This window comes from Microbacterium salitolerans, from assembly GCF_019720895.1.
Classification (GTDB): domain Bacteria; phylum Actinomycetota; class Actinomycetes; order Actinomycetales; family Microbacteriaceae; genus Microbacterium.
Genome location: NZ_JAHKSH010000003.1, coordinates 55,384 through 169,934, shown reverse-complemented (window position 1 = coordinate 169,934; position 114,551 = coordinate 55,384). Strand labels below are relative to the sequence as shown.

Annotated in this window: 106 protein-coding genes, 1 tRNA gene and 1 pseudogene (2 of these 108 only partly in view); 33 read left to right on the top strand and 75 right to left on the bottom strand. The window is 69.9% G+C overall.

Features of this window, described 5'->3' with window-relative positions; all coding sequences use genetic code 11:
• The 4 genes from KOL93_RS07355 to KOL93_RS07340 all read right to left on the bottom strand — a co-directional run.
• Positions 1–213, bottom strand: partial view of a Na+/H+ antiporter subunit D gene (locus KOL93_RS07355; RefSeq protein ID WP_221584693.1) — the 5' portion only. 1,344 nt of this gene lie to the left of the window's left edge; 213 of the gene's 1,557 nt are visible here — the first part of the coding sequence; its start codon is at positions 211–213; its stop codon lies beyond the left edge, outside the window.
• On the bottom strand, positions 210–698 hold the full coding sequence (locus tag KOL93_RS07350) for a Na(+)/H(+) antiporter subunit C (protein WP_221584692.1): 489 nt from the start codon (positions 696–698) through the stop codon (positions 210–212). Before KOL93_RS07350 ends, KOL93_RS07355 begins: the two co-directional genes overlap by 4 nt.
• Positions 695–3,625 carry a Na+/H+ antiporter subunit A gene (locus KOL93_RS07345; RefSeq protein WP_221584691.1) on the bottom strand — a complete coding sequence of 977 codons (2,931 nt, stop codon included), beginning with the start codon at positions 3,623–3,625 and terminating at the stop codon, positions 695–697. The genes KOL93_RS07350 and KOL93_RS07345 overlap by 4 nt, the downstream gene beginning before the upstream one ends.
• Before the next feature lie 130 nt (positions 3,626–3,755).
• Complete coding sequence (locus KOL93_RS07340; RefSeq protein ID WP_260406055.1) at positions 3,756–4,961, bottom strand: FAD-dependent oxidoreductase; 1,206 nt, start codon at positions 4,959–4,961, stop codon at positions 3,756–3,758.
• A gap of 37 nt (positions 4,962–4,998) precedes the next feature.
• On the opposite strand from KOL93_RS07340, the gene KOL93_RS07335 reads away from it, so the two are divergent.
• A complete protein-coding gene (locus KOL93_RS07335; protein WP_221584689.1) occupies positions 4,999–5,562 on the top strand; it encodes a TetR/AcrR family transcriptional regulator in 564 nt (187 codons plus the stop codon).
• Between the two features lie 26 nt (positions 5,563–5,588).
• Here KOL93_RS07335 and KOL93_RS07330 read toward each other — a convergent pair whose 3' ends face one another.
• On the bottom strand, positions 5,589–6,290 hold the full coding sequence (locus tag KOL93_RS07330; protein ID WP_221584688.1) for a DUF899 domain-containing protein: 702 nt from the start codon (positions 6,288–6,290) through the stop codon (positions 5,589–5,591).
• A 40-nt stretch (positions 6,291–6,330) separates the two neighbouring features.
• On the bottom strand, positions 6,331–6,918 hold the full coding sequence (locus tag KOL93_RS07325) for a DedA family protein (protein ID WP_221584687.1): 588 nt from the start codon (positions 6,916–6,918) through the stop codon (positions 6,331–6,333).
• A gap of 83 nt (positions 6,919–7,001) precedes the next feature.
• On the opposite strand from KOL93_RS07325, the gene nucS reads away from it, so the two are divergent.
• From nucS to KOL93_RS07285, 8 genes are all read left to right on the top strand, one after another.
• The gene (gene nucS, locus KOL93_RS07320) at positions 7,002–7,697 is read left to right on the top strand and encodes an endonuclease NucS (RefSeq protein ID WP_221584686.1); all 696 of its coding nucleotides are present in this window, start codon (positions 7,002–7,004) and stop codon (positions 7,695–7,697) included.
• 86 nt (positions 7,698–7,783) lie between these two features.
• Entirely contained in the window at positions 7,784–8,452 is a 669-nt protein-coding gene (locus tag KOL93_RS07315; RefSeq protein ID WP_221584685.1) for an HAD hydrolase-like protein, read from the top strand.
• Between the two features lie 17 nt (positions 8,453–8,469).
• Entirely contained in the window at positions 8,470–9,750 is a 1,281-nt protein-coding gene (locus KOL93_RS07310) for a coiled-coil domain-containing protein (protein WP_221584684.1), read from the top strand.
• Positions 9,751–9,885: 135 nt separating this feature from the next.
• Positions 9,886–10,635 (top strand): DUF5058 family protein, encoded by a 750-nt coding sequence (locus KOL93_RS07305; RefSeq protein ID WP_308291576.1) that lies wholly within the window; start codon positions 9,886–9,888, stop codon positions 10,633–10,635.
• 21 nt (positions 10,636–10,656) lie between these two features.
• Positions 10,657–11,388, top strand: coding sequence for a hypothetical protein (locus KOL93_RS07300; RefSeq protein ID WP_221584683.1), 732 nt, complete (start codon positions 10,657–10,659; stop codon positions 11,386–11,388).
• On the top strand, positions 11,385–12,629 hold the full coding sequence (locus KOL93_RS07295) for an amidohydrolase (protein ID WP_221584682.1): 1,245 nt from the start codon (positions 11,385–11,387) through the stop codon (positions 12,627–12,629). Before KOL93_RS07300 ends, KOL93_RS07295 begins: the two co-directional genes overlap by 4 nt.
• Positions 12,622–14,079 carry an amidase gene (locus KOL93_RS07290; RefSeq protein ID WP_221584681.1) on the top strand — a complete coding sequence of 486 codons (1,458 nt, stop codon included), beginning with the start codon at positions 12,622–12,624 and terminating at the stop codon, positions 14,077–14,079. The genes KOL93_RS07295 and KOL93_RS07290 overlap by 8 nt, the downstream gene beginning before the upstream one ends.
• A complete protein-coding gene (locus KOL93_RS07285; protein WP_221584680.1) occupies positions 14,076–15,056 on the top strand; it encodes an Lrp/AsnC family transcriptional regulator in 981 nt (326 codons plus the stop codon). Before KOL93_RS07290 ends, KOL93_RS07285 begins: the two co-directional genes overlap by 4 nt.
• 84 nt (positions 15,057–15,140) lie before the next feature.
• Here the strand turns inward: KOL93_RS07285 and KOL93_RS07280 are convergent, their stop codons facing one another.
• The gene (locus tag KOL93_RS07280) at positions 15,141–15,347 is read right to left on the bottom strand and encodes a cold-shock protein (RefSeq protein ID WP_221584679.1); all 207 of its coding nucleotides are present in this window, start codon (positions 15,345–15,347) and stop codon (positions 15,141–15,143) included.
• 377 nt (positions 15,348–15,724) lie between these two features.
• On the opposite strand from KOL93_RS07280, the gene KOL93_RS07275 reads away from it, so the two are divergent.
• Positions 15,725–17,896 (top strand): MMPL family transporter, encoded by a 2,172-nt coding sequence (locus KOL93_RS07275; protein ID WP_308291575.1) that lies wholly within the window; start codon positions 15,725–15,727, stop codon positions 17,894–17,896.
• Positions 17,897–17,899: 3 nt separating this feature from the next.
• On the opposite strand, the gene KOL93_RS07270 is transcribed toward KOL93_RS07275, so the two are convergent.
• The 4 genes from KOL93_RS07270 to KOL93_RS07255 form a co-directional block, all read right to left on the bottom strand.
• A complete protein-coding gene (locus KOL93_RS07270) occupies positions 17,900–19,459 on the bottom strand; it encodes a GMC oxidoreductase (protein WP_221584677.1) in 1,560 nt (519 codons plus the stop codon).
• Between the two features lie 19 nt (positions 19,460–19,478).
• Entirely contained in the window at positions 19,479–20,972 is a 1,494-nt protein-coding gene (locus KOL93_RS07265; RefSeq protein WP_221584676.1) for an MFS transporter, read from the bottom strand.
• Positions 20,973–21,097: 125 nt separating this feature from the next.
• The gene (locus KOL93_RS07260) at positions 21,098–21,793 is read right to left on the bottom strand and encodes a hypothetical protein (RefSeq protein ID WP_221584675.1); all 696 of its coding nucleotides are present in this window, start codon (positions 21,791–21,793) and stop codon (positions 21,098–21,100) included.
• Between the two features lie 59 nt (positions 21,794–21,852).
• Positions 21,853–22,887, bottom strand: a complete 1,035-nt coding sequence (locus KOL93_RS07255; RefSeq protein WP_221584674.1) for a Gfo/Idh/MocA family protein — start codon at positions 22,885–22,887, stop codon at positions 21,853–21,855.
• Positions 22,888–23,039: 152 nt separating this feature from the next.
• Here KOL93_RS07255 and KOL93_RS07250 point away from each other — a divergent pair, with 152 nt between their 5' ends.
• From KOL93_RS07250 to KOL93_RS07240, 3 genes are read left to right on the top strand one after another with little or no spacing between them, the layout of a single operon-like run.
• Positions 23,040–24,296, top strand: coding sequence for an ROK family protein (locus KOL93_RS07250; RefSeq protein WP_221584673.1), 1,257 nt, complete (start codon positions 23,040–23,042; stop codon positions 24,294–24,296).
• A gap of 3 nt (positions 24,297–24,299) precedes the next feature.
• The gene (locus tag KOL93_RS07245; protein ID WP_221584672.1) at positions 24,300–24,695 is read left to right on the top strand and encodes a hypothetical protein; all 396 of its coding nucleotides are present in this window, start codon (positions 24,300–24,302) and stop codon (positions 24,693–24,695) included.
• The gene (locus KOL93_RS07240; RefSeq protein ID WP_221584671.1) at positions 24,692–25,726 is read left to right on the top strand and encodes a sugar phosphate isomerase/epimerase; all 1,035 of its coding nucleotides are present in this window, start codon (positions 24,692–24,694) and stop codon (positions 25,724–25,726) included. The genes KOL93_RS07245 and KOL93_RS07240 overlap by 4 nt, the downstream gene beginning before the upstream one ends.
• Before the next feature lie 125 nt (positions 25,727–25,851).
• Here KOL93_RS07240 and KOL93_RS07235 read toward each other — a convergent pair whose 3' ends face one another.
• The 8 genes and pseudogenes from KOL93_RS07235 to KOL93_RS07200 form a co-directional block, all read right to left on the bottom strand.
• Positions 25,852–27,069 (bottom strand): FAD-dependent monooxygenase, encoded by a 1,218-nt coding sequence (locus KOL93_RS07235; protein ID WP_221584670.1) that lies wholly within the window; start codon positions 27,067–27,069, stop codon positions 25,852–25,854.
• A 95-nt stretch (positions 27,070–27,164) separates the two neighbouring features.
• On the bottom strand, positions 27,165–28,808 hold the full coding sequence (locus tag KOL93_RS07230) for an MDR family MFS transporter (protein WP_260406040.1): 1,644 nt from the start codon (positions 28,806–28,808) through the stop codon (positions 27,165–27,167).
• A gap of 161 nt (positions 28,809–28,969) precedes the next feature.
• Positions 28,970–29,634, bottom strand: a pseudogene (locus KOL93_RS07225) (response regulator transcription factor).
• Positions 29,631–30,818: a sensor histidine kinase gene (locus KOL93_RS07220; RefSeq protein ID WP_221584669.1), complete on the bottom strand. Its 1,188-nt coding sequence runs from the start codon at positions 30,816–30,818 to the stop codon at positions 29,631–29,633. Before KOL93_RS07220 ends, KOL93_RS07225 begins: the two are co-directional and overlap by 4 nt.
• A 397-nt stretch (positions 30,819–31,215) precedes the next feature.
• The gene (locus KOL93_RS07215) at positions 31,216–31,632 is read right to left on the bottom strand and encodes a C-glycoside deglycosidase beta subunit domain-containing protein (RefSeq protein WP_221584668.1); all 417 of its coding nucleotides are present in this window, start codon (positions 31,630–31,632) and stop codon (positions 31,216–31,218) included.
• Positions 31,633–31,643: 11 nt separating this feature from the next.
• Positions 31,644–32,672, bottom strand: coding sequence for a sugar phosphate isomerase/epimerase family protein (locus KOL93_RS07210; protein ID WP_221584667.1), 1,029 nt, complete (start codon positions 32,670–32,672; stop codon positions 31,644–31,646).
• Positions 32,669–33,778: a sugar phosphate isomerase/epimerase family protein gene (locus KOL93_RS07205; RefSeq protein ID WP_221584666.1), complete on the bottom strand. Its 1,110-nt coding sequence runs from the start codon at positions 33,776–33,778 to the stop codon at positions 32,669–32,671. Before KOL93_RS07205 ends, KOL93_RS07210 begins: the two co-directional genes overlap by 4 nt.
• Positions 33,775–34,188: a C-glycoside deglycosidase beta subunit domain-containing protein gene (locus KOL93_RS07200; protein WP_260406034.1), complete on the bottom strand. Its 414-nt coding sequence runs from the start codon at positions 34,186–34,188 to the stop codon at positions 33,775–33,777. The genes KOL93_RS07205 and KOL93_RS07200 overlap by 4 nt, the downstream gene beginning before the upstream one ends.
• Before the next feature lie 168 nt (positions 34,189–34,356).
• On the opposite strand from KOL93_RS07200, the gene KOL93_RS07195 reads away from it, so the two are divergent.
• Positions 34,357–35,319: a DUF559 domain-containing protein gene (locus tag KOL93_RS07195; protein WP_221584665.1), complete on the top strand. Its 963-nt coding sequence runs from the start codon at positions 34,357–34,359 to the stop codon at positions 35,317–35,319.
• A 66-nt stretch (positions 35,320–35,385) separates the two neighbouring features.
• Here the strand turns inward: KOL93_RS07195 and KOL93_RS07190 are convergent, their stop codons facing one another.
• From KOL93_RS07190 to KOL93_RS07165, 6 genes are all read right to left on the bottom strand, one after another.
• Positions 35,386–36,906, bottom strand: coding sequence for a GMC oxidoreductase (locus KOL93_RS07190; RefSeq protein WP_221584664.1), 1,521 nt, complete (start codon positions 36,904–36,906; stop codon positions 35,386–35,388).
• An 82-nt stretch (positions 36,907–36,988) separates the two neighbouring features.
• Positions 36,989–37,360 (bottom strand): nuclear transport factor 2 family protein, encoded by a 372-nt coding sequence (locus KOL93_RS07185; RefSeq protein ID WP_221584663.1) that lies wholly within the window; start codon positions 37,358–37,360, stop codon positions 36,989–36,991.
• On the bottom strand, positions 37,357–38,151 hold the full coding sequence (locus KOL93_RS07180; RefSeq protein WP_221584662.1) for a TIM barrel protein: 795 nt from the start codon (positions 38,149–38,151) through the stop codon (positions 37,357–37,359). The genes KOL93_RS07185 and KOL93_RS07180 overlap by 4 nt, the downstream gene beginning before the upstream one ends.
• A 62-nt stretch (positions 38,152–38,213) precedes the next feature.
• Positions 38,214–39,050, bottom strand: a complete 837-nt coding sequence (locus KOL93_RS07175) for a carbohydrate ABC transporter permease (protein WP_221584661.1) — start codon at positions 39,048–39,050, stop codon at positions 38,214–38,216.
• 1 nt (position 39,051) lies between these two features.
• On the bottom strand, positions 39,052–40,005 hold the full coding sequence (locus KOL93_RS07170; protein ID WP_221584660.1) for a carbohydrate ABC transporter permease: 954 nt from the start codon (positions 40,003–40,005) through the stop codon (positions 39,052–39,054).
• 77 nt (positions 40,006–40,082) lie between these two features.
• Positions 40,083–41,369, bottom strand: a complete 1,287-nt coding sequence (locus KOL93_RS07165) for an ABC transporter substrate-binding protein (RefSeq protein ID WP_221584659.1) — start codon at positions 41,367–41,369, stop codon at positions 40,083–40,085.
• A gap of 230 nt (positions 41,370–41,599) precedes the next feature.
• Here KOL93_RS07165 and KOL93_RS07160 point away from each other — a divergent pair, with 230 nt between their 5' ends.
• Positions 41,600–42,541 carry a LysR family transcriptional regulator gene (locus KOL93_RS07160; RefSeq protein ID WP_221584658.1) on the top strand — a complete coding sequence of 314 codons (942 nt, stop codon included), beginning with the start codon at positions 41,600–41,602 and terminating at the stop codon, positions 42,539–42,541.
• A gap of 138 nt (positions 42,542–42,679) precedes the next feature.
• On the opposite strand, the gene KOL93_RS07155 is transcribed toward KOL93_RS07160, so the two are convergent.
• Both KOL93_RS07155 and KOL93_RS07150 read right to left on the bottom strand, forming a co-directional pair.
• Positions 42,680–44,146 carry a C-glycoside deglycosidase beta subunit domain-containing protein gene (locus KOL93_RS07155; protein WP_221584657.1) on the bottom strand — a complete coding sequence of 489 codons (1,467 nt, stop codon included), beginning with the start codon at positions 44,144–44,146 and terminating at the stop codon, positions 42,680–42,682.
• Between the two features lie 222 nt (positions 44,147–44,368).
• A tRNA-Leu gene (locus KOL93_RS07150) sits at positions 44,369–44,455 on the bottom strand.
• 156 nt (positions 44,456–44,611) lie between these two features.
• Between KOL93_RS07150 and KOL93_RS07145 the strand changes: the two genes are divergently transcribed.
• The 7 genes from KOL93_RS07145 (at position 44,612) to pknB (ending at position 53,864) form a co-directional block, all read left to right on the top strand.
• The gene (locus tag KOL93_RS07145) at positions 44,612–45,352 is read left to right on the top strand and encodes an FhaA domain-containing protein (protein ID WP_221584656.1); all 741 of its coding nucleotides are present in this window, start codon (positions 44,612–44,614) and stop codon (positions 45,350–45,352) included.
• Positions 45,349–45,900 (top strand): FHA domain-containing protein FhaB/FipA, encoded by a 552-nt coding sequence (locus KOL93_RS07140; protein WP_221584655.1) that lies wholly within the window; start codon positions 45,349–45,351, stop codon positions 45,898–45,900. The genes KOL93_RS07145 and KOL93_RS07140 overlap by 4 nt, the downstream gene beginning before the upstream one ends.
• Before the next feature lie 10 nt (positions 45,901–45,910).
• The gene (locus KOL93_RS07135) at positions 45,911–47,245 is read left to right on the top strand and encodes a PP2C family protein-serine/threonine phosphatase (RefSeq protein ID WP_221584654.1); all 1,335 of its coding nucleotides are present in this window, start codon (positions 45,911–45,913) and stop codon (positions 47,243–47,245) included.
• Positions 47,246–47,301: 56 nt separating this feature from the next.
• Entirely contained in the window at positions 47,302–48,621 is a 1,320-nt protein-coding gene (locus tag KOL93_RS07130) for an FtsW/RodA/SpoVE family cell cycle protein (RefSeq protein ID WP_221585102.1), read from the top strand.
• Complete coding sequence (locus KOL93_RS07125) at positions 48,621–50,084, top strand: penicillin-binding transpeptidase domain-containing protein (protein WP_221584653.1); 1,464 nt, start codon at positions 48,621–48,623, stop codon at positions 50,082–50,084. The genes KOL93_RS07130 and KOL93_RS07125 overlap by 1 nt, the downstream gene beginning before the upstream one ends.
• Positions 50,081–51,910, top strand: coding sequence for a serine/threonine-protein kinase (locus KOL93_RS07120; protein WP_221584652.1), 1,830 nt, complete (start codon positions 50,081–50,083; stop codon positions 51,908–51,910). The genes KOL93_RS07125 and KOL93_RS07120 overlap by 4 nt, the downstream gene beginning before the upstream one ends.
• Before the next feature lie 82 nt (positions 51,911–51,992).
• Positions 51,993–53,864, top strand: a complete 1,872-nt coding sequence (gene pknB, locus KOL93_RS07115; protein ID WP_308291574.1) for a Stk1 family PASTA domain-containing Ser/Thr kinase — start codon at positions 51,993–51,995, stop codon at positions 53,862–53,864.
• A 14-nt stretch (positions 53,865–53,878) separates the two neighbouring features.
• On the opposite strand, the gene KOL93_RS07110 is transcribed toward pknB, so the two are convergent.
• Together KOL93_RS07110 and KOL93_RS07105 are read right to left on the bottom strand one after the other, a co-directional pair.
• Positions 53,879–54,064 (bottom strand): hypothetical protein, encoded by a 186-nt coding sequence (locus tag KOL93_RS07110; protein WP_221584651.1) that lies wholly within the window; start codon positions 54,062–54,064, stop codon positions 53,879–53,881.
• Positions 54,064–54,840 (bottom strand): class E sortase, encoded by a 777-nt coding sequence (locus tag KOL93_RS07105; RefSeq protein ID WP_221584650.1) that lies wholly within the window; start codon positions 54,838–54,840, stop codon positions 54,064–54,066. Before KOL93_RS07105 ends, KOL93_RS07110 begins: the two co-directional genes overlap by 1 nt.
• A gap of 75 nt (positions 54,841–54,915) precedes the next feature.
• Between KOL93_RS07105 and KOL93_RS07100 the strand changes: the two genes are divergently transcribed.
• A complete protein-coding gene (locus KOL93_RS07100; protein ID WP_221584649.1) occupies positions 54,916–55,152 on the top strand; it encodes a cell division protein CrgA in 237 nt (78 codons plus the stop codon).
• 88 nt (positions 55,153–55,240) lie between these two features.
• Here the strand turns inward: KOL93_RS07100 and KOL93_RS07095 are convergent, their stop codons facing one another.
• From KOL93_RS07095 to KOL93_RS07080, 4 genes are all read right to left on the bottom strand, one after another.
• Complete coding sequence (locus KOL93_RS07095; protein ID WP_221584648.1) at positions 55,241–55,759, bottom strand: VOC family protein; 519 nt, start codon at positions 55,757–55,759, stop codon at positions 55,241–55,243.
• 80 nt (positions 55,760–55,839) lie between these two features.
• On the bottom strand, positions 55,840–56,508 hold the full coding sequence (locus KOL93_RS07090) for a helix-turn-helix domain-containing protein (protein WP_221584647.1): 669 nt from the start codon (positions 56,506–56,508) through the stop codon (positions 55,840–55,842).
• Between the two features lie 304 nt (positions 56,509–56,812).
• Positions 56,813–57,724 carry a rhomboid family intramembrane serine protease gene (locus KOL93_RS07085; protein ID WP_221584646.1) on the bottom strand — a complete coding sequence of 304 codons (912 nt, stop codon included), beginning with the start codon at positions 57,722–57,724 and terminating at the stop codon, positions 56,813–56,815.
• Positions 57,725–57,770: 46 nt separating this feature from the next.
• Positions 57,771–58,328 (bottom strand): peptidylprolyl isomerase, encoded by a 558-nt coding sequence (locus KOL93_RS07080; RefSeq protein ID WP_221584645.1) that lies wholly within the window; start codon positions 58,326–58,328, stop codon positions 57,771–57,773.
• A 95-nt stretch (positions 58,329–58,423) separates the two neighbouring features.
• Between KOL93_RS07080 and KOL93_RS07075 the strand changes: the two genes are divergently transcribed.
• Both KOL93_RS07075 and KOL93_RS07070 read left to right on the top strand, forming a co-directional pair.
• Positions 58,424–58,939, top strand: a complete 516-nt coding sequence (locus KOL93_RS07075) for a DNA helicase (RefSeq protein ID WP_221584644.1) — start codon at positions 58,424–58,426, stop codon at positions 58,937–58,939.
• Positions 58,940–59,074: 135 nt separating this feature from the next.
• Positions 59,075–59,614 (top strand): aminoacyl-tRNA deacylase, encoded by a 540-nt coding sequence (locus KOL93_RS07070; RefSeq protein WP_308291573.1) that lies wholly within the window; start codon positions 59,075–59,077, stop codon positions 59,612–59,614.
• Between the two features lie 10 nt (positions 59,615–59,624).
• On the opposite strand, the gene KOL93_RS07065 is transcribed toward KOL93_RS07070, so the two are convergent.
• The 10 genes from KOL93_RS07065 to KOL93_RS07020 form a co-directional block, all read right to left on the bottom strand.
• Positions 59,625–60,266, bottom strand: coding sequence for a response regulator (locus KOL93_RS07065; protein ID WP_221584642.1), 642 nt, complete (start codon positions 60,264–60,266; stop codon positions 59,625–59,627).
• On the bottom strand, positions 60,263–61,432 hold the full coding sequence (locus KOL93_RS07060) for a sensor histidine kinase (RefSeq protein ID WP_221584641.1): 1,170 nt from the start codon (positions 61,430–61,432) through the stop codon (positions 60,263–60,265). Before KOL93_RS07060 ends, KOL93_RS07065 begins: the two co-directional genes overlap by 4 nt.
• Positions 61,433–61,446: 14 nt before the next feature.
• Positions 61,447–62,109 (bottom strand): DUF2306 domain-containing protein, encoded by a 663-nt coding sequence (locus KOL93_RS07055; RefSeq protein ID WP_221584640.1) that lies wholly within the window; start codon positions 62,107–62,109, stop codon positions 61,447–61,449.
• Positions 62,110–62,157: 48 nt separating this feature from the next.
• The gene (locus KOL93_RS07050) at positions 62,158–62,799 is read right to left on the bottom strand and encodes a TetR/AcrR family transcriptional regulator (RefSeq protein WP_221584639.1); all 642 of its coding nucleotides are present in this window, start codon (positions 62,797–62,799) and stop codon (positions 62,158–62,160) included.
• Between the two features lie 82 nt (positions 62,800–62,881).
• Entirely contained in the window at positions 62,882–63,904 is a 1,023-nt protein-coding gene (locus KOL93_RS07045; protein WP_221584638.1) for a DctP family TRAP transporter solute-binding subunit, read from the bottom strand.
• A 31-nt stretch (positions 63,905–63,935) separates the two neighbouring features.
• Entirely contained in the window at positions 63,936–64,841 is a 906-nt protein-coding gene (locus KOL93_RS07040; protein ID WP_308291572.1) for a shikimate dehydrogenase, read from the bottom strand.
• Positions 64,838–66,112 carry a TRAP transporter large permease gene (locus KOL93_RS07035; protein WP_221584637.1) on the bottom strand — a complete coding sequence of 425 codons (1,275 nt, stop codon included), beginning with the start codon at positions 66,110–66,112 and terminating at the stop codon, positions 64,838–64,840. The genes KOL93_RS07040 and KOL93_RS07035 overlap by 4 nt, the downstream gene beginning before the upstream one ends.
• Positions 66,109–66,651: a TRAP transporter small permease gene (locus KOL93_RS07030; protein WP_221584636.1), complete on the bottom strand. Its 543-nt coding sequence runs from the start codon at positions 66,649–66,651 to the stop codon at positions 66,109–66,111. The genes KOL93_RS07035 and KOL93_RS07030 overlap by 4 nt, the downstream gene beginning before the upstream one ends.
• Positions 66,652–66,762: 111 nt before the next feature.
• Complete coding sequence (gene aroQ / locus KOL93_RS07025; RefSeq protein WP_221584635.1) at positions 66,763–67,200, bottom strand: type II 3-dehydroquinate dehydratase; 438 nt, start codon at positions 67,198–67,200, stop codon at positions 66,763–66,765.
• A 38-nt stretch (positions 67,201–67,238) separates the two neighbouring features.
• Positions 67,239–69,017, bottom strand: coding sequence for a sugar phosphate isomerase/epimerase and 4-hydroxyphenylpyruvate domain-containing protein (locus tag KOL93_RS07020; RefSeq protein WP_221584634.1), 1,779 nt, complete (start codon positions 69,015–69,017; stop codon positions 67,239–67,241).
• A 157-nt stretch (positions 69,018–69,174) separates the two neighbouring features.
• Here KOL93_RS07020 and KOL93_RS07015 point away from each other — a divergent pair, with 157 nt between their 5' ends.
• Genes KOL93_RS07015 through KOL93_RS07005 form a run of 3 tightly spaced genes read left to right on the top strand, consistent with a single transcriptional unit; the run spans position 69,175 to position 72,109 of the window.
• Entirely contained in the window at positions 69,175–70,911 is a 1,737-nt protein-coding gene (locus KOL93_RS07015) for a carbon starvation CstA family protein (RefSeq protein ID WP_221584633.1), read from the top strand.
• 5 nt (positions 70,912–70,916) lie between these two features.
• On the top strand, positions 70,917–71,174 hold the full coding sequence (locus tag KOL93_RS07010) for a cory-CC-star protein (RefSeq protein ID WP_374107114.1): 258 nt from the start codon (positions 70,917–70,919) through the stop codon (positions 71,172–71,174).
• Complete coding sequence (locus tag KOL93_RS07005; RefSeq protein ID WP_221584632.1) at positions 71,165–72,109, top strand: ArsA family ATPase; 945 nt, start codon at positions 71,165–71,167, stop codon at positions 72,107–72,109. Before KOL93_RS07010 ends, KOL93_RS07005 begins: the two co-directional genes overlap by 10 nt.
• A gap of 8 nt (positions 72,110–72,117) precedes the next feature.
• On the opposite strand, the gene KOL93_RS07000 is transcribed toward KOL93_RS07005, so the two are convergent.
• From KOL93_RS07000 to KOL93_RS06985, 4 genes are read right to left on the bottom strand one after another with little or no spacing between them, the layout of a single operon-like run.
• Positions 72,118–73,626 carry a mannitol dehydrogenase family protein gene (locus KOL93_RS07000; RefSeq protein ID WP_221584631.1) on the bottom strand — a complete coding sequence of 503 codons (1,509 nt, stop codon included), beginning with the start codon at positions 73,624–73,626 and terminating at the stop codon, positions 72,118–72,120.
• 28 nt (positions 73,627–73,654) lie between these two features.
• The gene (locus tag KOL93_RS06995) at positions 73,655–74,527 is read right to left on the bottom strand and encodes a carbohydrate ABC transporter permease (RefSeq protein WP_221584630.1); all 873 of its coding nucleotides are present in this window, start codon (positions 74,525–74,527) and stop codon (positions 73,655–73,657) included.
• Entirely contained in the window at positions 74,527–75,462 is a 936-nt protein-coding gene (locus KOL93_RS06990; protein ID WP_260406031.1) for a carbohydrate ABC transporter permease, read from the bottom strand. The genes KOL93_RS06995 and KOL93_RS06990 overlap by 1 nt, the downstream gene beginning before the upstream one ends.
• 28 nt (positions 75,463–75,490) lie before the next feature.
• Positions 75,491–76,849 carry an ABC transporter substrate-binding protein gene (locus KOL93_RS06985; RefSeq protein WP_221584629.1) on the bottom strand — a complete coding sequence of 453 codons (1,359 nt, stop codon included), beginning with the start codon at positions 76,847–76,849 and terminating at the stop codon, positions 75,491–75,493.
• Between the two features lie 204 nt (positions 76,850–77,053).
• Here KOL93_RS06985 and KOL93_RS06980 point away from each other — a divergent pair, with 204 nt between their 5' ends.
• Both KOL93_RS06980 and xylB read left to right on the top strand, forming a co-directional pair.
• The gene (locus KOL93_RS06980; protein WP_221584628.1) at positions 77,054–78,007 is read left to right on the top strand and encodes a sugar-binding transcriptional regulator; all 954 of its coding nucleotides are present in this window, start codon (positions 77,054–77,056) and stop codon (positions 78,005–78,007) included.
• A complete protein-coding gene (gene xylB, locus KOL93_RS06975) occupies positions 78,004–79,455 on the top strand; it encodes a xylulokinase (RefSeq protein WP_221584627.1) in 1,452 nt (483 codons plus the stop codon). The genes KOL93_RS06980 and xylB overlap by 4 nt, the downstream gene beginning before the upstream one ends.
• A gap of 81 nt (positions 79,456–79,536) precedes the next feature.
• Here the strand turns inward: xylB and KOL93_RS06970 are convergent, their stop codons facing one another.
• From KOL93_RS06970 to KOL93_RS06950, 5 genes are all read right to left on the bottom strand, one after another.
• Positions 79,537–80,064 carry a hypothetical protein gene (locus KOL93_RS06970; protein WP_221584626.1) on the bottom strand — a complete coding sequence of 176 codons (528 nt, stop codon included), beginning with the start codon at positions 80,062–80,064 and terminating at the stop codon, positions 79,537–79,539.
• Between the two features lie 227 nt (positions 80,065–80,291).
• Complete coding sequence (aqpZ, locus tag KOL93_RS06965) at positions 80,292–81,086, bottom strand: aquaporin Z (protein ID WP_221584625.1); 795 nt, start codon at positions 81,084–81,086, stop codon at positions 80,292–80,294.
• Positions 81,087–81,181: 95 nt separating this feature from the next.
• Positions 81,182–82,765 (bottom strand): threonine/serine exporter family protein, encoded by a 1,584-nt coding sequence (locus tag KOL93_RS06960; protein ID WP_260406030.1) that lies wholly within the window; start codon positions 82,763–82,765, stop codon positions 81,182–81,184.
• On the bottom strand, positions 82,758–83,831 hold the full coding sequence (locus tag KOL93_RS06955; protein ID WP_221584624.1) for a PLP-dependent cysteine synthase family protein: 1,074 nt from the start codon (positions 83,829–83,831) through the stop codon (positions 82,758–82,760). The genes KOL93_RS06960 and KOL93_RS06955 overlap by 8 nt, the downstream gene beginning before the upstream one ends.
• 32 nt (positions 83,832–83,863) lie before the next feature.
• On the bottom strand, positions 83,864–84,640 hold the full coding sequence (locus KOL93_RS06950; protein ID WP_221584623.1) for a TSUP family transporter: 777 nt from the start codon (positions 84,638–84,640) through the stop codon (positions 83,864–83,866).
• Positions 84,641–84,722: 82 nt separating this feature from the next.
• Between KOL93_RS06950 and KOL93_RS06945 the strand changes: the two genes are divergently transcribed.
• A complete protein-coding gene (locus KOL93_RS06945) occupies positions 84,723–85,052 on the top strand; it encodes a nuclear transport factor 2 family protein (RefSeq protein WP_221584622.1) in 330 nt (109 codons plus the stop codon).
• A 152-nt stretch (positions 85,053–85,204) separates the two neighbouring features.
• On the opposite strand, the gene manD is transcribed toward KOL93_RS06945, so the two are convergent.
• The 8 genes from manD to KOL93_RS06905 are packed head-to-tail and all read right to left on the bottom strand — an operon-like array spanning position 85,205 to position 96,066.
• Positions 85,205–86,443: a D-mannonate dehydratase ManD gene (manD, locus tag KOL93_RS06940; protein WP_221584621.1), complete on the bottom strand. Its 1,239-nt coding sequence runs from the start codon at positions 86,441–86,443 to the stop codon at positions 85,205–85,207.
• Between the two features lie 3 nt (positions 86,444–86,446).
• Positions 86,447–88,246, bottom strand: a complete 1,800-nt coding sequence (gene uidA, locus KOL93_RS06935) for a beta-glucuronidase (RefSeq protein WP_221584620.1) — start codon at positions 88,244–88,246, stop codon at positions 86,447–86,449.
• Positions 88,247–88,269: 23 nt separating this feature from the next.
• Positions 88,270–89,535 carry a mannitol dehydrogenase family protein gene (locus KOL93_RS06930; RefSeq protein ID WP_308291571.1) on the bottom strand — a complete coding sequence of 422 codons (1,266 nt, stop codon included), beginning with the start codon at positions 89,533–89,535 and terminating at the stop codon, positions 88,270–88,272.
• Positions 89,532–90,938 (bottom strand): glucuronate isomerase, encoded by a 1,407-nt coding sequence (uxaC, locus tag KOL93_RS06925; protein ID WP_221584619.1) that lies wholly within the window; start codon positions 90,936–90,938, stop codon positions 89,532–89,534. The genes KOL93_RS06930 and uxaC overlap by 4 nt, the downstream gene beginning before the upstream one ends.
• An 8-nt stretch (positions 90,939–90,946) precedes the next feature.
• Positions 90,947–91,789: an ATP-binding cassette domain-containing protein gene (locus tag KOL93_RS06920; RefSeq protein WP_221584618.1), complete on the bottom strand. Its 843-nt coding sequence runs from the start codon at positions 91,787–91,789 to the stop codon at positions 90,947–90,949.
• On the bottom strand, positions 91,786–93,561 hold the full coding sequence (locus KOL93_RS06915; RefSeq protein WP_221584617.1) for a dipeptide/oligopeptide/nickel ABC transporter permease/ATP-binding protein: 1,776 nt from the start codon (positions 93,559–93,561) through the stop codon (positions 91,786–91,788). Before KOL93_RS06915 ends, KOL93_RS06920 begins: the two co-directional genes overlap by 4 nt.
• The gene (locus KOL93_RS06910; RefSeq protein ID WP_221584616.1) at positions 93,558–94,499 is read right to left on the bottom strand and encodes an ABC transporter permease; all 942 of its coding nucleotides are present in this window, start codon (positions 94,497–94,499) and stop codon (positions 93,558–93,560) included. The genes KOL93_RS06915 and KOL93_RS06910 overlap by 4 nt, the downstream gene beginning before the upstream one ends.
• Positions 94,500–94,530: 31 nt before the next feature.
• Positions 94,531–96,066, bottom strand: coding sequence for an ABC transporter substrate-binding protein (locus tag KOL93_RS06905; RefSeq protein ID WP_221584615.1), 1,536 nt, complete (start codon positions 96,064–96,066; stop codon positions 94,531–94,533).
• A gap of 189 nt (positions 96,067–96,255) precedes the next feature.
• Here KOL93_RS06905 and KOL93_RS06900 point away from each other — a divergent pair, with 189 nt between their 5' ends.
• Positions 96,256–97,278, top strand: a complete 1,023-nt coding sequence (locus tag KOL93_RS06900; protein ID WP_221584614.1) for a LacI family DNA-binding transcriptional regulator — start codon at positions 96,256–96,258, stop codon at positions 97,276–97,278.
• A gap of 70 nt (positions 97,279–97,348) precedes the next feature.
• Here KOL93_RS06900 and KOL93_RS06895 read toward each other — a convergent pair whose 3' ends face one another.
• The 12 genes from KOL93_RS06895 to KOL93_RS06840 form a co-directional block, all read right to left on the bottom strand.
• Positions 97,349–98,140, bottom strand: coding sequence for an ABC transporter ATP-binding protein (locus tag KOL93_RS06895; protein ID WP_221584613.1), 792 nt, complete (start codon positions 98,138–98,140; stop codon positions 97,349–97,351).
• A gap of 2 nt (positions 98,141–98,142) precedes the next feature.
• On the bottom strand, positions 98,143–99,066 hold the full coding sequence (locus KOL93_RS06890) for an ABC transporter permease (protein WP_221584612.1): 924 nt from the start codon (positions 99,064–99,066) through the stop codon (positions 98,143–98,145).
• A 6-nt stretch (positions 99,067–99,072) separates the two neighbouring features.
• On the bottom strand, positions 99,073–100,068 hold the full coding sequence (locus KOL93_RS06885) for an ABC transporter substrate-binding protein (protein WP_221584611.1): 996 nt from the start codon (positions 100,066–100,068) through the stop codon (positions 99,073–99,075).
• Between the two features lie 67 nt (positions 100,069–100,135).
• Complete coding sequence (locus KOL93_RS06880; protein WP_221584610.1) at positions 100,136–100,624, bottom strand: DUF6328 family protein; 489 nt, start codon at positions 100,622–100,624, stop codon at positions 100,136–100,138.
• Positions 100,625–100,714: 90 nt separating this feature from the next.
• Complete coding sequence (locus KOL93_RS06875; protein ID WP_221584609.1) at positions 100,715–101,827, bottom strand: DUF1611 domain-containing protein; 1,113 nt, start codon at positions 101,825–101,827, stop codon at positions 100,715–100,717.
• Positions 101,828–102,053: 226 nt separating this feature from the next.
• Positions 102,054–103,760 (bottom strand): sugar phosphorylase, encoded by a 1,707-nt coding sequence (locus tag KOL93_RS06870; RefSeq protein ID WP_221584608.1) that lies wholly within the window; start codon positions 103,758–103,760, stop codon positions 102,054–102,056.
• On the bottom strand, positions 103,757–105,052 hold the full coding sequence (locus tag KOL93_RS06865) for a glycoside hydrolase family 36 protein (RefSeq protein ID WP_221584607.1): 1,296 nt from the start codon (positions 105,050–105,052) through the stop codon (positions 103,757–103,759). Before KOL93_RS06865 ends, KOL93_RS06870 begins: the two co-directional genes overlap by 4 nt.
• Positions 105,049–106,146 carry a Gfo/Idh/MocA family protein gene (locus tag KOL93_RS06860; RefSeq protein WP_221584606.1) on the bottom strand — a complete coding sequence of 366 codons (1,098 nt, stop codon included), beginning with the start codon at positions 106,144–106,146 and terminating at the stop codon, positions 105,049–105,051. Before KOL93_RS06860 ends, KOL93_RS06865 begins: the two co-directional genes overlap by 4 nt.
• Entirely contained in the window at positions 106,143–107,201 is a 1,059-nt protein-coding gene (locus KOL93_RS06855; protein ID WP_221584605.1) for a zinc-dependent alcohol dehydrogenase, read from the bottom strand. Before KOL93_RS06855 ends, KOL93_RS06860 begins: the two co-directional genes overlap by 4 nt.
• Positions 107,202–107,253: 52 nt before the next feature.
• Complete coding sequence (locus tag KOL93_RS06850) at positions 107,254–108,174, bottom strand: carbohydrate ABC transporter permease (RefSeq protein ID WP_221584604.1); 921 nt, start codon at positions 108,172–108,174, stop codon at positions 107,254–107,256.
• On the bottom strand, positions 108,171–109,160 hold the full coding sequence (locus KOL93_RS16340) for a carbohydrate ABC transporter permease (protein ID WP_308291570.1): 990 nt from the start codon (positions 109,158–109,160) through the stop codon (positions 108,171–108,173). Before KOL93_RS16340 ends, KOL93_RS06850 begins: the two co-directional genes overlap by 4 nt.
• Positions 109,157–110,545: an ABC transporter substrate-binding protein gene (locus KOL93_RS06840; protein ID WP_308291569.1), complete on the bottom strand. Its 1,389-nt coding sequence runs from the start codon at positions 110,543–110,545 to the stop codon at positions 109,157–109,159. The genes KOL93_RS16340 and KOL93_RS06840 overlap by 4 nt, the downstream gene beginning before the upstream one ends.
• A 129-nt stretch (positions 110,546–110,674) precedes the next feature.
• Between KOL93_RS06840 and KOL93_RS06835 the strand changes: the two genes are divergently transcribed.
• Positions 110,675–111,826, top strand: coding sequence for an ROK family transcriptional regulator (locus tag KOL93_RS06835; RefSeq protein WP_221584603.1), 1,152 nt, complete (start codon positions 110,675–110,677; stop codon positions 111,824–111,826).
• 35 nt (positions 111,827–111,861) lie between these two features.
• Here the strand turns inward: KOL93_RS06835 and KOL93_RS06830 are convergent, their stop codons facing one another.
• From KOL93_RS06830 to KOL93_RS06820, 3 genes are all read right to left on the bottom strand, one after another.
• Positions 111,862–113,208, bottom strand: coding sequence for an alpha-L-fucosidase (locus tag KOL93_RS06830; RefSeq protein ID WP_221584602.1), 1,347 nt, complete (start codon positions 113,206–113,208; stop codon positions 111,862–111,864).
• A 72-nt stretch (positions 113,209–113,280) separates the two neighbouring features.
• Complete coding sequence (locus tag KOL93_RS06825; RefSeq protein WP_221584601.1) at positions 113,281–114,024, bottom strand: SDR family NAD(P)-dependent oxidoreductase; 744 nt, start codon at positions 114,022–114,024, stop codon at positions 113,281–113,283.
• Positions 114,021–114,551, bottom strand: partial view of a fumarylacetoacetate hydrolase family protein gene (locus KOL93_RS06820; RefSeq protein ID WP_221584600.1) — the 3' portion only. It continues 306 nt past the right edge of the window; the window shows 531 of its 837 coding nt (coding positions 307–837); its start codon lies off the right edge, out of view — the gene reads right to left on this strand; the stop codon is at positions 114,021–114,023. The genes KOL93_RS06825 and KOL93_RS06820 overlap by 4 nt, the downstream gene beginning before the upstream one ends.

Here is a 114,551-nt window from a genome sequence, read left to right as displayed (position 1 = left end):
CACGATGCCGAAGGGAAGAGGCCAGCCGCCGACCGACACGGCGAGGGGCGTGCCCAGGTCGACCGCGATGAGCATGACGACCGCGAGGACGAACGTAGCCGTGAGGGTGAGGACCGAGACGGCGACCTGCATGCGGCTGCGACGGCCCAGCAGGAGCGTGAGCGCGGCGCCCAGGAGAGGCAGCACGACGAAGAGCGGCACGAGCAGACTCACGATTCGCCCCCCGTCTCCTTCTTGACCTCGTCGGTCATGGACGTGATCGGGGCAGGCTCGCCATCGATGAACTCGGTGGTCGCCTCGTCCTCTTCTTCCGCGTCCTCCTCCTCGTCCTCGAGCACGTCCTCCGTCTCCTCCGCGCGCTCCCGCAGCGCGAGGTCCTCGACATCGTCGATCACGGTGTCGGCCTCGCCCAGCTGCCAGGAGCGATAGATGAGGGCGAGGAGGAAGGCGCTGACCGCGAAGGTGATCACGATCGCCGTCAGCATGAGCGCCTGCGGCAGCGGATCGCTCACTCCCTCGGCGCCGTAGAACGGCGAGACGCCGGGGAAGCCCATCGCGATGAGGAGCAGGAGATTCGTCGCGTTGCCGAGCAGGAGGAACCCGATGAGCACCCGCGTGAGGCTGCGCTCGAGCATCGCGTAGACGCCGAGGGCGTACAGCACGGCCATGACGATGACGAGAGACAGTGAGACGCTCATGTGCGCACCACCTCTCGGGGAGGGGTCTCGTGGATCTGGCGGTCGACCTCCGCACCGAGCGAGCGCAGCACGTCGAGGACGAGGCCCACGACGACGAGGTATACGCCGATGTCGAAGAACGTCGACGAGACGAACTCGATATGACCGACGATCGGCAGGTCGGCCTCCCATATCGCGCGCGTCAGCGGGTCCTCGCCGAAGAACATCGGCGTGACAGCGGTGGCGACCGCGATGAGCAGACCGGAGCCGAGCATGTAGCCCGCGTCGGTCGGGGCCGCGAGGCCGAGTTCGTACCGACCGCCCGCGACGTACCGCATGACGAGCGCGAGGCCGGCGACGAGCCCGCCGACGAAGCCGCCGCCGGGGAGATTGTGGCCCGCGAACAGCAGGTAGAGCGAGATGACGATGATCGTGTGGAAGAGGATCCGCACGACGACCTCGAGGATGAGGGAGCGCGACTCGGCGCTCATGCGCTGGCCGCCGACCAGCCAGGCGCGCGGGTGGTCGCGGTTCTCCGCCGTCTGCACGCGCACGCCCTCCGTCGTCTCGACGAGCGGGGTGCGGCGGGCGGCGCGGCGGGCGCTCGCCGGCACGCTCTCCCGGGCCTTGTCGCGCACCGCCGCGATTCGGTCGCCGCGCGCCGTGACGAACACCAGCGAGGCGACGCCGGTTGCGGCGAGGACGAGGACGCTGAGCTCGCCCATGGTGTCCCAGCCTCGGAGATCGACGAGGGCGACGTTGACGACGTTCTTGCCGTGCCCGATCTCGTAGGCGAGCTCGGGCCACGCGGTCGAGACCGGCTCGGCGATCCGCGCGCTCGAGGCGACGATCGCGACGACGGCCATCGTCGCGCCCACCGCGATGCCGATGATGGCGCGGACGACGGTGCCAGCGGATCCGTTGTGGCTGCCGAGGCGCGAGGGGATCCGCCGCAGCACGAGCGAGAACGCGATGAGCGTGACCGTCTCGATGAGAACCTGCGTGCCCGCGAGATCCGGAGCGCCGGAGATCGCGAACAGGACGATCATGCCGAACCCGGTCGCCGACACGAGGGCGACGCCCGTGAAGCGCTTGCGGGCGCGCACCGCGATGATGCCAGCGACGATCATGAGCAGCGCCGCGATGGGCTGGACCGGGTGCTGCCAGGCATCGACGTGCGCCTCGAAGCCGTCTCCCGTGAGCAGCACGACGGACTCCGCTGCGACGAGCACGACGAACACGGTGCCGACGTAGACGGGGAGGGAGCCGCGCTGCGTCGTGCGCGTGACGGCGACCGAGAGGCGGTCGACGCCCCGGGTGATGAGGTAGTAGACGTCGGCGGCCTGGAACCGGAGGATGCGGCCTGTGCGGTCCCAGCCGGTCGAGATCGACGCCCAGAAGATCAGTGCGCCGACGCCGAGCGCCAGAGCGGACAGTCCGAGCGCCGGCTCGAGCCCGTGCCAGAGCTTCAGGTGCACGTGCCCCTCGCCCGCCGTGTCGGCGTACGGGGCGAGCACGCGATCGAGCATCGGCGACACGAGGCCGCCCGCGAGCGTGAGCGCGGCGAGCACGAGGGGCGTCGAGAGGAAGCCGATCGGAGGGTCGGGCCAGACGGTCTCCGGCCGCCGCTGGCCGCGGGCGTCGCGCTTGCGGGCGAACGCACCCCACACGAAGCGGATCGCATATGCGGTTGTCAGCATGGATCCGACGACCACGCCCACGATCGCGATCCAGCCCCACACGCTGCCGGCGAGCGCGGCGTCGAGGAGCGACGTGAGCGCGGCCTCCTTGGCGACGAAGCCCAGGAGCGGTGGGACGCCCGCCATCGACGCGGCCGCGACGGTCGCGATGATCGCCATCGTCGGGGCCTGCCGACCGAGCCCGCTGAGCTGATCGATGTCGCGCGTCGAGAGCTGGCGGTCGATGACGCCGACGACGAGGAACAGCGCGGCCTTGAACAGCGCATGGGCGAGGATCAGCGCGACGCCCGCGAGCGCCGTGTCGCGGGTGCCGAACCCCACGACGACCGCGATGAAGCCGAGCTGGCTGACGGTGCCGTACGCGAGGATCCGCTTGAGGTCGCTCTCGCGCAGCGCCTGGAATCCCCCGAGCAGCATCGTGAAGATGCCGAGCGTGACGAGGATCGGCCGCCACGGCGTCTCGTCGGCGAACGTCGGCGCGAAGCGCGCGAGCAGATAGATGCCCGCCTTCACCATCGCGGCCGCGTGCAGGTAGGCGCTGACGGGCGTCGGCGCGGCCATCGCACCCGGCAGCCAGAAGTGGAACGGGAAGATCGCCGACTTGCTGAGGGCGCCGACGAGCAGCATCACGAGCGCAGCGTCGATGAGCGCGCCCGAGGGCGGCGACGCGAGGATCTCGGCGATGCTGGTCGTGCCGCTGGAAGTCGTGAGGATCACCGCGCCGACGAACATGACAAGCCCGCCGAGCGTCGTCGTGAGCAGCGCCTGCAGGGCGGCGCGACGCGACGCGGCGCGCGTGAACGAGTGCCCGATGAGGAGGTACGAGAGCACGCTCGTCATCTCCCAGAACATCACGAGCATGATGAGGTCGTCGGTCAGCACGAGCCCGTACATGGCCCCCGCGAAGGCTGCGAGCACGCCGGCGAACCGGCCGATTCCGTCGTGTTTGTCGCGGAAGTAGTTGCGGCAGTAGATCATCACGAGCGCACCGACGCCCGTGACGATGAGCGTCATCAGCCAGCTGAGCGTGTCCATCCGCATCGAGATGTCGATGCCGAGGGGGCGGATCCACTCGTATTCTTCGAACGGAATGTCGCCGGCGAGGACGTCTCCCGACATCGCCGCGGCGTGGACGAATCCGGCGAGCGGCACGAGGGCGCCGACGTAGAAGACACGAGGACCGAGCGGCTTCGCGAGCGGGACGAGGGCGATCGCCAGGGCGACGAAGGCGGCGAGGATCGCGAGCATGGCGTCTCCTCGTCGTCGGGCCGGGCAGCGGGCGCACAGGCGGCGGGTGTTCCTCGGGGTCCCAGTCTATTACGAAAGGGGCATGCGGGGCCCGCTTCCGGCGACGTTCACCCCGACGGGGAGCGGTCGCTCACTCCTGACTCACGCGGAATCGCACACGCTCCGGGCGGATCCCCACCCCGATGATCCTTCCCGTGACGTGCCGCAGGAAGGGCACGCGCTGGAGCGCGCGCAGCGGAAGCGGGATCCGCGACGATCGCGCGGGGGCGAGCAGCGGTTCCTGCAGAACACGCTGCACGCGCTGGATGAAGGCGGCGGGCAGGGCGCGGCGCCGCTGGACGCGCGCCAGGTCGCGTTCCGTCGGTCGACGCTCCCGGAGGATCGGCGCGAGCATGTTCGCCGCCGCGATCGCGTCCTGGATCGCGAGGTTGACGCCCACGCCGCCCGCAGGCGACATGGCGTGGGCGGCGTCGCCGATCACGAGCAGCCCGTCGGTGTGCCAGCGGCGCAGGCGCTCGAGCCGCACCGTGAGCAGCTTGACGTCGTCTGCGGCGAGCGCGCCGATCCGCTCTCCCAGGGACAGGGAGAGGCGCGAGATCCGGGCGCGCATGGCGGCGACGCCGTCGGCGTCAGCCGACCAGGATCCCGCCGGGATGACGTGGGCGACCTGGAAGAAGTCGCCGCGGTCGATCGTGATGATGGTGCCGTCTCCGGCCAGCACGAAGGGGTGGGTGTCGCTCCTCTCCTTCGGCACGCGGAACCAGAGGACGTCCATCGCGCTCGCGAGCCGGCGCGGCACCATGTCGGCGGCGGCGCGGATCGCGGAGTCGCGTCCGTCTGCGGCGACCACCAGGCGGGCGCGCACGTCGAGCGGCCCGTCGGGTCCGTCGGCGCGGACGCCGACGACGCGGCCGTCCTCCACGATCGGTTCCTTTCCGCGCGTGCGGCGGAGGAGCCGGAACGTCGGCTCTCGGGATCCGGCGCCCGCGAGCAGGTCGAGGAAGTCCCACTGGGGCATGAAGGTGATCGCCTTGCGGGTCGTCGGCAGCTTCGTGAAGTCGGCGAGCACCATGTCCCGGTCGCCGTACCGGAGGCTCACGCGCGGCATGTCGGTGTGCGGCAGGGCGAGGAACTCGTCGAGGAGTCCGATGTCCGCGAGCGCCTCCTGCGTCGACGGATGGATCGTGTCCCCGCGGAAGTCGCGCAGGAAGTCGGCGTGCTTCTCGAGCACGATCGTGTCGACGCCGGCTCGCGCCAGCAGCAGCCCGAGCATGAGGCCGGCGGGTCCTCCTCCGATCACGACGCAGTCAGCGGTCTCGATGCGGTTCTCGTCCATGCGCCTACTCTCGTCGCGCGGGTGACAGGATGCGAGCATGGTCAATAAGCGCGGACGCCCGGCGGGCGGATCCGACGCGCGCCTGAGATTGATCGTGGCGACGCAGAGACATCTCGACGAGGGGGATCTCACCACGACGAGCTCCCGTGCGATCGCTGCCGAGTCGGGCGTCAGCCACACGCTGGTCAATTACCACTTCGACGGGCGCGACGGCCTGATCGCGGCAGCGATCGCCGTGCGGATCGCGCCGCACCACGTCATCGCGGCCGCGTCGTCGGGCGGGCGCCTCGACCTCGACATGCTGGCGACCCTGTTCGTGCGTCTCTGGGAGGATCCGGCCCGCCGCCCCTCGCTCGAGACGCTGGCCCGCGCGGCGACGGCGGGAACACCGCGCGCCGAGGCGATCGTCGCCTACCTGCAGAGCTCGGTCTTCGACCAGCTCTCGGCGGCGCTCGGCCTCGAGGGGGCGCGGCGCACGGCGGTCGTAGTCGTCGGGGTCGTCTTCACCCGGTACGTCCTGCGCGTCCCGGCGATGACGAGCATGGATCCGACCCAGCTCGCCGCCCTGATGCGATCGATGCTCCCGCGATCCGTCGCGTGAACCGTATGAGCCGGACGTCACCCGCCTCAGTGGCAGGCGTGCACCGGCCCATCCCCGTACTCGTCGGCCCTCCGCATCCACTCGTACGGCGGCGTCTGCGGCCATCCCTCCGGGGAGTTCTCCCACGCCTCCTGTCGCCCGTACGGCGTGAGGTCGAGCAGGTCGAACACCTGCATGAACGGCTCTTCCCCGCGGGCGAACGTGCTCCACGAGTGGAAGATCCTGTCACCCCGGCGCACGAACACGCTCACGGCGTGGCGCTCCTCGTCGTCGACGGTCGCGCCGAAGTCCTCGTTGAAGGTCGACCCGGCCGACGATACCCACGGCAGCCGCCACGCCATCCGGTCGCGGTAGGCGAGCAGCTTGTCGAGCGGCGCCCGCGAGACGAGCGCGAACGACGTGTTCCGCGCATGCAGGTGCGACAGCGGTCCGACGTGCTCGGCCATCATCGAGCATCCGTCGCATCCCGCATCCCAGCTCGGGTGGAACATGAAGTGCTGCACGATGAGCTGCGGGCGGCCCTCGAAGAGGTCGAGCAGCGACACGGATCCGTCGGGCCCCGTGAATCGGTAGTCAGGCGCGATCTCGACGACCGGCATGCGCCGGCGCAGCGCGGAGACGGCGTCCTTCATGCGGGTCAGCGCCTTCTCCTGCTGCAGGAGCACGGCGCGGTGATCGCTCCATTCCGTGCGGTCGACGATGCGCGGCAGGGGCAGGTTCTCATCCATACGCCCCGGCTTACCCGACCCCGGCTCCGCGGGGAAGCCCCTACCGCGGCCCGAAGCGGGCGAGGATCCGGTCGAGGATCCAGCCGATGGCGAGGGCGCCGGCGATCGCCACGAGCACGCCGACCAGCGGCCCACCCGGCACGATCGTCGCGACGGCCGCCCCGATGAACGCCTGATAGCCGGCCCACAGCAGCGCCGAGCCACCCGCGAGGGGCAGGTAGCGCGAGGGGCGGATCCGCGTCGCTCCCGCTGTCAGATTCACGACCACCCGCGCGAAGGGGATGAAGCGCGCCGTGAAGAGCGTGATCGCGAGGTGCGTGCGCAGGCGCCGCCTCGCCCACCCGTACGCCCGCTGGAATCTCGGCCGCTTCGCGATCCGCCACCGTTGCGGATGCAGAAGCCGCCCGATGGCATAGCCGGCGACGTCGGCGGCGAACGCGGCCGCTCCGGCCACGAGCACGACGCCCCACAGGGGCGGAACCCCGTGCGAGACGGCGAGGGATCCGAGCACCGTCACGGCGATCTCTCCGGGGACGATCACGACGAGGCCGTCGACGAACACGAGCCCCGCGAGCACGGCGAGCGCCCACGGATTCTCCGCGACGTCGCCCAGCAGGACCTCGATCACCCGCAGAGGATCCCCCGCGAAGGTGAACGACAGGAGACGATCGCACCCCGGCGCCGCGGATCGGGACCGGTTAGGCTCGCACGGTGCGTCTCGTCATCGCCCGCTGCTCCGTGGATTACACGGGCCGCCTCAACGCCCATCTGCCGCTCGCCACCCGCGTGCTCATGCACAAGGGCGACGGCAGCCTGCTCATCCACTCCGACGGCGGGTCGTACAAGCCGCTCAACTGGATGAGCCCTCCGTGCCGACTCGACCAGCTCGAGATCGATGAAGAGCTCGCGGAGGCCGGCGTCGTCGAGATGTGGAAGGTCACGCACCAGAAGTCGGGCGACGCGCTCACGGTGCGGATCCACGAGGTCGTCGCCGACACGACGCACGATCTCGGCGTGGATCCCGGTCTCATCAAGGACGGCGTCGAATCGGACCTCCAGCGACTGCTGGCCGAGCAGGTCGACCTCATCGCGGACGGTGCGACCCTCGTGCGCCGCGAATATCCGACCGCGATCGGCCCGGTCGACCTGCTCGTGCGCGATGCCGAGGGCATCGCGATCGCCGTCGAGGTGAAGCGCCGCGGCGACATCGACGGCGTCGAGCAGCTCACGCGCTACCTCGATCTGCTGGGCAGGGATCCGCTGCTCACGGGGATCCAGGGCGTGTTCGCCGCGCAGGAGATCAAGCCGCAGGCGCGCACCCTCGCCGCAGATCGCGGGATCCGCTGCGTCACCCTCGACTACGAGGCGATGAAGGGCATCGACTCGGGCGTTCCGACGCTCTTCTGACGTACGGCGTCGCACGTGCGGCGCCGTGTTGCGCCCCGCCCCGCGTGGCTTCGCCGTGCGCGCGGCGCCCGAATATGGTGGAGCCCATGGTGAACTCTCCGTGGACGTGCGTGCTCTGGGATGTCGACGGAACGATCGCTGACGCGTCAGCCGGGATCCTCCCGCGCATCGCGCGCGTGCTCGACGACATCGGTCGCCCTCCGATGCCCGAAGATCAGGTCGAACTGTGGATCGGCCCGCCCATGCTCGAGTCCTTTCAGAAGCTCGCGGGGCTGCCCCTCGAGGAGGCGAAGGCCGCCGTCGCGCGCTACCGCGGCCTCGCCGCGCAGGAGGGCTATGCCGCGTCCGTGCGGCTGTATGAGGGCGTGCCGGAGCTCATCGCGCAGCTCCACGATGCCGGCGTGCCGCAGTCGACTGCGAGCACGAAGCCGGGCAACCAGGTGCGCGCGATCCTCGACCACTACGAGCTGTCGCCGCTGTTCGCGTCGATTCATGGGGCGATCCCCGACGCCGACGTGCTGGACACGAAGTCGGACGTGCTGGGTCGCGCGCTCGACGACCTGCGCGCCACGGGCGTCGACGTGTCGAATCCGGTCCTGATCGGCGATCGCCATCACGATATCGACGGCGCCGCCGAGCACGGCGTGCCGGTCATCTACGTGCGCTGGGGATTCGGGCAGCCGGATGAGGAGGACGGTGCCGTCGCCGTCGCCGACGACCCCCAGCAGCTGCGCATGCTCCTGCTCGCCGACTGATCGGCCCGCTCCACCCCATGTTCGACCTGGAAGAGATCCTCGACGGCGTCCCCGTCGACCTGCTGCTGGCGTGGCTGATCCCCGCCGCCATCGTCTTCGGCGCCGCCGCCGTCGTGGTCATCGGGATCGTCGTCGTCGTGCGCGTCGCGCGCCGCGGCAGGCGCGCGCAGGCGAAGGCGGTGCACGCGCTCGAGCAGCTCGGATCCCGGCTGGTCGCCCTCGACGACGCGGCCGCCGAGCTGGAGCTCGAGATCGGCATGTCGAGCGCGCTCTATGACGGACGGCCTCCGGCCTCCCTCCGTCGCGCCCGCCTCACGGCGCAGCACACGCGCAACGACGCCTTCGCCGCCTACCGCGACGCGACGGCCGACGGCGTTCTGCCCGCCGAGCAGCGGCGCGAGGCGAAGCGCCTGACGTCGGCGATCGACCAGGCCATGGACGTGATCGGGCGCGCCCGCGCCGACAACGCCGAGTGGATCGCCGAGCATGCGTCCGCCGACGAGCAGGTGCAGGTCGCGCGCCAGCGCATCGACGACCTCGTCACCCGCATGGGCGACCCCGCCGCGCTGCGCGCCGAGCTCGAGCGGATCGCCGACGAGAGCGAGTGGGAGGACGCCGCGCACGCCGACGCCGACGCCCGTGCCGCGGTCGACGAGGCCGAGACGCACTGGGCGGCGGCCGCCGAGCAGGCACAGGATCCGTCGCAGTCGGCGCGCGCATCGCTCGAGGCGTGCGAGAAGGCGCTCGCGCGGGCCGAGCAGGCGTCGCAGATGCTCGAGGAGACGCACCGGCTCGTCACGAACGCCTACCTCGCGGTCGACGATGAACGGAAGGCGGCCGCATCGGCCATTCGCGCCGCGATCGGCACCCAGGCGACGCTCGATGCGAAGCACGCACCGCGCCTCGCGGAGGCGATCCGCGTCGCGAACGCGGCCCTCGAGGCGGCGGAGAAGATCGCGGACCGCCGGCCCGTCACGGCGAACGAGCGCATCGCGCGCCTCCGCGATCGCCTCGACCTTGCGCTCGCCGATGCGCGTACAGAGCAGCAGCGCCTGCGCGGTGCCCGCAGCGCCCTCCCCGGGTCGCTCAATGCGGCCCGCAGCGCCCTCTCGCGCGCGGAGGCCGTCGTGCTCGATGCCGAGGTCGACGCACGCGTACGCCTCGACAGCGCCCGTCGCGAGCTCGCGTTCGCGCGCCAGTCGCACGATCCGATCGAGGCGCTCGACGCCGCGCGACGCGCGATCCGCGATGCCGAGGACGCAGCCGTGCTCGCGCGATTCCGCAAGCGGCGTCGCTGACACACGGTCGTTCGTGGAATTTCATGTCCATGAAACCCCCTGCGTGCGAAAAAAACAGACGATGAGTGGACCTCAATCGCATTGATCGGCCATGATGGGCCGCGACAGCGTTGTCACACCCGTCTGGAGACCCCCGTGATCCGACCCCTCTTCTCGCCCGATTCGACAGATATCGCGGCCATCGCCCAATCCCCCGTGCTGTGGGCCTGCGCCGCGGCGATCTTCCTCGTCATCGTCGCCCAATCGGTCATCTATCTGCGCGCGATCCGTCGCACGGCCTCGGCCGCCGGGCTCTCGTCGTCGCAGATCACCCAGTCGATGAAGACGGGCGCCGTCGCCGCGCTGGGGCCCTCACTCGCCGTCGTCCTCGTCGGCATCTCGCTCATCCCGCTGTTCGGGACGCCGGGCGTGCTCACCCGCATCGGCCTCATCGGCTCGGCCGGGTACGAGGTCGCGGCGGCCGGCCTCGCCGCGGGCAGCCAGGGATCCGAGCTCGGCGGGCCCACGTACACGCAGCGCATCTTCGCCATCTGCCTGATCGCGATGACGATCGGCGGGCTGGTCTGGATGCTCAGCGCCCTCATCCTCACGCCGATCATGTCCCGCGGAGACGCGGCCCTGCGTCGCGTGAACCCCGCGCTGATGACGATCGTGCCGACGGCCGCACTGCTGGGTGCCTTCACCACGCTCGCGATGCAGGAGCCGCTGAAGTCGCCCCTGCACCTGCTCACGGTCGTGACCTCGACCGCGGTCATGGGCGCGTGCCTCCTGCTCGCACGCCGCCTGAAGAGGCCGTGGCTGCGCGAATGGGGCCTCGGCCTCGCCATCCTCGTCGCCCTCGCCGTCACCTACACCGTCGCACGCGCCACCGGCGCGCTGGCCTGACACCGCCGCGGAGGATTCGTCATGACGACCACGGAATCGCACGTCGCACAGCTCGCCCGCTTCGATCGCACCACGGCCTTCTGGGGGCCCGCCACAATGGGTGCCGCGGCGCTCATCTCGCTCGCGGCCGCGGCCTATCTCCTGTTCGGCACGGGACTCGGCATCACCGTGTCCGACGTCGCCATCGCCGCCGGCGCCGTGCTCGGAACGTTCGCGATCATCGCGCTCGTCGAGCCGATCGCCTACTTCCCGACCCTCGGCCGATCCGCGATGTACCAGGCGTTCATGATCGGCAACATCAGCAACAAGCTGCTGCCGGCGGCCGTCATCGCGCAGGCCCGGCTGGATGCCCGGCCGGGCACGCGTCGGGCCGAGCTCGTCGCGGGTTCGGCGATCGTGGGCGCCGTGCTCGTCCACCTGACCTCGCTCGTGCTGTTCGTCGGCCTCCTCGGCACCTGGCTCGTCTCCCAGCTCCCCGCGGGCGTGATCGCCGTCACGCAGACCTACATCCTGCCCGCCGTGCTCGGCGCCGTCCTGCTTCAGGTCATCGTCTCGGCCCGCTCGGCGCGCATCACCGTCATCGCGCTCGCCGTCGCCGCCGTGATGAACTTCGTGCTGGTGCCGCTCATCCCGCCGCTCGGGTACGCCTCGACCGCGATCGCCGTGATCTCGACGGTGATCCTCGCCTGGGTCCTCCGCCGGCGCACCGACCCCTCGACCACACCCACCGAACCGGAAGGCGACGCCCGATGACCAGCCACGATCTCCTGGACCGCACCGACGATGCCCTTGCACGCGCCGTCGAGGTCTACACGCACCTGCACACCCACCCGGAGCTCTCGTCGCACGAGCACGAGACGGCGGCCTTCATCGAGGGCGAACTCGACGCCATCGGCATCGAGCACTTCCGCTGCGGCGGCACGGGGGTCGTCGGCATCCTGCGTTCGGGCAGCGGACCCACGGTCGCGTTCCGCGCGGACACCGACGGCCTGCCGATCGCCGAGAACACGGGCCTTCCCTATGCGAGCACGACCACCGGCACCCTTCCGAACGGCGACACGGCTCCCGTCATGCACGGATGCGGGCACGACACGCACGTCGCCGCGCTTCTCACGACGGCACGGATCCTCGCGGCGTCCCCCGACACCTGGTCGGGAACGGTCGTCCTGATCTTCCAGCCGGGCGAGGAGACGGCCTGGGGCGCGAAGGAGATGGTCTCGGACGGGCTGTGGGATCGTGCGCCGCACCCCGACGTCGTCCTCGCGCAGCACGTCATGCCGCTCCCCGCGGGCCACCTCTCGCTCCGCCCCGGGCCGATGGCCGCCCTGGCCGACTCGTGGCGGATCACCCTGCGCGGTCGTCAGGCGCACGGGTCGCAGCCCGAGAACTCCATCGACCCGATCGTGCTCGGGGCGTCGATCGTGCTGCGCCTGCAGACGATCGTGTCCCGCGAGCTCGGCCCGCGCACGCCCGCCGTCGTCACGGTCGGCACGTTCCACGCCGGGCTGAAGGAGAACATCATCCCCGACTCGGCGGAGATCAGCGTGAACGTGCGCACCCCGGACGAGGAGACGCGCGATCAGGTGCTCGGCGCGATCCGGCGCATCGTCTCGGCGGAGACCGCCGCCTCGGCGGCCCCGGAGCCGACGATCGAGGAGATCAACGCGTTCCCCCGCCTCGTGAACGACACAGCCCGCACAGAGCAGATCAGCGCGGCGTTCACCCGCGCGTTCGGATCCGAGCGCGTCGAGTCGGCGCCGCTCGGCATGGGCTCGGAGGACGCCGGCTGGCTCGGCGACTCGATCGGCGTCCCCACCGTCTTCTGGGGGTTCGGGGCGTTCGACGACGCGCTCTTCGCCGACGGCGCGATGCCGGCCGGCAACCACTCGCCGGAGTTCGCGCCCGACCCGACGCACGCGATGCGGACGGGCGTCTCCGCGGCGCTCACGGCGATCCTGGCGGCGCTCGACGGCACCGCCGAGGCGCATGACTGACGACATCTGCCGGCTTCCCGCGCGCGAGCTGCTCCGCATGCTCGACGCGCGGGAACTCAGCGCGACCGAGCTGCTCGATGTCCACCTCGCGCGCATCGACGCGGCGAATCCGACGGTCAACGCGATCGTCGGGGAGGACCGGGACATCGCGCGCGCGGCTGCGCTCGCCTCCGACCGACGCCGCGCCTCCGGCGATGCGGTGGGCGCCCTCGACGGTCTCCCCACGGCGTTCAAGGATCTCGAGGAGGCCACCGGCTTCCGCACGACGTGGGGCGCACGCCGCTTCGCGGACCATGTCTCGACGACGGACTCAGATGTCGTCGGCCGGATCCGAGCCGCCGGCGCCGTGCCGGTCGGAAAGACCAATACCCCGGAGTTCGGCACGGGATCCCACACGCTCAACGACGTCTACGGAATCACGACGAATCCCTACGACGCGTCGCGCTCCGCGGGCGGATCCTCGGGCGGCGCCGCAGCCGCCCTCGCGGCCGGAATGGTGGCGGTCGCCGACGGATCCGACTTCGGCGGGTCGCTGCGCAACCCCGCGTCGTTCTGCAACGTGGTCGGCTTCCGTCCGACGCCGGGCATCGTGCCGAACTCGCCCGGGGACGACCTCTGGAACACGCTCCCCGTCAAGGGCCCGATGGCGCGTACCGTCCGGGACGCCGCGCTCCTCCTGTCGGTGATGGCGGGGGCCAGCCCGCGCAGCCCGATCTCGCACGCGGGCGACGGGTCGGAGTTCGCGGAGATCGCCGCCGAGGCCCCCGATCCGCGCGCGGTCGACGGGCTGCGCGTCGCATGGAGTCCCACCGTCGGCGGGCTGCCCATCGACCCGCGCGTCCGCCGCACGCTCGAGGGCAGCGCCCTTCCGGCGCTCGAGGCCGCCGGCGCCACGGTGGTCGAGCGCGACCTGGAGTGGGAGCTCGCCGGCATCGACGCGGCCTTCCGCGTCCTGCGCGCCCACCGCTACGCGACGGCCTTCGGCGATGTCGTCCAGGCGGATCCGGACGGACTCTCGCCCGAGCTCGTGGCGAACACCCGATGGGGGCTCGACCTCACCGCGGCCGACCTCGCGCGCGCGGACGCCCTGCGGGGGCAGGCGTTCGCGCGCATGACCCGGCTGTTCGACGACGTCGACCTCATCGCGGCGCCGGCCGCGACCGTGCCGCCGTTCCCCGTCGAGGATCGATGGGTGCGCGAGGTCGCGGGCGAGCGCCAGGCCGACTACCTCGACTGGATGCGCGCGGCGTGGCGCTTCACGCCGCTCGGCGGAGCGTCGATGAGCCTGCCCTGCGCCTTCGCCGAGGATGGCCTCCCCGTGGGCCTGCAGCTCGTGGCGCCCCCGCGCGCCGATGCCTTCCTGCTGCGGGTCGCGGCCGTCCTCGAAGAGCAAAACCCGGCCTGGCGCGCGCGACCCGCCGCCCTCGACCTCACCGCGGGAGCATCGTGACGCGTCTCGACGACCTGGATCGGCGCATCGTCGCCGCTCTCCTCCGAGACGGACGCGCCTCGTGGCGCCGCATCGCGGTGGCCCTCGACGAACCGGAGCGCACGATCGCCCGGCAGGGCACGCGGCTGCTCGCGTCGGGTGCCGTGCGCATCTGCGCCCTGCCGAGCCCGACCAACGACGAGGGCGGCGAGACGACCTTCGTGCGCGTGCGGTGCGCGCCGGGGTCGCAGCGCGCCATCGCGGAGACGATGGCCGACGATCCGCGCACCCTGTGGGTCAGCGTGCTGGCGGGCCCGACGGAGGTCGTGGGCGAGTTCGCGCATCGTCACGGAGAGCTCGCCGGAATCGTCGACGGCCTCGCGCTCGCGGGGAGCCTCGAGATCGATGCGCGGCCGGAGCTGCGCCTGCACCGCACGGTCTCCGGCTGGGCGCCGGGCATCCTCGAGGAGCATCAGCTCGACCAGCTCGGCCCGAGCGAGGACGCCGCGCTGGCGGCGCGCGACGACCGATCGCGTCCGGACGACCTCACGCGCCGCCTGATCGAGTGCCTGCGCCGCAACGGGCGTGCGCGCACCGACGACATCGCGCGCGAACTCGAGGTATCGGGATCGACGGTCAGCCGACGAATCGAGGCGGCCGTCACGAGCAGCCATGTGCTCATCCGCGCCGTCGTGGATCCGGCTCTCCTCGGGTTCCCGGTGGAGAGCGTGGTGTCGGTCGACGCGACGCCGGTCGAGCTCGACGCGGTCGGCGACACGCTGGCGCGGATCCCGAGCACCCGCTGGGCGATGAACGATGGAACGCGGGTCGTCGCTCAGCTCGCACATGCCGATCGTGCGGACCTGCATCGCGGCGTGCGCGCTCTCGGGGCGGTGCCCGGCGTGACGCGCCTCACCATCTCGCCCGTGATCTCGATCGCCAAGCGCAGCACGATCCGGTATCGCGACGGGCGTCCGGAGCCGCTGCCGAAGCAGTGACGGGGCTTCACGCCCCCGATGCCCCCGCACACGATGAAGCCCCGCAGCTCCAGAAGGAGGTGCGGGGCTTCGAGTTCGCGCTGCTTACAGCGGAACGATGTTGTCGGCCTGGAGACCCTTGGGGCCCTGCGTGACCTCGAACTCCACGCGCTGGTTCTCTTCCAGCGAGCGGTAGCCCTTGCTCTCGATCGCACTGTAGTGCGCGAAGACGTCCTGGCCGCCCTCGTCGGGGGAGATGAAGCCGAAGCCCTTCTCCGCGTTAAACCACTTGACGGTGCCCTGCGTGCTCATGTACTGCCATTCTTTCGGGGCGGATGTCGGCATAGTTTCACGCCGACGGTCACAACCTAACCCACGAACATGTCTGCGCAACAGGGGTATGACGCAGAAACATGCCGCACAGGACGGATCCACGGCTCGCGGCCAGGAACCGGCGAGGCCCTGAGGGACCGCTCGCGAGCCTCCCGGAGGCAGAAAACAGCCCTCACCGTCGGGGGGGAACAGTGAGGGCCGGACGACCGAGAGAGGACGTCTTGAAACAGCGTACAACGATTTTCGGGCGCCCCGCGCGGATCGTCTCGAGGTCCGCGGGTGAAATTCTGCAGGCGGGGGTGACCGGGTCGCATCCGGTTACGCACGCGCGTTCTCGCGCGCATAGTCTTCACACTGTGACGAAGACAGGCGATGCCTCCGCGACCCGCACGCGCGAGAGAGAGCGCCGCGCCCGATGGCCGCGCGTCCTCCTCCCCGCACTCCTCATCCTCGTGTGGCTGGTGGGCGCCTCCTTCGGCGGCCCCCTGTTCGGGAAGGTGAGCGAGGTCTCGTCGAACGACCAGACCACGTACCTCCCCGAATCCTCCGACGCGACCGTCGTGCAGGAAGCGCAGTCGGACTTCGCCTCCTCTGACGCGATCCCGGCCGTCGTCGTCTTCTCCTCCGAAGACGAGCTGACGGACGACGACATCTCCGAGATCAGCGCCGGTCTCGAGGACGTCGCCGATCTCGCCGTCGTCGCGGGAGACGTGTCGCCGGCAATCGCCTCCGACGACGGCCTGGCGGCGCAGGCCTTCGTCCCCCTCGATCCCGACGCCGATCTGGGAGACGCGGTCTCCGAGATCGGAGACGAGCTGCAGGCCGGCGCACCGGACGGGGTCGAGGTGCTCGTGACCGGACCGGCCGGGTTCACCGCCGATCTCGCGGCGGGTTTCGCCGGGATCGACGGCCTGCTGCTCGGCGTCGCTCTCGGCGCGGTGCTCGTCATCCTCGTTCTGGTCTACCGATCGGCGCTCCTGCCGATCATCGTGCTTTCGACGAGCCTGTTCGCGCTGTGTGTGGCGCTGCTGACGGTGTGGTGGCTCGCCAAGGCCGAGGTGCTGCTGCTGAGCGGGCAGACGCAGGGGATCCTCTTCATCCTGGTGATCGGCGCGGCCACCGACTACTCGCTTCTCCTCGTCGCCCGGTTCCGCGAGGAGCTGCGAGTCGAGAAGGACCGCGGCGCCGCCGTATTCCGCGCGGTGAAGGGATCCTTCGAGCCGATCATCGCGTCGGGCGGCACGGTGATCGCGGGCCTGCTCTGCCTGCTGCTGAGCGATCTGAAGTCGAACAGCACGCTCGGTCCCGTCGCATCCATCGGCATCGTGTTCGCGATGCTGGCTGCCCTCACCTTCCTGCCCGCCCTGCTCCTCGTCTTCGGACGCGTCTCGTTCTGGCCGCGCACGCCGCGCTTCGCCCCGGATGCGTCGGGCGACGAGGAGAGAACCGGCGGGTGGGCGCGCGTGGCGCGAGCCGTCCAGGCGCGGCCGCGGCGGGTGTGGATCGGCACGGCCGTCGTCCTCGCCATCGGATGCCTCGGCGTCACACAGCTGCAGGCCGAGGGCGTCCCCCAGTCCGACCTCGTGCTCGGAGCCTCCGAGGCCCGCGACGGCCAGGAGGAGCTGGGAGAGCACTTCCCAGCGGGCTCGGGAAGCCCCGCCACCGTGCTGGCCGAGGAGGACACGTGGGAGGACGCCGCCGACGTGCTCCTCGACTCCGAGGGCGTCGACAGCGTCACGATCTCCGCTGCGGATGCACCGAGCGGATCCGCGACGGTCACGGCGGACGGCGTGCAGGCGATGGGCCCACCCGGCACCCCCGCGCCCGAGCCCACCGTCGTAGACGGCCGCGTACTGCTGCAGGCGACGCTGACGGACGCCGCCGACTCGTCCGCCGCGGCCGACACTGTGCGGAGCCTGCGCGACGAGATGCCCGACAGCGCGCTCGTCGGCGGCGTCACGGCGACCGCGATCGACACGAACGACGCGTCGATCCACGACAGGAATCTGATCATCCCGGTCGTCCTCGTCGTGATCCTCGTGATCCTCATGCTGCTGCTGCGCGCCGTCGTCGCACCGCTCATCCTCATGGCGACGACCGTGCTCTCGTTCGGCACCGCGATGGGCGTCGCCGGCGTCCTGTTCACGCACGTGCTGGGCTTCCCGGGCGCCGACCCGGCCGTCCCGCTCTTCGGCTTCGTCTTCCTGGTGGCGCTCGGGATCGACTACAACATCTTCCTCATGACGCGCGTCCGCGAAGAGACCCTCGTCCACGGCACGCACGAGGGCATCCGGCGCGGCCTCACCGTCACGGGCGGCGTCATCACCTCGGCGGGGATCGTGCTCGCCGCGACGTTCGCCGCGCTCTCGGTGATCCCGATCCTGTTCCTCGTCCAGATCGCGTTCATCGTCGCGTTCGGCGTCCTGCTGGACACGTTCGTCGTGCGCACGCTCCTCGTGCCCGCGCTCGCCACGGACATCGGCCGGGCGATCTGGTGGCCCTCGCAGCTCGCGCGCCGAGCGCGCTGATCCTTACGCCCCCGCGAGGCGGTGCGCCGCGGCCCGGGCTCCGCGCACGGCGATCGCCATGCTCATGAGCGTCGGGTTCATCGTCGTCGCGGTCGGGATGAGTCCGTTGCCCCCCACGACGAGGTTCTCCACGCCCCACACGCGCGAGAACGGGTCCGCGACGGATGTGCCGTCGTCCGCGTCGCCCATGCGCATCGTGCCCTGATAGTGCAGGCTCGACCCGTTCGGCAGCAGCCGCGGCTCGGCGATGAACTCCCCGAGTGCTTCCCCCGCCCGGCGCAGCATCGCGGTTCCGCGATCGATCTCCGCGCGTTCCTTCTCCGTCAGCTCGTAGTCGATCGTCATGTTGGGCAGGCCGCGGTAGTCGGGCTCGGCATCGTCGAAGGTGACGGCATCCTCATAGCGCGGGCGCTTGCGCATGCCGTAGCCCATGTTGACGTAGCCCCACGGGTTGTCGGCGCGCGGGTGCGCGGCGTCGAGCGGGAACGGTGGCTTCTCGGCGTACATCACCTGCAGCGAGAACGGGTGCCCCGGCTCCGAGAACGGGATCCGGTTGACGGCGGCGACGGGATCCGCGGCGTTCTCCGCGCGTCGCGCGAGCTCGGCCGCGAGATCGGCGTCGCTGGCGAAGCGGCGCATGCGCTCCTCGTCGAGGGCCACAGTCGAGATGACGACGGGATGCTCCGTGAGGTAGTGCCCCAGGGCGCGCGGGCGCACACCCGACGCCCACAGCAGCTGCGGCGAGCGGAACGCGTCCGCCGCCACGACCACCAGGTCGGCGTCGACCGTCGATGTCTCGCCCGTGCGCAGCTCTTCCACGACCACGCCCGTGGCGCGGGCGCCGTCCCGGACGATCCGACGCACGAGGTGCAGATCGCGCAGCGCGAAGCGCGCGTCGTCCGCGACGGGTCCGAGCACGGCGTCCGCGCCCGCCCAGCGCATCGTTCCGTCGGGCTGGGGGTCACCCGCGACCGGAAGCGTCCCGACGCCGTACCCGTCCGGAAGCTCCCCCGCGTACTCCTCCTCGAGGAGCAGGCGGATCGCCTCGCCGACGGATGAGTCGGCGAAGGCCGCGCTCTGGGCGTGCAGCAGACGCTCGGCCTCGCCGATCAGCGCGTCCCACTCGCCGTCCTCGATGAACGGCACCTTCTCGCTGAATGCCGGACGGGGGATCGCGCACGTCCAGTGCGCTCCCATCCCACCGACGTTGGTCGAGGCCGCCGCAGCAGGGAACGACGCGGCGTGCGCGGATCCCGCACCGCCGAAGTCGAGCAGGTGCGTGCCCTCGCGCGCCGTGAACATCCCCTCGACGACGGCATCGGAAGGGATCCCCAGATCCGCACGGTGCGCGCCCGCCTGCGGCCCCTGCGAGCGCTCGCGCGCGAGCGCCTTCTCGTCGGGATCGACGATGTTGCGCACGCTCTCGCCCGGCACGTCGGTCAGCCGGGGGCCGGCCTCGAACATGGTCACGCGCGCCCCGGGGAGGCTCTCGAGCAGGATCCGCGCGTACGCGGATCCGATCGGCCCGCTTCCGACGATCGCGATGTGAGGTGTGACTGTCATGTCGTCTCCTTGAGAGGGATCATGCGGCGACCTGAGCGTCGTCCGCGTCGAGCGGGGCGGGGACGTCGCCGCCCAGGCGGGTGGCCGGCAGGAACAGCGCCGCGGCGATGCCTGCGGCGTACACGCACGCGAGCACCATGAAGACGGGCCGGAAGACGGACTGGTAGACCTCGGCGATCTCGGCCTGCACGGCACCGGGCGCCGCATGCACGACCTGCGGCGTCAGCGTCGACACGTCGAGCGATCCGCTGAGCCCGGCTGCGACGCCCGCCGCGATCACGGCGCCGACGACCGCCGTTCCCGACGTGGCGCCGACCTGGCGGGTCAGGTTCACGAGCGCCGTGACGGCTCCGACCTGTTCGCGCGCGACGCCGCTCTGCGCGACGGCCACGACGAGGTTCATGAAGGCGCCCGTCCCGACGCCGACCACGGCCATGGCGATCGCGGGCACCCCGAGCGGGAGGCCGGCGGGCAGCAGCGCCATGACGACGAGCCCTGCCGCGCCCAGCGCGGTGCCGACGACCGGATAGACGCGGTATCGGCCCGTTCGCCCGACGAGCCACCCGGTCGCCAGGTTGCTGACGAGCATGCCGAACACGGTGGCGATGGGCACGAGGCCCGAGAGCGTCACACTGGTCCGGTAGGCCATCTGGAAGTACGTCGGCAGGTAGGCGACGACCGAGAAGAGGCCGATGCCGATGACGCCCGCCAGCGCAACGCTCGAGGACACCGCGCGGACACGGAAGATCCGCAGCGGGATGATCGGCGCCGCCGTGCGCAGCTCGATGAGCGCGAACGCCGCGAAGCAGACGATCGCGAGGCCGAGCAGCGTCCAGGCCGCCACCGCGAGGTCCGGATCCGCGAACCACGTCACCGCGAGGATGAGCGCGATCATCGCCGCCGTGAACGTCGCGGATCCGGGGATGTCGAAGCCGCGCCGAGCGACGGGGTCGATGTGCGGAATGGCGAACGCCGCGAAGCCGAGCGCCGCGAGCCCCACCGGGACGTTGATCCAGAACACCCACGGCCATCCCCAGTACTCGGTGATCGCGCCGCCGAGGACCGGGCCGATGAGGATCGCGACGGGGAACGCGGCGCCGACGACCGCGAGGTGACGCGGTCGATCCCGCGGTGAGGCGATGTGGGCGATGATCGTCTGCGACATGAGCTGGAGCCCCGCCGAGCTCATGCCCTGCACGACGCGCGCCCCGACGAGCTGGGCCATGCCCTGGGCGAACCCGCACGCGAGCGACGAGACGATGAACAGGACGAGGCACACGAGGAAGACGCGTCGCGGGCCCAGCGCGTCGCCGAGCACGCCGAGGATCGACAGCAGCACCGTCGCCGCGAGCGTGTAGCCCACGACGACCCAGCTCATCGCCTCGAGGGCGCCGAGCTCACCCGCGATCGTCGCGAGGGAGGTCGAGACCACCGTGTGGTCGAGGGCGCCGAGGAACGACACGACCAGCAGCGATGCGACGAGGATGCGGAGGCGGGAGGTGGTCAGCGACATGGCGAATCTCGCCCGTGCGACCGGGCCATCGACGCGACGGTGTGTGCGCCCACCCCGACTGCGCGGCGGGCGACGGGCCCGAGGGCCCCGACGTCATGGTCGATTCTACGCCTTCTTCTGTCTTATTACAACAAAAGAGGAGCGATCGCGTCGGCATCCTCGGCGAGCGCGCGCAGGTCGTTCCGCCTGGGCTGCGCCCCGACGGCGTCGATCGCCGCGCGAAGGGCCTCCCGATCGACCGACTCGAGGGCCACCGGTGCGATCCACGTTCCGTCGGCGCCCGCGACTGCGAGGCGCGGGGCACCCGTCGCCTCGTCGAGCCGCACCTCGGAGCGCAGGGGCGCGATGCCGACGATGTCGAGGAGTGGCGCCCGTGAGCCGGACTCGGTGAGCAGGATCGACGCCGTCGACGCACCCGCGGTCCCGGCGGCGCTGAGTGCGCTCCCCCCGCGAGCGATCGCGACGAATCCGACGGGTCCTCCCCCGAGCTCGCGCATCCAGCCCGCCGCGTCGCGCAGGACGACATCGGCGTCGCGCGCAGTCGCGATCGCCTCGGCGACGAGCGCAGTCGGGGCGCCGTCGAGCCGAGCGCGAAGCGCGTCGATCGATGACGGGCGCAGCCGCGACCGCTGCACCACGACGGGGATCGTCGTCGCGTCTGCGAGGGCCCAGATCTCCTGCGCCGGCGCCGTGGCCGGCTCGCTCACGACGAGCGCGGCGGCACCCCCGTCGCGCGCGTGGGCGGCGCGGATCCACCACTCGCCCCGCCCGTCGATCATCGCCACGGCGCCGTCCGGCGCAGCGGCCCGATGCGCACTCACGGGTAGCTCGGCGATCGCGACGCGATGAGCACGGGTCTCCGCCGTGACACCCGTAGGGCTCACGCGACACCTCCCCTTCGCACCACGCCCGCGGCCGCCTCGGCGAGCGCGATCGCGTAGAGGGCGTCGGCCGCCATCTCGTCGTACTGCGGCTCCTCCCACCCGTCGAGGATCGCGGCGAACGCGCGCCACTCGCCGACGTAGCCGTCTTCGGCGCCTCGCGCGAAGGTCGTGACGCGCCCCTCCGACCGCGCCACGGAGGGCACGGCGCTCCCGGCATGCGCGAACGCGGGCGGGTGGTCGATCGTCAGGCGGTCACGGGGCATGTTGATCGTCATACGCCAGAGCGCGTCCGCGCCACCGGGGAGCATCGCGGCCGTCACGCGCACGGGGATCCCCGACGCGCGGAAGCCGAGCACGCAGCCGATCGGCGCGAGCACCCGTGCGTCGTCCACGCCCTCGAAATCAGGGGCAAGATCGCGCACGGCCGGCAGGTCGTGCATGACGAGCCCCGTCACCAGCTGGCGGACGATCTCCGCCGCGACCTGCGGATCCTCGAGGTCCGGCCCTCCCCGGCGCGGAGGCCTCGGATCCGGCTCGCTCACCAGCGCGTGGTACCGGTCGTTGGGCGGGAGCGAGAGGGTGAGGCCGATGCCCGTCACGGGGCCGTCCTCGACGAGCATCGCTCGGAGCGCCCGGTGCCAGGCGGCGTCGTGCAGATGGTTCGTGCCGACGACGAGGGCGAGGCCCGCCTGCCGCGCCTCGTCGACGATCGCGCGCACGTCGACGGCATCGACGGCGAGGGGCTTCTCACAGAGCACGTGCTTGCCGGCGCGGATCGCGGCGCGCACGAGCTCCGAATGCGCGGCGGGAGGGGCGCACACGACGACGACGTCGACCGCCTCGTCGCCGAGCAGTTCGTCGGCGCCGATCGAGGTGCGGGCGCCGACCTGCGCCGCCAGGGCCGGCGCCCGCGCGCCCGAAGCGTCCGCGACGTGGACGACCGAGAACCTGTCATCGAGGCGCGCCAGCGTCGGCACATGCAGCGCCGCGGCTCCCGGGCCGGCCCCGAGGATCCCCACTCCGTACGTCATGGCGTCGCCCCCTTCGCTTTCGCTCCATTCTGCGTCGCCAACGCTGTTTTTCGACATATGTATCGATGATCCCGCTCATGCACGCCTCTGATCCCGCGCGAGCCCTGCCCGCGCTTCCGTCGATTCCGTCGTCAGATATGTCAGAATCAGGCATGGCCACCGACTCGACCCTCCGCTTCAGCGCGCAGACCGACGAGGTCACGAGCCTCCTGCGCATCGTCAACCTCGTGCGCACGGGCGAGGCCACCACCAGGCCCGAGATCGGCGACGCGACGGGTCTCGGGCGCGGCGTCGTGACGCAGCGCATCGAGCGGGCGACGGCGCTGGGCTACCTCGTCGACAGCGACTTCGGCCCCAGCTCGGGCGGGCGGGCACCGCGCACCCTCCGCTTCCAGGCGGAGCGAGGCCGCCTCGTGATCTGCGCGATCGGTGCGCTGCACATTCACGTCGGCCTCACGGAGCTCGACGGCGACGTCACTGCCCAGGCCCACCGCGACTGGGATATCTCGCGCGGGCCCGACGAGACCATCGGCGTCGCCCTCGCGATGGTCGACGAGCTGCTCGCCGAGCATCCCGGCGCGCCCATCTGGGGCGTCGGCGTCGGACTTCCCGGACCGGTCGACTTCGCGTCGGGACGTCCCGTGGCGCCGCCGATCATGCCGGGATGGAACAACGTCGATGTGCGCGGGCGGATCCACGCGCACCTCGGTGCACCGACCTGGGTCGACAACGACGTCAACCTGCTCACCTATGGCGAGCGCGCCCGGCGGCACGCGGTCGACGGCGACCTCATCTACTGCAAGGTCGGCTCCGGCATCGGCGCGGGCCTGCTCTCGGGCGGGCGCGTGCACCGCGGGGCGAACGGCGCGGCCGGCGACATCGGCCACGTGCCGGTGCTCGGGGCCGAGACGCGCTGCCGATGCGGCAAGGTCGGCTGCCTCGAGGCCGTCGCGAGCGGATGGGCTCTCGTGCGCGATGTGAACGCGGCGATCGCGGCCGGCGAGGAGACCTCTCTGGCGGAGGTCGATCCCCTCACGCCCGAGCAGATCTCCCTCGCGGCCGAGCGAGGCGACGGCCTCGCCTGGAAGCTGTCGCAGACGTCGGCCCGCGTCGTCGGAGACGCGATCGCGACGCTCGTCAACATGTTCAACCCGTCGGTCATCGTCATCGGCGGCGCCGTCGCCGGCGTGGCGGGCGAGACGTATCTCGCCGAGGTGCGCCAGCGCGTCTACGAGAGGTCCCTCCCCCTCGCGACGCGCGACCTGCGGATCGAGCAGTCGCTCAATGACGTGCGCGAGCCGATCCGCGGCGGCGCGGAGCTCCTGCGCGAGCGGCTGTTCGACGCGTCGTTCGCCCGCTGGTTCGCGGACGGCCGCCCCACCATCGAGGCGATCTTCCCGGAGGGATGAGGAATGCCCCTCTCGGCGCTGCGCGACGACGCGCTGACGACCACGGCCGACACCTTCGCTCTGCGGCTGAGTCTGCCGTGGATCCGCTCGCTTCCCCTGTCGAGCTTCTCCGCCCTCGTCGTCGAGGTCGACGGCACGGCGCGCGCGACGCAGATCCGTCTCGGTGACCGGACGATCTCGGACACGACCGACGAGAGCGGCTGGTGGCACCTCCAGGACCGGCTCGTCGTGGTCGCGGACGTCCCCCTCGGCGAGGGCCCGCACGAGGTCGCGGTCGCGTTCCGGCTCGCCATCCCGTACCTGCCGATGGGCGGCTCTCCCCTCGAGATCCCCCACCGGGAGATCGCGACCCTCGACGCCCGACGCGAGCTCGCGTTCGCGGGAGAGGACGTGCGATGAGCGACGACACCGCGTGGCAGCTCACGGCGAGCGCCTTCAACTGGACACCGCAGGTCGTGCGGGCCGAGCGCGGAGCGATCGACATCGCCGCGTCGATCGCGGCCGACGGCGTCGCCGACCGCATCGAGGTGGAGGCAGGTCAGGTGTGGCGAGGCTTCCCCGTCCCAGCGGACGACGAGGTCGACGCCCTGCGCGAGCGGCTCGCGGACGCGGGCGGCAGCGTGAGCATCGTCGGCGCGAGCATCGACGAGTGGACCGAGAGCGGGCGGCCGCGCGACGAGGACGAGCGGTTCGCGTTCCTCCTCCCGCAGCTGCGCGCGAGCAGCCGCCTGGGCGCAGAAGGCGTACGCCTGCCGATCGGGCAGGCGGGCCCCGCCCTCCTCGCGCGACTGCTGCCTGTGCTGCACGACCTCGACCTCATCCTGTTCGAGGAGGCACAGGGGTCGCAGACGCCCAGCGCGCCCGCGCAGGCCGCCGCGTACAGCGAGATCGCGCGCCTCAATGATCCGCACCTCCGTCTGCTCATCGACATCAGCATGCTCATGCCGGCGCTCCCCACGAGCTATGTGCGAGCCCTGGCCGCGGCCGGCGTCGACGAGGCGCTCGTGCGCCGCCTCGCCGACGACTGGCGGGATCCAGCGACCCCGAGTGTCGTCAGGGAGGCACTGCGCGGCGGCGCGATCCCCGGATCCGCCCAGGCGCTGGCGATGGACATGATCGTGCGCTTCGGGCGTTCGTCGGCCGACGAGCTGCGAGACGTGCTGCCGCTCGTCGGCGCATTCCACCTGAAGTTCTGGGATCTCGACGACGCCGACGGCCGCGTCAGCGCGCCGATCCGCGACGTCGCGAGCCTCTTACGCGGCACGGCGTTCGACGGGACGCTCTGCAGCGAGTGGGGCGGTCACGCCTGGCTCGACGAGTCCCCGGCGGAGATGACGACGGCCCACCTCGCCCTCGCGCGCCGGGCGCTCGGTGGCAGGACTCCGGCCTCAGGCGTTCACAGCCTCCCGGGCAAGAGCTCCTCGGTGTGATCATCGTCGCGCGGCCCCTTGGCGTGGGCCGTGGGCGGGTTTCGGGCAACGATCCGCATTGCCCGAAACCAGCCCACGCGCACCGGAAGCCCTGGCGAGCGCGGACGTACGGAGCGGTCCGATTCCTACGGTGCGGCGATGTCCATGGCTTTCATACGGAAGTCTTCGCTGCCCGCCTGAAGGCGGCCCAGGACCGGCTGCAGCAGCCGGGACCGGCTGAGCCGCATCATCGAGGAACGGCGCAGATGCTCGCGCCTGTCCGCGGGAACGAAGATCTGCCGATTGTTCGCGATGTGTCGATGCTGGTAGTCCACATACGGGTGCAGGCGTTCGTTCCAGGCGGCCAGGGCAGCTGGGATGTCGTGGTCGTGTCGCTCGAGCATCGTGCCGAGCAGCTCGCCCCCGGCGATGCCAGAGGAGGCGCCGAGGCCGGAGTAGAGCGTCATGCACCATGCGGAGTCGCCGATGAGGGCGACGCGGCCGTGGTGCCACTGGCGCATTCGCACCTGCTGGGCCGAGTCGAACAGAAAGTCCTCGGCGGCTTCGAACCTGTCGAAGAGCTCGTTCAGCAGCGGGCCAGGGGCCTCAGGACGGTAGGCCGCGCGAATCGAGTCGATCGCCGGACGAGTGAACTCGGCATCGATGTCGTCGGTGCGGTATGTGAAGAGAATACTCGGAGGACGGTTGTCGAACGGGAATACCCACGCGGAGCGGCCGGGCTCCGCGAGGACCGCGCCCTCGTTTGTTTCATAGCCGGTGACGGGCCGGTCGAGCAGGGTTGCGGCGATCATGAACCCGGTCTGGTCGACGAAGTTCGCGTCCGGACCGAAGACCAGGCGTCGCACGCTGGACCGGACCCCGTCGGCCCCGATGACGAGGTCAAATCGCTCTTGTGCCTCCGTGCCGTCGGTGGTGGAGCGCAGAGTGACATCCACACCGTCAGGGTCCTGGGTAATCGTGGCCGGAACGGTTCCGTACCGGACCTCGACGGTCTCCGGGAGCACTGCGTACAGGGCCTCCTCGATGTCGCCGCGCAGGAGCACCCGTGGGGCGTCCGGGATGTTGGCGAACCCCATACCTGGGGTTCGCCGACCGTTGCGCGCGACCTGCCAGGTCTTGGCCTCGGGGCCGGTGCGGGTCGGGACTCTGTCAAGGATGCCGGTTCGTTCGGCGGATGCCTTGCCTGTGCCGAAGAGTGCGATGAAGTATCCGCCTGTGCGACGCTCGGCGGAACGTTCGATCACGGTGACGTCCCACCCGACCTCGGTCAGGCGCTTCGCGGTGGCCATGCCTGCGATTCCGAGCCCGACGACCAGGGCCTTGCGTACGGTGCTGTCTCCCACGGTATTGATCTCCATATTGGTATCTGACGATTGCGGTACTGGTCCGAGCCCGGCACGCCCATTGGCCTCTGCGGGTCCTCTGTGAGAAGTGCCGACTACGGCGTCCCCTGCTCGCGGGGGCGGTCCGTGCTGCTGGAACCGGCCGCGACGAGTGCCGGGTCCTTCTTCTGATTGGCGTCACCTAAGGAGGCGCCCTGCTCGAGGCTGGCGCGCAACGGCACCTCCTTGACGAACAGCAGGACGATCAGGCCGACCACGATCAGAGGGACGAGCATGAGGAAGACGGGCGTCAGCGCGTCGTTGTATGCACCCACGATCACGTCCTGGACGGCATCCGGCAGTGCATCGAGCGCGGCCGGGCTGAGCGAGTTCGTCTCGAGCGTGCCCGTCGCACCGCCGGCAGGCATCCGGTCGGTCAGCAGGTCGGTGAGCCGGCTGGTGAACAGCGAGCCGACGACCGCGCCGCCGAGAGATGCGCCGATCTCCCGGAAGAAGTTGTTCGATGCGGTCGCGGTGCCGACCTGGCTGTCGGGGAAGGAGTTCTGGACGATGAGGACCAGGATCTGCATGCCCAGCCCGATACCGAGACCCAGTAGGAACAGGTAGCCCAGCAGGACCGGCAGGGAGGTCGCGACGGTCAGGGTGGACATGAGCAGCAGGGCGGTGGCCACGACGACCATGCCTGCGATCGGCATCCACTTATAGCGCCCGGTCCGTGAGGCGAGCTGGCCCATCGTGATCGAGCTGAGCATCAGGCCGACCACCATCGGCAGCATGAGCAGGCCGGACTCGGTGGCGTTCACGCCGGTGACCATCTGCAGGTAGGTGGGCAGATAGGCCAGCGCGCCGAACATCGCGACGCCGATCACGAGGCCGGCGACGGTGGCGAGCACGAAGTTGCGGCTCTTGAACAGCGAAAGCGGGATGATTGGCTCGGCCGCCCGGTACTCGGCGAGGACGAACGCGGCGGCGGCGATCACGGCGACGACGACGAGAGTGACGATGGTGCTCGAGTCCCACGCGTATTCGGTGCCGCCCCACGAGGTGATCAGGATGATCGAGGTCACCGCTACAGCCATCGTGAGGATTCCCCACACATCGAGCCGAACCTTTGCGTGGTGGCGCGGCAGCTTGAGGAAGACCGCAGCGCACACGATCGCAGCGAGGCCGAGCGGGATGTTGATCCAGAACGCCCACCGCCAGCCGATGCTCTCGGTGAACCAGCCGCCCAGCAGCGGGCCGGCGATGCTCGAGATCCCGAAGACAGCCCCCATGATGCCCATGTACTTCGAGCGTTCCCGTACCGGCACAACGTCGGCGATGATCGCCTGGGAGAGGATCATCAGTCCTCCGCCACCCAGCCCCTGGATGGCACGCCCGATGATGAGCCATGTCATGTCCGAAGCGAGGCCGCCGACGATCGACCCGACGAGAAATACCGAGAGCGCAGCGAGAAAGATCGTCTTGCGCCCCAGGAGGTCGCCCAGCTTGCCGTAGATCGGCATCATGATCGTCGCCGCGACAAGGTAGGCCGTCGTGACCCACAGCATGTGGTCGACGCCGTTGAGCTCGCCGACGATCGTCGGCAGCGCGGTGGAGAAGATGGTCTGGTCAAGCGATGCCAAAAGCATCGCTACCAGCAGCCCAGCGAACACTGCGCCGATACGACGGCCACCGGCCGGCGGGGCAGCAGTGGGCGCAGCTGCTGCGGCGGATGCACTTCCCGCGGTCGCGGGCAAGGAGTGGGACGAGGTCATGTCTCCACCCTCCCCGCCGACCCGGCAGCTCGGCATCCCGCTGGTGCGGCATCTTTCTCTACTGCGGATGCGGTACCAGGGCCGGGCGTGGTGCGGCCTGCGAGACAGCGGTCAGGGTTCGACGGCGACCGACAGCAACGCGGTCAATGGTCCTGCGGACGCACGAGACCGTTCTCGTAAGCAGCGATCACGAGCTGAGCACGGTCATGTGCATGCAGCTTGGTCATCACACGGTTGACGTGGGTCTTCGCGGTATGAGGAGAGATGACCAGGTCGGTGGCGATCTCGTCGTTGGACAGGCCTGTGCCGACCAACGTCAAGACCTCGACTTCACGCTCGGTCAGATGCTCCAGTGCCGGGGGAATGCGCCTCCCGGGGGGCGCCGGACTCACGTACCGGTTGATGAGACTGCGCGTCGCCGCGGGTGAGAGCAAGGCATCCCCCGGTCTACCGCGCGGACCGCACCGACGATGTGTTCCGGCTCGGCTCCCTTGCCGATGAACCCGCTCGCCCCGGCACGCAGTGCACCGACGATGTACTGATCCTCCTCGAAGGTGGTCAGGATCAACACCCTCACGCCCTGAAGGTCCGGATCCGTGCAGATCTCCCGCGTCGCTTCGATGCCGTCCATGACGGGCATGCGGATGTCCATCAGTACGACGCTCGGCCTCAGCCGGCGAGCAAGCTCGACCGCTCGGGCACCATCTGCCGCCTCGCCGACCACGTCCAGCCCGTCGCCGTGAGCGATGAGGTCGATGATCGCCGTGCGGATCAGCGTCTGGTCATCGACGACGAGCACATTGGTCATTCGTGGGCCTTCCGTCGTGGTGTCTCGATCGGTGGGGTGCTGTCCTCGGTCGAGGTCGGCAGTCGTGTGGTGAGCATCCACGTTCCGTCCTCGCGAAGGCCGTGCTCGAGCGTCCCGCGGACGGACTCGACGCGCTCAGCCATGCCGATGAGACCGTGTCCCGTACCTGGCCCCCGCGTGGCGACCGCGTCGGCGACCGGTTCCGGCACGGGGTTGGCGACAGTGACGCGCAGCGATCGTGGCAGGTACTCGATGACAATGCTCGCCCGGCGGCCGGTGCCGTGCTTATGAGCATTGGTCAACGCCTCCTGAAGAATCCGCATCGCCGCGACGTCGACCTTCCCGGGCAGGTCGTAGGGCTCACCCTGCCGGGTCACCTCGGTCTGCAGGCCATGAGTGCTGAACTCACGAACCATGTCGTCGAGCTGCGTGAGACCGGGCGGACCGACGTCAGGCGAGGCAGGATCTCGCAGCGTGGTCAGCAGGTCACCGATCTCGGCCAGGACGGATCGGGACGCATCGCGAATGGTCACAAGCGACCGCTCGGCGTCATCGGGGCGGTCCCGCAAGGCCGACGAGGCCACCCCAGCGTGCAGATTGATCACCGCGATCTGGTGAGCAACCACGTCGTGAAGATCTCGCGCGATCGCAAGACGATCCTCCGCGACCCGCTGCCGAGCCACCGCCTCCCGAGTGTTCTCAGCACGCACCGCCCGATCGGTAATAGCGGCCATGTGCTCACGCTGGGTCCGGATCGCGTCGCCGACAGCACCAGCGAGGAGCACGGCCAGCACCGATTGCGGAACCCCAGCCTCAGCAACCAGGCCGGCTCCCAACATGATCGCTGCGAGGACGGCGGTGCCGATCAGGGAACGACGTCGATCGACACGGAGAGTCACGGCGTAGCTCGCGATCGCCACTGCGGTGACCAATCCCGGGTTGAAGAGGCCCAGAGGCACACTGACCCAGGCAAGCACCGTCAAGATCGGCAGCACCACGAACGGCAGTCGGACGCGAGCCAGCAGGATCGCCGCGGCAAGCAGATTCAGGACGAACTGCCCCGTCGACCACACCACGGGGTCCGTGGGGTGATCCGGAATCATCCCGGCGAGAACGACCAGCAACGTCGCGCCCGCGTGACCCACCCGCTGCCGTCGACGCCGAATCTGCTCCAGCTCGTCCACGCCAGCCATTCTGCCTTCTTCCGTCATCGAAACCTCAGGATCCATCGTCGGCAAATGCTGCGCGTCCCGCGACAGGGGGATCTGGCGATACTGCCGATGCAGTATTACCCGCCGCACGCGGTCCGACGTTGCGTCGGGTCTGTGGATTGGATAGGTGACAGCGATTAGTTGGGAGGACCGGGGGACGTTGCCTCCCAAGGCTGGGCCGAGTCCTCACTGGAGGTGCGGCCCTCCGTGCCGAGAAATGGAGCTGTCGAATTCAACCGCTTCACGATCACCTGAGAGGCCCTATCCCTCTCGCTCACACTGGCCTGACCCCACCCCAGTGCGCACGAATGCCGCAGATCGCTCCAAGGTTCCGTTCTTGGAGCGATCTGCGGCATTCGACGGGCGGCCGTCAGGCGAGCGTGACCTCACGCTCGACGGGCACGCGGTTCGTGACGTAGCGGCCCGGGCCGCCGTCCACGCCCGGAGCGATCTGCATGTAGAGCAGGCGCATCGTGAGCACGACCTCGACCGTCAGTCGGTCGCCCGGCGCAGGCACCGGGTCGAGAGGGATCACGATGTCTGGGCGATCCGCGACGAACCAGAGGGTGTCCCACTGGTCGGGCAGCTCCGCGACGCGGTACGAGCGCCCCTGCAGCTCGAAGCGCAGCGACTCCTTCGGGATCGCCTCGCCGTTCACCGTCACGTCGACGTCGTCGACGGCGCTGAGCCAGAGGCTGCGATACCAGGGGATCTGCACCGACACGGCGATGCCGTCGTCCGTGCGGCGGACGTTCTTCTCGGAGAACAGGGAGTTGTGCGTGGCCATGTCGTCTCCTCCTACGCCGCCTCGGCGGCGGTCTCCTCGATCGCGCGACGCATGAGCGCGTGCTGCTTCTGCACGAGGTCGATGGGATCCGCCTCGCCGAGATCCGAGAACGCGTGCCCCTCCCACTCACTCGAGAGGAACCCCTCGTACCCGCCCACGACGAACTGCCGCACGATGCGCGGAATGTCCATCGCGGGCTCCTCGCCGTCGGGCCCGATGTCATAGAACTTCGCGTGCACGTGGAAGATCTGCGGCATGATGTCGAGCCACTCCTCCGGCGCCACGAGCCCGTGCATGTTGAAGGCCAGACGCGTGAACGGCCCGAATCGCAGCGGATCCACGCCCTCGCCGACCAGATAGTCCTCGAACTTCTGATTGCGCACGTGCATGGGGGTCGGCTCGTGCCAGATCTCCTCCATGACGGGGAAGTGGCGCTCGTCCATCCCCATCTGCCCGAGCGTGCGCAGGAGCGTCGGCGACAGGCTGTGCATCGTCGACGAGAAGTCAGCCGTGAACCCCAGTCGGTCCGATCCGAGATCGTCGTATAGCTCGCGGATCTCGACGATCTTCGGATCGTTGGGGCCGACAGGCGCGTGGATCTCGTAGCCGAGCACCTGGTCGTACTTCTCGGCGAGCGGCAGGAGGCTGCGCAGCAGCTCGCGCCCCGCCGATCGGATGACGATCTTCTTGAAGCCGAGCGTGTGCGCTGTCTTCAGCTGCCGGGCGAAGAAGTCGTGCTCCTCCTCCGGCGTCATGTCGCGGTCCTTGCGCCGACCCATGTCGAGGTTCGTGCCGACAGCGCTCGGCTCGAGCCCGCAGTCCTCGAGTGTGCGGAACCACAGGTCGACGAAGTCGGAGTCGACGTCGGGATAGGTACGCAGCAGCTGCGCGATGTTGAACTCCACACCCGGTCCGATGCCCTTCTCGGCGACGGCGCGGATCAGCGACTCCTGCGTGTACTGACCGGCGGAGAACTCACTCGTCATCGAGTACACGGTGGTGCCGAGGCGGATCCCCGTGCCCGCGATTCCCCCGTTCATCGCGCCACCTCCATCGCGGCGGCGTGGTGGGTCGCGAGCACGGCGCGCGCCTCGGCGGCGTCCGTGACCATGCGCGATCCCACGCCCTCGGCGGCCGAGCGCTGCACCGCCTGCTCGCCGCGGACGATGTCGAACGGGCTCTGCCAGTGGTTCCAGTGCCAGCCCTCGTACTCGCTCGACACGGCACCCGAGTACCCGTTCTCGACGAGCAGCGCGATGAGGTCGCGCACAGGGACCGACGGCTCCTCGCCGTTCTCATCGATGCCGAAGAACTTCGCGTGCACGTGGCGCACCCACGGCATGATCTCCAGCCAGTCGTCAACTCGCGCCGGGCCGAACAGGCCCGTGCCGTTGATCCCGAAGTCGATGCCGAGCTCGGGGCGCCCGTGCTGGGCGGCGAGCCCGATGAAGCGGCCGAACCGCTCGCCGTGCTCGGTCTGGTCGGCCGGCGGCCCCGCGGCGTAGAACTCGTTCCACAGGTCCGCGACGGCGGCCAGGAGCTCCTCGCCCGCACCGCGGCGCCGGTAGGCCTCGATGAGCGACGGTGCGAAGCCCGACACGGTCGCGCCCCAGTCCATCGTGAATCCGAGGAGCGGGGATCCGACCTTCTCGTAGCGGTCGCGCAGGGCGAGGATCCGCGGGTGCGACGCGTACTGATCGGCGTGCACCTCGAGCGCGAGCGTGACGCCGTACTGCTCGGCGATGGGCACGAGCTGCTCCATCGAATCGGGCGTGAGCGAGATCTGCACGCGCGCGACGGGGAATCCGAGGCGTGCGGCGGCCTCGATCTGACGCCGCATGTACTCGATCAGCTCATCCTGGTTCAGCAGGCGATCGCGGTGGATCCCGATGTCGGCGTTGATGGCGAGCGACGTCGGCACGAGGTCGACCTCGTCGACGAGGTCGCGGAACCAGCCCGCAAAGCGGTCGTCGACGTCGGGGAAGCCGCGCAGACTCGAGAACCCGATGACCTCGAGCCCGGGGCCGTAGCCGTCGGCCGCGACCTTCCGGATCAGGCCCTCGAGGTCATACTCACGCCCATGGAAGGCGCGGGTGAAGCTGTAGAGCGTGACGCCCTGGACGGGCGTGCCGAGCTGCGCGGTCATGCGGTCACCGCCTTCATGTTCTTGGCGTCGTGCTCTTCGATGTGGAGCACCTCGTCCTCGCCGATGACGATGTACGGGATGTAGAGGGTGAGGTCGACGGCCACCTCATGGTCCACTGCCGGATCGATCGCGAGATCCCCCGACAGCACGGCCGAGTCGACGGGGAACCACCACTCGTCGGTGTCGTCGACCATGTCGGCGAAGGCGAACGTGCGTCCGTTCATCTCCCACCGAAGCGAATCGGTCGGAGCCACGACCCCGTCGACCGTGAGCGCCGCCCCCGCGATGCAGGAGGCGGGCAGCGCGCGATACCAGGGGATGCGCACCTCGATCGATGTGCGTGGGCCGTCGCTGCGCAGCGTGCCCTGCTCGATGATGCGGTCGGGAATCACCGGGACCTCCTCGTCCATTGTGCGTTTTCTACACTCTAATGTCGTTTTCATGCGGAAGTCAATGCGGCGCCCCACCCGAATGCCGTGAACCGCGCCAAAACCAGACGGGAAGCGCCACCTGCGGCATTCGAAGCGGCCTGTGGAGAACTTTCGAGGCCGCGCCGCGGATCCTGGCATCGTGACCGCATGCCGCGACGCGTCGAGCTTCCCGACACGCTCGGCGACGCCTTCGCCGTCGCCACAGCGAAGGCCGCCGGCATCCGCGCCGGTCGCCTGCGCAGCGCGGATCTCGAGCGACCGTTCCACGGCGTGCGGGCCCGCGTGCGAGACGCGCCGGCGCTCGAGGATCCATTCGCGCGCGCCCGCGCCGAAACCGTGCGCCGGGCACGTGCCTACGCGACGCGGATGCGCGATGACGAGTTCTTCGCCTACGAGACGGCGGTGCACCTGCTCGGCGCCCCGTTGCCCCCTGCAATCGGCGGCGACGTGCGCCCCCTCGAGGTAGGGGTCCTCGGCGGCGCTCCGCTTCCGCGCAGCTCGGGCGTCCACGGCCGGCGCCTCACCGCGACGATGGTGCACGTCGTCCACGCCGACGGACTCCGTGCCTCGTCTCCCGCGTCCACCTGGGCGATGCTCGGTTCCTGGAGCGTCGTCGATCTCGTCGCGCTCGGCGACCATCTCTGCCGAGTACGGCGCGCCGGCGTCGGGCGAACGGACGTCGGTCGCCCGCCGCTGGCGACACGAGAGCAGCTCGCCGCCGCGCTTCATGCTGGTCGACGGCGCGGGGCGGCGAGGCTGCGGGAGGCGCTCGAGCTCGTCCGCCTCGACTCCTGGTCGCCGCGCGAGTCGGCGTGCCGCGTACACCTCATCCGCGCGGGCCTTCCCGAGCCGGAGCTCAACATCGACCTCTTCGATGCGCGCGGCGGACACCTCGGGTGCGTCGACCTCGTCTACCCGCAGTGGAAGGTCGCGGTCGAATACCAGGGCGCACAGCACCACGCCACGTACGCGAAGGACGTCGAGCGGATCGAACGGCTCCGAGCGGAGGGGTGGATCATCATCCAGGTCACGTCTGCGCTCCACGCGGATCCCGCCGCCCTCGTGCGCCGCGTGGCGCAGGCGCTCCACGCGCGCGGCTGGCGCGGGTGACGCTCTCCGAATGCCGCGAATCGCACCAAGATCGGCGGTGATGAGCAATCTGCGGCATTCGAAGGATCAGGCCAGCCGCTCCGCGATCCGGCGCGCGCCGCGCACCGCGAGCGCCACCGACGTGAGCGTCGGATTGCAGGCGGTCGACGTCGGGATCACGCCGTTGCCCGCGACGAAGACGCCCGGCGCCTCCCAGACCTCGCTGAACGGATCGCAGACGCTCGCACCGTCGTCGGACGTGCCCATGCGCACCGTGCCCTGATAGTGCAGGGACGAGCCGAGCGGCAGCACGAACGGATCCCCGTCGAGCGGCTCGCCGACGGCGCAGCCGAGTCGCACGATCTCGTCCTTCGCGCGCGCGATGACCGCACGGTCGCAGTCGGTGAGCGTGTAGTGGATCCGCATGGCCGGCATGCCGTATGCGTCGACCGCCGTCTCGTGGAACGCGACGCGATCGGATGCCTGGAGGTCCTTGGCGCAGAACAGGCCGAGGCCCACGATCGAGCCGGGGACGATCGGATCATCGTCCGCGAGCGGGATCGGCGAGGTGTCCCACTGCATGATCTGCCCATGGAAGGGGAGCTCGTCGGTAAACGGCACCCAGCTGACGCCGCTCGTCTCGCTGAGCGCGCCATCGCCCCGAGGTGCCGAGCCACCCGCCACGTCGCGCAGCCGCGACGCGAACACGATCTGCGTCTGGTCATTGAGGTAGCGGCCGAGGGCCGCGGGCCGGATCCCCGACGCCCACAGCACCTGCGGCGAGCGCAGCGCGTCGGCCGCGACGACGACGTGCCGCGCCGTGATCTCGTGGGTCTCGCCCGAGCGCCGGTCGCGCACCTCGACGCCCGATGCGGCGCCGTTCGCGAGCAGGATCCGCGTCACGAGCGAATCGTCGACGAGAGAGAAGCGCGGGTTGGCCCGTGTGATGTCGCCGAGGACGACATCGGACCCCGACCAGGCGAGCCGACCGTCGTCCCGACGGTGCACGGCGAGCGGCATCCGCTGCACGCGGCGGTCGGACGGACGGCCGTCGTCGACGACGGCCGCGAGCCGCTCGCGCACGAGGCCCGAGAACGGCGCGGCGTCGAAGGCGTCGGCCGTGACGCCGAGCAGGCGGTCGCCCTCGGCGAGCAGCTCGTCGAGCACGCCCTCGCCGTCAAGGAACCCGATCCGCTCGCTGTCCCCCGGGCGCGGGCACGCGGCCGTCCAGTGCGCCCCCATGCCGCCGACGTTGCTCGAGAACGCCGCGACCGGCAGGCCGTCCTCCTCCGGCTGCGTGTAGCCGTCCTCGAGGAGGAATGTGCCGGGCCTCGGGCGGCGTTCGCCCGCCTTCACGTCGCCGGGTGAACCGACGGTGTCGCCACCCGCGCCCGGCCCCTCGGACCGCCTCTGCGCGTCCCGCCGCGCGTCGGGATCAGCGATGTTCTTGACGTGCGCACCCGGCGGGTCCGACACGGTCGGCCCGACCTCAAGCATCGCGACCGTCGCGAGGGGCGCCTGCTCCGACAGGATCCGTGCGTATGCGGACCCCGCGGGGCCGGATCCGACGATGACGACGTCGACGTCGTCGGGGTAGCGGCCGCTCACGCGACGACCCCCTCAGCGACAGGACCGCTGGAGTACGGGCTCCCGATATCGGGCGCGATCTGGTGCACGGTGTCTCCTCGGGTCAGAACATCGAATGGTCGTGGACGGCCCGGTCGGGCACGGGCTGCAGGACGTCCCAGTGCTCGACGATGCGTCCGCCGGAGAATCGGTAGATGTCGGCGACTGCGGCGACGGGCCGATCGGGCGTCGAGGCCCTGACGTGGACCATCGCCAGGTCGCCGTCGACGAGGATCCGCTGGATCTCGAACCGCGATTCGGGCGATCCGTCGAACTTCGGCGTGAGCGCCTCGACCGCCGCCGCCGGCCCGTCGGCGATGTTCGGGTTGTGCTGGCGGTAGTCGTCGGCGACCAGGAACGCGAAGGCCTCCGCCACCCGTCTGCGGGTGTAGAGCAGCTCGCAGAAGTGCTCGAACGCGGCACGATGGCCGCTCACGCGCCCGCCGCCCAGTCGGAGATGCGCGCGATCGACGCCGCGGACTCGGTCTGCGGGTAGTACTCGAGCCCGATGGGCCCGCCGTAGCCCGACGCGCGCAGGGTGCGGAGGCGTTCGGGCCAGTCGAGCTCGCCGGCGCCCGGCTCACCGCGGCCGGGCGCATCGGCGAGCTGCACGTAGGTCACGAGGTCGCCGGCGTTCGCGAGCTCGACTGCCATGTCCTCGCCCTCGACGGCGGAGTGGTAGATGTCGTAGAGCACGCCGAAGAACGGCGAGTCGACGCCCCGCGCGACGTATACGGCCTCGGCCGTGCGGTCGAGCAGCGCGCCAGGATGATCGACGCGCACGTTGACCGGTTCGAGCGCGAGCGCGATGCCGGATCCGTCGATCTGCGCGATCGCCTTCTGGTAGATCTCGACGAGCTTGTCGAGCTGAACCTGGCGCTTCCAGCCGCCGAAGCCCGTGCCGCTGCCGACGACGATGCGCGGACATCCGAGGTCCCGCGCGATCTCCACGCCCTCGTCGAGCTTGCGGAAGAACTCCGAGTGGTCCCAGGGCGGGATCATGAACTGCGTGCGCGGCTCCGCGAGCTGCGCCGTGAGCTGGGTTCCCGTCTCCTCGAGCGCCGCCTTCAGCGCGGGGAGGTCTTTGGGCGCCGCGGGCGCATCGACGCCCGTGGGCCCCCACATCTCGACGGCGTCGAATCCCGCGGCCGCCGCCGCGCGCACGCGGTCGTGGTAGTCGCCGGCCTCGGTGAAGAGCAGTTCGATGTTGGGTGCGAGCTGGTACATGGGGTCTCCTGAGGTCGGTCCGAACGCGAGGTGGCGCGCCCGGACGAGGGAAGCTGCGGGCGTCAGCCCTTGAGTCCGCCGGCGAAGCCCTGGATGAATCGCTTCTGCGCGAACAGATAGAAGGCGAGAATCGGGATCATCGCGACGATCACGATCGCGAAGATCTGATTCCACTGCGAGACGAGCGATCCGATGTAGAAGTACATCGACACCGGCAGCGTCTGCGTCTCGGATCCGCCGAGGAAGACGAGCGACGTGAAGAAGTCGTTCCAGATGATGAGGCCGACGAAGATGGCGACGGTTCCGGTGGCGGGCCCGACCAACGGGAACATGATGCGGAAGAACACCTGGGTGCGGCTCGCCCCGTCGATCATCGCCGCCTCCTCGAAGTCGGTGCCCATCCCGCGGAAGAAGTTGGCGTAGAGGAAGATCGCCATCGGCAGCATCATCCCCGTGTAGAGGATGATCATCCCCCAGTGCGAACCCGTCAGGCCGATCGCGCGCGCGCCGATGTAGAGCGGCACGGTCCCGAGCTGCGTCGGGAGGACGATGGCGACGAGGAACAGCATGAAGGCCGCGCGCCCCCATCGCGTCGTCGATCGCGCGATGACGTAGCCCGTGAGCGCGCCGAGGATCACGAGCGCGACGACGCTCCCCGCGGTGATGATCGCGCTGTTCAGAAGCCCGAGCATCACGTTCGAGTTGCCGGTCGCCGTCATCACGTTGACGAAGTTCTCGACGGTGGGTGATTCGGGAGGGGCGAGGGGCGAGGTCGTGAGGAGCTCGCTGTCGGGCTTCAGCGCGATCATGATGAGGAAGTAGAACGGTGCGAGGAACACCAGCGCCAGGATCCAGATGCCGATCTCGCGCAGCAGGGTGAGTTTCGTGTATCGGAACATGTCAGCTGTCCTTGCCTGCGGTGATGCGCTGCTGGATCACGGCGAAGAAGAGGATGATCACGGTGAGCACCAGTGCGAGCGCTGCGCCGAACCCGAAGTTGCCGAGCGAGAAGGCCTCTTTGTAGACCTGGGTCGCCAGCGTCTCTGTGGCACCGGCGGGGCCGCCTCCCGTGAGGGCGAGGATCTGGTCGAACACCCGCAGGCCCTGCACGAGGCCGAGGGTCGTCGCAATGGCGACGGCCGGACGGATCGACGGCAGCGTCACGTGCCAGAAGCGCTGCCAGAGGCTGGTGCCGTCGAGCGCGGCCGCCTCCTCGATCTCGGGCGCGACACCGGCCAGCCCCGCCATGTAGATCACCATGGCGAATCCGGTCGTCTGCCAGACCACGACGAGGAGGACCGTCCAGATCGCGAACGCCGGGTCGGCGAGCCACGGACGCACCCACCCCTCCAGCCCGACGGACTCGAGGAAGATGTTGATCGGCCCGTTGTACTCGAAGATGAAGCGCCAGATGTATGCCGTCGCCAGCGGGGAGAGGACGACCGGCATGAAGAAGACCACCCGCAGCGCGTATCGCGTCTTGAGCGTGCGGTTGAGGGCGATGGCGAGGGCGAGACCGCCGACGTTCGACCCCACCACCGACAGGAACGCCAGGAACAGGGTGTTCCCGAGCGCGAGCAGATACTGCGAGTCGGTGAAGATCGTGCGGAAGTTCTCGAGGCCGATCAGGCTGAAGGATCCGATGCCCGACCAGTCGGTGAAGGCGAAGAATCCACCCACCGACGTCGCCCCGTAGTGGATCCCGAGCACGAGGAGGACGCCCGGAAGCGCCCACCACCAGTGCCCGAACCGAACGAGCCCCGCGCGGCGCTGAGGCAGGTCGCCCCACCGCCGTCGCTTCGTGCGGGGGACGATGACCAGCTCGGTCTCGGACGTGCCAGGTGATGCCGACATGCTCAGCCTCTCGGAAGTCGCGCCCGGCGGCCGCGCCGCGAGGAGCGGCCGCCGGGAGGGGGTGTGCAGTGCGCGGATCAGCGATCCCAGGCCGCGTCGAGCGATGCGAGCACCGAGTCGACCGTCTCCTGGCCGCTCAGGAGTCCCTGCACTCCGCTGCCCAGGGCCTCGTAGACGGCGGGGCTGGTCCAGCCGGCGTTCGGCAGAGGCGTCACCTCGTCATTGCGGATGAGGTCGGCGACCGGGGCGTACGTGCTCCCGTCGAAGTCGAACTCGTCCAGGCCCGTGATGGGCAGTCCGCCGGAGATCTCGGCGAAGCGGTTGGCCTGCTCGGGCTCGGCGATCCACGCGAAGAAGTCCTCGACGGCCTCCCCGGAGTCCGACTGCGCGTTGATCGACAGCGAGTAGGTCGGATTGAGGATTCCGACCGCGGGGTCGGCCGTCGTCTCCGGCGGGAAGGCGTGGATCCGCAGGTCCGCGTCGGGAGCGGCCTGTGCGAGCTCCGTCGCGGTCGCTCCGGGAGCGAAGAATCCGATTCCCTGCCCGGTCGCCAGTCCGTTCGTCAGGGCGTCGAAGCCGGCGCCGACGGCGCCTTCCTGCAGGCATCCGGCCGCATCGAGGTCGAGGATCGCCTGCATGGTGTCGGCCCAGCCCGGGGAGTCCGAGAAGGTGACCTCGCCGGCCGCGCGCTGCTCATTCCAGTCCGGCGTCTCGCCGTACACGCGCGTCGCGGCGATGTTCATCGCGAACATGCCGGTGTTCGGGCCCGCGGCCCCCGCCACGAGGAGCGCCGACTTACCGGCGTCGCTCGCCTCCTCGCACAGCTCGACGAACCCGTCCCAGTCCGCCGGGAACTCGGTCGCGCCGGCGTCGCCCAGCGCGACCTCGTTGACGATGTACCCGGAGAACGCCGTGACGAGCGGCTGGGCATACGTCGTGCCGTCCATGGTGAAGAACGACTCGGCGCTCTCCGGCACGAGGGCGGCCGACTCCTCGCCGAGCGGCTCGAGGAACCCGGCTTCGGCGAGGGGGATCACGCTTCGCGTCTGACCCGACCCCCCCTCGGTCTGGAACACATCGGGAGCGTTGCCCGCCTGCAGCTGCGTCCGCAGAGTGTCGCCGTACGTGTCATTGGGCACGGCCTCGAGCTCGATAGTGACGCCGTCGTGGGTCTCCATGTACTCGTTCACCAGGGTCTCGAACGGGCTCTCGAGAGTGTTCGATGCGGAGTACATGAGCGAGAACGAGCTTCCGCCACCTCCCGTCTCGTCCGACCCCGAGCAGCTGGCGAGCGCGAGCGCGCCGATGGCGGCGACCGCGATCGCACCGCCGGTGCGTGTGCGGCGGATGATCTTCGTTGACATGTCCTGCCCTTTCGACGTCTTTGTCGTGTGGTCTGCTCCCGGCCGTCTCGTGACGGGCCGCGATGGGATGAAGCGATTCTGACAAGGTTTTGCCGGAAACGCACATAAGCGTTCCGAATGCACCACATAAGTGCGCACGGTGGCGCTTCCGCCGGATCTCTCAGTTCGATGCGAGCCCACTGGGGCATCGACTGGATTGATACACTCGCGGCACGAACAGGGAGGTTCACGTGACCGAACACGCGCTGCTGTCGCGGCTCGATCTCAACCTGCTCGTCTCGCTCGACGCGCTGCTGACGGAGCGCAGCGTCACGCGCGCGGCCGAGCGCCTGCACCTCAGTCAGCCGGCCCTGAGCGCGTCGCTTGCGCGACTGCGCACGCACTTCGGCGACCAGATCCTCGCGCGACGCGGCAACGCCTACGAGCTGACGCCGTTCGCCGTGCGCCTGTCCGAGCACACGACGGGCGCGCTCGAGTCGGTGCGGCGCGTGTTCGAGAGCCAGGCATCGTGGGATCCCGCCGAGTCGGTGCGCGAGTTCTCGATCTACGGGTCCGACTACGGCTTCGTGACCGTCGGGCGGGTCGCGTCACGCCTCGCGGCCGCGCGCGCACCCGGCGTGAGATTCCGCTTCATGCTGCACAACCCGACGATCGTCGACGACGCCGCGAACCGCCTGCGCTCGGCCGACGGCATGATCATCCCGCACGGCCCGCTCTCCGACCTGCCCTACGTCGACCTGTGGCACGACGACTGGGTCGCAGTCGTGTCGGAGTCCCACGCGCCTGCGGACGCCGATGCCCTCACGATGGACGACCTCGCGGCGCGCCCGTTCGTCATGACGTATCAGTCGCGCTCCGCCTTCACCTCGGCCGCGCGACAGCTGCAGCAGCTCGGCATCGAACCGCGCACCGAGGCGGTCGTCGAGAGCTTCCTCGCCCTGCCCCACTTCGTCGCGGGCACGAACCGCATGGGTCTCGTGCAGTCGGCGCTCGCCCCGATCGTCGAGCAGACCGAAGGCGTGCGCGTGATGGGCCTGCCATTCGACGCGACACCCCTCGTCAACGCGCTCTGGTGGCACCCGTCGCACGAACGCGACCCCGAGCACGCGTGGATGCGCGACCTGTTCGAAGAGGCCGGCCGCCTCGTCGAGGACGCCGCGCGCGACCCCTGACCTTCAGATGCCGCAGATCGCGCCAAAACGGCGATCCTGGAGCAGTTTGCGGCAGGTGAAGAGCGGACGTGCCCTCCGAATGCCGCAGATCGTCCCATAGCCGTGACTTTGGAACGATCTGCGGCATTCGACAGGCACCTACCGCAGCACCCCAGCGCTCCGGCGGATGAGGTCGTGCTGGCGGCGCACGAGCACGAGCGGATCCACCTCGCCGATCTCGGCGAATGCGTGGCCCTCCCACTCACTCGACCAGAAGCCGCGATAGCCGCCCTCGACGAAGACGCGCACGAGCTTCGGGTAGTCGATCGCGGGCTCCTCGCCCGACGCGTCGATGTCGTAGAACTTCGCGTGCACGTGCATGATCTGCGGCATGATGTCGGCCCACTCCGTCGGATCGACGTGACCGTGCATGTTGAAGGCGAGGTGCGCGAAGGATCCGAGTCGCCCCGGGTCGAAATCGCGAGCCCGCAGATACGCGATGAACTCCTCCTGGCGTTCGCGCATCGACGCGTCGGTCGCCCAGATCCCCTGGAGTCGATCGAGCGCCCCGGCGTCGAGGCCCGCGCGCTCGACAGCGCGCAGAAGCGTGGGCGACATCCGGCGCATCGTCGACGAGAAATCGGCCACGAATCCGAGCAGAGGGGAACCGAGCTCCTCGTAGACCTCGCGCACCCGCAGGATCTCGGGCGAGTTCGGGCCCATCGGGGCATGGATCTCATACGCCAGCTTCACGCCCAGCTTCTCCGCGAGCGGCAGCAGGCGGCGCAGCAGCTCGGGCTTCGCGCTCTGGATCCGGATGAGCGGGAAGTCCAAGCGCCCGGCGCCCTCGAAGAGCACGCGCGTGAACTCATACTCTTCGTCGGGGGTCATGTCGCGGTCGCGGCGACGCCCCATGTCCAGGTTCGCGCCGAACGAGCTCGCGACGAATCCGTGCCGGTCGAACGCCGCCCGCCACCGCCTCTCGAACGCGTCGGTGACGAGCGGGTACTCCGGCAGCATCTGCGAGGCGACGATCTCGATGCCGGGGCCGATGCCCAGGTCGGCGACGCGGTCGAGCAGGCCGTCGAAGTCGAACCAGCCGGCGCGGTACTCGGCGCTCGCGGAATAGAGGGTGAGGCCGAGCGGAAACGGGTCCTCCTCGGTCGGCGGCCGCGGCTCGGTGATCCGCTCGAGCGCGGGGACCGGAGCGTCGCGGTCCGTCACGACGAGCTCCTCGTCCTGGTGCACGACGTTGGGGACATACATGCCCGGGCCACCATCCTCGCCCGCCGCGATCTGCATGTACGGGAGACGGAGCTCGCCGTGCACGACGACGTGATGCGCCTCCCCGAGCCCGAGGGGCGCCGCGAGGCGCGCGACGAGCAGCGGGTGCTCCTGCAGATGCCAGAGCGTCTCGCTCTGCGCGGGCAGCTCGTCGAGCGCGTAGCGCCGACCGGCCAGCTCCAGGACGAGGTCGCCCTGCGGCACCTCGGATCCGTCGATCGCGATGGTGATCGTCGTGACCGACGACAGCCAGAGGCTGCGATACCAGGGGATCTGCAGGCGCAGCGCCGCGCCCTCGGAGTGGAGGCGGAGACTGTCGGCGGCGATGAGTCCGTTGGGCATGATGCTCCTCACAGGGACAAGACGATTCGTCGCATGACGGTATCGCGCTTATGCATGATCTACACATAAGTGTTCCTGATGCGAGCAAAAGCCCCGGATGATGCGGCACCACCCGCCCCGATCGCAAGCGCATCGCCGTCCGCGCGGTCGCCCACGGGACCGATACAACGAGACATCCCCCTGGGTGGCGGCGAAGCCACGACCAGGGGGATGCAGGGTGTCTGGTGCGCAAGGGGGGACTTGAACCCCCACGTCCGTTAGGACACTGGCACCTGAAGCCAGCGCGTCTACCGATTCCGCCACTTGCGCGTGTTCGCACGGATGCGAACTCAACTTCCCGAGAATACCACGGGGTCAACGGGGGTCGCCAATCGCCCACCCTGAATGTCCGCCCTGGGTTCGACTCGCGATGTCAGACCTCCCAAGTAGCATGACGCAGAACACCATCCGACCCCGAGGAGACCCGTGGGATTGCTTGACAGCTTCGAGAAAGGTCTCGAGCGCGCAGTGAACGGCGCGTTCGCGAAGACCTTCCGCAGCGGCATCCAGCCCGTCGAGATCGCCTCGGCACTGCGCCGCGAGATGGATACGAAGGCGGCCGTCGTGAGCCGCGAACGGATCCTCGCACCCAACAGCTACGAGGTGCGACTCAGCCCGGCGGATGCCGAGCGCATGGCCTCGCTGGGCCACGCCCTGCACGACGAGCTCCGCACGATCGTGCAGAAGCACGCGTCGGCGCAGGGCTACAGCTTCTCCGGTCCGCTCACGATCGACGTGCGTCGCGCCGAGGGCGTGTCGACCGGAACGATCGACGTCCTGAGCTCGTCGGTCGAGGGCAGCGTGTCGTGGCAGGCGGTGCTCGACATCAACGGCAGACGCCACCCGATCACGCGGGCCCGCACGGTCATCGGCCGCGGATCCGACTCCGACATCACGATTCCCGACGCGGGCACGAGCCGCCGGCACGTCGAGGTCCTGTGGGACGGCGAACGCGCGATGGTACGCGATCTCGGCTCGACGAACGGATCCAAGCTCGACGGTCAGAAGGTCAAGCAGGCGGGACTCACCGACGGTCAGGCGATCACGATCGGCCGCACCGAGATCGTCTTCCACGTGGTCGCGACGGCCTCGCCGCGTGCCGAGCGCCTGCCGCAGCAGCAGGATGCGACGCAGATCATCGACGCCTTCCACGGGGGTCGCGGATGAGCGCGCTGACGCTGTTCCTCCTGCAGTACGGCTTCCTGCTGCTGCTGTGGGTGTTCGTCTTCGTGCTCATCTTCGCGCTGCGTGCCGACGTCTTCGGCACGCGCGTGCGCAAGCTTCCCGATTCCGCGCCGCGCGCGGCGACTCCCGTTCCCCCCGTGGGGGCGGATCCTCAGGCCCAGACGGTCGCACACGACGTCTCCCGCCCTCCGGCGCCCGCGCCCCTGGCAGCGCCCGTCACGGCGACGGCGGCGAGCGCGAGTCGCATCGTGATCACGTCGGGTCCGAAGGCGGGTCTCGAGATCTCGCTCGGTTCCGAACCGCTCACGATCGGGCGGTCGAGCGAGTCGGGCCTCGTGATCCGCGACGACTACACGTCGAGCCATCACGCGCGCCTCGTGCGCTACGCGGATCAGTGGATGATCCAGGATCTCGACTCGACGAACGGCACCTTCCACGACGACAAGCGCGTGTCTCCGAACTCTCCGGTCGCCGTGAAGGTCGGCGCGCCGATCAAGGTCGGCCAGACGACCTTCGAGCTGCGGAAGTAGTCTCCGCCAGATGGTCTTCGAGGGCTCCAGCGCCGCGATCTCCCACACCGGGCGCGTGCGGTCGAACAATCAGGATTCGGGCTACTCCGGCTCGAATCTGTTCGTCGTCGCCGACGGCATGGGCGGCCACGCCGGCGGCGACGTCGCCTCGGCCGTCGTGATCAGCGAGCTGCAGCAGCTCGACGCGCACTTCGACTCCCCCGCGCACGCCGAGGAGGCGCTGCGCACGGTGATCACGTCGACGGCGGGCGATCTCATCGACGTCGCGGCGCGCAAGCCCGAGCTCGCAGGGCTCGGCACGACCGTGAGCGGCATCGTCATGGTCGACGAGTACGCGGTCATCGGCCACATCGGCGACTCGCGCATCTATCTCTATCGCGATGGCGACCTCACGCAGATCACGACCGACCACACGTTCGTGCAGCGACTCGTCGAGACGGGGCGCATCACCCCGGAGGAGGCGCGCTTCCACCCGCGCCGCTCGGTGCTCATGCGCGTGCTCGGCGATATGGATCCGGATCCCGAGGTCGACACGTTCATCATGCCGACCCGGCCGGGCGACCGGTGGGTGCTGTGCTCGGACGGGCTGTCGGGCGTCGTCGACGAGGCGCACATCTCGAAGACGCTCAAGCAGGAGATGCCGCCGGCGCGCACAGCCGACAACCTGCTGAAGCAGGCGCTCGATGGGGGTGCGCCCGACAACGTGACGATCGTCATCGTCGACGTGGGCGGCCAGCACCCGCTGTACACGGGCACCCCCACGATCGTGGGCTCCGCGTCGAACCCCGACGGCGTCGTCGTGCCCGCCTCGCGGTCGCTGCTGCCGACGGGGTGGCTGCATCCGCAGCGCGCGGCCGCCAACGAGCCGAGCCATTTCGAGCCCGACACGGAGTACCTCGAGGAGCTCATCGCCGAGGATCGCCGACGCGCGCGTCGCCGCCGCATCGTCGGGATCACCGCGTTCGTGCTGCTCCTCGCGGCCATCGCCACCGGCGCCTGGGCCTTCTACAGCTGGACGCAGACGCGCTACTACGTCGGCACCGATGCCGACACCGTCGTGATCTACCAGGGGATCCAGCAGACGGTCGGCCCGATCTCGCTGGCGACCCCGCACGAAGACACGCAGATCGAGCTCGACCTGCTGCCCGACGCGTGGCGCGATCGTGTCGACGACACGATCGCGGCCGACTCTCTCGAGGACGCCGAGCAGATCGTCGAGAACCTGCGCTCCCGACTGGGCGAGGACATCGACGAGGAGCCCGAGGCCGACGCCACGCCGTCCCCGCGCCCCTCGCAGAGGCCCTCCCCCTCGCCGACCCCTTCCGACGGAGGTGACCAGCAGTGACCGACGTCTCGAAGGACCGCAAGACCGAGAAAGGCGTGCAGCGCGATCTGCGGCGCATGCAGAAGGCTCAGCGCCTCCGCAACCGCGAGCTCCTGCTCCTGCTGTTCGCGATCGTGCTCACGCTGGGCGCCTTCGCCCTCGTGCAGTTCGGAGCGCTCGGGGCGCTCGAGCAGCCGATCCTCTACGTCGTCGGCGCCTTCTGCGCCCTCTCGGTCGTGCTGCACATCGTGCTGCGGATCCGCGCCTCGCAGGCCGATCCGTTCCTGCTGCCGATCGCTGTGCTCCTGACGGGCCTCGGCGCGGCGATGATCTACCGCATCGACCTCTACGAGGAGACGCAGGCCGGCCTGCATCAGCTCATGTTCGCGATGCTGTCGGTCGCGCTGTGCGGCGTGCTCGTGTGGACGCTCACGAATCATCGCGTGCTGTTCCGCTACACCTACATCTTCGGCCTCGCGGGGCTCGTCTTGCTCGTGCTGCCGTTCATCCCGTTCCTCAACGGCGGGGGAAACGCGACCGTGTGGATCCAGGTCGCGGGCTACTACTTCCAGCCGGGCGAGATCGCGAAGATCTGCCTCGCGATCTTCTTCGCCGGGTACCTCGTGCGCACACGCGAGAGCCTCACCTCCACGGGCCGGCGCGTGCTCGGGTTCACGTTCCCGCGCGCCCGCGAGTTCGGCCCGCTGCTCGTGATCTGGCTCATCTCGATGGGCATCATCATCGCGCAGCGCGACCTCGGCACGGGAATGCTGATCTTCGGCATGTTCGTCGCGATGCTCTACGTCGCGACGGGCAAGACCGGGTGGGTCGTCATCGGCGTCGCGCTGGCAGGAGCCGGCGCCGTCGCGGCGACATTCGTGATGCCGTATGTGCACAACCGCTTCAACGCCTGGATCCACGCATTCGACGAGTCTCTCTACAGCGATCCGGACGGCGGCAGCTACCAGCTGGTCAACGGCATCTTCGGGCTCGCGCACGGCGGCATGTTCGGTACGGGCCTCGGGCAGGGCCGCCCGTACCTGACGCCGGTCGCGAACAGCGACTACATCATTCCGAGCCTCGGTGAGGAGCTCGGCCTGGTCGGCCTGTTCGCGATCTTCGCGCTCTACCTCGTCTTCACCAGCCGCGGCGCCCGCGTGGGCGTCGCCGGGCAGGACGACTTCGGCAAGCTCCTCGCGGTCGGGCTGTCCTTCACGCTCGCGCTGCAGGTGTTCATCATGGTCGGCGGCGTCACGCGCGTGATCCCGCTGACCGGACTCACGACGCCGTTCCTCGCGGCGGGCGGATCCTCACTGCTGGCCAACTGGCTGATCGTCGGGATCCTCCTGCGCGTGAGCGATTCGGTGCGCAGACAGCCTCGGGCGGTGATCGGCTGATGACCAAGGAGATCCGGCGACTGAGCATCATCGTGGTGTTCATGTTCGTCGCACTGTTCGCGTCGACGAGCATCATCCAGGTGGTGCACGCGGACGAGCTCGCGAAGGATCCGAACAACCGGCGCACGCTGTACGACTCGTACGAGGTGCGTCGCGGTCCGATCGTCGCGGGCGGCGAGCAGATCGCGCGCTCCCAGTCGACCGACGACCTCTACGCCTTCCAGCGCCTATACGAGGATCCCGAGATGTGGTCCGGCGTGACCGGGTGGCTCAATCCGGCCCTCGGCTCGGCGACGGGCATCGAGCAGGCGATGAACCAGGAGCTGTCCGGCTTCGCCGACTCGGCGTTCCTGTCGCGTCTCGAACAGGTCGTGACGGGGCAGGCGCCCCGCGGATCCACCGTCGAGCTGAGCCTCGATCCAGCCGTGCAGCGCGCGGCATACGATGCGATGGTCGGCTCCGGCTACTCGGGGGCCGTAGTCGCGCTCGAGCCCGCCACGGGACGCGTGCTCGGCCTCGTGTCGACGCCGGGCTTCGATACGAACCTCCTCTCAGTGCACGACTGGACCGCGGCGAACACGGCGTACGAGAACCTCGAGGCCGCGCCGGGCAACCCGCTGCAGAATCGCGCGATCGCGGGCGACACGTACTCGCCCGGATCCACATTCAAGCTCGTCGTCGCGTCCGCGGCCCTCGAGTCGGGCGACTACACGCCCGAGAGCACGTTCGACAACACGGTCGCCTACACGCTGCCCGGCACGTCGACCGAGGTGTTCAACGCCACCCGCGGCACGTGCGGATCCGGCGACGAGGTCACGCTCGAGACGGCCGTCTCCCTCAGCTGCAACGTGCCGATGGCCCAGCTCGCAGACGAGCTCGGACAGGACGCGATCCGCGAGCAGGCCGAGAAGTTCGGATACAACAGCGCTCTCGAGATCCCGCTCCAGGTGACGCCGTCGAGCTATCCCGAGGGCCTCACCGACGATGAGACCGCGCAGACCGGGTTCGGGCAGAGCAAGGTCACGTCGACGCCGCTCGAGGTCGCTCTCACCTCGGCGGCGATCGCGAACGGCGGCGTCGCGATGAACCCCTGGATGGTCGATCAGGTCGTCGGCGACGATCTGTCGGTGCAGGAGCGCTACGCCCCATCTGAGATGAGACGGTCGCTCGACGAGGACTCCGCCGCAAGCGTTACCGAGATGATGGCCGCGAGCGTCTCCGAGGGAGCCGCCACGGGTGCAAGAATAGAGGGCGTTGACGTGGCCGGAAAGACGGGCACCGCCGAGAACAATCCCGGCGAGCCCTACACGCTGTGGTTCACCGGATTCGCCCCCGTGGAGAATCCCGAGGTGGCCGTGGCGGTCGTGGTGGAAGATGGCGGCGGAATAGGTCAAGAAGGTTCGGGGAACACGATCGCGGCTCCCATCGCGAAGAAGGTCATGGAGGCGGTGCTCGCACAATGAGGCCAACGCAGGGTGTGACGTTCGGCGGTCGCTACGAGCTCAACTCGCGCATCGCCATCGGCGGGATGGGCGAGGTCTGGGAAGCCACAGACCACGTCATCGGCCGGACGGTCGCGATCAAGATCCTCAAGGACGAGTACATGGGGGATCCGGGCTTCCTCGAGCGCTTCCGCGCCGAGGCCCGGCACGCCGCTCTCGTCAATCACGAGGGGATCGCGAGCGTCTTCGACTACGGCGAGGAGAACGGATCCGCGTACCTCGTCATGGAGCTCGTGCCCGGTGAGGCGCTGTCGACTCGGCTCGAGCGCGACACGTCGCTGCCCTCCGACACGGTCCTCGACTATGTGTCGCAGACGGCATCCGCCCTGCAGGCCGCGCACGCCGCAGGTCTCGTGCACCGCGACATCAAGCCCGGCAACCTGCTGATCACGCCCGACGGGCGCGTGAAGATCACCGACTTCGGCATCGCACGCATCGCCGACCAGGTCCCTCTGACGGCAACGGGCCAGGTCATGGGCACGGTTCAGTACCTGTCACCGGAGCAGGCGTCCGGACACCCGGCGAGCCCCGCGACCGACATCTACTCGCTCGGCATCGTCGCGTACGAGTCGCTGGCCGGCAAGCGGCCCTTCACGGGCGAGTCGCAGGTCGCCATCGCGATGGCGCAGATCAACGACACGGCTGCGCCGCTGCCCGAGAGCATCCCGGCTCCCGTGCGCCGCCTCGTCATGGCGATGATCGCCAAGAAGCCCGCCGAGCGTCCTGCATCCGCCGCGGCCGTCTCGCGCGCGTGCAACGCGCTGCGCCGCGGAGACCTCGAAGCGGCGGTCGCCGCCGTGCCGATGATCGCGGCCGGCGGGGCCGAGGACGAGGTGACGCGTCTGCTCGGCACGACCGATCAGGCGACGGCCATGATGCCGACGACGTCGCCGCTGCCCGCGACCACCGACGTGGACGAGGCGGCGGAGAAGAAGAAGAAGAAGCGCAGCCCGTGGACGGGCCCGCTCATCGCCCTCATCGTCCTGCTCGCGATCGTGATCGGGGGCACCGTCTGGGGCATGACCTCCGGCTGGTTCGGCGGCGACGACGCAGAGCCGACGCCGACGCCGTCGGTCGAGCAGACCGAGACGCCGACGCCGACGCCCGAGCCGACTCCGACCGAGACCCGCATCGACGTCACGGCCCTCGGGCTCGAGGGTCTCTCCTGCGACGAGGCGAACCAGCGGATCAGCGAGCAGAGCGCCGACGTCACGCTCAACTGCGAGGCGGGCGACGCCGCGCCGGCCTCCGACCAGGTCGGCGTCATCTACAGCGTCGCTCCGGGCGGCTTCGTGGATCCCGGTACCGACATCACGGCGACGTACTACGGCGATCTCGTCGAGATCCCAGCGCCATCGAGTGCGCCGTCGTTCGACGGCAGCGAGCTCGTGCGCGGCGAGACGGCCAACCTCAACTGGTCCCCGTACACGTGCCCGAGCGGAACCGGAACGGTCAGCGCCTACACCGTGAGCCTCTTCGGCGCGACGTTCGACGACGGAAGCACCGAGCGGTCGTTCGGCGCCGACGGCTACGTCACGCAGGTCACGATCGACGAGGACGCCTCGTCGGTCGTCGCCTCCTACGCGGCCCAGTGCACGGGCACCGAGACGCGCAGCTCCGAGTCGGCGCAGTCCGACCCGATCACGCCGGTCGACCCCGAGCCCGAGTCCGAGGAGACTCCTCCCGACGAGCCGGGCAACGGCAACCCGAATGGCGGCGGAAACGAGAACGGCGGATCGCCGACACCCTCTGAGACCCCCGCGCCGGGCGACGACGGAATCCTCTGACCTGCGCCTGAACGTCGCGCACCAGCGCCTCGGTTAGGCTTTCGAGACGCCAGTCCGCACCGATCACCGGGGAGGCCACGACGTGTCAGAAGAGCCGACGCAGGCCCTGCCGGCGCCCGTCCAGACGACGCGCGTCCTGTCGGGCCGCTACCGCGTCGACTCGCTGATCGGCCGCGGCGGCATGGCCAGCGTGTATCGGGGCTACGACGAGACGCTCGGCCGGACGGTCGCGATCAAGATCCTCCGCTCGGACTTCGCGCACGACAACACGTTCCGCACGCGCTTCCGTCTCGAGGCGCAGGCGGCGAGCCGCATGGCGCACCCGTCGATCGTCCGCGTGTACGACGCAGGCGAGGATCTCGATGACGACGGAGCCGGCGGCACCCGCCACACGCCCTTCATCATCATGGAGCTGGTACGCGGCACGCTCCTGAAGGACATCATCTCGAGCGGCCCCGTCCCGACCGACGACGCGGCGCGGTACGTCGACGGCATCCTCGAGGCGCTCGAGTACTCGCACCGTGCCGGCGTCGTCCATCGCGACATCAAGCCGGCGAACGTCATGGTCACCGACCACGGCCAGGTCAAGGTGATGGACTTCGGAATCGCCCGCGCCGTGAGCGACACGTCGGCCACGGTCGCCGAGACGACGACGATCCTCGGCACAGCCTCGTACTTCTCGCCCGAGCAGGCGCAGGGCGACGCGGTCGATGCGCGCGCCGACATCTACTCGACCGGCATCGTGCTCTACGAGCTCCTGACCGGCCGACCGCCGTTCCGCGGAGACTCGCCCGTCGCCGTCGCGTACCAGCACGTCCGCGAGGCGCCGGTTCCCCCGTCACGCGTCGACGAGAACGCGCCTCCCCAGCTCGATCCGATCGTCCTGCGCGCGCTCGCGAAGGATCCGGCGCAGCGATTCGCCGACGCCGCGACCTTCCGCGAGGAGCTCGACGCCGCCCTCGACGGCAAGTCGATGACGAAGCGACAGCTCGCCGTCCTCACCGACCAGCTGTACGGCGCGCAGCAGCAGCAGCAGGCCGAGACCGAGCACACGCTCACGCAGCTCTCCTCCGACAACGGCATCCGCCGCACGCAGTCGGGCCCGCCCATCGCATGGGTGTGGGCGGCTGTCGCGCTGCTCGTCGCGCTCGTCGCCGCGGTCGTGTTCTGGGTCGTCACCCAGGATCCGCTGGAGCTGCGCGCGGCCGACTCCGTCGAGGTCGCCGATGTGACGGACATGACGTACGAGCGCGCTGCGCAGGAGCTCGAGGGCGCGGAGCTCTCGGTCACGCGCGCCAGCGAACCGCACGACACCGTCGAGGAGGGTGTCGTGATCCGCACGGATCCGGCCGCCGGCACGCCCGTCACGCCGGGTGCGAGCATCGAGGTGGTCGTCTCGCAGGGCGAGCAGCTCGTCGCCGTCCCGGAGCTCGTGGGGCTGTCGGAGCAGGCGGCCCGCGAGGCGCTCGAGGGCGCCGGCCTGCAGCTCGGGCGGCTGACGCCGGTCAACGACCCCGAGAACTCGGCAGGGACGGTGCTGTCGGCCGAGATCGAATCCGACGCCGTCGCGAAGGGCGACGAGGTGCTCGACGGCGCCGTCGTCGATCTCACGGTCGCCTCGGGTCGCGTCACGGTCAACAACTTCGCGGATCCCAACTCGTTCACGGTCGAGTCCGCGAAGGCCGAGCTCGAGGCGCTGCAGCTCACCGTCGAGGTCGTCGACGACGATACGTGCGAGGCCGAGACGACGCCGACCGTGCACACGCAGTCGGTCGTGGGCGACGTCACCGTCGGCTCCTCGGTCACGCTCTACACGTGCACGGGCGATGGGTCGGCCGCCGACGACGAGAACAGCTCCGGCGGTTCCGAGGGGAACTCGAACGGCAACGGCAACGGCAACGGCAACGGCAAGGACAAGGACAAGAAGCCAGAAGAGGGCCTCGACGCCCACTGAGCGCGTGCGCGTGGTCAGGCGGGTGGGATCCCCGCGACGAGAGCCATTCCGACGGTCGCCTCGTCGGGGATGATCATGCCCGCGACCCACGGGAACACGTGCCAGAACAGCGCGTAGAGCGCCGCCGCGATCAGCACGAGCAGGATCAGGAGTTTGACCGGCCAGGGGCCGGGGAGGATGCGCCAGAGGCCCGCGTACATCAGTTCACGCTCGCAAGGGATTCGGGCTCGCCCTCGGCGCGCGGTGTGAACGACTCGAACTCGCCGTAGCCGATGATGCGCTCCGCGAGCGAGAACTTGGGTGAGCAGCTGGTCAGGGTGATGTAGCGCTCGCCGTCGGCGGGCATGTCGGGCATGCGCGGCACGTCGGCGAGCACGTCGGTCTGCGTCGGCACGACGTACTCGAGCGACCGGTAGCGGTAGGTGAACCATCCCTCAGGCGCCTCGACCACGATCGCGTCGCCGAGCTCCAGCAGCGTGATGTCGGCGAACGGCTTGCCGAACGTCGTGCGGTGCGCCGCGAGCGAGAAGTTTCCGACCTCGCCGGGCATCTTCGAATCGGTGTACAGGCCGATGCCGATGTGGTCCAGGGTCACGGCGCGCGTCGTGCCGCCGGCCATGTTGACCTTGTAGTCGTCGCCCCAGCGCGGCACCCGCATGGTCGCGAAGACCTCGCCATCGCCGGGATGCTCGAGAACAGGCGGCTCGTACGACTTCTCGCCCGTCTCGGGATCCTCGCTCGCCTCCGGCAGCGGGATGTCGAGCTCTGCCCACTCCTGCACCTGCTCCTCACCCGCGAGGTTGTTCTCCTGGGCGATGATGAGGTCGCCGATCCAGAGCTGCCAGGCCACGAACAGGAGCACGACGACACCAGCCGTCACGAGCAGCTCGCCGAGCACGCTCGCGAAGGTCGCCTTGCGCCGCGGACGCCGCCGGCGATGCTGGCGACGCGACGGCGGGGGCGCGGAAACGGTCACGATATGAGGGTACCCGCGGATCCGACACTCCTCTCGGAATCCCCGCGCGCCGCCGCCTCCCGTAGACTGACCGACATGGCTCGAAAGAAGAACGAGGACGACGACGTCACCCACATCCCGGGTGAGCCGCTCCCCAACCCGGTGTGGTTCAAGCCCGTCATGGTGACGTTCTTCCTGCTGGGGCTCGTCTGGATCCTCGTGTTCTATCTCTCCGGCTCGCAGTTCCCGATCCCCGGCATCAACGCCTGGAATCTCGCGATCGGCGGCGGCCTCGCGTTCATCGGCCTCATCATGGCCACGCGCTGGCGCTAGCCACCCTCTCTTCTGCCCCGCTCGGATGCGCTCCGGGCGGGGCTTTCTCGTGCGGGCGATCAGCGGTCGGACGTCCCCGAGCCACGCGTCACTCGCGCGCTCCCAGGTGGCGCATCGCCTCGATGAGGGTGTCGTTGATGTAGGTGAGCTCTGCGGTCGCCTCCCAGGTCTCGGTCGAATCCGCGTCCCACTCCGCCTCGCCCCAGTCGTCGTCTCCCCCGGGAGCGCTGTCGGTCTGCTCGGCTTCCTCGTACAGCCACCAGAGGTTTCCCCACTCGTCCGTGAATCGCGCGAGGACGGATCCGAAGAACTCCGTCGGCCGCGTGACGACGGCGGCGCCGCGCGCCTCGGCCCGTGCGAGTGCGGCGGCCGCATCCGCGACCCACACCTGCAGCAGGCTCGGCGTGAACGGCCAGTCGGGCTTGCGCTCGGCGACGGCGATCGTCGACGTGCCCACGACGTACTCCGAGTGGAGCAGGAGCCCGTCGGTGTCCACCGTGCGCGCATGCGCGTTCTCCGAGGCATCGAACACCTCCATGAGGAAGCTCCCGAGCGCGGCGGCGTCGCGGGTGATGATGAACGGGTTGACCGTCGCGGGTGCGGACATGGTGCTCCTTCTCGTCGTGGTGCTTCGATGCAACCACCCCGCACGCACGGGGTCTTGAAGGAAAACGACGCTCCGCTGTGTCAGCTCGGGAGTTCTCCGGCGAGGATCCGCGCCGGAGTCTGCCCGTGGAAGACCCGCATCGCGCGCGTGAGGTGGGCCTGGTCGGAGTATCCCGCCCGCACCGCCGCCCCCGCGCACGGCATGCCCTCCTGCAGCAGCCGATACGCGTGCCGCGCGCGTTCCAGCTGTGCGATCTGCACCTGCGAGAACCCGGTGACCCGCCGGAACCGGCGCTGCCATGCCCGCAGCGAGAACCCCGTCCTGTCGCCCGCGAGCGCGCGCCGCACGTCCGGATCTGCGACGACGACGCCCGTGTCGAGCAGCGCGACCACGAACTCCTCCAGACCGTCGGCCGTCGGGACGGGCACCGCGGATCCGTCGAGGACGACCCGGCCGTCGCGCACGGGGAGCGCGACGGTCTCGCCGATGACGGCGCTCTTGTCGATGTTTCGCATGAAGACGTGCGACTGCCACTCGACGCCCCAGTACTCCTCGCCGATCACGCCGTCCAGGATGCGGGGGGCGAGCGTCGGCCCGTCGAGCTCGCACGTCACCGTCTCATCGACATGGCGGACGAACGAGAGCCCCCAGTGCTCGCTCGCAGCGACCGGATAGCGACCAGCCTGCTCGACTCGAGCCGACCAGACCGTGCGGATCGCATCGTGCGACGACGCGCGCTCGCTCCACATGCCGTCGATGCTACGCCGAGCGGAGGGCTCCGACGAGGCCTCCCCCGACCCTCATCGAGCCTGAATCACACCGTTGTCATTCATCCACATCCGTGTCCCCACCTGTGAATAACACCCGTGTGATTCTCCCCACCTGTGGACAAATCTGTGGATAACCCCGGGGATAACCCCGGGATTTCGGTGGACAACACGTGGACGGACGGTGGAGAACTCACCCCGATCGGTGGACAGATTCCCCAGACCTGTGGAGAACCCCGCCCACCCTGTGGAGAAAGGTGTGGACGGGGCCCGCGCAGAACGACGCTCAGGTGAGCGAGACGAAGCCCGTGAGCGGCGGCACGAGGAAGGCCGCGACGATGAGCGCGCCCACCAGGCAGAGCAGCCCGATCTGCAGGCGCTTCTGCTTCGCGCGACGCGTGCGGGTGAGCACCAGGCCCACGAGCGCGCCGGTCACCAGGCCGCCGACGTGCGCCTGCCACGAGATCCCCATCCCCGGGATGAACCCGATGACGAGGTTGATGCCGAGCACGACGTACAGGCCCGTCATGTTCGCCCCGAGATGCCGGCCGACGACGAGCAGCGCGCCGAACAGGCCGAAGATCGCACCGGAGGCGCCGACGACGGGCGTGCCGAACGACAGCAGTGCGACGCCCGCGGATCCGCCCGCCGCGCTCAGCAGGTAGGTCGCGAGGAACCGCCCGGATCCGAGCAGCGGCTCGAGCGAGCGCCCCAGCATCCACAGCGCGAGCATGTTCAGCGCGATGTGCCAGAAGCTCGAATGGACCAGGCTGCCCGTGAGGATCCGCCACGGCTGGAACGTGCCGAGCAGCTCGGGATAGAGATAGGGCGCGTAGAACAGGAGCCACGACTGGACGTCGAACCCCGGCACGACGCGGCCCAGCATCTGCAGGAGGTAGACGACGGCCGTGACGATGAAGATCGTCGTCATGACCTTCGTGTCACCGGATCCGAACGAGGCGAGCGCGGATCCTCCCCCCGAGCGGCGCTTCCAGCGACGAGCCGCCTTCTTCTGCGCGGGGGTGCGGTTCTTCCTCTGCTCCTTCATGCACTCGGGGCAGATGAAGCCGACGGAGGCCTGCGTCTGGCATTCGGGGCAGATGGTGCGTGTGCAGCGCTGGCACAGCACGAAGCTCCGCCGATCAGGATGCCGATAGCAGTAGTTGTCGGGGTTGTCGGGGTACGAGGTCGACGTCACTGCGGGCGGGATCCGATCTGGCGGAGCTTCGTGGAGGAGAAGCTGGTCAGAGCTTCTCGATGTCGATCGAGCTGATGACGACGTCCTCGTTCGGGCGGTCCATCGCGCCGGTCGGGATGGCGGCGATCGCGTCGACGACCTTCTTCGAGGCGTCGTCTGCGACCTCGCCGAAGATCGTGTGCTTGCCGTGGAGCCACGGGGTCGGGTCCGTCGTCACGAAGAACTGCGAGCCATTCGTGCCGCTCATCTTGCCCGTGATCGCGTTGGGGCGCTTGCCCGCGTTGGCCATCGCGAGGATGTAGGGCTCGTTGAAGTGCAGCTCGGGGTGGATCTCGTCGTCGAAGCTGTAGCCCGGACCGCCGACGCCCTGGCCGAGCGGGTCGCCGCCCTGGATCATGAAGCCGGGGATGATGCGGTGGAAGATGACGTCCTTGTAGAGGGGGCCGTCGCCCTTCTCGCCGGTGCGCGGATCCGTCCACTCCTTCTCGCCCGTCGAGAGGCCGATGAAGTTGTCGACCGTGACGGGTGCGTGGTCGCCGAACAGGTTGATCACGATGTCGCCGTGGTTCGTGTGAACGGTCGCGACGGCGGTGTGCTGAGTCATGGGGTCCATTCTCGCAGAGAACCTCGATTCCCTCGCCGGTATGGGGCCCGCCGTGGCAGGATGGACGAAAGATCCGACGACGCGGGAGGGCACACGTGAGCCTCAGCCTCAGCAAGAAGCGCAAGAAGGAGCTCCGCAAGCTGCAGGGCACCGTCAACAAGGTGCTGGAGGCGCAGCGCTCTGTCGCCGCCGACGCCGCTGACATGGCCCGCGAAGCGGGTCGACAGCTCAGCGCCATCAACAGCGAGACCATCCGCCCCGAAGCGAGCAAGAAGTACCACGAGTACGTCGAGCCGTACGTCGAGCGGGCGCAGCCGTATGTCGAGAAGGGCTACCGCTCGAGCAGCAAGTTCTTCAACGGAACGGTCATCCCCGCGGCGGGCGGCGTCATCGGCCGTGCCATCGGCGCCTACGACGCCACCGCCTCGAAGCTCGGCAAGAAGACGATCGTCGTCGAGCCTCCCAAGAAGAAGTCGAGCGCCGGCGCGGTCATCGCGGCCGTTCTCGGCATCGCGGCAGCGGTCGGCATCTTCGTCGTCGCGTGGAAGACGCTGAGCGCCGACGACGAGCTGTGGGTCGCCGACGAAGCGGTTGCCGCGCCCGACGCGTGATCCGCTGAGCTCTTCCGGGTGCGAGGTCCTTCGGGACCTCGCACCCTTTCTCATCCCACCCGCGTGTCCCACGACACGCCGTCATCCGGATGCCGAGACGGCGTGTCGTGGGACATGCACGACGAGAGGATCCTCGTGACCGACGACGTGACGCCGCTCGCTCCCGACACGGGGGCTGACGACCCCTCGCGCCGCGTGCGCGACGCCGCCGCCGAGCGCGGGCTCGACATCGAGGTGCGGGTCTCGCCCCGGGCCGCGTCGCTCGAGGAGGCGGCCGAGCTGCGCGGCATCTCCCCCGCCGACATCGTCAAGACGCTCGTCGTGAAGGGCAGGGGCGACCACTACCTGTTCGCGCTCGTCCCGGGCGACCGCGCGATCTCGTGGGCGAAGCTGCGCGCAGCCGTGGGCGTCAACCGGCTGCGCCTGCCCGAGCCCCACCTCGCGCTCGAGGCGACCGGCTACGAACGCGGCACGATCGTGCCGCTGGGCTCCACGACCGCGTGGCCCGTGTACGCCGACGAGCGCATCCGCGGCAGGCGCGTCTCGATGGGCGCCGGCGCCCACGGCCGCACGATGTTCCTCGACGCCGACGCGCTTCTCGACGCCTACGACGCGACGGTCGGCGACATCACGGATCCGATCGAGGGGATCCGCGGGGAGCTTCCGAAGCAGTGACGCGCGAGGGTCACCCGACGCGCCCCGTCTCATAGGCCCACATCGCGGCCTCGACGCGGTTGCGCAGGCCGAGCTTCGTGAGGATCCCGCCGATGTGGGTCTTGACGGTGCCGAGCGACACGAAGAGCTCGTCGCAGATCTCCGTGTTCGTGAGGCCGCGCGCGAGCAGGCGCAGCACCTCCTCCTCCCGCGGCGACAGCGGGTCGATCGGCGAGCGGGCGTGCGGATCCTTCGCCGCGAAGGCGGACAGCAGCCGCGTCGTCACCCGCGGCGAGATGAGCGCGTCGCCCACCGCGGCCGCCCGCACGGCCTCGGCGAGCAGAAGGGGGCCGGCGTCCTTCAGAACGAACCCCTTCGCCCCCGCGCGCAGGGCGCCGTGCACGTACTCGTCGAGGTCGAAGGTCGTGACGACCACAACGGCGAACGGATCCTCGACGTCCGGCCCCGCGAGCGCACGGGTGGCGGCGATCCCGTCGAGCCGTGGCATGCGGATGTCCATCAGCACGACATCCGGGCGCAGCCGTCGGGCGGCGCCGACCGCGTCCGCGCCGTCGACCGCCTCGCCCGCGACGTCGAATCCCTGCGTCTCGAGCAGCAGGCGCAGCCCTGCCCTCACGGCGGGCTGGTCGTCGGCGATGAGCACCCGCGTCATCGGTCGTCCTCCCTCGGGAGCACGGCCCGCACCCGCCATCCGCCTCGCGGGTCCGGTCCGGCCTCGAGAGTGCCGCCGAAGAGGGTCGCGCGCTCGGTCATGCCGAGGATCCCGAAGCCGGGGCGGACGCGGGAGGACCCGGATCCGTCGTCGGTCACCTCGACGATGAGGCCCTCGTGCTCTGCGCAGACGAGGACATCGATCGCCGTCGCGCGCCGCGCGTGACGTCGGGCGTTGGTGACGGACTCCTGCGCGATGCGGAACACCGTCTGCGCGAGGACGTCGGGCAGGTCGTCGACGTCGACCCGGACGCGGACGGCCGGCGGGCCGGTCTCTGTGAGCGCGCGCACCTCGTCGAGACCCGGCGTCGGGGCGAACGGAGGATCAACAGCCGGCGCATCCTCGGCGGGCGGGACCGCGGCAGGCTGGGGCGGTTCCTCCCGCAGAACCCGCACGAGCGACCGCATGTCGCTGAGCGCATCCTTGGCCTCGGCTTCGATCTGCGCCAGGGAGTCGCCGGCGCGTTCGGGATCCGCCCGCAGGAGGGCACCGGCGCCTTGGGCGTGGAGCACGACCGCCGACACGTGGTGCGCGACGGTGTCGTGGAGGTCGCGTGCGAGGGCCTCGCGCTCCCGCGCGCGGATCCGGTCGCGCTCCCGAGCCCGGGACAGCACGCGCTCACGTCGCAGGGCGCCCGCGAGGCACGTGCCGCCCACGACCGCGAGGCCGGCAGTAGCGCCCGCGACGCCCTCGTCGCCCGTGACGACCGAGAGCGCCGTCCCGGCGAAGAGGATCGCGGATCCGACGACTCGAGCTCGCCCCGTCCCCCACCGGAACAGCGCATACGGATACACGATGGCGATCGCGATCGCCCCCAGCACGTCTTCGGACGCGCCGGTCGCCAGCTGCGCGACCTCGGTCAGGACCGCCAGCGCGCCGGCCACCGTGATCACCGCGAGGGGATGGGTCCGCCTCCAGGGGACCAGCGCCGCCACGACGAGGGTCACGATCAGGGGGATCCATGGTGAGGTGAGATCAGGTCGCCAGAACGCCTCGACTCCCGCGATCAGGCAGACGATTCCGACGACCCAGACGTCGCGCATCCGCGGCGCCCGCGCACCGGGCGCGGCGGGTGCCTGCCAGGCCGCCCGGATCCGCTCGCGCATGCTCGTCACGCTACTCATGCGGCGGCCCTCACGGGGCGCCGCGCGTGCATCCGCCGGATGATGACCTCAGCCGCGATCGCGTTCACGATCCACCCCGCATCCATCTGCACGAGTCGCCAGAGCTCGGTCGGCTCGCCGAACGCGATCGCGAACGGCGCAGACGTCAGCACCTGGGTTCCCGCCCCCATCGCGAGGGCATAGGCGCGGATCATCCAGGCCCCGTGGGACCGGACGTCGCGCCGGATGATGCTGCGCACGCCGAAAGCGAGGAAGGCGAGCGTCGCGATGCCGACGATGCCGCGCGAGAGCGCAAGGCCTGGGCCGTCGATCGGCGGGAAGACGTACGCCGCGGTCATCCACAGGCCTGAGACCGACACGATCACGCCGGAGGGCACGAGCAGGACACGACCCGCGAACATGTGCCACCCCGTATTCCGTCTGCGGAATGCCGGCAGGAACTGGAACGCGCCGACGAACGCGAACACGAGCGCCGACACGATGTGGAGCACGAGAGGCAGCGGATCCGCGTGGAACCGCGCCGTGGCGGCGGTCGGCATGCCGACGGCGACGTCGCCGAGCCGCACGCCGCCCGCAGCGGCGGGGATCAGCGCGAGGACGATGAGCCCGGCGGCGATCAGCCACTCACGGGCGGGGATGCGGGATGCGGGGGAGGTCATCCCCCGATCGTGCGCCGGTGCGGGCTCGGCGCGCGTCGGCCAGGTGGCCTAGTTGTGCGGGCGCACCCACGACACGACGACGTCGCCGAGCATCGCCCGCGAGTGGGAGGCCGTCGGGTCGGCGAGGAGGTCGCGGTCGAACAGGTGGCCGAAGGTGTGCTGGTTCGCGACCTGGAACACGCAGTATGCGCTGATGAGCATATGCAGGTCGAACGCCTCGATGTCGTCGCGGAAGATGCCGTCCGCGCGACCGCGGCGGAGGATCCGCTCGAGCATGTCGACCGCCGGCTGCCCGAGTTCGCGCAGCGAGTCGATGCGGCGGAGGAACTCGGCCCGGTGGATGTTCTCGATCATCACGAGCCGGATGAACTCGCTGTGGCGCACGTGGTGATCGAACGTCGCCTCGGCGATGGCTCGCAGCGCGTCGGCGGGGGCGAGCTCCGCGACGTCGATCTGCCGCTCGGCCTCCCGGATCCCGCGATATGCGCGCTCGAGGACGGCCGTGTAGAGCTGATCCTTGCCGCCGAAGTAGTAGTAGATCATCCGCTTCGTCGTGCGGGTGCGGGCGGCGATCTCGTCGACGCGCGCACCGGAGTACCCCTGCTCGGCGAAGACCTCGGTGGCGACGTCGAGGAGCTCTCGCCGCGTCCGCTCGGCATCGCGCTGGCGGGGTGCGTGGTCGACCGACATGGAGGTCATCGTACGGCGTCCTCTTTCCGCAGGGTGTCCCGGGCCCCGCCCGGTGGGGACGTCGCGGGGCCCGGGAGGATCGTCATTCCGCCGTGGCGCGGATCGCCTCGAACGCCGCGAGGGAGTCGCCCTCGAGGTTCTCCTCGAACCAGCTCACGGCCTGCTCGCGGAACGCATCGACGTCGACGTCGTCGTGCACGGTCCACTCGTCGCCGGAGCTCCACTCCTCGATCGTCGCGGCCTCGTCGTCGGCGACGCACGTCGTGACCTCCTCGACGGCCTGCGCGACGGCATCGCTCAGCACGGTCTGCTGCTCCTCGGAGAGTTCGTTCCAGACCTCGCCCATGATGATGAGGTTCGTGTTCAGCGCGTGCTCCGAGAGGCTGAGATCGCTCTGCACCTCCTGCAGGTTGAGGGTCGCGATGTTGGTGATCGGGTTCTCCTGCCCGTCGACCGTGCCCTGCTGCAGCGCGAGGTAGAGCTCCTCGTACGCGACCTCCGTCGCCTCGGCTCCGAGCGCCTGCGCGTTGAGCAGGAACTGCGGGGATCCGGGGAAGCGCATGCGCTGCCCCTCGAGATCGGCGGGCTCGAGGACAGGGGCGTTCGACGTGAAGTGGCGAGCGCCCGCCGACCATACGCCGAGGACGTTGACGCCGGAGGCGTCGGCGAAGTCGGCGAAGATCTGCTGGCCCTCCTCGCTCTCGGCGAAGGCGGCGAGGTGGTCGGGGCCATCGAAGGCGTAGGCCGCATCGAGCACGGAGATCGGCTCGTACACGGCGCCGAGCGCCGAAGCGCCCTGCAGGTCGATGTCGATGTCGCCCGAGGCGACCGCGGCGATGCGGTCAGCGTCGCCCCCGAGCTGACTCGACGGGAACACCTCGACCGACAGCCCGACATCGGCGCTCTCGACCTGCTCCTTGATGATGTCGACCCCGCACGTGTGCTGCGGCTGGTCTTCGTTGTAGCTCGTCGCGAACGTGAGCTCGATCTCACCGCCGTCGCCATCGCCGGCGTCTCCGCCCGACGACCCGCTGCACCCGGTCAGCGCCAGTGCCGGCGCGGCGACCAGAGCGACCCACGCTGCTCGCTTGGTTCGTGCGTTCATCACGAGTATTCCTCTCCTCGGGTCCCGGCGGTCATGCCGGGCTCACGGCCGCCTCGCGGGCGACCAGGTTCTTCAGGTCCTGCGTCATGGCGGCCCGGTCGGCGGGCTCGCCCGTGAAGATCTCGAAGGCGTCGGCGGCCTGGCCCATCGCCATTCCGAGCCCCGACATCGTGCGCAGGCCCCGGTCGCGCGCGGCCATGAGCAGCGCGGTGTCGGTGGGCCGGTAGACGATGTCGCTGACCCACGCGCCGTCAGGCATCAGGGCGGGGTCGAAGGCCATGCCGGGGTGCGCCGCCATGCCGAACGGCGTCGCGTTGACCGCACCCGACGCCCCGGCGAGCAGGGCGGGGACCTCGGTCGCGGACGCGCCGCGGACGGATCCGCTCGACAGCGGTCGCACCAGCTCGGCGAGCGCGTCGGCGCGCTCGATCGAGACGTCGGCGATCACGAGGTCGGCGATCCCGCGCTCGGCCAGTGCGGTCGCCACGGCCGACCCTGCGCCGCCCGCCCCGACGAGGACGACGTGGTCGCGCGGGACGGATCCGAGTGTCCGGTCGAACGCGGATCCGAATCCCGTCACGTCGGTGTTGTGTCCGATCGCGCGGTCGCCCTCGAACACGACCGTGTTGACGGCGCCGACCTGGCGGGCGCTCGTCGCCAGCTCGTCGAGCAGAGGGATGATGCTCTGCTTCACGGGGTGCGTGACGTTGAGTCCCGTGAATCCGATGCGGCGAGCGTAGGCGAGGAGTCGGCCGAGTTCGCCGATGGCCGTCGCCTCGTCGGGCACGATATCGATCGGCCGGTAGACGTAGGTCATGCCGTGGCGGGCACCCTCGAGCTCGTGCATGGGCGGCGTGAGCGACGGCGCCACGCCCTGCCCGATGAGGCCGACGAGCACGCTGCGAGGTGACCCGGGGAGGCGAGGGGCGATGGTCACAGGCCGAGCACCCCCGGGAGCCACATGATCACGGGCGGATACGCGACCGCGACCGCGACGATGACGAGGAACGGGATGAGGAACGGCATCGTTCCGCGGAACACCTCGCCGACGCGCGAGGACGAGACCGAGGCCGTGACGAACAGGACCGTGCCGACGGGCGGCGTGAGCAGCCCGATCATGAGGGAGATGATCACGATCACGCCGAGCGTGATGGGATCCACCCCGTAGCTGGTCGCGATGGGGATGAGGATCGGCACGATCAGCACGAGCACGGCCGTCGCGTCGATGACGGTCCCGAGGATGAGGCAGAGGATGACCGTCATCAGGAGGAACACCGTGGGGCTGTCGCTGATCGCGAACATCGCCTCGGTGAGGAGCTGCGGCAGACGCTCGCGGGCGAGGATGTAGCCGAGCAGCGACGCCGACGCGACGATCAGCATGATCGCGCCCGTCGTGAGCACGGTCTCCTTGAGGGCCTCGAGGAGCTCGCGCCACGGCAGCGAACGCTGGATCAGCGCGATGACGAGAATGTACGCGACGGCGACGGCCGCCGCCTCGGTCGGCGTGAAGAACCCACCGAGGATCCCACCCAGGATGATGACCGGGGTCACCATCGGCAGGAGGACGCCCTTCGTCGACGCCAGCACCTCGCGGCGGTCGAACTCGCCGCGGCGGATCTTCGGGTTGCGGGCGACGAGGACGGCGACGACGATGCACAGCCCGACCGCCATCGCGATCGCCGGCAGCACGGACGCCGCGAAGAGCGCACCGGTCGAGACGGCGGCGAGCCCCGAGTAGATGACCGCCGGGATGCTCGGCGGCATGACGGGGGCGATGAGCGACGACGACGCCGAGACGCCCGTCGCGAAGCGGCGGCCGTAGCCCTCGCGCACCATCTGGGGGATCTGCACCTTGCCGAGCGCGGCGGCGTCGGCGATCGCGGATCCGGACATCCAGGAGAATCCGACGCTCGTGCCGATCGAGACGTATCCGAGATTGCCGCGCACGCGAGCGAGCACGGCGAGCGCGAAGCGGAACAAGCGGTCGGCGATCCCGGCTCGGTTCGCGAGGGAGCCGAGGAGGACGAACAGCGGCACGGCGAGAAGCGGGAAGCTGTCGGCCGCGTTGAACACCTCGCGCAGCGCGTTGCCGACCGACTGGCCGCCGACCCACATGTAGACGAGCGACGGCCCGAGGAAGGCGAACGCGACGGGGACGCGGATGATGAGCAGCACCGCGATGGCGATGCCGAGCAGAGCGAGCATCATGCGCGTGCCTCCTCGTCGTCGGCGATGACGGCCAGGATCGGACCGTGCACGGCGATGGTCCATGCCTGGGCGAGCGCCCGGATCGCCGTGCTCGCGACGCCGATGAGCAGGGGGATGTAGACCCACGACATCGGGATGCGCAGGACGGGCGATTTGATGATGCCCTGGCTGTCGATGAGCACGACCGCCTCGACGACGAGGCCGATCGCGACGGCCGCCACGATGAGGAGCGCGAGCGCCTGCGTGACGCGCACGACGGTGCGCGAGGGCATCGCGTCGACGACCTCGAGCGCGATGTGGCCGCGCGTCGTCACGAGGACTCCCGCCGCGGCGAACGTCATCCACACGAGGCAGAAGCGCGAGACCTCGCCGGTCCAGGCGACCTGGTCGATGGGCAGGTGGCGCTGCAGCGCCTGGAACAGCACGAGCACGAAGACGACGACGAGGAAGATGACGCCGATCGTGAGTTCGATGCCGGTGATGATGCGCACGGCCGCGCGCCAGGGGCGGCGCGGCGGGGGGCTCGGGGTATCGGCCATGGGACATCCTTGTCGGTCCATGTCGGGTGGTACGCGACGAACGTACCGGATAGTACATAACGAGCGCAAGACTCGATCCCGCCGATCGCGTCAGGCGTCAGGCGTCAGGCGTCAGGCGAGCGTCGCGACGAGCTGCCGCACGGCGAACTCGTACCCGCGGATCCCCGCGCCGGCGATGACGCACGTCGCGACGTCGCTGAGGAAGGAGTGGTGGCGGAAGGGCTCGCGGGCGTACACGTTCGTCACGTGCACCTCGGCGAACGGCAGGTCGACGCCCTGCAGGGCGTCGCGGATCGCGACGGACGTGTGCGTGTAGGCGCCCGCGTTGATGACGATCGCGTCGCAGCTCTCCCGGGCGGCGTGGATCGCATCGACGAGCGCCCCCTCGGAGTTCGACTGCACGCAGCGCACCTCGAAGCCCAGCTCGCCCGCCACGTCGCCGACGAGCGCCTCGACGTCGGCGAGGGTGTCGGATCCGTACAGGTCGGGCTGGCGCGTGCCCAGCAGGTTCAGGTTCGGGCCGTTGACCACCAGAATGCGCTTGTTCACGCCGTGCCCTCCTCGTTCGGGGCGTCCGGGAGGCGCACTCACGCCACCATCTGCCGCTGCGCCGACAAGCGTACCGGCGCGCTGGGAGCGCCGTAGCCGTCGTACTCGCCGCGGCGCTCGACGATCTCGAGGAAGAGCCCGCCGAACGTGGGGGTGTAGAAGTGGATGAACTCGCCGGTCTCGTCGCGGTCGTACAGCAGATGGAGCCGCTGGAGCGTCGCGAGCAGGTCGGGATCCAGAGCGAACCGCGCCGCGAGGTCGTCGTAGTAGTTCCCGGGGATCGTCAGGAATGCGAGCCCTCTGTCATGTGCTCGCTCCGCCACGGCGATCGCATCGTCGACGCGCACAGCGAGGTGGCGATGCGGAACGGGCGCCGTCGGCGGCGCGAGGTTCAGGGGGAGTCGCACGACGCGATCCCGCGAGCGCATGACCTGGCTGCGCACGAGCCCTCGGGGGCCCGGCACATCGGCGGGCGGCTCGGCATCGAGGCCGACGACGCTCGACATGAACAGCACGGCCTCGTCGAAATCCTGCCAGGGGTACGCGACGTTGATGTGGTCGATCTCGCCGCGGAACGCGCTGTCATCGTCGCCGCCGACGAACTCGCGCACCCACGAGCGCTCCGGATCCTGATCGTTCCAGTACACCTCCGTGCCATCGGGCGAGGCGACCGCACGCAGCTCGACCTCGCCGCGGTACGTACGGCGGTAGATCGGAGGCGCGCCGAGCGCCGCCGCGCGATCGGACGCCGCCGCGGCGTCGTCGACCGTGAGACCGAACGCCGAGAGGCGCGGTTCGGTCAGGCGCACCTGCTCGTTCAGGATCACCCGGGCACGGCCCGCCGTCCAGAGGCGCACGGGCTTCGTCTCGTGCGTGCCCCGGAATGCGAAGCCGAGCTGCCCGAGGAGCTGATCGAGATCGTGCAGATCCGCGCCCGCGATCTCGACGAAGTCGACGCCATGCGCCTGCGGGGCCTCGACAATGCGGGCGTCGGACCAGTCGTGGGACGCGGCCGTGCGATCCGCGAGCCACGTGAGCGAGCGACGCGCGTGGGCGGCAGTGCGTACGACCTCGGTCTGCCGGAAGGTGTCGTTGAACACCTCAAGCGACAGCGGCCCCGCGTATCCGGCGCGCAGCACGTGCCCGAGGAAGCCGGTGAGGTCGAAGTCGCCTTCGCCGGGAAACAGGCGGTGGTGGCGGCTCCACTGCAGGACGTCCATGTCGAGCGCGGGTGCGTCGGCGAGCTGCAGGAAGAAGATCTTCTCGCCGGGGATCCCCTCGATGCCGGCGGGGTCGTGCCCGCGACTGAGGATGTGGAAGCTGTCGAGGCACACCCCGAGGTTGGGTCGGTCTGCGCGCTCGACGAGACGCCAGGCGTGGCGGTAGTCGTCGATGAAGCGGCCCCAGGCGAGCGCCTCGAAGGCGATGCGGATCCCCCGCTCGGCCGCGAGGTCGGCGAGCTGCGTGAGCTGGCGCACCACGAGGTCGTCGTCGTCGATCGTCGCCGTGCCGGCGTTCGTGCAGAGGAGCATGAGGTCGGTGCCGAGCCGCTCCATCACGTCGAACTTCGCCGAGGCACGCCGCATGTTGTCGGCGAACGTCTCCTCGTCGACTCCCTCGAAGTCTCGGAACGGCTGGTACATGTCGATCGTCAGGCCGAGCCGGTCGCACAGCGCGCGGATCTCCTCCGGCGACTCGAACGCGGTCACGAGATCGGCGTCCATGATCTCGACGCCGTCGAAACCTGCCGTCGCACACGCATGGATCTTCTCGACGAGCCCACCCGACAGACACACCGTCGCCACTGACGTCTTCATGCGAGTAACGTACCAGGTCGTACATTATTCGCGATCCGTTTCTGCGAGCCGGTTGAGAGTACGCTGGGAGACATCGGTCGCCGGTGTCTCCTGCGTCCGCACCTCTCACAGCGTCACGCCCCGCGCACGCTGTCAATGACGACAGAAAGGGCATCGCATGGACTCCGTGTTCCTGCTGCTCATCGGCCTCGCGATCTTCTCCTTCGGCTACTTCGTGTACTCGAAGTACCTCGGCAGCAAGGTGCTGCGGCTGAACGCCGCCTTCCGCACGCCCGCGCACGAGAAGAACGACGGGATCGACCACGTTCCCACCAACAAGTTCGTGCTGTGGGGCCACCACTTCACGTCGGTGGCGGGGGCCGCGCCGATCGTCGGGCCCGCGATCGCAGTGATCTGGGGATGGCTGCCCGCCTTCCTGTGGGTCACGATCGGCACGGTCTTCTTCGCCGGCATGCACGACCTCGGCGCGCTGTGGGCGTCCGAGCGCAACAAGGGCCGATCGATCGGCGCGCTCGCGGCCCGCTACATCGGCCGCCGCGGGTCCTACGTGTTCCTGCTCGTGATCGCGCTGCTGCTGCTCATGGTGATCGCGGCGTTCGCCGTCGTCATCAAGAACCTGCTCATGGCCAACCCGTCGGCCGTCATCCCCGCGTGGGGCGCGATCCCCGTCGCGATCCTCATCGGCCTCGCCGTCTACAAGCTCCGCTGGAACCTCGCGGCCGTCACGGTCGTCGGCGTCGTCGCCCTGTACGCGCTGATCTTCGTCGGCGACAGCTTCCCCGTCGTGCTGCCCGACCCCATCCTCGGCATGGCGCCCGAGACGTTCTGGATCCTCGCGCTGTTCGTCTACGCAGGAATCGCCTCGCTTCTGCCCGTGTGGCTCCTCCTGCAGCCGCGCGACTACATCAACGGCGTGCAGCTGTTCATCGGGCTCGCGATCCTGTTCATCGGCACGATCGTCGCCGGCCTGTTCTTCGGCAACGGCTTCGTCGCGCCCATGATCAACGACGCCGTCCCCGCCGACACTCCCGGCATCTGGCCGCTGCTGTTCGTGACGATCGCGTGCGGTGCCATCAGCGGCTTCCACGGTGCGGTCGCGAGCGGCACGACGTCGAAGCAGCTCGACAAGGAGCCCGACGCGCGCTTCGTCGGCTACTTCGGCGCCGTCGGCGAGGGCATGCTCGCCCTCGGCGCGATCATCGCGACGACCGCGGGCATCCAGTCAGTCGCTCGATGGAACGAGATCTACAGCACCTTCAGCGTCGACGGCGTCAATGCGTTCGTCGAGGGCGGCGGTCGCATCGTCGAGATCGGCCTCGGCCTGCCGCAGTCGCTCGCCGCGACCGTGCTCGCGACCATGGCGGTCCTGTTCGCCGCGACGACCATGGACACGGGCGTGCGCCTCCTGCGCTTCGTCTTCCAAGAGGCCGGCGAGATCATCGGCGTCAAGCTCAACACGGTCGTCAGCACGGTCATCGTGCTCGTGGTGTGCGTCGCGCTCGTCTTCAGCCAGGGCATCGACGGATCCGGCGGACTCACGATCTGGCCGCTGTTCGGCACGACGAACCAGCTGCTCGCGGCGCTCACCCTGATCATCGTGTCGATCATGCTGATTCGGAAGCGCCGCAATTACTACGTCGCCGTCCTCCCGCTGGTGTTCGTGTTCATCGCCGCGTTCTGGGCCGCGATCCTCCAGGTCGGCACGTTCTGGAACGGCGGCGAGGAGACGAACTGGCTGCTGCTCGTCCTCGACGTCATCATCATCATCGCGGCCGTGTGGGTCGCCGTCGAGGGCATCACGGCCATGCGCCGTGCGACCAAGGAGCCGGCCGAGAACGAGGACGCCGACCTCACCGACCACGTCACGGGCGTGGTTCCGACCGCGACGAAGTAGCAACCGTGTCGTCGCGCTGGGCCTCCTTCATGAAGGGGCTGAACGACTACTACGCGGGCCCGTACCGCAAGACGTTCGGCAGGGCCCAGCGCGACGAGGACGACCACTTCATGCTCGTCGTGCTCGCCGAGTCGCTCGGCGTGCCGGATCCTGCCGCCTACTACACGGCCGAGCTGCTGCCCGCCGTCTACGAGGACTTCCACGCGTGGCACCAGCGCGCGGGGATGGAGCGATCGCCGTTGGACCACATCTCGTGCTGCTGAACTCCGTCGCGACGCACCGTGCCGTGTTCGTGGGCGGCAAGGGCGGCGTCGGCAAGACATCGCTCGCGTCGTCGATGGCGCTCGCGCGCGCCCAGCGGGGATCCCGCGTGCTCGTCGTCTCGACGGATCCCGCTCACAACCTCGGACACCTGTGGGAGCAGCCGGTCGGCGACGACATCACGCCGCTCTGGTCCGCGGGAGACGGCCCCGGCCTCGTCGACGGCGTCGAGATCGACCCCGCCCGCACCGTCGACCGCCACCTCGCCGCCGTGTCCGAGACGATGATGCGGCTGCTGCCCGACCGCCTGCACCGCGCCGCGCGCGACCACCTCGAAGCGGCTCGCGACGCCCCCGGAACGCACGAGGCCGCCGTGCTCGAGCGCGTCGCCGAAACGCTCGAGACAGGGCTTGATCGCTACGACCTCGTGCTGTTCGACACGGCGCCGTCCGGGCACACCCTGCATCTGCTCGCGATGCCCGAGCGCATGACGGGATGGACAGAGAAGCTCCTCGCCAACCGCGACCGCTCCGAGCGCTTCTCCGTCGCCTACGGCGCCCTCGGCGGCACGAAGGACACGTCCGACCGCGACGCCGAGCTGCGGCGCATGCTGCTGCGGCGCCAGGCGCGCTTCTCGCTCATGCGCGACACCCTCACGGATCCGCACCGCACGGGCTTCGTCCTCGTCTTCGTCCCCGAGCCGATGCCCATCGCCGAGAGCCGCGAGGTCGCGGCGCAGCTGCGCAATCTCGGGATCCCCCTCATCGGCGCCGTGGCGAACCGCCTCTCACCCGCCGACCTCATGCCCGCCCGCGCCGCCCGCGAGGAGGCGCTTCTGGCGAGCCTCGACCTCGGCGCACCGGTCACGCGGATCCCCCTCGTCGACGAGCTCATCGGCCTGCCGGCGCTGGAGCGGATCGCGGGGGCGCTGGCGTAGCGGCTTCGTCACAGCGCTTCGTGGGCCGCGAGGCGGCGCACCGTCTCCTTCGCGCCGCGCTCGTGGAGCGAGGCGAGAGCCGCGAGGTACGGCGCCGCGAACTCCTCGCGCGACGCGAGGTCGCCGAAGAACCGCTCCTGGTGAACGAACGCAAGCGGATTCTCACTCTGCGTCGCCGCGACGGCCTTCAGCTCGTCCGCGAAGCGGTCGACGACCTCGATCGGGGATCCGTCCTCGTCGACGGCCTCGTCGTATCGCGCCCACGAGGCGCAGATGGCCGCCGAGACCTCGACGGGTGCGCCCGACGCGAGGTTGTCGGCGATCACCGGCACGAGCCACTTGGGGATGCGGTCGGACGACTCGGCGCCGAGCCGGGCGAGCGTGTCGCGGATCTCGGGGTTCGCGAAGCGCTCGATGAGCGTGTCCTTGTAGTCGTGGAGATCAATGCCGGGAACCGGGTCGAGGCTGGGCGTGCCCTCCTCGTCCATGTAGCGGCGCAGGTACCGCGCGATGTCGGGATCCGCCATCGCCTCGTGCGCGTAGGTGTGCCCGGCGAGGGTGCCGAAGTACGCGAGCCCTTGGTGCGACGCGTTCAGCAGCCGCAGCTTCATGTGCTCGTACGGCACGACGTCGTCGACGACCTGCACGCCCGCCTTCTCATACGGCGGCCGCCCCGTCGAGAAGCGGCCCTCCAGCACCCACTGGAAGAACGGCTCGGCGACGACGGGCCACGCGTCGTCCACTCCCGCGTCGCGCAGTTCGTCGCGATCCGCGTCGGTCGTCACCGGCGTGATCCGGTCGACCATCGAGTTCGGGAAGGCGACGCGATCCTCGATCCAGACGGCGAGGTCGGGGTCGACGAGCCGCGCAAAGGCGCCGAACATCCGGCGCGCGACCTCGCCGTTGCCGGCGATGTTGTCGCACGACTGCAGCGTGAACGGCTCGATCCCGGCCGCGCGGCGGCGGCGCAGGGCCTCCGTCACGTACCCGAACACGGTCGCCGGGGCGCGCCCGGAGCGAAGTGCCCCGACGTCGGCGACCACGCCGGGCTCGTCCGCGACGAAATCGCCCGTCACCGGATTCACGTTGTAGCCGCCCTCTGTGACGGTGAGCGACACGATGCGGATCGACGGATCCGCCAGGAGCGACAGGAGCCCCTCCGGGTCCTCGGGCCCGTAGCGATAGTCGACGAGGGATCCGATGACGCGGCGATCGCGTCCGCCGTCCGCGTGCTTGATGACGAGCGTGTACAGGTGATCCTGTGCGGCGAGCGCGTCGCGCATCCGCTCGTCGGACGGCAGCAGCCCGGCGCCGACGATGCCCCAGTCCATCGCGAGCCCCTCGGCGTGCAGATCGTCGAGCACCATCGCCATGTGGGCACGGTGGAAGCCGCCGACGCCGAAGTGCACGATGCCGGGCGAGAGCGCCGCGCGGTCGTACGTGGGGACGGCGACGCCCATCGAGGCGATCGCGTCGAGCGTGGACGCCGACGGGCGCACGGACGTGTCGGATGTCATGATTCCTCCTTGGATCGGCGCGGGCGCGTCACTTGACGGCGCCCATCGAGAGGCCCTGGACGAGCTTGTCCTGCGCGGCGATGCCCGCCACGAGAACCGGCACCGAGATGACGAGGGAGGCGGCGCACACCTGTGAGAGGAACAGGCCCTGCGACGTCACGAAGCTCGTGAGGAACACGGGCGCCGTCGACGCGGCGGTGGATGTGAGCACGGAGGCGAACAGGAGCTCGTTCCAGCTGAAGATGACGCAGATCAGCGCGGTCGCGGCGAGTCCCGGCGCGGTCAGCGGCAGGATGATCTGGGCGAACACGCGCGGCAGCTTCGCCCCGTCGATCTCGGCCGCCTCGAGGATCGCGAGAGGCACCTCGGCAAGGAACGAGCGCATCATCCACACCGCGATCGGCAGGTTCATCGACGAGTAGATGATGATCAGCAGCAGCCAGGTGTCGAGGATCCCGAGCACCCTGGCGAGGATGAACACCGGCAGCAGGCCGGCGACCATCGGCAGCATCTTCGTCGAGAGCAGGAAGAACAGTACGTCGGACCAGCGCTGGATCTTTCGGACCGCGAGCGCGTAGGCCGCCATGGTCGCCAGCACGAGCACGATGATCGTCGAGACGACCGACGCGACGGCCGAGTTGATCAGGAACGGCCAGGGATCCACGCCGCCGCTCGCGCCGAAGAAGTCCGCGAACGACTCCATCGTGAGCGGCGCGAGGAAGCTCGGCGGGTTCGTCGCCGCGTCGACCTCGGAGTGCAGCCCGGTCAGAACCATCCACAGGATCGGCGTGATGAAGATCAGCCCGACAAGCCAGGCGACGACGGCGAAGACGACGTTCGTCGCGCGGCCCTTCTTCCGGCGCCGGACGAGCGGCCGCGCGGGTGCGGTGACGACGGTCATCAGCTCTCCTCCTTCAGCAGGCTCGACGCGGTGCGCAGAGCGAAGGTCGCGACGATCAGCGAGGCGGCGACGACGACCACGCCGACGGCCGACGCGACGCCGTAGTCCTGTGCCACGAAGAACTCCTGGTAGATGACGTACGGCAGGTTGGCCGTGCCGAGCCCGCCGGACGTCATCGTGAACACGGTGTCGAAGTTCTGCACGATGTAGATCGTGCCGAGCAGCGTCGCCAGCTCGATGTACCGCCGCATGTGCGGAAGCGTCACGTAGCGGAACGCCTGCCACGGCCCGGCGCCGTCCATCATGACCGCCTCGTACACATCGAGGGGTCGCGACTGCAGCCCGGCCAGCATGATGAGCATCATGAACGGCGTCCACTGCCAGACGAGGACGAGGCCGATCGCGAGCAGCGGGGACGTCGACATGACGTCGAGCTGCGGGGCGTTCTCGCCGAACAGCGTCGTCAGCATGCCGTTCAGCAGTCCGTACGACGGGTTGAAGATCGCATGCTTGAACACGAGGGCCGCCGCGACGGGCACGATCAGGAACGGCGCGATCATCAGCGTGCGGACGACGCCGCGGCCGAAGAACTTCCGATCCAGCAGCAGCGCGATCAGCATGCCGAGCACCGCCGACACCACGACGACGCCGACCGTCAGCGACACCGTCACCCAGACGGCCCGCAGGATGTCGGGATCCGTGAACACTGTGCGGTAGTTCTCGAGGGTCCCGAACGAGATGTCGTTCGGATACTGCGCCTTCCAGTTCATGAACGAGATCACGATGGTGATCGCGAACGGGATCTGGGTGACGACGATGACGAACAGCAGCGCGGGGAGCATGGGGACCCGGCGCAGCCAGCGGTTTCCTTCGCTGGCCGCGCCCGGGGCCGCCACGATCGCGCGCGTGTCCGGTGCGAGTGTCGGCGTGGACATCACGGCCTCCTGAGGGGCTCGGCGGTTCCTACTTGTAGCTCTCGCCGATGTCCTGAGCTTCGGCCTGGCCCTTCGACAGCGCGTCCTCGACGGATCCACGGCCCGCGATCGCTGAGCTGATGTCCTCGGAGACGCCGGTGGCCAGGTCCGCGAACTCGGGAATCGCGACGAACTGAACGCCGAGCGCGGGGCGCGGCTGCACGCCCGGGCTCACGGGATCCGCCGACTCGATCGCGTCGACCGTCTGCTGATAGAACGGCGCCGCGGCCTCCTGGTACTCGGGGTTGTCGTACGTCGAGGCGCGCTTGCCTGCGGGCACGCGGGCCCAGCCGAACTCCTCCGCGACGAGCTCCTCGTACTCCGTCGACGACGCCCACGCGACGAACTCCTTCGCCTCCTCCTGGTTCGCGCCCGCGGCCTGGATGCCCCACGCCCACGTGTACAGCCACGAGCTCGACTCGGTCTCCTTGACGGGAGCGGCGACGTAGCCGATGTCTCCCTTGACGGGCGAGTCCTCGGCCTCGAGGGTGCCCGTCGCGGCCGTGGAGTCGTACCACATCGCGACATTGCCCTGCTGCAGGTTCGTGAGGCACTCCGTGTATCCCGACTGCGCGGCCCCGGTCTCGCCGTGCTCTCTGACGAGGTCCACGTAGAAGTCCACGGCCTCCGTGAACTCGGGGTCGTCGACATGGGCGTCCCAGTTCTCGTCCCACCAGGTCCCGCCGAACGTGTTGACGACGGTCGTCAGAGGAGCGAACATCTGTCCCCAGCCCGGGAGCCCGCGCAGGCAGATCCCGGCCATCCCGGGCTCGACTCCGTCGACCTCGGCCGCGAGCTCGGCGACCTCGTCCCAGGTCGGGTTCTCGGGCATCGTGAGCCCTGCCGCTTCGAACACGTCGGTGCGATACATGAGGAACGAGCCCTCGCCGTAGAACGGCTGGCCGTAGACCTCGCCGTCGACGGTGAGCGATTCGGCCATCGGCGCGAGGATGTCGCTCTGGTCGAAGTCGGGATCGTCGACGACGCCCTCGGTCATCGGCGAGAGCCAGCCGTTGCGCGCGAAGGTGGGGATCTCATAGTTCGACAGCGAGGCGACGTCGTACTGCCCGGCCTGTGCGGCGAACTCCTGACCGATCTTGGCGCGCACCTCGTTCTCCGGGAGCACGGTGTAGTTCACGGTGATGCCCGTCTCGGCAGTGAAATGGTCGGCCGTGAGCTTCTGCAGGTCGGCCATCTGCGGGTTGTTCACCATGATGACGTCGACCTCGCGGCCGTCGCCGTCGCCGCCGCTCGCTGCGCCACCGGCTCCGCCGCACGCGCTGAGCGCGAGCACGCCCACCGCGGCGGTGGATCCGATCGTGATGCGCTTCGTCCTGCTGCGTTCCATGTCCTGCACTCCTCGTCTCTGAGGGGCGGCGAAGGCTCGGCTTCGCTGCCGGGTCCGAGTTGGCACTCGATCGTGCCGCACATATGAGAGCTCGTGCTCACCTGAGAAGCTACGGTGCCACGACGCGCTCAGATGCGCAAGGGGTATCGTCTGAGCACGCGTCGCTCATCGGAGAGCGCCGACACCATGACCGAGGGAGGCCACGTGACCGCGACCCCGACCGCACGGCACCGACGGCTGCTGACCCAGCTGGCGCGCGCCTACTACCTGGACCGGCTCTCCAAAGTGCAGATCGCCGATCGCTTCGGGCTGAGTCGCTTCCAGGTCGCGCGCATGCTGGACGAAGCGCACGACGCCGGCGTGGTCACGATCACGATCGAATCGGGATCCTCCGGATTCGACGATCGCGCCGACGACCTCGCGAGTCGCCTCGGGATCCGATCGGCCATCATCGTCGACGAGGACGCGCGCGACCTCACGACCGCGATGGGCCGGGCCGCGCTGCGCTACATCGATGCGCAGGCGCGGCCCGGGCAGCGGATCGGGATGTCGTGGTCGCGCACCCTCGATGCCGCCGCCTCCTTCGTGCCCGCACTCCCCCCGAGCACCGTCGTCCAGCTCGCGGGCGCCCTCCAGCTGGGCGACGAGCCGTCGCGCCAGGAGGTCTTCACCCGCCTCGGGCAGGATCCGGCGGTGCACGTGGCGAGGCTCTTCGCACCGCTGCTCGTCACGGAGGCGGACACGGCCACCGACCTGCTCGCGCTCTCCGAGATCACCCTCGCCCTTCAGGCGGCCGACGACCTCGACCTCGCCCTCGTCTCGGTGGGCTCGTGGCAGGAGGACCTCTCGTCTGTCTGGCTCAAGTGCACCCCGGACCAGCGAGAGGCCGCCGCCGCCGCAGGCGCCATCGCCGAGACCTCCGGACGGCTGATCGCCGCAGACGGATCCCCGGTCGACACGATCGACGACCGCATCATCGCCGTCTCCCTCGACCAGCTGCGCGCCGCGAAGACGACCGTCGGCGTCGCCCACGGGGCGGCCCGCGCAGACGCCGTGCGTGCCGCGGCTGCGGCCGGCATCATCGACGTGATGATCGTCGACGCGGGTCTCGCCGAGGCGCTGCTCGCCGAGACCTTCGACGACGAAGAGCCTCGATGACACCCGGCGGAACGCAGCTGGTGGCAGGCGTCGACTCGTCGACGCAGAGCTGCAAGGTCGTCATCGTCGACCGCGCGACGGGCGAACTCGTCCGCGAGGGATCCGCGCCGCACCCGCGAGGCACCGAGGTCGACCCGCACGCCTGGTGGGAGGCTCTCGGCGTCGCCATCCGCGCGGCCGGCGGGCTCGACGACGTCGCGGCGATCAGCGTGGCCGGCCAGCAGCACGGGCTCGTGGCCCTCGACCGGCAGGGCCGCGTCGTCCGCGACGCGCTGCTCTGGAACGACACGCGCAGCGGACAGAGCGCCGACGACCTCGTCGCGGAGGTCGGATCCGAGGCCTACGCGCGCCGGACCGGCATCGTGCCGGTGGCGTCGTTCACCGCGTCGAAGCTGCGGTGGCTGCGCCGCCACGAACCCGAGAACGCGGATCGCGTCGCGGCCGTCGCACTCCCCCACGACTGGCTGACATGGCGCCTGCGAGGCGGCGGCGACGTCGAGCGGCTCGTCACCGATGCCTCCGACGCCAGCGGCACCGCGTACTTCTCGGCCCGCGACGGATCCTACGATCTCGACCTGTTCGAGACGGCCTTTGAGGCGACGGCGCGCGAGGCGGGCGACGCCTCCGCGCCGGGGATCGTGCTGCCGCGCGTGCTCACGCCGTCGGAGCGAGCCGGATCCACGGATCGCGGCATCGTCCTCGGTGCCGGGGCAGGCGACAACGCGGCGGCCGCGCTCGGCCTCGCACTGGACCCCGGCGACGTCGCCGTCTCGCTCGGCACGTCGGGGACGGTGTTCGCGGCGACCTCGGCCGACATCCGCGACGCGACCGGAACCGTAGCCGGGTTCGCAGCCGCGGACGGCGCGCGGCTGCCGCTCGTCGCGACTCTCAACGCCGCGCGCGTGCTCGACGCCGCCACGCATGCCCTGCGCACGGATCATGCCGGCGTGTCGAGTCTGGCGCTGCAGTCCGGACCCGGCGCGGCGGGGTTGACGCTCGTGCCGTACTTCGAGGGCGAGCGAACCCCGAACCTCCCGGACGCGAGCGCACACCTCGCCGGCATGACCCTGGCCAACACGCGGCCCGAGCACATCGCGCGCGCGTTCGTCGAGGGGATGCTGTGCGGCCTCGCCGACGGGCTCGACGCGCTCATCGCACTGGGAGTACCCGCGGACCGGCTGCTGCTCATCGGCGGCGCAGCGCGGAATCCGGCAGTCCGGGAGGCCTCCCGCCACATCTTCGCGGCCCCTGTCGACGTCCCGGAGCGGGCGGAGTACGTCGCACGCGGTGCGGCGCGGCAGGCCGCCTGGGCCCTGACGGGAGAGCTTCCCGAGTGGCCCGTCCCGACCGTCGCCACGTTGCACCCGGCATCCTCCGGTGTGCGGTCGCAGTACCGCTCGGCATCCGCCAGAATCGTCGCCCCTGCTCGGGTGCGTCAGCAAACGTGACCATGTGCTCCACGAGGGCGGCGCCCGTCGATCAGAGGCGACGAACAGAGCGAGCGTCACCGTGGCCCCGAGGCGCCGCTCTCACTCCGGCGCCGGACCGTCGTCAACCCGCGTCACGACGTGCTTCGCGAGGCCGGCGGCTCCGGCGCCGCGGCCCGTCACGCCGATCTGCGCCTCGCGCTTCAGGAAGAACGTCCACGCGACGGTCAGGCCCACCATCACCATGATCACACCGGTGACCGCAACCGCAGTGGCGTCGTCTCGCTGCGCATCGGGAAGGGCGGAGTCGTCCGCGATCGGAATCGCGATGCCCGCCATCACGAGACCCGCCACCAGGACCAGCACTCCCAGAAGCGAGAACGCCAGCATGAGAGCGCGCTGCCTCCGCAGACCGCCCGGAGGGAGCACCTGCAGCTCGGCGACCGTGTCGCATTCCGTGCACGACGCCGTCACGTGCATCGGCGGCTCGCCGTCGGCTGGCCGAATCGCCTCCCATCGGTATCCGCGATAGTCCCATCGTTGCATTCCCGCGCCGCCGGACCTCCCCAGGAAGTTCTCGCGGTGCATGAAGGCGAAGGTCTCCGTTCGCTGGGCCTCGCTCTGCGTCATCTGTCCTCCTGAGAATCGAGCGGACCGGATCGATCGGTCCCGGCTGCGGACGACGCGCGCCCGACGTCGAGCGCATCGTCGCCGGGCGTCCGCCGATCCGCCCCGGCACGGTCTGCCGGTCATGATATCCAAGGGCCGCGCCTGTCCGATCGCCGCGGAGCCCCCGCATACGCCGAGGAGGACGCCGCGTACGGCGTCCTCCTCGGGCGAAACGGTCGGCGGGTGCGTCAGCGCGGCTTGGTGTCGAAGAGCGCGCGGTAGGTGAATCCGGCGATCAGGGCGCCGACGATCGGGAACACGATGAACACCCACAGCTGCATGAGCGGCTCGCTGCCGCCGTAGATCGCCGCCGCGATCGAGCGCGCCGGGTTCACCGACGTGTTGTCGACGGGAATCGAGATGAGGTGGATCAGCGTGAGCGTGAGACCGATCGCGAGACCCGCCATCGGCGTTCCGCGGGTCGGGTGCGTGGCGCCGAGGATGACGTACAGGAAGATCGCCGTCAGCACGATCTCGACGATGATCGCCGCGCCCATGCCGAAGCCGCCCGGCGAGAGCTCACCCCAGCCGTTGCTCGCGAAGCCGCCCTCCTGGGCGCCGACGAGCCAGCCGTCGGGGCCCATCGTGCCGATGAGCATGAGCACCGTCGAGGCGAGCAGGCCACCCACGATCTGCGCGATGATGTAGCCGCCCACGTCGCGCCACGGCAGGCGTCCCGCCGCCGCCGCGCCGAGCGTCACCGCCGGGTTGAAGTGGCCGCCGGAGACCGGGCCGAACGCATAGGCGCCGACGACGACGGTGAGGCCGAACGCGAGCGCAACCGCCGCGTAGACACTCGCACCGCTGTCCTCGGTGTAGAGGTTCGAGGCGAACAGCGCCGTTCCGACGCCGCCGAACACGAGCAGGAACGTGCCGAACGCCTCGGCGACGAGCTTCGAGCTCGTGGACGGCGCGGGTGGTGGCGTGTGCGCGAGGTCTGTCGGCTCGACGTGCGCTTCCGGCTTCGGATCGGACTTCGACATGCTGGCCCCCAGAGACGTGAAACCGCCGATCGGCTTCCTTGCCCCGCATAGTGCCAGCACCGCGCGTCTCCGACAAGAGTCGGCGACGCACATTCCTACGGAACCGGCCCGTCCTGTTCCTCGTCGTAGGGCTTTGTGATGGGGTGCGGGTCCGACGTCTCCGCCACGGTGGGCGGAACCTCTGGCTGCGACGGGACGGGCTTGGTCGGAGCGTCTCGGTGTGTGGGCACGACCTCGAACCCCGCGGTCCCGCCGGCACCCGACACCGACCGCGGCTTCGATCGGAGCGCCACGCGCCGACCGCCGATCCGCGCCCGCAGGGGGCTTCCGAGGAAGAGACCGAGCGTCGCGCCGGCCGCCAGCCCGATGCCGATCATCGCCGCAGAGAACAGGGCGTCGAAACCGTGCATGAGCGTCGTCGGATCCGTTCCGGATTCGACGACGCCGAGGAGGCCACGGAACACGTAGGATCCCGGCACCATCGGGACGATGGCCGCCGTCGTGACGGCCACAGACGGCACCTTGAGGCGGTCGGCGACGACGGATCCGATCAGGCTCGCGATGAGCGCGCCTCCGAAGGACGCGGCCGCCACGGGGACCCCCGTGACGTCGGTGAGCAGATACGAGCCGAGCCACGCGAGCAGGCCGAGGGCGGCGCTGATGAAGAGGATGCGGATCCCGGCGCCGTTGATCACGGCGACGGCCCCGGCGATCAGCACGGCCCCGATGGCCTGACCCGGCGCGGCTCCGAGCTCCAGCGCCTCGCTGGGAAGCTCCAGCCCCACCCCGAAGTGCCGCGCCGCCTCGAGGCCCACGAGGATGCCGAGGACGACGCCCATCGTCGCGACCGTGAGGTCGAGGATCCGGCCGCCCGCGGTGAGTGTGAAGCCGTCGATCGCGTCCTGCGCCGCGCCCACGACGGCGAGGCCCGCGAGCATGAGGATGATGCCGGCCGACACGACGAGGCTCGAGCGCACGTCGACGAAGGGGTCGACGCCGGCGCTGCCGAGCGTCGAGATCAGCACGGTGATGCCCGTCAGCACGACCGCACCCGCGATCTGGCTGAAGAAGAGCGGCACGCGTGCGCGCGCGAGCAGATACTGCGTCGCCGCGACGCCGAACGCGGCGATGAAGACGGACAGGAGGATGACCCAGCTCCCGCCGAACATCACGGCCACCGCGACGGGCAGGATCGCCTGGACGAGGAGCACGACGGGGATGCGATAGAGGAACGGCGTGCGGCGGATGATGTGGAAGCGCACGATCGCGTCCGGGAGGGTCAAGCCCGTCTCGATGTCGTTGACGAGCGCCTGCACGCGCTGCAGCTTCGCGTGGTCGGTCTGCGCCGACTGCACCACCTGCATGAGAGTGATCGGACGGCCCGCGCCGTCACGGTGATCCGACACCGTGACGGAGTTGAACGTCACATCGACGTGGACGCTGCGCAGGCCGTATGCGCTCGTGACGCGAAGGGCCGCGAGCGTGACCTCCTTCGCCGATGCTCCGACCGAGAGCATCACCGCGGCGACGCGCATGGCGAGATCGATGATGCGCTGCGCCATCGCGTCGTCGATGATCGGCATCGAGTCGGTCATCGCCCGCCGCGCGGGGTCGCTCCAGACGGCGTGCTTCATGCCCGCGAGCATGCGCCGCGCCCGGCTCACCCGATGATCAGTCATCCCGCCACCTTCCCGTCTCGAGGAACTCCTCCATTCGCGTCCGCGCCGACGAGAGGTCCATACCCTGCTGCGCGACCCACGCGTCGTCGTAGTAGGTGCGCTCGTATCGCGCGCCGCCGTCGCAGATGAGCGTGACGACGGACCCCGTCTCGCCGGCCTCCCGCATGCGGGAGATGAGGCGGAACGCCCCCGCGAGGTTCGTGCCCGTGGATCCGCCCGCCCAGTGCAGCGTCTTGTCGCGCAGAAGACGGATCGCGGCGATGGATTCCTCATCGGGAATACACATCATCTCGTCGACGACTCCGGGAATGAACGACGGCTCCATCCGGGGGCGTCCGATGCCCTCGATGCGACTCGGCAGTCCCGTCTCGTAGTCATCGGCGCCCGTCTCCCAGGCGCCGTAGAACGCGGAGTTCTCGGGGTCGACGACGCACACCTGCGTGTCGTGCCGCCGATACCGGACGTAGCGGCCGAACGTGGCGCTCGTTCCGCCCGTGCCGGCACCCACGACGATCCAGCGCGGCACGGGATACCGCTCCTCGGCGAGCTGCTGGAACACGCTCTCGGCGATGTTGTTGTTGCTGCGCCAGTCGGTCGCGCGCTCCGCGAACGTGAACTGGTCGAGATAGTGCCCGCCGCACTCGCGCGCCAGGCGCTCGGCCTCGGAGTAGATCTCCGGCGGACGATCGACGTAGTGGCAGCGGCCGCCGTAGAACTCGATCAGGTCGATCTTCTCGGGGCTCGTCGTGCGGGGCACGACGGTGACGAATTCCAAACCGAGCATACGAGCGAAGTACGCCTCGCTCACGGCCGTGGATCCGCTCGACGCCTCGACGAGGACCGTGCCAGGGCCGATGCGGCCGTTGACGAGCCCGTACAGGATGAGCGAGCGCGCGAGCCGGTGCTTCAGGGATCCGGTCGGATGCACCGACTCGTCCTTCAGATAGAGGTCGATGCCCCACTCGAGCGGCAGCGGGAAGACGTGCAGGTGAGTGTCGGCGCTGCGATTCGCGTCGGCTTCGAGCAGCCTGACCGCGCCCGTGACCCATGCGCGTCGTTCGTCCATGTCATCGAGCGTAGTGCTCGGGGTGGGGCGATTCAGGCCCCTCTGATGAGGTCGTAGGAGAGCTTCAGGATCAGCGCGGCGACGACCGCGATGAAGACGATCCGCACGAAGCGATTGCCCCTCGACACCGCCATCCGCGCCCCGAGATATCCGCCGACGAGGTTCGCCGCCCCGACGAGGAGTCCGAGCCCCCAGAGCACGTGGCCGGCGGGCACGAAGAAGAGGAGCGCGCCGAGATTGGTGCAGAAGTTCGCGATCTTGCCGAGGGCGGACGCCGGCATGAACGCGTATCCGAGCACGCTCACGAGCAGGATCACGAAGAAGGATCCCGTTCCCGGGCCGAGAGCGCCGTCGTACGTCCCGACGACGAGCCCGATGACGCTCGCCGCGACGACGTGCTTCCACCCGTGCCAGCGGCGATTCGCGTGGACGCCCATCTTCGGCTTCAGCACCGTGAACCCGCCGACGCCGATGAGCACGACGAGGATGATCGGAGTGAACGCCTCCTCGGGGATGAACGTCGCGAGCATCGCGCCGACGATCGCCCCGAGCAGCGCCATGACGGCGAGCGGAACGGCCGTGCGGGGATCCGGCCTCACCCGCCGCGCGAACGTCACGGCGGCGACGGAGGTGCCCATGATGCTCGACAGCTTGTTCGTCGCGAGCGCCTGCAAGGGCGTGATGCCCGGCACGAGCATCATCGCCGGCAGCTGGATCAGCCCTCCCCCGCCGACGACGGCGTCGACCCACCCGGCCACGAATCCCGCGAGGATCAGCAGGCAGAGCGTCAGCAGATCGATCTCGGGCACCGGATGAGTCTACGGCGCGACGTCGGGGTCCTAGGCTGACGGATACCGGCTCTGACCGGGCCGGGACAACCAGGAGGTTCGCATGACCGACATCACCGTTCCCGAGCCCGTCGCGTCCTTCATCACGACCGTCAATGCGCACGACGAGCAGGGATTCCTCGACGCGTTCGCCGCCGACGGCTTCGTCGACGACTGGGGTCGCGTGTTCACCGGACGCGACGCGATCAAGGGCTGGAGCGACGGCGAGTTCATCGGCGCCACCGGCGTGCTCACGCCCGAGGAGGTCACGCGCGAGGGCGACGAGATCACCGTCATCGGCGACTGGCGCTCGACGCACGCGAACGGACGCTCGCGGTTCACGTTCCGCGTCGCCGGCGACCGGCTCGCGAGTATGACGATCCGCGAGGGCTGACCGCCGTCGAATGCCGCAGATCGCTCCAAGACCGACATCTTGGAGCAATCCGCGGCATTCGGGCGCGGGCCAGACGTCTTCCGACGGCGGCACCCGGGTCACTCCCCGAGGACTCCGTCATACATGGCGGCCAGCGTGGGTGCAGCCACCCTCTACCAGTCGTGGATGGTGCCGTCGGCGAGGCGGTTGTAGGGCAGGTAGGCGCGCTCGTACGGGTACTTTCCGGCCTGGTCGGCGTCGAGTTCTACGCCGAGTCCGGGCCGAGTGCCCGGGTGGAGCAACCCGTTCTCCCACGTGTACGACTGCCGGAAGACCTCGTTGGTCCTTGCGCCGTGCTGCATGTACTCCTGGATCCCGAAGTTGTGGATCGCAAGTCCGAGATGCGCCTGCGCGGCCATGCCGACCGGCGAGATGTCGGTGGGGCCATGGAACCCCGACCGGATCTGGTACATCGCCGCGTAGTCCATCGTCTTCTTCAGCGGTGTGATGCCGCCCATGTGCGTGACGGCGCCGCGCACGTAGTCGATGAGCTGCTCGCGGATCAGCCCCTGGAAGTCCCAGATCGTGTTGAAGATCTCGCCGATCGCGAGCGGCGTCGTCGTGTGCTGGCGCACGAGGCGCAATGCCTCCTGACTCTCGGCCGGCGTGCAGTCCTCGAGCCAGAACAGGTCGTACGGCTCGAGCGACTTGCCGAGCTTTGCGGCCTGAATCGGCGTCATGCGGTGGTGCCCGTCGTGCAGGAGCGGCAGCTCGGGGCCGAACTCGTTGCGCACGGCTTCGAAGACGCCCGGCAGGTGACGCAGGTAGGCCCGCGTGTCCCAGTCCTCCTGCACGGGGAGCGCGCCGCGGCGGGCGGGCTCGTGGTCGTATCGCGCTTCTCCCCCGCCCGCGGCAGCCGACTGCGACGCGATCCCGTAGATCGCGTTCAGGCCAGGGACGCCTGACTGGATCCGGATCGCGCGATAGCCCTCGTCGAGGTGCTCGCGGACCGAGTCGAACAGCTCGGGCAGTTCCTTCCCCGACGCATGGCCATACGCCAGCAGCCCCTCGCGTGAGGCGCCACCGAGCAGCTCGTGCACGGGCATCCCTGCGGTCTTGCCCTTGATATCCCACAACGCCATGTCGACGGCGGCGATCGACGCCATCGTCACGGGGCCGCGGCGCCAGTACGCGCCGCGGTAGAGGAACTGCCACGTGTCTTCGATGCGCGAAGGATCGGCCCCGATCAGCAGCGGAACGACGTGCTCCTTCAGATACGCGACGACCGCGAGCTCGCGCCCGTTCAGCGTCGCGTCGCCGAGCCCCGTGACCCCGTCGGACGTCGTGATCTTCAGCGTCACGAAGTTCCGGTCCGGACTCGTGACGATGACCTCGGCCCTGTCGATGATCATGGGTCAGCTTTCCGTCGGGACGGGCGCGGAGAACGGCGTCGCCGCAGTGCCCCACCGCGCCCGCAGCAGGTGCGCGGCCTGCTTCGGCCGGCGGTCGCGCGTGAACGCCCCCTTCTTGTTCCCATCGACGCGGATGATGCCCGGCGAGGTCTGGAAGTCGGCGAAATTCCACACCTGCTCGCCGACGACGGCGTCGATGCGATCGAACACCCGGTGGTACATGTCGAGAAGCGCGGCCTGATACTCCTCTGACCACGACTGCTCGAAGACCGAGTGCAGCCCGGCCAGCGTGTCGGCGCCGTACTCCGTGATGATGATCGGCTTGCCGTGGGTGTCGGCCCACCCGCGCAGCTCCTTCTCCAGCCGTACCTCGGCCGAGGCGAGGTTCGCGTTGTCGACATACCAGCCGTAGTAGCGGTTGAGGCAGATGACGTCGAACAGGTCGACGATCGCGTCGGTGTCGAAGCTCGCGCGACCCTCGCCGACGTAGCAGACAGGCCGGGTCGGATCCATCTCCCGCGCGAGGCTCGCGAGCGGCGCAAAGTAGTCGCGTGCGGCGGGCTCGACCGCTTCGGGCTCGTTCGCGATCGACCACAGCACGACCGATGGGTGGTTCCTGTCGCGAGCGATCAGCTCACGGATCCCCTGTGCGTGCGCCGCCTGCGTGCGGTCATTGAACATCGCATCGCTGAACGCGGCCTGTTCGGCCAGGCCGTGCACGCCGCCGCCGATCGCGAGGTTCAGTCCGACCGCGGCGGTCTCGTCGATCACGACGATTCCGTTGCGGTCGGCGTGGTCGAGCACTTCCTCCGCGTACGGATAGTGCGAGGTGCGGAACGAATTGGCGTGCGACCACTCGAGCAGGGCGAAGTCGTGCACAAGGAGGACGTCATCGTGCCCGCGACCGTGCACGTTGCTGTCCTCGTGCTTGCCGAAGCCGCGGAAGTAGAAGGGCTCCCCGTTGATGAGGAAATCTGTGCCGCGGACCTCGACCGTGCGGATCCCGAACGTCTGGCGGTAGACATCGGCGACGCGGTCCCCGTCGAGCAGCTCGACGCGCAGGTCGTAGAGCTCGCCGGCGCCGGGGTTCCACAGCCGCGGCGACGCGATCTCGATCTCGCCGCTCGCGCCATCCGCCGTCGCCACGTCCGATCCGTCGACGTCGACGACCGCGACGCGCACCGGTCCGTCGGCCTCGATCTCGTACGACACGGTCGCACGCTCAGGCGTCGCGCTGACAGTCGAGACCGCGACGTCGGTGATCCGCTCGCGCGGCGTCGAGACAAGGCGCACGTGGCGGTGCAGTCCGGCGTAGTTGAAGAAGTCGAAACGCCCGAAGTTGCGCGTCGCGCCCAGCGCATCGACCTCGACGCGCCCCGGCGGGATCGTCTCGTTGGTCAGGAGGTTGTTGACGCCGATCGTGAGACGGGCGCTCCCGCCGGGCGCCACCAGTTCGGTGACATCTGCCTCGAACGGCATGTACCCGCCGACGTGCTCGGCGACGAGCTCGTCGTCGAGGTACACGCGCCCCTCGTGGGTGGCGGAGTCGACGCGCACGAGGATCCGCTGGCCCTCCCAGCCAGCGGGGATCCTCACCTGCCGCTGATACCAGACCCACCCGACGTGCATGCGGATCGCGTCGTCGGCGAACTGGTCGTTGTAGCTGCCGGGCACCGCGACGTCGCGTGCTCCCCCGAGCGGCCCTTCCCAGGGGCGCTCGTCGGCGTCCGTGTCGGTGCGGAAGCGCCAGATCCCGTCGAGGGTCCTCTGGTCGCGGGTCTCGGATTCCTGGGGCGTGAGCATGGCTCCTCTTTCTCTGTCGTTCGTTAGTTCCGTCGGGCGCGCGTGCGCAGCGCGTCCACGTCGTCGGTCAGCGGCGCGATGTCGTCGTGGAGCGAGGCCAGGAGGGGCTCGGTCTCGCCGCCCAGGCGGTCGGCCCACGCGGCGAGTGCCGCGAGGCATCCGGCCCCGTCACGACCGGCCTCGCGCTCGCGCCGCAGCACGGGCAGGATCCGCGCGCGCACCTTGATCTCGCCGTCGCGAGCGATCTGGGCGAGGCGGTGCTCGACGCGCGGGTTGAGGAAGCGCGCTGCCAGCGCCTCGCGATAGGCGTGCACGTCGAGGTCGGCGGGCAGCTGGAGGGCCGCCTCGTCCCAGAATCCCTCGACGAGGGCGCGCACGGCGTCGTCGGCCATGGCGGCCGACACGGTGGCGTGCCCGCGCAGGGGTCCCGCCGCCGCGAGGATCGTGTGCGCACCGTTGAGCATCCAGAGCTTGCGTCGCTCGTAGGGCGTGATGTCGTCGACGAAACGCGCGCCCGCGTCCTCCCAGCGGGGTCGCCCCGCGGGGAACTCACCCGCGAGCGTCCAGTCGCGGAACGGTTCGGCGACGACGGCGGCGTGGTCCTCGAAGCCCGTGAGACCCTCGGCGTCGGCGCGGTCGGCGTCGGTGACGGCCGGGGTGATCCGATCGACCGACGTCGACACCGCACTCACCGTCGAATGGATGTAGTCGGCAAGGTCGGGCGCATCGGCGGCGAGCGCGAGCAGCGCGGCACGGAGTACGGATCCGTTGCTCGGCAGGTTGTCGCATGGGACCACGGTGAGGGGCCCTGCGTCGGCGCGGCGGCGGGCGTCGAGGGCCCAGGCGAGGCGGCCGAGCGCGGTCGACGGGGCGGGGGCGGTCGGATCCGCCGTTGCCAGCGTCCGGCGATCCGCGGCGAGCGCGACCGGATCCAGGGCGTAGCCCGCCTCCGTGATCGTGAGGGTCACGAGCGCCGTCTCGGGCGCGGCGACGACCTTGGCGAGCGCAGACATGTCGCGGCCGTCGTGCGCGCGGGACAGGGATCCGATGATCTCGGCCGAATCGACTTGCGGCCCGCGCTCCACGAGGGTGAACAGCCCGTCCTGCTCCTGCAGCGGCACAGCGGCGGCGGGAGTGCGGCCCGTGAAGGCGGCGATCCCCCAGTCGGGCGCCGTGCGCGCTGTGTACCAGGCCTGGTGCGATCGGTGGAAGGCCCCGAGGCCCAGGTGGGCGATGCGGACGGGCGGCGCGGATCCGATTCCCGCCGACGCCCGGGTGAGGCGAGTCACAGCTTGAACACCTCCCGGGGCTGGCGGTCGGTGATGTCCACGATGATCTCGCGGGCGCGCTCGATCGACACCCGCCCCTCGGCGACGTACCGCGCCAGGAATGCGGCATCGCTGCGGCGCGCGACATCATGCCGGGCCGGGATGGAGAGGAAGGCCCGCGTGTCGTCGACGAATCCGGACCCGCGCGAGAAGCCCGCCGTCTCGGTGACGGCCGACCGGTACCGCCCGATCGCGTCGGGCGCGTCGAGGAACCACCACGGGGCGCCGATGAACACCGATGGGTAGAAGCCCGCGAGCGGCGCGATCTCCCGCGAATACGCGGTCTCGTCGATCGTGAACAGGACCAGATGGAAGTCCTTGGCGAGCCCGAACCGCTCCAGCAGCGGGCGAAGACTGCGGGTGAACTCCGCAGCCACGGGGATGTCGTGGCCCGAGTCGGCGCCGAAACGCGCGTGCGTCACCGTGCTGTGGTTCCGCAGCACGCCGGGATGCAACGTCATCACGAGGCCGTCGTCGACGCTCATCCGCGCCATCTCGACCAGCATGTGCCCGCGAAGCTCCCGTGCCTCGGTCGGCATCAGTTCGCCGCGCACGGCGCGACGGTAGAGCGAGGCGGCGTCGACCTCGTCGAGCTCGGTCGTGTAGGGGTCGGGCACACCGTGGTCGGCGGAGACGGCGCCGTGGGAGACGAAGTGCGCGCGCCGCTCGGCGAGCGAGGAGAGGTAGCCGCGGTAGTCGTCGACGGGCCGCCGGTGGGCGTCGGCGAGCCGCGCGACGGCGTCCGCGTAGCCGGGCGCCTCGGGGTCGAGGTACCGGTCGGGGCGGAAGGTCGGCAGCACGCGCCCCCGGAACGACGGATCCTCGTCGAGGCGCCGGTGCCCGTCGAGATCGTCGAGCGGGTCGTCGGTCGTCGCGAGGGCGTCGATGCGGAACCGGTCGAACAGCGCCCGCGGACGGAAGGCCTCCGTCGCGAGCGATGCGCAGAGGCGGTCGTACAGCACGTCGGCGGTGTCAGCCGCCGGGGTCTCGACGACGCCGAACACCTCGGCGAAGACGTGCTCGAGCCAGCCGCCCGAAGCGGTGCCAGCGAAGACGGGCCACCTCTCGCAGAACACCCGCCATGCCGCGCGCGGGTCGACGTCTGCTCCTCCGACGCCGATCCGGGCGAGATCCACCCCCGACGCGTGCAGAAGTCGCGTCACGTAGTGATCGGGGGCGAGAAGCAGGGTCGTCGGATCCGCGAACGGCTCGTCGCCTGAGAGCCACTCGACGGGGACGTGGCCGTGCGGCGAGACGATCGGCAGGTGCGCCACCGCGGCGAACAGCTCGCGGGCGATCTCGCGCGTGGACGGATCCGCGGGAAGCAGCCGGTCGGGATCGAGGCGGAGCGCTGTGGTGGTCATGGTGCCCTTCATGTCGTCACCTCGAAGTCGGCGGGGTCGAGCGCCTGGAACGCCTCACGTCGGGCCCGCTGCTCATCCGGATCGATGACCGGAGCGGCGAGCAGCAGTCTCTGCGTGTAGGGATGAACCGGGGCCCCTCCGACCGCGGCCGCTGGACCGTGCTCGACGACGTTCCCGCGGTAGAGCACGGCAATGTCGTGGCTCATGTGCTTCACGACATCGAGGTCGTGCGAGATGAACAGGTAGGCGACGGAGGTGTCGTTCTGGATCTCGAGAAGCAGATCCAGAACTCGTGCCTGGGTGGACAGGTCGAGCGCCGACACGGCTTCGTCGCACACGATGAGCTTGGGCTCGAGCGCGAGGGCTCGAGCGATCGCGACGCGCTGGCGCTGGCCCCCAGAGAACTCGTGCGGGAGACGACGCGCGGCGTCGCTCGGAAGGTGGACGCGGTCGAGCAGATCCCCGATGCGCGCACGGGCATCGCGCCCCGACGCTCCCTGCGCGATGAGAGGCTCGGCGAGGATCTCGCCGATCTCCATCGCGGGGTTGAGGGATCCGTACGGATCCTGGAACACGACCTGCAGATCGCGCGAGATCTCGCGCCGCACGCGCCGGCTCAGGTGGCTGATGTCGCGGCCGTCGAAGGCGATCCGTCCGCTCGTCACCGGCGCGAGGCCCAGCGCGGCTCGACCGATCGTCGTCTTGCCGGATCCCGACTCGCCGACGAGGCCGAGCGTCCTGCCCTTCTCGACGTCGAGCGAGACGCCATGCAGCGCGCGAAACGGCTTCCGCATGAGGCCCTTCCCGCGGAACTCGACGACGAGGTCCTGGATCTCGAGCAGCGCGGTCATCGCACACCGCCATTCGTTCCGGCGAGGAGTGGCATCCGCGGCTCGCGCCCGGCGACGGTGGACGCCAGCAGCTGCTTCGAGTACGGATGCTGCGGGTCGCGCAGCACCCCGCGCACCTCGCCCTCCTCGACGAGCTCGCCCTCGCGCATGACGACGACACGGTCGGCGAGATCGGCGATCAGGCCGAAGTTGTGGCTCACGACGACGACCGCCATGCCGAGTTCGCGCTGCATCTCTCGCAGCAGCTCGAGCACCTCGGCCTGCACGGTCACGTCGAGGGCCGTCGTCGGCTCGTCGGCGATGATGAGGTCGGGCTCGCAGCTCACGGCGCCCGCGATGAGCACGCGCTGCGCCATGCCTCCCGAGATCTCGTGCGGGAACGCGCGCATCGTGCGCTCGGGGTCGGGGATCCCGACACGATCGAGCAGAGAGACTGCGCGCTTGCGCGCCTCGGCCCGGCTGACGCCGAGGCCCTTCATGATCGGGCGGATCAGCTGAGATCCGATCGTGAACGCCGGATCGAGGTTCGACATCGGCTCCTGCGGGATGTAGGCGATGCGCGTGCCTCGAAGAGCGTCGAGCGCCTTCTGATCCGTCCCCGTCTCACCCGACACGATGCGTCGGCCATCGAACACGATCTCGCCGCCGACGATCCGCGCGTTCTTCGGCAGCAAGCCAAGGATCGAGAACGCCGTCTGCGTCTTGCCCGATCCCGACTCGCCGACGATGCCGAGCACCTCTCCCCGGTCGACGGCGAAGCTGACGCCCTGGACGACGACGTTCGTCGTGCCATCGGGACGCGGGTATCCCGTCTGCAGGTCGCGGACCTCGAGGAGGTGGGTCGACTCGGCGACCCCCGTCTCCGACGGCTCGACCGGGCGGTGGTCGCGCTTCTGCGGGGCGGCGACCGTCGCACCCCCTTCGAGGGCGTCGCGGATCGCGTTGCCCAGCAGCACGAGGGATCCGATCGTCAGGCCGATTGCGAGGGCCGGCCAGAGCAGGAGCATCGGCGCCGTGTAGATGTTGCGGTAGGCGTCGTTGATCATGGCCCCCCAGGTGGCCGTGAGCGGATCGCCGATGCCGAGGAACTCCATGCCGTTCTGGATCCCGATCGCGACGCCGCAGATGATCGCGGTCTGGATGATGATCGGCGCGCGCACGACGGACAGGATGTGGCGCGCGATGATCCGCAGATCGCTGAGCCCCGCGACTCGGGCGGCATCGACGTAGAGCTCATTGCGCGCCGACTGCACGGCCGTGCGGGTGAGCCGGAAGTAGCTGGGGCTGATGAGGATGCCGAAGACGATCATCGTAATCCAGACCGATGGACCGAAGGCGGCCCGCGCCGTGAGAAGGACGATGATCCCGGGGAGGCTCATGATGAGCCCCGCGCACCAATTGGCGACGCCGTCGAAGAGGGTGCCGTAGAAGCCCGCGATGAGGCCGCTCGGCAGCCCGATCGCGATCGCCACCGCGGCACAGAGCAGCGCCGATAGGAGCGTGATCTGGGTCGAGGAGACGAGGCGGCTCCAGACATCGCGCCCTGCGCTGTCGGTGCCCAGCAGATACTCCCCGCCCGGCGGGGCGAAGGCATTGCCGACGTCGGCGAAGTTCGGAGAGAACGGTGCGATCACGGGAGCGAACACGGCGATCACGACCACGGCCGCGAGGATCGTCAGCGACACGATCCCGAGCGGATTCGTGAGGAGGCGGCGGAGCGGCGACGTGCGGGTGCGCATCGACTCCAGTACGACGAGTTCTGTGCTGCTCATGACACACGCACTTTCGGGTTGAGCCAGCCGTTGGCGATGTCGACGACCAGGTTGACGACGACCACGATCGTCACGGTGGCGATCACGACGCCCATCACGATGGGGATGTCACCCTGAGTCGTGGCCGTGACGGCCGTCGATCCGATGCCCGGCAGCGAGAAGATGCGCTCGATGATGACGGCGCCGCCGAGCATGCCGACGAACTGCAGGCTCAGGACCGTGAGTCCGGCCGGAGCGGCGTTCTTCAGGACGTGCGCGAAGAGGATCTCACCCGCCCCTATCCCACGGCTGCGCAGCGTGCGGACGTACTCCTTCTCGAGCTGCTGCAGAACCGCGCTGCGGAACTGCTGCGTGCTGCCGGTCACCGCGCTGATGACGATCGCGATGACCGGCAGCGTCATCGACGCCACCCAGACGCTGATCGGCGCGCCCGGACTGATCGTGCTCACCGCCGGGAACACGCTCCACGTGATCGCGAAAAGGATCACGAGGACGAGGGCGAGGACGAAGTTCGGGATGATGTCGCCCGCGACGGATCCGATCTGCACGACGCGATCGATCCATCCGCCGCGCACCGCAGCGGCCACGCCGATGGCGGCCGCCACGATCGCGACGAGCACGATCGACACGAACACGAGGACGAGAGTCACGGGCAGCCGCGAGGCGATCACATCGGCCACCGGTTGCGAGGTGAACCACGACGTGCCCAGGTCTCCGCCCAGGGCGTTCACCATCCAGGTCGTGAAGCGCTCCAGAAGCGGGCGGTCGAGGCCGAGCTCCTGGGCGCGACGCGCGACCTGCTCCTCCGTGGCCTGATCGCCCGCGAGATTGCGCGCGATGTCCGTGCCCGAGAAGAACAGCAGCACGTAGGTGAGCACACAGATCACCGCGAGGAGGACGATCCCCGAGACGATGCGCTTCACGACGAACGTGAGCATGTCGCCTCCTTTCTGCGTCGTCTCCGGGGCCTCAGCCCACGGGCGAGAAGTTGTACAGCGACGGGAGCGCCTGCTGCGGCTGCTTCACGACGTCGACGGCGTCGCCGTCGTACGCGACGACCTGGTCGAGGCGGTAGAGCGGTACGAACCAGGCGTTCTCGACGACGTACTCGTTGATCTCCTGCGCGATCTCGTCGCTGTCCTCGCCGGCGACGCGCATCTCGTCGATCAGCGCCGTCAGCTCGGGATCGGCTGTGTTGAAGGGGTTGTACAGCGTGCCCTCGGCAAGCAGCTGCTGCACATTGACCCAGGCCTCGCTCTGGAACAGGTTGAAGTAGAAGATCTCGACCTTTCCCTGCGCGATGTCGCCGAAAAGGGTGTTCATCTGCGCCGGCTCGGACTCGAGGGTGATGCCGGCCTCACTGAGCTGCTGGCGCAGCGCCGCGTGCACGGCATCCCATCCCGGAACGAGGGGCACGGTGATCGCGACGCCGTCGTCGTAACCCGCCTCGGAAAGGAGGTCACGCGCCCGCTCGGGGTCGTGCGGGTAGCGCTCGTCGAGCTCGTCGACGAATGCCCCGCTCTCGGGGCCGAACGGCTGAGTCGTCGCGGTGCCATGGCCGCGCTCGTTCTGCTCGACGAGCGCCTCGCGGTCGACGGCATAGTTGAGCGCCTGGCGCACGCGCACGTCAGCGAGCGCCGGGTTCAGCTCTCCGTCGCGGTCCATGAGGGTGAGGCCGTGCCAGTCGACCTGGTAGTCGTCAAGGATCTCAAAACCCGCGCCCTCGGCCTGATCGAACGTGGTCGCATCGAGGACCGTCGCATCGACCTGGCCGGACTGCAGGGCGTTCAAACGTGCCGAGACGTCCTCGAGGACACGGAGCTCGAGGCGGTCATACTTCTGGAGCTCGGGCGCCCAGTAGTCCTCGCGCGCGGTGAAGACGATGGACGACCCCGCAACGGTCGCCGCCTCGTCCATGACATAGGGGCCGGAGCCGACGGGCACCGTGTCGCTCGATTCGGCACCCACGGAGTCGGGGCTGGCCATGAGGCCGGCGGCCTGGCCCAGATGGAATTCGAGGGAGGGATCCGGCTCCGTCAGGTGGAGGACGACCGTGTCGTCATCGACGACCTCGACCGAGTCGAGCACGGAGAGCTGGGACGCCTGCCGCAGCGCGTCTTCCTGGAAATGCTCGAGATTCGTCTTGACGGCCTCGGCGTCGAACGCGGATCCGTCGCTGAACGTGACGTCGTCGCGCAGCTCGAGGGTGAGCGCGGTGGCAGAGTCGTCGTATGACCACTCGGTCGCGAGCATCGGCTGCAGCTCGCCGTTCTCGTCGCGCCGGAGCAGCGAATCATACGGCGCCTGGTGCGGAACGAGGCCGTGGCCGACGTGGGCGTCCTCGGATGCCCACGACGTCACGTCGCCGAGCATGCCGATCGTAAGAGCGGTCTGTCCGCCCTCGCCACCGGATCCGCTCGACTCTCCACCGCCCGCGGTGCACGAGGCGAGCGCGAGAACCGGTACGAGCAGTGCGGCGGCTGTGGCAGGTTTCGTGAACTTCATCGTCCATGTCCTTGTCTTGAGGTGGGCAACGGTGCGTCGTCGGGAATGTCAATCGGTTGCCGCAATGGACGTTACGATAGACACGATTCATCGTCAATACGATCTAGCTATCGATTGCCGGATACGCCAGATAAGCCCGATCGATGTGGCACGATGGTCGAAGCGACCCGCGGCGGACGAAGGAGCAGGATGGTCGAGCGTCACGCAGTGCACGGCGCGGGGGGCAATCGAAGGCCGTCGGCGACGATCTACGACATCGCCCGCGAACTCGGCCTCAGCCCGTCCACTGTCTCCCGCGCCCTCAACAAGCCCGGGCGCATCAGCGCGAAGACCGAGAAGCGGATCCGCGAGACGGCCGCCGAGCTCGGCTACCGCAGCAATCCGATGGCGCGCGCCCTGCCGACGGGGCGCACGCGCATGATCGGCCTGGTCGTCTCCGACGTGACGAACCCCGTGTTCTTCCGCCTCGTGCGCGGTGCCGAGCAGGTGTGCAGCGAGCTCGGATACACACTGGTGTTCGCCGAGTCGCAGGAGTCGGGTGAGATCGAGTCGGGCACACTCGATCGACTGCTGCCCGCGGTCGACGGCGTCGTGCTCGCCGCAGCGCGTCTCGACGACGAGCAGATCGCGTCGATCGCCGAGACCAAGGACGTCGTGCTCATCAACCGCCGCGTCGGCGATCTGGCCGCCGTGGTGCCCGACATCGACACGGGCGTCGCCGAGGCGATCGGCCACCTCGCCGAGCTCGGGCACCGCTCTCTCGCGTACGTCGCCGGCCCGACCACGTCGTGGATGTCGCGCGAGCGCGGCGAACGCCTGTTCGATGCCGCTGTCGCCCACGACATGACGTTCGCCGAGATCGGGCCGAATCAGCCGAGCCTCGAGGGCGGCGAGGCGGCGCTGCGCCGCGTGCGCGCATCGGGGGCGACCGCGGTCCTCGCCTACAACGACCTCATGGCGATCGGCCTGCTGCGTGCGTGCCGCCGGGAGGGGGTCGACGTGCCGCGGCAGCTCAGCGTCGTCGGCTTCGACGACATCTTCGGCGCCGATCTCACGACGCCCTCGGTCACGACCGTGCGCAGTCCGCTCGACCGTGCGGGCGCCGCCGCCGTCCGCGAGCTCGTGTCGACGCTGGAGTCGCGCGACCCGGAGGCGACGGATCCGCTCGTCACCGAGCTCGTCGTCCGGGAGTCCACCGCAGCCCCCGCCTGACCCGCCGTCGAATGCCGCAGATCGCTCGATCCACACCGCGGTGGAGCGATCTGCGGCATTCGGACGCGCGTCAGCCGAGCATGGCGCGGTCGTCGAAGCTCGCGCCCTTGATCTTCCCGAACTCGGCCATGAGCGCCTCGACGGAGAGCTTCTGCTTCGTCGCGGCGTCGGCCTCGAACACGATCCGTCCCTCGTGCATCATGATGAGTCGGTTGCCGAGGGTGAGGGCCTGCTCCATGTTGTGCGTGACCATGAGCGTCGTCAGACCGCCCTGCTCGACGATCCGGCCCGTGAGGTCGGTCACGAGCGCCGCGCGCTGCGGATCCAGCGCCGCCGTGTGCTCGTCGAGGAGCAGGATCCGCGGACGCGTGAACCCGGCCATCAGCAGCGACAGCGCCTGGCGCTGACCGCCCGACAGCAGCCCGACCTTGGCCTTCAGCCGGTCTTCGAGCCCGAGCTCGAGCGACCCGAGCTCCTCGACGAATCGCTCGCGGCGGGCCTTCGTCACGCCGCGGCGCAGACCGCGCGGCTTCCCGCGCAGCAGCGCGAGCGACAGGTTCTGCTCGATCGTGAGGTCGGGCGCCGTCCCGGCCATCGGATCCTGGAACACGCGCCCCACGTACTGCGCCCGGCGGTGCTCCTTGAGCTTGTTGACCGTCGTGTCGTCGATGACGACGCGTCCGGTGTCGACGGGGATCCGGCCCGCGACCGCGTTGAGCAGCGTGGATTTCCCCGCGCCGTTCGATCCGATCACGGTCACGAAGTCGCCCTGCTCGAGCTGCAGGTCCACACCGGCGAGCGCGCGTCGCTCGTTCACGGATCCGGGGAAGAACGTCTTGCTGACGCTGTCGATCGTGAGCATCGTCAGACTCCCTTCGTCTCGGCCTCGGCGGGCGCGGGCGCCCGCCCGCCCCGCAGGTCGCGCCAGGACGGGATCCGCTTCAGCAGTCCCCAGCGCGGCAGCAGGAGGGCGACGACGACGAGCGCCGCCGTGATCGCCTTCATGTCGTTCGGGTTCAGCCCCACCTGCAGCGCCGCGTAGATGATCACGCGGTAGATGACCGCGCCGACCACGACGGCGAGGCTGGCCAGGAACATGAAGCGCTGCCCGAGCACCGCCTGACCGAGGATGACCGACGCGAGGCCGACGAGGATCAGGCCGATGCCCATGCTGATGTCGGCGAAGCCCTGGTACTGAGCGACGAGCGCGCCGCACAGGCCGACGAGACCGTTCGACAGGGCGAGGGTGAGGATCGTCGTGCGATCCGTGTCGGCGCCGAGGCTGCCGATCATCTGCTTGTTGTTGCCCGTGGCCTGGATCGCGAGACCGAGATCGGTCGTGAGGAACCAGTCGACGATGAGCTTGAGCAGCATCACCACCGCGAGGAACACGAGCACGCCGATCCACGTGCGCCCGAGCAGCTGCGCGTCGCGCAGCGGCGTCATCACCGTCTCCTCGCGCAGCAGGGGGACGTTCGCGCCGCCCATGATCCGCAGGTTGACGGACCAGAGGGCGATCATCGTCAGGATGCCCGCGAGCAGCCCGTCGATCTTCCCCTTCGTGTGCAGCAGGCCCGTGACGAGGCCCGCGATCAGTCCCACGCCGCCGCCCGCAAGGGTCGCCAGCACCGGGTTCTGGCCCGCCGTGATCATCGCGGCGGCCACCGCTGCGCCCGTCGTGAAGCTCCCGTCGACCGTGAGGTCGGGGAACTTCAGCACACGGAACGTCAAGTACACGCCCAGCGCCATCACTCCATAGATGAGGCCGAGCTCGACAGCTCCGATCACGCGGCGCTACTCGATGACGCGGTCGGCGCGGTCGGTCACAGACGCGGGAATCTCCACGCCCATGCGCTCGGCCGCAGCCGGGTTGATGATCAGTTCGACGTCGTTCGACGTCTCGACGGCCATCTCCGCGGGATCCGCGTCGTCCTGCAGGATCGCGGCCGCCATCTCGCCCGTCTGGTAGCCGAGCTTGCCGTAGTCGATGCCGATCGTGGCGATCGCGCCGCTCTCGACGGGTCCGGCGTCGCCGCTGACGACGGGGATCCCCTTCTGCTCCGCGACCTGGATCAGCGCGGCGATGCCCGAGACCACGGTGTTGTCGGTCGGCACGTAGATGGCGTCGACGTCGCCGAGCGACTGGGTCGCCTGCTGCACCTCGGCCGAGTTCGAAACCGTGGCCTCCTCGATCGTGAGGCCGAGTTCGTCCGCGGCCTCCTTCGCGAGATCGACCTGCACCTCGGAGTTGACCTCGCCCGAGCTGTAGACGACGCCGACGCTCTCGGCGTCGGGCGCGATCTCGGCGAGCAGCGCCAGCTGGTCGGCGACGGGGTTGAGATCGCTCGTGCCGGTGACGTTGGCGCCGGGCGCCTCGTTCGAGTCGACCAGCCCGGCGGCCTCGGCGTCGGTGACGGCCGTGAACAGCACGGGGGTGTCGACGATCGCCTGGGCGGCGGCCTGCGCGGCAGGCGTCGCAACCGTGAAGACGAGGTCGTGGCCGGCACCCGCGAACGTCGTGGCGATCGTGTTGGTGTTGGGCACCTCGCCCTGCGCGTTCTGGTCGTCGTACTCCGCCTCGACGCCCGCATCGGCGAGGGCCTCCTTGAATCCCTCGGTGGCCGCGTCGAGCGCGGGATGCTGCACGAACTGGAGCACCCCGATCGAGGCCTGGCCGCCGGCGTCGTCGCCAGAGCCTCCCTCGTCGGCGGGTGAGCAGCCGGTGACGGCGAGCAGCGCGGCGGCGCCGATGCCGACGGCAGCGAGGAAACGGGAGCGGAGCTGAGACATGTGACGTCCTTGTGCACGTATCGGTCGGGTATGACCTGTGAATCGTACCTGCTGCGACGCCGGTTCTTCACCGCCGCCGAGCGCGGAACGTGAGCGGTGCGACCACCCAGCCGGCGACGGCGACGGCCGCGAGCGAACCGCCGGCGATCCACCCTGCCGGCGACCCGATGACGACGTCGAACACGAACCCCACGACGCCCGCCAGGAGGAGCGAGACGATCGCGAGCGCCGCGGACAGGCACACGTGCCCCGCGGTCACGATCGACGCCTTCGCCCCCGTGCGGAAGAGCACCCGGTGTGCGGCGACGGGGGCGAGGGCGATCACGGCGCTCAGCGCGCTCAGCGCGATAAGCACCAGGTACAGCGCCTTCTGACCCGGGTCGAGGTCGGCGAAGGCGGGCTGGAAGGCGAGGGCGAGCAGGAACCCGGTGAGGATCTGCGTGCCGGTCTGCAGCACGCGCAGCTCCTGGAGCACCTCGAGCCAGTTGCGGTCGGCGCGCTCATCCGGCGTCTCTCGCCGGCGGGGGTGCTGCGCCGAAGCGGCATCGTCCGACATGCGTCGACGGTACCGCCACGACGCGTCGCCTGTCTCGCCCGTGCTGGTTCCACATGATCCGGCGGCGGCGGAGCCCGCCGCCCGGTCGGTCTACGCGACGACGGCGGGGCGAGGTGTCGCGCGGTCCGCGAGAGCGGGGAACGACTGCAGCACCATGTCGACGAGTCGGTCGAGCGGACGCGTCAGCGGATCCGTCGCCGGCACGCCGTGCGCGAGCTCGATGTCGTCGATCGCGTCGTCGATCTCGACGTCCGTCATGCCCTCGTGGTTGACCGTGACGCCGATCACCCGCGTCGCGGCGAACGCCTCGATGAGTGCGATCTCGCTCTCGAGCGTGGGCATGGGGACCATGGGGAAGTCGCCGAGCACACGCCGGCGCGGGGCGTGCTGGACGATCACGCCGGCGGGCCGACTGCCGCGCAGGATGTGCGCCGAGGTCAGGTAGGCGGGATGACTCAGCGCGCCCTGCCCTTCCACGATGATGATGTCGGGATCCTCGCCCTCGAAGGCGGCGACGATCTGGTTCTCCACCTCGCCGGAGCAGAACTGCGGCACGAGCGCGTCGAGAGCGACGCCGTAGCGGCCTCCCTGGATGATCGTCGTCTGCCCGGTGCCGACCATGACAGCGCGGATCCCGCGGTCGACGAGCGCCTGCACGACGAGCGTCGCGGTGGTGCGCTTGCCGATCGCGCCGTCGGTGCCGAGCACCGCGATGCGCGGGCAGGTGACACCCTCGATCCGGCCCGAGAAGAGGTGCAGATCCTTCTTCTCGCGCGGACGCCGAATGTCGGTGATGGTGACGCCGGCGAGGAGGCTCGCGGCGGCGAACTCGACGTCATCGGCGAGGAACTCGTGCAGGCCGTTGATGATGTGCATGCCGCGGGCGATGCCGTCGAGCAGCACGACGCGCTGCGCCGTCGACAGCAGCCCGTCGGCGGGCGCGACGCCGCAGATGAGGTAGTCGGGGACCCGTCCAGCGTGCGCGATCGCATCGGGGAGAGCCGCGAGCACGGGGATCCCGTTGCGCACGCCGTCGAGGAACTCGCCGGCGTCGACGCCCGCGTGGGTGCTGTCGATGACGCTGAGGATCTCGTACTTCTCGGAGTGCCGGACGAGGCCGTTGGCGGTCTTGCCGTCCTGCGCGCCGAACTGGCCCTCGCAGTAGACGATGGCGGTGGACTGGGTCGGCAGATGAGCGTGCATCGAACTCCTCGCGGTCACACAGAGGAGGCGACGGATCACGGAGAGCCCGGAGGCGGATCGGCAGACAAGAAGTCTTCTCTGATCGTCGGCGCGATGCCGACTCCCTCAACCTAGCAGGGGCACATGTGCGCGGGCCGGGCGGGGTGCCGATCCGCCCCGATGACGGCTCATCGCCAGCTGCGCGGATCCGCCGGTGTCGTCAGCGGATCCGCGCAGGCTCAGCGCGTCAGGAGGCGGGTCGGCGCAGCCACACGTACTCGTACGGCTCCAGCGCCAGGGCGTCGTGCCGTCGCCCCGTGAGCACGTCGACGCCCGACAGGCGCGGCGCCTCCACGCGGTCGCCGCTGACGTTGATGACGGCGACGATCTCGTCGGGCGTGCCACCGGCTCGCCGGATGACGACGAGGCGCTCGTCGTGGCGCTCGATCTCCTGGTCCGCGAACGGCGAGAAGCCCGGCAGGACGCGACGCGTCTCGAAGAGCCTCCGCAGCCCCTCGAAGATGCCCCTGCGCCGCGGCGAGGTCGCCAGCTCCTCAGCCAGCACGTCGGCGTCGAGGCGCGCGCGGTTGATCCGGCGCGCGATCCCCGACTCCTCCACGCCGTCGATGTCCTGCGCGGAGCCGAGCAGCGAGTGGTAGTAGATCGCGGGCACGCCGACGACCGACAGGAGGATCGCGTGAGCCGCGAGTCCGCGCTGGACGACCGCCGCCGTGGGATCCGGGTGGTCGGCCTCCACGAGCGCGTCGAGGTAGTTGGTGTTGAGCTCGTACACCGTCTCGGATCCGTCGGGCTGGGTCGCCATCGAGATCCGGCCGCCGCGCGCGAGCGTGCGCTCGACCATCAGCCGGCGATCGTCGTCGGTCAGCAGTCCGGTCGTCGGACGGAGGCCGATGCCGTCGTGGCTGCTCAGGAAGTTGAACCACGTGGCGGTGTGGCTCACCGGCCGGATCCCGGAGGCCCAGTCGGCGAGGGCCGTCGCGCGCCCCGTGATGAAGGCATGGAGGACCAGCGGCGGCAGGGCGAACTGGTAGACCATGTTCGCCTCGTCGTCGCCGTCTCCGAAGTACGAGATGTTGTCGACGTGCGGGACGTTGGTCTCGGTGAGCAGCAGCGCACCCGGGGCGACGGCGTCGATCAGCGCACGCCACACCTTCACCACGGCGTGCGTCTGCGGCAGGTGGATCGAGCTCGTGCCCGATTCCTTCCAGAGGAATCCGATCGCATCGAGGCGGATCGTTCGCGCACCGCGCGCGATGTAGCCCAGGAGGACGTCCGTCAGCTCGAGCAGGACGCTCGGGGTGCGCGGATCGACGTCGATCTGGTCGGGCCCGAACGTCGTCCAGACGTTCGCGGTCGTGCCGTCGGCGCGCTCGAACGGATGCAGGAGCGGCGTCGCCCTCGGGCGGACGACCTGCGCCGTGTCGAAGTCCGGAGACGGCTCGAGGAAGTACCCGTCGTACCGCTCATCGCCGGCCAGCCACCCGCGGAACCACGGGTTCGACGCCGACACGTGGTTCGCGACGAAGTCGAGGGCCACCTGGTATCCGGCCGACTCCGTCTCCTCGACGTCGGCCCACGTGCCGAGCGCCGGATCCACCTCGCGATGGTCGACGACCGCGAAGCCGTCGTCGGACGTCCACGGGTAGATCGGCAGCAGGTGCACGTCGGTGAGGATGTCGCCGATGTGCTCGCGGAGCACCCCCGCGAGCGTGTGCAGCGGCACCTCGCCGTCGCGCGTGAACGAGTCGCCGTATGCGATGAGGTACGCGGTCTCGTGGCTGAGGGGCGACGAGCCCTCCGGGGGCAGCTGGGGTTCCCACCGCTCCGCCAGGGCGACGAGCTGGTCCCGCACCTCGGGCCCGTCGTCACCGTAGAGCGGAGCCAGGAGCGTCTCGAGTCGATCGCGCAGCGCGCGAGAGCGATCGGCGTTCATCGCGCACCGCCCAGCAGCTGGCGCACGAGCTGTCGGCCGTGCTCGTCGAGCGCCGAGAGCCGGTCCGAGGATCCGCGGATCCCCGGCTCGGACAGCACGACGTCTGCCCACTCGTCGCGCAGCACGAACTCGGGCCGTGCGACGAGGCAGTCGGGGTCGTTCGTCCACAGCCGCCCGTGCTGCCACCGGCGCGCCTGCATCGACATGCGGCCGCGCAGCCCCTGCGATCCGTCCTCCCCGCCTTCGTGGAACGTGTCGGGCGAGACCCGCATGGCGTCGACGATGCCGACGCTCGGGAGGATCGGCGCCCCGCAGGCGAGGAGGAATCCGTCGTCGCCGAACACATCGCGGATGAGCTGGAGACCGGTGCGATACGCGGAGACCGGCGTCGCGTCGGCGTCGTACCGCGTCGCGGCGACGGCGCCGGCATAGAGGAAGTCGAGCTTCACGTAGTCGATGCCGAGATCGCGCAGCTCGGAGAACGTGTCCGTCAGGTAGCCCTGGACGCCGGGGTGGGTGAGGTCCAGTCCGACGAGGTGGTCTCCCCAATTGTAGCCAGCGGGTCCCGTCAGCCACTCGGGATGGGTGCGGGCGATGTCCGACTGCGAGCCGACCGCGAACGGCGCCGCCCAGATGCCGGCTCGTCGTCCCGAGTCGCGGATCGCGGACACGGCGTCGGGCAGGGAGCCGAACCGCGGATTCGGGCGCATCCACTCGCCGGTGCCGAGGCTCCAGCCGTCGTCGATCTGCACGACGTCGACGTCCAGTCCGAGGCGCTCGATCTCCGCGAGGTTCTCACGCACGTCGGCCGCCGTGACCTCCTCGAAGTACTGGTACCACGTGCACCACACGCGAGGATCGGGCGCCGAGGCACGCGCGCCGTTCTCCCGTCCGAACCGCTCGCCGAACCACTCGAGAGCGCGTCGCCGCGGATCAGGAGCGGATGCGAACTCGTCCAGCTGCCAGATCTCGACCGGCGCGCTCGCGTCGATCCGCAGACGATCGCCCTGCGGGGTCGCGCGGATGGACGGCACGTCGCGGGAGGCGTCGAGAGAGCCGCAGACGAGCGGCGCGGATCCGTCTCCGGCGTCGACGACCAGCAGTCCCTCGGCCTGGTACCCCTCGTCGGGAAGGGGCGAGTCGGGTCGGAACCGCATCAGTCGCTGCCACTCCTCGGCGGGCCGATGGGCGGGATCGACGGGGCCGAACCAGGTCGTCGGGCTCCAGCTCTGCCAGCCCTCCGCGTAGATCCGCGCCTCGGGCGTGATCGACATCTCGTGGACGGTGATCATTCCGCGTCTCCTTCACGTGCGTCAGCAGGATCGAGGCGCAGGTCGACGGGGTGCACCGGCACTCCGCACGCCTCCGCGGACCGCACGGCCGCGAGGCCGACGCGCACGCTTCCCAGAACGTGCGCCGCCGAGTTCTCGGGCGCGCGCCCCTCGACGACGGCGGACATGAGCTCCCCCATGGCGCCGGCGAATCCGTCGACGAACCAGGCGCCCTCCAGCGGGAACGAGGTGCGCTCGCCGTCGCGGTCGAGCTCCACGGCGTCGGTGTCGCGCAGGATGCTGCCGCGGATGGTGCCCTCGGTCCCGTGGATCCAGAAAGGGCAGCCGGCCTCCGCGCTGCGGGCGTTGCCCACGATGCGGATGGCGGCGGTCGCTCCCGTGTCGGTCGTGAGCTGCAGGCCGGCCTGCCATGGATTCCGCGCGGCGTCCGGCTGACCGGGAACCCGGCCGTCCTGGGCGGCGACCGTCGACACCCGCGATCCGTCGAGCCAGCAGCGCGTGATGTCGATCCAGTGGACGAGGTAGTCCGACAGCAGCATGTGCGCGATGTCGTCGAACGGCGTGCCGACGAGGGGCGGGAGCGGCTTGTCGTGAAGATGCGTGACGCCGACCACGTCGCCGATGTCGCCGCGGCGCACCAGCAGGCTGCTGAGACGCCAAGCTGGGGCCCAGCGCGCATTCTGGTTCACGGCCACGCGCACGCCGCGGGCCTCGGCGTCGGCCAGCACCTCGCGCATCTGCGGGATCTCCGCCTCGTCGACGAGGAGCGGCTTCTGGGCGAGCACGTGCTTGCCCGCGCGGACGGCCGCGGCGATCAGCTCCACGCGCTCGTCCGGGCCGGTCGCGATGTCGACGATGTCGACGCGCGGATCCGCGAGCAGGTCGTCGACGGACGCGTGCACGGTCTCGATCCCGAAGTCGTTCGCGATCGCGCGAGCGCTCTCGACCGAGCGCGAGGCGACGGCCACGACCGGCACATCCCAGGCCGCGTAGGCCGGCAGATGCGCCGTTCGGGCGATGGCGCCCGCGCCGACGAGGCCGACGTTCAGGCGGCGCTCCGGGAACGCGGGACGGTAGTCGGGAGCGACGGTCATCGAGTGCGCTCCGGCGCCGCGTCGAAGCGCAGCGTCGCCTGGAGCACGTCGGCGTCGCCCGAGTCGAGGCGCTCGAAGATGCCCGCGACGTCGGTCGCATCGACGACGTCGGTGACGAGGTCCGCGGCATCGACCGCTCCGGAGAGGAACAGCCCCATCACGGTGCGGACGAGGCGAGGCTGATCCCACCGGCCACCCAGGCCGACCGGGACGCCCGAGATCTGGCTCGCGACGATCCGCACGCGGTTGTGGTGGAACTCCTCGCCGAGGTTCAGACCGCTCGCGCCGCCCTGGTAGAAGCCGGACGCGGCGACCAGACCCTCGACGGTGACCGATCGCACCGCCTCGTGCAGCGCGCGGTCGCTGCCCGAGAGCTCGATCGCGCTGTCGGCGCCGCCGCCCGTGAGCTCGCGGATCCGCCGGCCGGCACCGCCGTCGACGCCGACGGGGACGACCTCGCTCGCGCCGAAGCGCGCCGCCCGCTCGAGGCGCTTCCCCATCGCATCGACCGCGAGCACGCGGCCGCCGGACAGCGTCGCGAACTTGGTCGCGAGGAGGCCGATGACGCCCTGGCCGAAGACGGCGACCTGCTCGCCGAGTCGGACGTCGGCGGCGAGCACGCCGTTGAGGGCGATCGCACCCACGCGCGCGAACGTGCCGAGGATCGGATCCGCATCGTTCGGCATGACCCGGCCCTGCAGCGCGGCGGCCGGAAGCACCGCATCGCTGCGATGCCCCCAGATGCCGTGCACGACGTCGCCGACCGCCAGTCCCTCGACGTCGTCGGCGATCTCGACGATCTGCCCGACCTCCGAGTATCCCCAGCCCTGCACCGGATAGCCGAAGCTCGGCTCCCCGGGGACGAAGAGCCGGTTCTCGGCATCCCAGGCGGACGTGAGGTAGGGATTCGTGCCGCGATACGCGGTGAGCTCGGTGCCCGCGGAGATTCCGGAGTACCACGTCTCGACGCGAACGGAGCCGGGCGTCAGGGGCGCCGACGCGGTCTCGACGAGCTCGACGTGGTGGGGGGAAGTGAACTGGACGATTTGGGGCACGACCTCGCGCCCTCCTTTCGATACGGGTGAAGCGGATGAGCCGAGACGGGCGTCAGCCCTTCTCGGCGCCGGCGGTGAGCCCGCCGACGAGAAGCTTCTCGGACGCGAAGAACAGGATGATGATGGGCAGCGTGAGGATCACGGATCCCGCCATGAGGATCGTGGTGGGCACCTCGATGCTCCCGGAGAGCTGCGACAGACCCAGCGAGACGGTCCAGTTCTCGCGCTTCTCGATGAGGAACAGCAGCGCGAAGAGGAACTCGTTCCACGCGATCATGAAGACGAACAGCCCGTTCGAGATGATCGACGGCATCGCGAGCGGCAGGCTGATCCGCCACATGGTCTGCACGCGCGTGCACCCGTCGATCGCCGCGGCCTCCTCGAGGGAGACGGGGATCGTGGCGAAGTAGTTGCGCAGCGTGTAGATCGAGACGGCCACGACCTGCGACACGTAGACGATCAGCAGCCCGACCAGCGATCCGCGCAGCCCGACGCGCGTGAAGAACACGAACAGCGGGATGGCGAGCAGGATCACCGGGAAGAAGTACACGGCGAGGAAGAGCGCGGACACATGGCGGCGACCGAAGAACCGGAGCCGGCTGACGGCGTACGCGCCGGGAATCGACACGATCAGCGTCACGACGACCGTCGCGAGCGCCACGAGGAGCGAGTTCCACATGAAGCCCGTGAAGCCCTGACCGCCCTCCGAGGTGGGCGCCAGCACGTCGAGGTACGTCGTGAGGTCGAGCTCCTCGATCGAGATCCACAGCGCGCCCGGATTCTGGATCAGGGAGTCGAGCGAGCGGAAGCTCAGCAGGAGCATGTAGTAGAACGGCACGATCGCGGCGAGCAGCAGCGCGACGATCACGATCGGCCGCAGCACGCGCAGAATCGCGTTCTCCGCTCGGTCGCGGAGCATTCCCGTGGGTCGCGGCCGTGTCTGCGGTCGCTCAACGGAGCTGTCGAGGGTCATGCCTGCTCCTCCTCTCGTCCGAAGAGCTTGAGGTACGCCCACACGAGGATCGCGAGGATCGCGGCGAGGATCAGGGCCTGAGCCGCCGCCGCGCCGATGTCTCCGCGCGCCGTGAGGTAGTTGAAGACGCGGACGGACACGACCTCGGTCCCCGCGCCGCCGCCGGTGAGCAGATAGATGTCGTCGAAGTTGTTGAACGTCCAGATGAACCGGAGCACGCACAGCACGGCGATCGTCGGCACGAGCTGCGGCAGCAGGATGTGGAAGAACCGCTGCGTGGGCGTCGCGCCGTCGACGCGCGCCGCCTCATCGAGCGTGTCGGGGACGGCCTGCAGTCGAGCGGTGAGGAAGAGGAAGGCGAACGGGAACGACCGCCACCCCTCGAAGACGATGACCGTCATGAGCGCGATCGGGAGCTGGATCTCCAGCCCGAACACCTCGACCGGAAGCCACCGGGCCGAGAGGAACGCCACGGGATCCTCCCAGCCGAAGACGTTCACCCCGACCCAGTTGACGATCCCGTACTGGGGGTTGAGCATCGTCGACCAGACGAAGGTCGCGGCGACGACGGGCGCGACGTACGGCAGGAGGAGCGCGGCGCGGATCGCCCCGCGTCCGCGGAACGGCTTCCGCAGCGCGAGAGCCGCGATCAGCCCGACGCCGATCGCGAGCCCGGTTCCGAGAACCGAATAGAGCAGCGTCGTCCACAGCGAGGACAGGAAGCCCGTCGAGGTGATGACCCCGATGAAGTTGTCGAGCGTGTACTCGCCGAAGAAGCCCGCCGTCCCGATGTTGATCAGCCGCACGTCCTGGAACGCGAGGGCCACGGCCCACAGGATGGGCAGCACGACCGCGACCAGCACGATGATGAGCGTCGGCGAGATGAGGAGGAGCCCCGATCGGTTCTCCTCACGCCGCTTGCGCGACGCTCCGGTTCGGCGGGGCGGAGCCGCGGACGGACGCGGCCCCGCCGTCACCTGCGTCACTGAACGGACTCCGCGATGGAGCGCACCACCTCGGTCGTCTGCTCGACGACCGCCTCGGCATCTGCACCCTGCGTGACCTCGCTGACGCCCGCCGCGATGGGCTGCTCACCCTGGAGGGCGCCGAGCAGGTCGCCCTGCCCCTGCGTGAGACCCCAGCGGGCGAGGTTCTCGGGGCCGGCGGCGACCGCGGAGAGCACCTCGTCGCTGTAGAAGTCGGAGAGGGGCGCCTTCGTGTCGACGCCCGCGGGAAGCGTCCCCCAGGCGTCCGCGAACAGCGTCGGCTCCTCCGGCGTCCCGGTTCGGACCGGAACCTTGCCCTCGGGCGCGATCGCGATCCACGGCTCGTAGCCGTCGGACATCATGTACTCGATGAGCGCCGTCGCGCTCTCGGTGTCGGCCGTCGCGGTCGCGGTCCACGACGTGATCTCGCCGAACTGGGCCGGCTCCGCGCCATCGGGCCCGGCGATCGAGGTGACGACCCCGGTGTTCTCGGCGAGGAATGCGCCGTTCTCCTGGCATTCGGCGCAGGACGGCTTGGCGTCGTCGCGGAGCCCCGCCATCTCGTCGAGGACGAAGCTCGACCAGACGAACATCGCCGCATCGCCCGCGAAGTAGCTCGCGCGCGTGGTGTCGACGTCCTGTGCGCCCGGAACCGACGACTCCGTGATGAGATCGCCGTAGAACTCGAAGGCGCTGACGCACGCATCCGAGTCCAGCTGGATCTCGCCCGCGCTGTCGACGAGCTCGCACCCGTTGCCGAGCGCGATGTGCTCGAACGTCTGCTCCGTGAAGGCATCTCCCGGGGCCGTCGCGCCGACGAACCCGGCGATGTCGCCGTCGTCGAGCGTCTCGGCCGCCTCCATGATCTTCTCGTAGCTGTCGGGTGCATCCAGCCCCGCCGCCTCGAAGAGGTCGGTGCGGTAGTAGAGCATCTGGGTCCACGACTCGCTGGGCACGGCGAGTGACGTCTCGCCATCGGACGTCAGCTCCAGTGCGTTCTCGGAGAACGTCGACCGGTCGAGGCTGTCCAGAACGGATCCGACCGCGTCCGTGTCGATGAGGTCGTTGGACGACAGCGTGCGCACCTGCGGCAGGGAGAGCCCGCCGATGACGTCGGGAAGATCTGACGCCGCCGCGGCGGAGGTGATGAGCTGGCTGAACTGGTCTTCCGCCACGGGAACGAGCTCGACCTCGATGCCGCTCTCCTCCGTGAAGGCGTCGACGATCTCCTGCGTCGCCGCGACGCGATCCGGCAGGTCCTCCTGAATCCAGAAGGTGAGGGCGCCGTCACCGCCCTCGTCACCGCCCGTGCTCCCGCTGCATCCGGAGACGGCCAACACGGCCGCACCCGCTGCGGCGACTGCCATCATCTTTCGGTTCTTCACCGTGCGCCTCCTTGCGCTGATCCTGCACTGCTGAGAGGTCCGCGGATGGCCGCGAATCATTAATGTCTAAACGTTAGGCATAATATGTCTAGCTGTCAATCATTAGGGTGGATGCACAAGGAGGTGCCCATGCCGGGACCAGGGGACGTGCTGGCGCTCGTGCGCGCACACGGCTCGCTCACGCGCGGTGAGGTGAGGGAGCTGACCGGCCTGTCGCGGATGACGGTGTCGACGCGCATCGACGCACTTCTCGACAGCGGCCTGCTGGTCGAAGGCGATGCGCATCGGAACAGCGCCGGGCGGCCGTCGCGCCGGCTGCACTTCCACACCGACCACGCGCGGATCCTCGTCGCCTCCGTCGACACGACCCACACCACGGTCGGCGTGACCGACCTCGCGGGTCGCATCCTCGTCGAGGAGCGCATCGCTCCCGCCGTCTCCGACGGGCCCGAGGCGACGCTCGACGCGATCGCGCAGACGGCGACGCGGCTGGTCGAGCGCTCTGGCGCGTCGCGCGCAGACGTGTCGGCCTGCGGCGTCAGCGTGCCGGGCCCGATCGACCCGGATACACGGCGCCCGAACGAGCCGCCGATCATGCCGGGCTGGGACGGATTCCCGATCGCCGAACGGCTGCAGGACCGCCTCGGCGTCGCGATCCACGTGTCGAACGACGCTGACGCCGCGGCCCTGGGCGAACAGCGGCGCGTGTACCCGCCGTCGCGGTCGCTGTGCTTCGTGAAGATCGACACGGGCATCGGATCGGGCATCGTCCTGGGCGGCGGCATCTACCGAGGCACCGACGGCGGATCCGGCGACATCGGGCACATCAAGCTGGCCGGACACGGCGGCGAGATGTGCCTGTGCGGTGCGACCGGCTGCCTCGCGTCCATCGCGTCCGGACGCGCCCTCGCCCGGCAGCTCACGGAGATCGGGAAGACCGCCGACTCGGCGACGGACGTGCGCCGTGCACTGAACGCCGGCGATCCGGACGCCGCCCGGCTGACGCAGGATGCCGGACGCGTGATCGGCGAAGTGCTCGCAACGGTCGTGTCCGTGCTGAATCCGACGCAGCTGGTCCTCGGCGGCACGCTCGCAGTCGCCCCGATGATCGCCGGCGTGCGCGAGGCGCTCTACCCGCGATCGCTTCCGCGCGCGACGCGCAACCTCCAGATCGTGCCGTCGCAGCTCGGCCCCGACGCCGCCCTCATCGGCCTCTCGCTCCTCGCCGTCGACGAGGAGTACTCCTCGGACGCCGTCAACGCGCTCCTGACGCCGGCCTGACGGCCGGCTCCCGCACGGCTCGCCACGTCAGCGGGTCAGCCGGCGATCGGCAGGTCCACGCGGACGGGACCGGCCACCGCCCGCGATCCCACCGTCACCCTGATGCGATCGCCGTCTGCCGACACCGCGGATCCGTCGCTCGCCACCGCTCGGTCCGCACGCAGGGCGCCGGGCTCGACATCGAGGACGGTCGTCGTGCCCTCCTCCGCCAGGATGAACGCGTGCGCCGTATCGCCCGTGCGCGTCCAGCGCACCCACGGGTCGTCAGACGGGCGCGCGATCGCGGGATCGAGCACGCGGGACCCGAAGATCGCCGACTCGTGCGCGGCGTTGAACGCCCCGAGCCCCTCGAGCGTCCGCCGCTGGACGGCCGTGACCTCGCCGGCGGCCGTCGGGCCGATGTTGAGCAGCAGGTTGCCGCCGCGAGCGACGACGTCGAGGAAGTGGGTGATCGCCCCGACTGCGTCGAGCGAGTTCGACTCGTCCTCGCGCTGATTGTGGCCGAATGAGAAGCCGACGCCGCGGCAGTTCTCCCACATCCCCGTCTCCTGCGCACGACCCTGCTCGTACTCGCTCGTGCGGAAGTCCCAGTGCGTCTCCCCCCAGCGATCGTTCGAGACGCCCTCGGGGCGCGCGGCGTAGAAGCGCCGGAACAGCTCCGCCATGCTCTTCCCGCCCTCGGGCTTTCCCGCGTCGGGCCATTCGATGTCGCCCCAGAGGATCTCGGGACGGTACCGCTCGATGAGGTCGGCGACGTGATCGAAGGCATAGTCCGCATAGGCCCTGTCACGCGGACGGAGCTCGTCGGTGATCTCGCTCGTGATCGGCGGCTGGCCTCCGAAATGCCAGTCGAGACCGCCGGAGTAGTAGACGCCGAAGCGCACGCCCGCGCGCTCGGCGGCCTCCCGCAGCTCGCCGACGATGTCCCGCCGCGGACCGCGCCGGACGGTGTTGCGGTCGCCGGTGCCGGGAGCGTCCCACAGCGTGACGCCGTCATGATGCTTCGTCGTGGGGATGAAGTATCGGGCGCCCGCGGCCTTCACGAGCGCCATCAGCTCGTCGGCATCGAAGGACTCGGCTCGCCAGGCGTCGAGGAAGTCGTCGTAGTCGGCGCCGCCGTAGACCTCGTCGTGGTGCTTCTGGGCCGGGCTGCCGTCGATGCGGATCGTGTTGAAGTACCACTCGGCGTAGGGATTGTGCGCCATCCAGGTGGCGGGCTCGATCGTGCCGAGCGCACCGATCGGCTCGGCCCACGCGGGCACGGCGTACGGTCCCCAGTGCACGAAGATGCCGAGCTTCGCGTCCCGGAACCACTCCGGGGTGTCATGCGCGAAGCCGGTATAGGCGTCGGGCCTGGTCGGCTCGTCGCTGAACATCGCCATGCGAGGGTCCTTTCTCTGGTGTGGATCACCGGCCGCCGACGCCGAAGGCAACGGCTCCGGAGAGATATCCGATCAGGAGGCCGGCCGCAGACGCAGCCCCGACACCCCGCCGTCGACCTCGAGGATCGTGCCCACCGTCGACGCGGAGCGGGGGTCGGCGAGATACGCCACGGCGCCGGCGACCTCCTGCGGCTGCACGAGGCGGCCGTGCGGCTGCCGCTCCGCGAGCGCCTCCCGCTCGGCGACGGGGTCGCCCGCCGCGTCGAGGAGGCGAGTGACCCACGGGGTCTCGGCGGTTCCCGGGCTCACGCCGTTCACGCGGATCCCCTCGCGGACGTGATCCGCCGCCATCTGCAGGGTGAGCGCCGCCAGCGCGCCCTTGCTCGCGCCGTAGAGCGCGCGCTGCGGAAGGCCCGCGCCGGCGGCGATCGAGCACACGTTCACGATCGCGGCGTGCGGTGACTCCCGCAGCCACGGGAGAGCGGCCCGCGACACGCGGACGGGCCCGACGACGTTGACGTCGAGCACGCGATGCCACTCGTCGTCGCTGTTCGCCTCGACCGTGCCCTGGGCGCCGATGCCGGCGTTGTTCACGACGATGTCGATGCGGCCGCACCGCTCCGCCACCTCGGCCACGGCACTCCGCACGGCGGCGTCGTCCGCGACGTCCACCCGGATGTCCCCGGCGTCGTCGGATGACGTGACGTCGAAGCAGACGACCGTCGCACCGTCCTCGCGCAGACGCGCGGCCACGGCGGCGCCGATGCCCGATGCGCCGCCCGTCACGATCGCGACGAGCCCGTCGAACGCACTCATACGATCTCCTGCCGCTGCGTGCCGAGGCCGTCGATCTCGACCTCGACGACGTCGCCGACTGCGAGATAGGGGAAGCGGCCCGAGAGGGCGACGCCCTCCGGCGTGCCGGTCAGCACGAGATCTCCCGGCTCCAGCACGAGGAACTGGCTGAGGCGGTAGACGATCTCGTCGACGCCGAAGATGAGATCCGCGGTCGACGACTCCTGTCGCGTCTCGCCGTTGACGCGGCTGCGGATCCCGAGCGCCCCCGGATCCACCTCGTCGGCCGTCACGAGATGCGGCCCGACGGGCGAGAACCCCGGGAACGACTTGCCCTTGCTCCACTGCCCACCCGAGCGCTCGAGCTGCCACTCGCGCTCCGAGAGGTCGTTGACGACGACGTAGCCCGCCACGTGCGCGCGAGCCTCGTCGGGCGAGGCGAGGTAGCTGGCGCGGCGGCCGATGACGACGCCGAGCTCGACTTCCCAGTCGGTCTTCGTGCTCCCCGGCGGCAGCGGCGTCGCGTCGTACGGGCCGGCCAGGGTGTT

Coding starts and splice junctions, on each gene's coding strand:
- KOL93_RS07350 (WP_221584692.1), bottom strand. CDS start 698: ATGAGCGTCTCACTGTCTCTCGTCATCGTCATGGCCGTGCTGTACGCC.
- KOL93_RS07345 (WP_221584691.1), bottom strand. CDS start 3,625: ATGCTCGCGATCCTCGCCGCCTTCGTCGCCCTGGCGATCGCCCTCGTC.
- KOL93_RS07340 (WP_260406055.1), bottom strand. CDS start 4,961: ATGGACGAGAACCGCATCGAGACCGCTGACTGCGTCGTGATCGGAGGA.
- KOL93_RS07335 (WP_221584689.1), top strand. CDS start 4,999: ATGGTCAATAAGCGCGGACGCCCGGCGGGCGGATCCGACGCGCGCCTG.
- KOL93_RS07330 (WP_221584688.1), bottom strand. CDS start 6,290: ATGGATGAGAACCTGCCCCTGCCGCGCATCGTCGACCGCACGGAATGG.
- KOL93_RS07315 (WP_221584685.1), top strand. CDS start 7,784: ATGGTGAACTCTCCGTGGACGTGCGTGCTCTGGGATGTCGACGGAACG.
- KOL93_RS07310 (WP_221584684.1), top strand. CDS start 8,470: ATGTTCGACCTGGAAGAGATCCTCGACGGCGTCCCCGTCGACCTGCTG.
- KOL93_RS07300 (WP_221584683.1), top strand. CDS start 10,657: ATGACGACCACGGAATCGCACGTCGCACAGCTCGCCCGCTTCGATCGC.
- KOL93_RS07295 (WP_221584682.1), top strand. CDS start 11,385: ATGACCAGCCACGATCTCCTGGACCGCACCGACGATGCCCTTGCACGC.
- KOL93_RS07290 (WP_221584681.1), top strand. CDS start 12,622: ATGACTGACGACATCTGCCGGCTTCCCGCGCGCGAGCTGCTCCGCATG.
- KOL93_RS07280 (WP_221584679.1), bottom strand. CDS start 15,347: ATGAGCACGCAGGGCACCGTCAAGTGGTTTAACGCGGAGAAGGGCTTC.
- KOL93_RS07270 (WP_221584677.1), bottom strand. CDS start 19,459: ATGACAGTCACACCTCACATCGCGATCGTCGGAAGCGGGCCGATCGGA.
- KOL93_RS07265 (WP_221584676.1), bottom strand. CDS start 20,972: ATGTCGCTGACCACCTCCCGCCTCCGCATCCTCGTCGCATCGCTGCTG.
- KOL93_RS07255 (WP_221584674.1), bottom strand. CDS start 22,887: ATGACGTACGGAGTGGGGATCCTCGGGGCCGGCCCGGGAGCCGCGGCG.
- KOL93_RS07250 (WP_221584673.1), top strand. CDS start 23,040: ATGGCCACCGACTCGACCCTCCGCTTCAGCGCGCAGACCGACGAGGTC.
- KOL93_RS07245 (WP_221584672.1), top strand. CDS start 24,300: ATGCCCCTCTCGGCGCTGCGCGACGACGCGCTGACGACCACGGCCGAC.
- KOL93_RS07240 (WP_221584671.1), top strand. CDS start 24,692: ATGAGCGACGACACCGCGTGGCAGCTCACGGCGAGCGCCTTCAACTGG.
- KOL93_RS07215 (WP_221584668.1), bottom strand. CDS start 31,632: ATGGCCACGCACAACTCCCTGTTCTCCGAGAAGAACGTCCGCCGCACG.
- KOL93_RS07210 (WP_221584667.1), bottom strand. CDS start 32,672: ATGAACGGGGGAATCGCGGGCACGGGGATCCGCCTCGGCACCACCGTG.
- KOL93_RS07205 (WP_221584666.1), bottom strand. CDS start 33,778: ATGACCGCGCAGCTCGGCACGCCCGTCCAGGGCGTCACGCTCTACAGC.
- KOL93_RS07200 (WP_260406034.1), bottom strand. CDS start 34,188: ATGGACGAGGAGGTCCCGGTGATTCCCGACCGCATCATCGAGCAGGGC.
- KOL93_RS07195 (WP_221584665.1), top strand. CDS start 34,357: ATGCCGCGACGCGTCGAGCTTCCCGACACGCTCGGCGACGCCTTCGCC.
- KOL93_RS07180 (WP_221584662.1), bottom strand. CDS start 38,151: ATGTACCAGCTCGCACCCAACATCGAACTGCTCTTCACCGAGGCCGGC.
- KOL93_RS07175 (WP_221584661.1), bottom strand. CDS start 39,050: ATGTTCCGATACACGAAACTCACCCTGCTGCGCGAGATCGGCATCTGG.
- KOL93_RS07170 (WP_221584660.1), bottom strand. CDS start 40,005: ATGTCGGCATCACCTGGCACGTCCGAGACCGAGCTGGTCATCGTCCCC.
- KOL93_RS07165 (WP_221584659.1), bottom strand. CDS start 41,369: ATGTCAACGAAGATCATCCGCCGCACACGCACCGGCGGTGCGATCGCG.
- KOL93_RS07155 (WP_221584657.1), bottom strand. CDS start 44,146: ATGCCCAACGGACTCATCGCCGCCGACAGTCTCCGCCTCCACTCCGAG.
- KOL93_RS07140 (WP_221584655.1), top strand. CDS start 45,349: ATGAGCGCGCTGACGCTGTTCCTCCTGCAGTACGGCTTCCTGCTGCTG.
- KOL93_RS07135 (WP_221584654.1), top strand. CDS start 45,911: ATGGTCTTCGAGGGCTCCAGCGCCGCGATCTCCCACACCGGGCGCGTG.
- KOL93_RS07130 (WP_221585102.1), top strand. CDS start 47,302: ATGCAGAAGGCTCAGCGCCTCCGCAACCGCGAGCTCCTGCTCCTGCTG.
- KOL93_RS07125 (WP_221584653.1), top strand. CDS start 48,621: ATGACCAAGGAGATCCGGCGACTGAGCATCATCGTGGTGTTCATGTTC.
- KOL93_RS07120 (WP_221584652.1), top strand. CDS start 50,081: ATGAGGCCAACGCAGGGTGTGACGTTCGGCGGTCGCTACGAGCTCAAC.
- KOL93_RS07110 (WP_221584651.1), bottom strand. CDS start 54,064: ATGTACGCGGGCCTCTGGCGCATCCTCCCCGGCCCCTGGCCGGTCAAA.
- KOL93_RS07100 (WP_221584649.1), top strand. CDS start 54,916: ATGGCTCGAAAGAAGAACGAGGACGACGACGTCACCCACATCCCGGGT.
- KOL93_RS07095 (WP_221584648.1), bottom strand. CDS start 55,759: ATGTCCGCACCCGCGACGGTCAACCCGTTCATCATCACCCGCGACGCC.
- KOL93_RS07090 (WP_221584647.1), bottom strand. CDS start 56,508: ATGTGGAGCGAGCGCGCGTCGTCGCACGATGCGATCCGCACGGTCTGG.
- KOL93_RS07080 (WP_221584645.1), bottom strand. CDS start 58,328: ATGACTCAGCACACCGCCGTCGCGACCGTTCACACGAACCACGGCGAC.
- KOL93_RS07065 (WP_221584642.1), bottom strand. CDS start 60,266: ATGACGCGGGTGCTCATCGCCGACGACCAGCCCGCCGTGAGGGCAGGG.
- KOL93_RS07060 (WP_221584641.1), bottom strand. CDS start 61,432: ATGCGCGAGCGGATCCGGGCGGCCTGGCAGGCACCCGCCGCGCCCGGT.
- KOL93_RS07055 (WP_221584640.1), bottom strand. CDS start 62,109: ATGACCTCCCCCGCATCCCGCATCCCCGCCCGTGAGTGGCTGATCGCC.
- KOL93_RS07050 (WP_221584639.1), bottom strand. CDS start 62,799: ATGTCGGTCGACCACGCACCCCGCCAGCGCGATGCCGAGCGGACGCGG.
- KOL93_RS07045 (WP_221584638.1), bottom strand. CDS start 63,904: ATGAACGCACGAACCAAGCGAGCAGCGTGGGTCGCTCTGGTCGCCGCG.
- KOL93_RS07035 (WP_221584637.1), bottom strand. CDS start 66,112: ATGATGCTCGCTCTGCTCGGCATCGCCATCGCGGTGCTGCTCATCATC.
- KOL93_RS07030 (WP_221584636.1), bottom strand. CDS start 66,651: ATGGCCGATACCCCGAGCCCCCCGCCGCGCCGCCCCTGGCGCGCGGCC.
- KOL93_RS07020 (WP_221584634.1), bottom strand. CDS start 69,017: ATGAAGACGTCAGTGGCGACGGTGTGTCTGTCGGGTGGGCTCGTCGAG.
- KOL93_RS07015 (WP_221584633.1), top strand. CDS start 69,175: ATGGACTCCGTGTTCCTGCTGCTCATCGGCCTCGCGATCTTCTCCTTC.
- KOL93_RS07000 (WP_221584631.1), bottom strand. CDS start 73,626: ATGACATCCGACACGTCCGTGCGCCCGTCGGCGTCCACGCTCGACGCG.
- KOL93_RS06995 (WP_221584630.1), bottom strand. CDS start 74,527: ATGACCGTCGTCACCGCACCCGCGCGGCCGCTCGTCCGGCGCCGGAAG.
- KOL93_RS06990 (WP_260406031.1), bottom strand. CDS start 75,462: ATGTCCACGCCGACACTCGCACCGGACACGCGCGCGATCGTGGCGGCC.
- KOL93_RS06985 (WP_221584629.1), bottom strand. CDS start 76,849: ATGGAACGCAGCAGGACGAAGCGCATCACGATCGGATCCACCGCCGCG.
- xylB (WP_221584627.1), top strand. CDS start 78,004: ATGACACCCGGCGGAACGCAGCTGGTGGCAGGCGTCGACTCGTCGACG.
- KOL93_RS06970 (WP_221584626.1), bottom strand. CDS start 80,064: ATGACGCAGAGCGAGGCCCAGCGAACGGAGACCTTCGCCTTCATGCAC.
- aqpZ (WP_221584625.1), bottom strand. CDS start 81,086: ATGTCGAAGTCCGATCCGAAGCCGGAAGCGCACGTCGAGCCGACAGAC.
- KOL93_RS06960 (WP_260406030.1), bottom strand. CDS start 82,765: ATGACTGATCATCGGGTGAGCCGGGCGCGGCGCATGCTCGCGGGCATG.
- KOL93_RS06955 (WP_221584624.1), bottom strand. CDS start 83,831: ATGGACGAACGACGCGCATGGGTCACGGGCGCGGTCAGGCTGCTCGAA.
- KOL93_RS06945 (WP_221584622.1), top strand. CDS start 84,723: ATGACCGACATCACCGTTCCCGAGCCCGTCGCGTCCTTCATCACGACC.
- manD (WP_221584621.1), bottom strand. CDS start 86,443: ATGATCATCGACAGGGCCGAGGTCATCGTCACGAGTCCGGACCGGAAC.
- uidA (WP_221584620.1), bottom strand. CDS start 88,246: ATGCTCACGCCCCAGGAATCCGAGACCCGCGACCAGAGGACCCTCGAC.
- uxaC (WP_221584619.1), bottom strand. CDS start 90,938: ATGACCACCACAGCGCTCCGCCTCGATCCCGACCGGCTGCTTCCCGCG.
- KOL93_RS06920 (WP_221584618.1), bottom strand. CDS start 91,789: ATGACCGCGCTGCTCGAGATCCAGGACCTCGTCGTCGAGTTCCGCGGG.
- KOL93_RS06915 (WP_221584617.1), bottom strand. CDS start 93,561: ATGAGCAGCACAGAACTCGTCGTACTGGAGTCGATGCGCACCCGCACG.
- KOL93_RS06910 (WP_221584616.1), bottom strand. CDS start 94,499: ATGCTCACGTTCGTCGTGAAGCGCATCGTCTCGGGGATCGTCCTCCTC.
- KOL93_RS06905 (WP_221584615.1), bottom strand. CDS start 96,066: ATGAAGTTCACGAAACCTGCCACAGCCGCCGCACTGCTCGTACCGGTT.
- KOL93_RS06900 (WP_221584614.1), top strand. CDS start 96,256: ATGGTCGAGCGTCACGCAGTGCACGGCGCGGGGGGCAATCGAAGGCCG.
- KOL93_RS06895 (WP_221584613.1), bottom strand. CDS start 98,140: ATGCTCACGATCGACAGCGTCAGCAAGACGTTCTTCCCCGGATCCGTG.
- KOL93_RS06885 (WP_221584611.1), bottom strand. CDS start 100,068: ATGTCTCAGCTCCGCTCCCGTTTCCTCGCTGCCGTCGGCATCGGCGCC.
- KOL93_RS06880 (WP_221584610.1), bottom strand. CDS start 100,624: ATGTCGGACGATGCCGCTTCGGCGCAGCACCCCCGCCGGCGAGAGACG.
- KOL93_RS06875 (WP_221584609.1), bottom strand. CDS start 101,827: ATGCACGCTCATCTGCCGACCCAGTCCACCGCCATCGTCTACTGCGAG.
- KOL93_RS06870 (WP_221584608.1), bottom strand. CDS start 103,760: ATGAACGCCGATCGCTCTCGCGCGCTGCGCGATCGACTCGAGACGCTC.
- KOL93_RS06865 (WP_221584607.1), bottom strand. CDS start 105,052: ATGATCACCGTCCACGAGATGTCGATCACGCCCGAGGCGCGGATCTAC.
- KOL93_RS06860 (WP_221584606.1), bottom strand. CDS start 106,146: ATGACCGTCGCTCCCGACTACCGTCCCGCGTTCCCGGAGCGCCGCCTG.
- KOL93_RS06850 (WP_221584604.1), bottom strand. CDS start 108,174: ATGACCCTCGACAGCTCCGTTGAGCGACCGCAGACACGGCCGCGACCC.
- KOL93_RS06835 (WP_221584603.1), top strand. CDS start 110,675: ATGCCGGGACCAGGGGACGTGCTGGCGCTCGTGCGCGCACACGGCTCG.
- KOL93_RS06830 (WP_221584602.1), bottom strand. CDS start 113,208: ATGGCGATGTTCAGCGACGAGCCGACCAGGCCCGACGCCTATACCGGC.
- KOL93_RS06825 (WP_221584601.1), bottom strand. CDS start 114,024: ATGAGTGCGTTCGACGGGCTCGTCGCGATCGTGACGGGCGGCGCATCG.